This is a genomic window from Rhodococcus sp. P4_E4, assembly GCF_056401575.1.
Genome location: NZ_JBFUJB010000015.1, coordinates 171612 through 284198, shown reverse-complemented (window position 1 = coordinate 284198; position 112587 = coordinate 171612). Strand labels below are relative to the sequence as shown.

The window sequence follows — 112587 nt, the reverse complement described above, 5'->3', positions numbered from 1 at the left end:
GAGACGCACGAGCGCTTCGTTCGCCGGTCCCTGCGGGAGCTCGGCCAACTGGGCCTTTGCCGAGACTGCGTACTCGCCCAGCTTTGCCTTCGCCTTGACCATGCCCGGCGAACGCTCGAGCAGTTCGAGAGCTTCTTCTACCAAAGCGTCTTCGGTGACCGGGCCCACGAGCAGCTCCCGCAGGCGATCTGCGTCGGCTCCTTCTTCGCGGAACGCGTACAGGACGGGCAGGGTGTGGACACCCTCGCGCAGGTCGGTGCCCGGAGTCTTGCCGGACTGCGCCGATACGGAGGAGATGTCGATGATGTCGTCGGAGATCTGGAACGCGGTGCCGACGGCGTCACCCAGGCGCTCGAGGCGCTCGATGTGAGCTGCGTCGGCGCCGGAGAAGGTGCCGCCGAATCGTCCGGATGCAGCGATGAGCGAACCGGTCTTCTCCCACACGACCTTGAGGTAATGCTCGACCGGATCCTGTTCCTTCTTGACGCCGATCGTCTCGCGCATCTGGCCGGTGACCAGCTCGGCGAAGGTTTCGGCGATGATCCGAACGGCTTCGGGTCCGAGCGTCGATACCAGGCGTGATGCGTGCGCGAACAGATAGTCGCCGGCCAGGATCGCCACGCTGTTTCCCCAGCGGGCGTTGGCGCTGGGTGCTCCGCGCCGCATGGAGGCCTCGTCCATGACGTCGTCGTGATAGAGCGTCGCCAGGTGAACGAGTTCGGTGACAGTCGCTGCGGTGATGATCGACGGATCGTTCGGCACCGGTCCGAGTTGCGCGGTCAGGATCGTGAACAACGGACGGAAGCGCTTTCCCCCGGCTCGCGCGAGATGCAGCGCGGCCTCGGTGAGGAAGTCTTCGCCGTCGGACAGCTCGCTGACCAACAACTCCTCGACATCGGAGAGTCCACCACGCACTACTGCGGCGAGCTGTTCGTCGCCCAGGTCGATGCCTGCAACGACGGTGCTCGATGCGGTTGCGTCGGCAGCAGTCTTTTCGGTGCTCACGATGTCAGTACCCATTCCTGTCGTCAGTGACGGCTCGGTTCCCACGGTAGTGAACCTAGCGGTTCGCACTCGGGACGGCCTCGCCACGGTGGCGATCGCGAGCCTGGGAAGATGTGAGTGTGTCTGTAGAAGAGCAGTCCCCCGTCGTCGATTCGCTTCCGACCGAAACCGACATTGTGGTCATCGGCGCAGGTCCCGCGGGTTCTTCGGCCGCGGCTTGGGCCGCCCGCAGCGGCCGAGACGTCGTGCTGGTGGACGCTGCCGTGTTCCCGCGAGACAAGACTTGTGGTGATGGACTCACTCCGCGCGCCGTAGCCGAACTGGATCTCCTCGGCCTCGGCGAGTGGGTTCGGTCACATACGACGAACAAGGGCTTGCGGTTGTCCGGCTTCGGACAAGAACTCGAACTCGAGTGGCCGGGGACGTCGTTCCCGCCGATCGGCAGTGCGATCCCTCGGACCGAACTCGACGACGCCATTCGCCGGTGCGCCGTCGAATCCGGCGCGGTCATGGTCGAGGGCACCAAGGCCGTCGACGTCGAACTCGACGGTGATCGAGTAGCCGCCGTCGTACTCGCCGGCCCCTCGGGACGCAGCACTCTTCGTTGCCGGACGCTGATCATCGCCGACGGCGTTCGCTCGACGCTCGGCAAGAAGCTGGGACGGCAGTGGCACCGGGACACCGCGTACGGCGTCGCGGCACGCGCTTACGTCGCGACGCCGCGCAGCGCCGACCCGTGGATCACCTCGCATCTGGAACTGCGGGACGCCGAGGGCACGTTGCAGGCGGGGTACGGCTGGATCTTCCCGCTCGGCACCGGCGAGGTGAACATCGGCGTCGGGACACTGGCGACGTCCAAGCGCCCGGCGCCGGGTGCCCTACGTCCCTTGCTCGACTTGTACACCGACCAGCGCCGAAGCGAGTGGCAGTGGAGCAGCGAAATTCATTCCGTCGCTTCGGCTTTGCTACCCATGGGCGGCGCCGTCTCCAACATCGCCGGACGCAACTGGGCCGTGATCGGCGACGCCGCAGCGTGTGTGAACCCGCTCAACGGTGAGGGCATCGACTACGGCCTCGAAGGCGGACGTCTGGTGGTCGAACAGCTCGGCGCCGACGACCTCACGGAGCTGTGGCCGACCGTGCTTCGGGAGCATTACGGGCAGGCGTTCTCGGTCGCGCGCCGGCTCGCAGGCCTGCTGACGGTTCCGCAATTCCTGCCCGCCTCGGGCCCGATCGCGATGCGCTCACGGGCACTGATGACGGTCGCCGTTCCTTTATTAACCGCCGGGGGTTAATAAAGGCGCACAGCAGTTCAGGCAGTGGCGTAATGCAGCGCCACGATGCCGCCGGTGAGGTTGCGCCACTTGACGTTCTTCCACCCGGCAGCCTCGATCTTGCGAGCCAGCTCTTCCTGGGTCGGCCAGGCACGGATCGATTCGGCGAGGTAGACGTAGGCGTCGGGGTTGCTGCTGACGGTGCGTGCGACCTGCGGGAGCGCCTTCATGAGGTACTCCATGTAGACCGTGCGGAAGGGCCCGAAGACGGGCGTCGAGAACTCACTGACGACGAGGCGGCCGCCCGGCTTGGTAACGCGGGCGATCTCGCGCAGTCCGGCTTCGAAGTCGGAGACGTTGCGCAGGCCGAAGGAAATCGTCGCGGCATCGAACACGTTGTCGGCATAGGGCAGGTACATCGCGTCACCTGCGACCATCGGAACTTTGCGCGATATTCCGGCCTTGAGCATTCCCTTGGAGAAGTCGGTGGCGACGCACCAGGCACCGGAGCGCCCCAGTTCGACGGTCGAGACTCCGGTTCCGGCGGCGAGGTCGAGTACCTTCTCGCCCGGCTTGAGGTCGAGGGCTTCGCGGGTGGCCTTGCGCCAACCCTTGTCCTGGCCGAAGGACAGCACGGTGTTGGTGAGGTCGTATCGCTCCGCGACGTCGTCGAACATCGACGCGACTTCGTGCGGTTGCTTCTCGAGAGTTGCTCGGGTTCCGTGTGTAGTGGCCACACCCGAAACGCTACCAACCCTCGGGCAGCGAGGGCGTTCAGGCTGCTCTGGCACCCGTTCGCCGCCCGAGGCCCTGCACGTCCTCGTAGTGACGGAGCAACTCTTCGCAGATTGCCGGCCAGGTCCGGTGCAGCACCGAGCGCCTCGCTGCGGAGCCGAACTGCACCCGCAGATCACGCTGACGAAGTGCGTCGACGGCGCTTGGCAGGAGTTCGGTGAACCTGTCCGTCGGCAGGAGGTAGCCGTTGCGGCAATGCGAGATCAGGTCACGTGGTCCACCGGCGTCCGGTCCGACGACAGGTACACCGCTCGCGAGGGCTTCCTGAACCGCCTGGCAGAAAGTTTCGTGCTCGCCGGGGTGAACGAATACGTCCAGGCTCGCATAGGCGTCGGCCAGCGCGGTACCGCCGAGTTGTCCGGTGAAGATCGCATCCGGCATCAGTCGTCGTAGGTTCTCGCGATCCGGGCCGTCTCCGACGATCACGATCTGCACGCTGGGATCGGCCGCCAGCACGGCCAGTCGCTCGACATGCTTTTCGGGCGCGAGGCGACCGACGAAGCCGACCACCAACCTGTCGCTGTCGCCGATCCAGGACTGCCGCAACGCCGAGCTACGACGCGAAGGCGCGAATCGTTGTGCGTCGACGCCGCGGGCCCACCGGTGCACGCGCGGAATGCCGTGCTCTTCGAGGGCGTCGACTGCCGACGTGGATGGCGCAAGGGTCCTGTTGCAGCTCTTGTGGATTCGACGGGTCCACGCCCACGCGGCGCGACTGGTGACGCCGAGACCGTAGCTTTCGGCAAATCCGGCGACGTCGGTCTGGTAAACCGCGACGGTGGGTATCGCGAGCCGCTTGGCGACGGCCACTCCCCCGGCGCCGAGCAGGAACGGCGACGCCAGATGGACGACGTCGGGCGCGAAGGTCCGCACGGCCGTCGTCAGACGCGGTTGTGGCAGGCCGACGGGGAGTGAACTGACTTTGGGCACCATGACGGCGGGCACCCGAACCACCTGAACACCTTCGTGTTCGGTGGCGGCAGAGGTGTCGGATCCGACAGTGTCCGGCGCAATGACCATGGCGTCGTGGCCAGTGCGATCGAGGTGTTCGAGCACGCGTAGTACCGAGTTGGTGACGCCGTTCATGTTGGGCAGGAATGACTCCGCAACGATGGCTACTCTCACACCGAGAACGGTGACAGGGCCAGGAAAAGTCCACGTCATGTTCGTGTGAAGTTCCGGCGAAGCGCGAACTAACTCGAGGCGACCGGCGCCGATCCCGGAGCTCCCGCTTCCCGCTTGCGCAGGTACCAGATCGACGGTCCAGCCAGGAGCCACGTCACGACGATCACCGATCCCGCCGGGATCAGCGCCACCGTCGCGTTGCGTCCCGCTACCCGGACCAAATCAGGGTCGGCTTTGGAGTACTCCACCTCGATGCGTTGTCCCACAGTCAGATTGGTGGGGTAGAGCACGCCGAGTTCAGGGTTGTGATTCGCGCCGTCTGGTGTCACGAAGCTGATCGCCGAACGTAGCGAGCCTGCCGAGAGCACCTCGGCGGTTGCGGTCCCCATGTTCGATTCGATGGTCCGATCGTTGCGCCAGGCACCGAGAACCAGGATCACCGCGAGCACCGAAATGCCGACCGCAACCACGAGTACGCCGATGCGGAAGCGCCGCAGAACCGTTTGCGTCACAGCTGTGCTCGCACGGAAGCGTGGAGTTCGCGCAGTCCACTGCGATCTGTCGCGACTTCGAGCACACGAATGCCGTTTGCGGGTTGCGCCAGCGTCGTTGCCAGGGCGTCGACGGTGACGGCTGCGTGCGGCACGCGGTAGGCCGCGCACAGCGCAGCGAGGTCCATGCCGTGCGGTGTTCCGAACACTCGCTCGAAGACGCCGGCGTACTGCGGGTCGCCTTGTTCGAGGAGCTCGAAGATGCCGCCGCCGTCGTCGTTGGCCACGACGATGGTGAGGTCGCTCGGCCTCGGCTCACCGGTCCCGATCAGCAGCCCGGACGCGTCGTGCAGGAAGGTCAGGTCGCCCATGAGAGCGACGGTCCGGCCGCCCTCGTATGCCAGTGCGGCACCGACCGCCGCCGAGACGGTGCCGTCGATACCTGCGACCCCGCGATTGGACAGCACCCGCACGGCGGGCTTGGGATAGCTCACGAGGGCCGCGTCGCGAACGGGGTTGGACGCGCCGAGCAGAAGCTGGTCGCCGTCCGCGAGTGCATCCATCACGGCAGCTGCCACGTGCAGGCCAGTGGCTTTGGGGTGGGCGTCGAGTTGCTTGCGGACGGCAGTTTCGGCGTGTTCGGTCAGCGCGGCGCATCGAGCAATCCAGGCGGGATCGGGCGTCCCGGTGACCACTGCCCTGGTTCCCGTGGCGAGCACGTTGCCGGATACGTCGGGCCAGCGCGGCCCGGTGGTCAGCGCGTAGACGTCGACGCTCGGATCGGCCAAAACCTTCGAGACCTGACGATGCAACGTCGGGCGGCCGGTGATGATCGCCTGCTTGGGCTTGAGTTGCGAGAGCGCGAGTGGATGCAGTGCGATCCCGTGCATCGGAGCCGTCGGCTCGGCCACCGTCGGCAGGCCGGCCAGCTCAGGCCGAAGTGCGCTGCCGTGTCCGGAAATGACCACCGTATCTGCGGTGAGGTCCAGATCGACCGGAACATCGAGCGTCGCGTTCTGCGTGGTGGTCCAGGCTGCACCGCCTGGACGGCCCTCCGGAACCGGGCCATGGACGTGCACGTCCGGCACCAGCGGCTCACGGAGCGGGATGTCGAAATGCACCGGACCCGCGTTTCCGGATCTGGTTCCGCGGGCAGCGGCGAGGACCCGGCAGACCGCCGAGCGCCACTGGCTGTTCTGCGTCGAATCGTCTTCGGCCAAGCCCAGGCTGATGGTTGCGCGAACCTGACTGCCGAAGAGCCCGAGCTGCTCGACGGTCTGGTTGGCGCCGGTGCCGAGCATCTCGTAAGGCCGGTTGGCGCTCAGGACCACCAGCGGCACTCGCGCATAGTTGGCCTCGAGGACAGCAGGTCCGAGATTCGCGACGGCGGTCCCGGAGGTCATCACGATGGGGACCGGTCGTTTCCCGGCGATTGCCAGTCCGAGTGCCAGAAAGCCTGCTGTCCGCTCGTCGATCCGCATGTGCAGACGCAACCGGCCGTCGAGATCGGCGGCCTGGAGGGCAAATGCGAGGGGCGCGTTGCGAGAGCCTGGACACAGCACGACTTCACGCACGCCACCACGAACCAGTTCGTCGACGACGGCTGTGGCTTGTGCAGTGGACGGATTCACGCCTTCAAGAGTGTCAGATGTTCGGGTGCAAGCATGCCCAGGGGCGGGGACAGCGGCATTATGTGTGGGTGCGCACACTCTTCGATCCAGCCGAGCTCGAACCCCGCCGGTTCTATCAGTTACTCACCGCTTCGGTGGTCCCCCGGCCGATTGCCTGGGTGTCCACCCTGTCGGCGGACGGCGTCGGCAATCTGGCTCCGTACAGCTTTTTCACCGTGGCAAGTTCGGCGCCGCCGATCGTGCAGTTCACGTCGGTCGGACGCAAGGACAGTCTGCGCAACATCGAAGCGACCGGCGAATTCGTGATCAACCTGGCGACCGCCACGCTCGCAGACGTGGTGAACAAGAGTTCGGCCTTCTACGACGCCGAGGCCGACGAATTTCTCGAGTTGAACATCCGTAGCGAACCGAGCGAGCGGGTTCGCCCTGTCCGGGTCGCCGACTCCCCGATCGCCATCGAATGCACGCTTCACCAGGTCATCGAGGTCGGTAATTCATTTGTCGTGATGGGAAATGTGGTCGCGGTCGCAGTACGTCCCGAGGCTGTCGCCGACGACGGGTTACCGGACTTCGCGGCAATCGCACCGATGAGCCGACTTGGCCGAGCGCAGTGGGGTCTTCCTCCCGAAGTCGTCGAAAAGGACAGACCCACCACTCCACACCGGCCGTAAATCAGGTTAGGGTTACCTGATTAGGTACGAGTAACAGCTAATCAGGGAGCAACCAGTCATGGCCAAGCGCGCCAAGTTCGTGAAACCGGCCTCACGCAGTATCGTGTCGGCGCAGGTCGTGGCGAACAAACGAATCAGCCCGAGCTTCATCCGAGTGACCATTGCCGGCGAAGAGCTGTCCACCATCGCACCGATGGGTGCCGATCAGTGGTTCCGCATGTTCATCCCGCAGGTCGGCCAGAGCGAACTCCGGTTGCCGAGCGCGGCAAGCAATCTCTGGTACGCGCAGTACCTGTTGATGTCCAAGGACACGCGACCGGTCGTGCGCAACTACACGATTCGCGCCTACCGTGCTGCCGGATCCGGTCTCTTCGGTGAGACCACGGAGATCGACATCGACTTCGCCTATCACGGCGACATCGGCCCGGCATCCGCGTGGGCGGACATCGCGTCGACCGGCGACAATGTCGCACTCCTCGACGAAGGCTGCATCTACAACCCCACACCCGAAGCCAAGTGGCAACTGCTCGTCGGCGACGAGAGCGCACTTCCGGCGATCATCGGCATTCTGGAAACCGCGCCGGCAGACCTGCGTGCCGAGGTCTTCGTCGAGATTCCGAACATCGAAGACAAGCAAGACATTCCGGAGTTGGCGAACGTCAACGTGCATTGGCTCGTTCGCGAGGACGAACACGCAACGCCGGGTGTTCTGACCCTCGAGACCGTCCGCGCCGCCGAACTGCCCGAGGGGCCGTCCTACACGTTTGTCGCCGGCGAACAGGCACTCACCACCGGGCTGCGTCGGCATCTCGTGAACGACCGAAAGTTCGCCAAGACCGACATCACCTTCACCGGCTTCTGGCGCCACGGACATTCGGCTCACTGACAAACGAATGCAAAAAACGAGCGGCCCGGGAGAATCTCCCGGGCCGCTCGTTGTCTACGTTCGCTTATGCAGCGTGCTTCTGGATCACATCGCCCAGACGCGGCAGAGCTGCAGTCACATGCTTCTTGGCCGAACCGCGCAGCTTCGAGTACATCGACTTGACGACGGCCTTGTCGCTACCTTCGATACGCTCGTCCGTCACCTCGAGGAGGGAATCGGCAACCGCGTCACCGCGGGCGCTGATGAAATCGGCGAAGCTGCCTTCACCGGAAGCCGAGAATTCCTGCCAGTACGGCTCGAGCTTTGCCACGAAAGCCGGCAGAAGCGCGGTGACGGCGTCCGGCACGATGGACGGGCTCACCTTCTTGACCGCGCCGTAGCCACCCTTGAGAGCCAGCCCTGAGGCCCCCGACTTATCCGAAACCTCTGCGTCGATCAAGGTCTGCACGTCCGCGACGACCGCGGGAACCCGTGACTCCTCGAGCAGGGTTTCGTTCAGAGCTGCAACCACTTTCGATCCCTTCATTCTTCACTGATGTTCATCAGGTCGCGCCCGAGACTATACGAAATTCGGCAGGTCTCTACTGCCGAGTATCCGATGGCAGCGCCTGGCCCTCTCCAACCACCAGTCGCGCCGGTCCGCGGGCGCGGCCAGCGTCTCGAGCAGAACCGGATCAGGCTCGACGGCACCAACGGACAAAGCGCCGTCGACGGCTGCTCCGGTGACCGCGATATCCCGGACGAACAGGCCGCCCGTGCCGAGGCCGCAGGCAAACGGAAGCCTGGGCAAGGCTGCCGCGGCCGCCAGTCCCGCGGACATCCCCACAGCCGTGTCCAGCGCACTCGAGACCACCACCGGCACCCCGTAGTCCGCCAGCTGCGCCGACAGCGCCACCACAGCACGCATTCCGCCCAGCGGGGGCACCTTCACGACGGCTACGTCCGCTCCCCCGGCTCGTACGACGCGCAACGGGTCCTCGGCACGGCGAATGCTCTCGTCGGCGGCGATCCGCACACCGGTCCCCGCGGCGCGGACGCTGACCAGTTCCTCGACGCTTGCACACGGCTGCTCCGCGTATTCGAGTTCACCGTCTTCGGTGATCGCTCGCAAAGCCGTGATCGCCTCGTCCACACTCCAACCGCCGTTGGCGTCGACGCGCACGTTCGGGATGTGCCGACGCACCTCGTTCACCCGGGCGACGTCCTGCGCCAACGACTGCCCCTTCTCGGCGACCTTGACCTTGGCGGTCCGGGCCCCGGGGAAGCGCTCCAACAATTGCGGAACGGCAGAGGCGTCGATCGCCGGCACGGTGGCGTTGACGGGAACGGCGTGACGAAGCGCAGGCGGCGGACCCAGCCACGCCGCCTCGATCCCGGCGAGCAACCACTGCGACGCCTCGTCGTCGTCGTACTCGACGAACGGTGCGAATTCTCCCCACCCGGCCGGGCCACGAACGAGCAGAGCCTCACGAGTCGTGATGCCGCGAAAGCGAACTCGCATCGGCAGCGCGAGCACCACGGCGTCCGAGATCAGATCGTCGAACGAGGGGAACATGTCAGGGCTGTCCTGGAAGCAGTTCGATCATGAGCGCCTCACCGTCGGCGAGGAGCTTGCCGTCGAGGTCGGTCAGGCGTGCGCTGACAAAGGTCTTGCGACCCTCGACCCGATCCACCTTCCCTTCGATCACCAGTTGCGTGTTGAGCGGAGTGATCGCACGGTAGTTGATGTGGAGGTAGCCGGTCCGGGAAATCGGACGACCACCCGCGTGGACCGTCATCCCGAAGACGTCGTCGAACAGCAAGGGCAGGACGCCGCCGTGAGCGGCACCGTTGCCGCCCAGGTGGTAGCGGCGGAAGACGCCGGTACTGCGGACTCCTTCGGTGTCGAACTTCTCGACCATCCACGGGAGCATGAGGAGGCTGCCGCGTCCGGGCAGTTGGATGTTCGAGCCCGCGGGCGACTTGCCCTCCGGCACCTCGTACGGAGTCAACCGATCGGCAAGCTCCTCGGCCTGCGTAGCGATGTCAGCGAGTACGTCGTCGGGAACATTGGTCGAGACGGCAAGGTCCTGCAACCTGCGCATCGCTTCGACGAAGCGGCCGAAGTCCGGACCTGCAGGAGTGTGCCGGAACCGTGGAAATCCGCCCCGCTTCTCACCGTCTGTGACGATCTCCGTGCCGTCTGCGGTTTGTTCGCTCATGACCTGCACGTTAGCGCGCCCGGGAACGTGTTCTACCTCAGGCATCCGTTAGACACGCGAGGCGTGCCTCTATCGTGACTGAGGTGACCTTCAACCCGCAGCTCTGGCGCCCTGTTCCCGGATTCGAGAACCTCACCGACATCACGTACCACCGGCACGTCAGTCAAGGCACCGTTCGCGTCGCCTTCGACCGACCGGAAGTACGTAATGCGTTCCGCCCGCACACCGTCGACGAGTTGTACCGCGCGCTCGATCACGCCCGTATGACCTCCGACGTGGGAGCGGTCCTGCTCACCGGCAACGGACCGAGCGAGAAGGACGGCGGCTGGGCGTTCTGCTCGGGCGGAGACCAGCGCATCCGTGGCCGCAGTGGCTACCAGTACGCCGAAGGTGAAACGGCGGACACCGTCGACAAAGCACGCGCCGGACGCCTTCACATCCTCGAGGTCCAGCGCCTGATCCGCTTCATGCCGAAGGTCGTGATCTGCCTGGTCAACGGTTGGGCTGCGGGCGGCGGTCACAGCCTGCACGTGGTGTGCGACCTGACGCTCGCCAGCCGCGAGCACGCACGGTTCAAGCAGACCGACGCCGACGTCGGAAGCTTCGACGGCGGCTACGGCAGCGCCTATCTGGCAAAGATGGTGGGCCAGAAGTTCGCTCGCGAGATCTTCTTCCTGGGTGAGACGTACACCGCCGAGGAAATGCATCAGATGGGCGCGGTCAACAAGGTTGTCGACCACGCGGAACTCGAAAACGTCGCGATCGACTGGGCAGGCAAGATCAACGGCAAGTCGCCGCAGGCACAGCGGATGCTCAAGTACGCGTTCAACCTGCAGGACGACGGGTTGGTCGGCCAGCAGCTGTTCGCCGGTGAGGCAACACGTTTGGCGTACATGACCGACGAGGCCGTCGAGGGTCGCGACTCGTTCCTCGAAAAGCGTGATCCCGATTGGTCACCATATCCCTGGTACTTCTGAGACAGTAGGTGCGAGAGGGAGGTCGGACGTGGAGATTCTGAGTAGCCGTACGATATTGCGCCCGAGCGAGTACGAACGAACGCTGAGCTTCTACCGAGACACCCTCGGTCTGGCGATCGCTCGTGAATATCCCGGCGGCACAGTCTTCTTCGCCGGCCAAGGGCTGATCGAAGTCGCTGCGCACGGCGGCACCGGCGAAGGTGGCTTTCGCGGCGCGATCTGGCTGCAGGTCCGTGACCTCACTGCCGCTCAGACCGAACTGGTTCTCGCCGGAGTCAAGATCGCCCGCGAGGCCAGGCAAGAACCGTGGGGTCTGCACGAGATGTGGATCGCCGACCCGGACGGGACACCGATCGTGATGGTGCAGATCCCGGAGGACCATCCCATCCGACGCGATTCCCGGCCACCGTCCGCGTAGTCGAGACACCACTGTAGCCGAGCAGTGACAGATGCCCGCCACGACTTTCGTGGCGGGCATCTGTCGGTTCTTCGCAGAGATCAGTTGCGCGTGCTCAGCGCCTGAGAGATCTGATCTGTCTGGGCCTGACCCTCGAGCAGTTGGCGAACCAACCACAGCCGCAGCACCTTTGCCACCGATGCGGCCAGGAAGAGTGCGGCACCGACCACTGTCAGGGCGAGGAAAACCACGGTGAGGATCTGGTACGACACCAGATCCCGCAGGTCCGAGAGCGTCAGCGAAGAGATGTAGACGACGAAGGCGCCGACCACACCGACGACCATGAGCACCAGGCCGGCGATGCGCGTCGCAGCGTCGCCGCCTGCCTGCTTCTTGTCCAGCTTCAACTCTGCGATGTTCTTCTTGAATTCCTCACGGCGATCTTCGGCGAGAGTAGTCATCGTCATCCTCCTAGATAACTGGTAGAAAGTTCGTTTTCGATGTCGAGGGGATCGCCGGTCTTCACGACGCGTCCCTGCAACATCAGTGCGGCCGAGGTCGCGATGGGCAGCACCGCTCGTGCGAACTGCTCGGCGACGAGAATGGAAATGCCTTCGGCTGCAAGCGAGCCGACGACGTCGTACATCTGCGAGACGATTCGCGGTGCGAGACCCATCGACAGCTCGTCGAGCAGGAGCACCGTCGGGTGAGTGCCGAGCGCCCGTGACAGCGCCAGCATCTGCTGCTCGCCGCCGGACATCGATCCGGCCAACTGCCCGCGCCGCTCCCCCAGGATCGGGAACCTGCTGTACGCAACCTCTTCGAGTTCGGCCAACCCGACGCCCGTTCCCGTGGCGATCCACAGATTTTCGCGCACGGTCAGGTTTGCGAAGATCCCGCGTCCCTCGGGGATGGAGCAGACGCCCAGCCTCGCCAACTCCGAAGGCTCGACGCCGTTCACGACCTGGCCCGCGAGCCGGAACTCGCCGCGGGTGACCGGCAGGACGCCTGAGCAGATCTTGAGCGTCGACGTCTTGCCACCACCGTTGGGTCCGAGCAGCGCCACCACTGCGCCCGGTTCGAGTACCAGATCCACCCCGTGCAGAACCTCGATGGATCCGTAACCGGCACGGACACCGGACAGTTCGAGCAACGGTTCGGCGCGGTCGGGGCTGCGTATGCCCTCGTCGATTTTCGCCTCGCCAATTTTCGCTGAAGTCATACCGCCTCCTCCTCGGTCCCGATGTAGGCCGCGATCACTTCCGGATCCGTCCGGATCTTCTCCGGATCACCCGATGCGAGGACTGCGCCGTAGTCGAGCACGTGAATGGTCGAGCACACCTTCATCACCAGCGGAATGTCGTGCTCCACCAGACAGATTCCGAGTCCACCCGCCGCCAGCTCGGTGAGCATCTCGGCAAAGACCTCGGTTTCCTGCTCGGTCTGGCCCGAGGCCGGTTCGTCGAGCAGCAGCACTCGCGGGTCGGTCATGAGCGCCCGTGCAACTTCGACGACGCGGGCGCGTCCGGTGGGGATGTCCGCGACGTCCTTGTCCGCGACATCCGTCAGCCCGGTCAGCTCCAGCAGACGATCCGTCTCGCTGTCCACGTCGATCTTGTTGCGGCCGTTCGCCTTGTGGATGTCTCCCGCGACACGCAGGTTGTCACGCACCGACAGCGAGACGAACAGTTCGAGCCGCTGGAAGGTACGCGCAAGCCCGCGACCTGCCCGCTTGTGCGGCGGCAGCTTCGTCACGTCGACGCCGCCGAGGAACACCTGACCGGACGTGGGTTTCTGCAGCCCGGTGATGGTGTTGAAGAGCGTCGTCTTGCCCGCACCATTCGGTCCGATCAGTCCCGTCACGGTTCCGGGTTGCACGGTGAGCGAAACGTCCTTGACCGCGACGTGCCCACCGAAACGAACGCTCACACCGCGTGTTTCGAGAAGAGGTGCATCAGACATGGGCGGTCAACTCCTTCGGCGAGCCGCCCTGGTACTGAGGAATCCCCAGTTCGCGGTCGATCTCGTCACGGATCTCGGGGCTGTACGGGACGTCGATCCCGACGTCTTCGGGAACGACTGTCGCCTTGGCTGCCAATTCTTCCGGAGTGAGAACCGCACGGGGCATGACCATCTCGCCGATCACGGGCAGCATGAACACCACCGCGATCGTGATGGATGCGAACCACCAGTTGCCGAGTACGCCGGTCAGAGCAAGGACGTAGGTCAGCAGAACGACTGCGGCGCCGCCGATCAGAACCGGCCTGGCATCGGTGAGCCGACGGTAGCCGTCGATCACGCTGTGCACGGTGCCACTGGGGTTCGCGCCGACACCGATGCCGATCAGGGCCGGGCTGACGGCCGCGATGTTGCCCAGCAGCAGCCACATTCCCTCCAACTCCGGTTGCGCCGAAGCCAGATTGGTGAACGAGACCATGATGACGGCAAAGCCGATTCCGGCCATGAGTCCACCGAACAGCGCGCCGGTGACGTATCCGATGCCCGCGACGACGGTCAGCATGAGCAGCGAGAGGCTGACCATGATGGCAAAGCTCTCGCCCGAGACGGAACCCATCGCGCTCGACATCAGAATGCCGCCGAGACCGGCGATCCCTGAAGAGATCATGAAGACGCTCAGCTTGAGCCGAACCAGGCTCTGGCCGAGCATGGCCGAACCGGCCGGGCTGTCCTTCATCGCAGCGAGACGGCGCCCGTAGCCGCTGTTACGCAACGCGATGACGCCGACGCCGAGTACCGAGAACAGCGCGGTCACGGTCATCAGGAACACCGTTTCGTTGCTCAGATCGAGCGGGCCGATCTTCAGCGGCGGGAGGGCGATGTTGCCGTCTTTGAACAGCGAATACTTCATGCCGAACATCTCGTGTTCGGTGGTGTCGCGAAGGACCATGTTGGAGAGGAACACTCCGAATGCCATGGTCGCAAGCGCGAGATACAGCCCTCTGAGCCGCAGCGCCGGCAGGGCGACGAGGCCACCGATCACTGCGGTGACGAGGACTCCGACGACGATGCCCCACAGGTTGAGGTGCGCAGCCAACCCGGAACCTGAGATCCCGAAGTGGAAGGCCACGATGGTCGCGATAGCGCCGAAAGATACCGGCGCCAAGTTCAATTCACCCGCGTAGCCGGTGAGGAGTGTGAGCGAGAGTGCGATGATCGCGAAAGTCATTCCGATGGTCAGTGTCGTGACCGCCGACGTCACCATCAGCAGACGGATCAGGTACACGATGACGATCAGTGCTACGCCCCAGACGACGGCCTTGCGCACGCTCGGAACGTGGTACCGCTCACGAGTACGAGTGACCGCGCCGCGCAGGCGGTCCTGAGGTAGGACGATGAGTACGACGAACAGCGCGATCATCGGTAGGGAGACACGGAAATTCGACGTCCAACTCCAACTGGTCGGAAAGTACGCCAATACGTACGTACCGGCAAGCCCGAGAACCACGGCGCCGACAAACGTGCGTGGGATGCTGCGCAACCGACCGAACATGGCCGCGGCAAACGCGTCGATCACCAAGAGCGTCAACATGTTCGCCTCGAGTGTGCCGCCACTGATCGGGGTGATCAGGATGCCGGCCAGGACTGCGAGCGTCGAACCCATCGCCCAGGACAGTGCCGCGAGACGCTCCGGATTGTGGCCGTTGAGGCGCAGTAGTTCCGGATCGTCGACGACACCGCGCATCGCAACACCGGCACGGGTGCGCGTGAAAAGAATACGCAGGCCGACGGCGATCGCGATCGCGACGAGGATGCAGATCAGCTCGTGGTAGCGGATGCTCGCGCCGAACACCGTGATCTTGGACTGGTCACCGAAGAACATCTGCATCGTTCGGGCGGTCTCGGGATGCCAGAACCAGTGCGAGATCGAGAGCATTCCGAGCAGGATCGATACCGTCACAACGATTTTGGTGACCTCGGCGGTATCGCGTAGCCCCTTCATGATCAGGACGTAGAGGCCGAGACCCATCAGCGGACCGACCAGGACCAACGAGATCAGCAAGGCGACAACCGTGGGAAGTTCCCAGCCGTAGCGCAACTGCCAGTAGATGAACGCACCGAGCATTGCCTGTGCACCGTGCGCGAAGTTGAAGATGCCTGACGTGTTGTACGTGAGCACCAGCCCGGAGGCAGCGATCGCGTACACCGACCCCAGGACCAGGCCCAGGATCGTGAAAGTGACAAAAGTGTTCATGGCTGAACCCTCGTTAGGGACTCGGGCGGCGGTTGGCGCTCGCCGCCCGAGTCGGAAGAATCAGGACTGCGGCTTGATGACGTTGGCGTTCTGGTACTTCGTCGAAACGCGGTCAGCGCCGAGCTCGGTTCCCCAGGTGCTCTTGTCGGTCGCGACGAGGTACTTGGGGTCGCACTTGAATTCGCCCGCGGTGGACGGGAAGGCCTGCGAGTAGGTACTGCCCTTCAGCGAGGTCATGAGTCCGCAGGTGGCCGGCATGTTCTTGCCGGGATCGGTGACGGCATGCAATCCGCCGCCGTCCCACTCGTGAATGTTCGAGAGTTCGTCGACCATGCACTGACGCGTCAGATCGCTGCCGCACTCGTCCGCGGCGGCCGCCCACAGCAGGAACGACGACGCCGCCTGCATACCGAGAAGCGCAGTCTTGCCACCCTGCTCGGAAACCAGATCCACGTACTTCTTCACTGCGGGCACCTTGTCCGCGTTCTCGAGCATCTGGAAGGTCATGCCCGCGTTGAGGTTGTCGAGCAGTCCGGTGTCCTTGTTCCAATCGGAGACGGTCGCGCCGTACCAGGTGGCTTCACCGAAGAAGATGGGATCGATCCCGACCTGGTCGAGGGCCTTCACGAAGTTCAGCTCCGACGGGCTTGCCGATCGTGACGTCCAGATACCCTTCGCACCGCACTCCTTGTACTTCTCGGCAAACGGCACGTAGCTCGATTCGCCCTCGTAGTTGAGTGTGACGCCGCAATCCTTGAGCTTGAAGCCCGCTGCCTCGGCGATCGAACGAATCTTCGTGGTGGAGCTGATGATCGTGGGCATCGTGCTGTTGACGACGTCGAAGTCGTTCACCAGATCGGGATGCATCTCGGCCATCTGGAACCACTGCGAACCGTTCGCGTAGTCGACGGGGAACGGAACTCCCTGGAACGTCATGGGTCCGTTCGCGGCGTCCGGCGAGACGGTGAAGCCTGGCACTGACACCAGGTTGCACGCGACACGCGTCTGCTCCGCGGTCTGATCCATCGCGAAGCCGTAGCCGACCATCATGAACTGACTCGCGCACGCTTCCTGCATGACCGAGTTGGCCTGCGTCATCGCGGCGTCGTAGTCGGTACCGACGACCTTGCGGCCGTTGATACCGCCTTGATCGTTGCACCACGAGATGAGCGCGTTCACCGCATCGCTCATTTCCTTGTTCAGCCCGGGAGACTTCACGTACCCGCGGTCGTCACCGAACCCGATCTTGATCTCGGTGTCGCTGACGCCTTGATCGGTTGCGCCGGTGGCATCGCCTTCGCCACACGGCGAATCGAGGGTGCCGAACTTCGCGTCGGATGTGCTCGACGCAAGATCGGCGCTGACGCCTGATCCGCCGACAGCGACGGCGTAGGGATCGTCACCACGATTCGATGCGCAGGCTGATGCCAGAACGGCGGTCGCTGCGAGTGCCACGATCAGCTTCGTGGACTTGTTGGGCTTCACGGTCGGAGCTCTCCTTCTCACTGACAGACACCGAGATACAGAGGTGAAACCCCTGTTCCGGTGCGCTCGGTGCCCGTAGGTAATCAGCGTTTAAAACGGTCCGAATGTGCCTTCCCGGTGAGTGAGACCAAAAAGTGAGGTCCCACACAGGGTTCGGATTTCGTGGCGCTGAACACATCGCGAACGGCAGCGCCGCAGCCCACGCGCGGGGACGTACTCCACGGAGGCCCTGTTCGCATCCCGTTCGCTGTACTTTTACGCGTTCGATACGCACAATTCACGTTGTGACCGCAGAGCTCGTAATCCTCCTGGTGGTAGTTGTCACCGCCCTCGCGTTCGATTTCACGAATGGTTTTCACGACACGGGTAACGCAATGGCCACCTCCATCGCGACCGGTGCACTCAAGCCCAAAGTTGCGGTCACACTTTCCGCGATCCTGAACCTGGTCGGTGCGTTCCTGTCCGTCGAGGTCGCCGCGACGGTAGCCAAAGGTGTCGTCAACCTCGGCGCGGTCAGTGGGCAGGATCTGCTGCTGATCGTGTTCGCCGGTCTTGTCGGCGGAATCATCTGGAACCTGGCGACCTGGCTGCTCGGATTGCCGTCGAGCTCCTCGCACGCGCTGTTCGGCGGATTGATCGGCGCCGCGATCGCCTCCATCGGTATGGGCGGAGTCGAGTGGGGCGGAGTGCTGACCAAGGTCGTCGTCCCCGCAATCCTCGCGCCGGTCGTCGCTGCTCTGGTCGCGGGCGTCGGCACCAAGCTCGTGTACCGCATCACCGCATCCGTCAAGGAAGACGAGCGCGAGCGCGGTTTCCGTTTCGGCCAGATCGGCACCGCCTCCCTGATCTCACTTGCACACGGCACCAATGACGCCCAGAAGACGATGGGCGTCATCTTTTTGGCCCTGGTCGCTCACGGCACCATCACCGCCGAGACCGAGATGCCGTTCTGGGTGAAGTTCACCTGTGCCGTCGCGATCGCCCTCGGCACCTACCTCGGTGGTTGGCGCATCATCCGCACCCTGGGCAAGGGTCTTGTCGAGATTGCCGCGCCGCAGGGTCTGGCAGCCGAAGCGTCGTCCGCCGCCATCATCCTCACGTCGAGCCACCTCGGACTCCCCCTCTCGACCACCCACGTAGCCACCGGCTCGATCCTCGGTACGGGTATCGGTCGCAAGGGCGCCGAGGTCCGTTGGGGTGTCGCCGGCCGGATGGCCGCAGCCTGGCTGATCACATTGCCGTCGGCTGCTGTCGTCGGAGCTATCTGCTGGGCTCTTGCACATCTGGTCGGCGGACTCGCCGGCGTGCTCGTCGTCTTCGCCGCGCTCATCGCCTTCGCGATCTTCATGTACATACGCTCGCGTAAGGAACCCGTGGACGCGGCGAACGTCACCGCCGAATGGGACGAGAATTCAGATGCGGCAATTGCCGAGATCCCGGCAGCCGAACCCACTCCGTCCACCGAAGCCACCCGCAACTCCTGAAAGGGGCGCAAGAGAATGCATCTACTCACCGATACCCTCGATTCGCTCTGGCAGGTAGTGGCAGTAGGACTGCTCTTCGGAGCGGGACTGCCGGCGATCTTCGCATTCGGCCTCAAGTCGCTGAGCCTGCCGAATCCCGACGGCACCGAAGGACCGACCACCCTGGGTAAAATGGGTGCGTACCTCTGTTTTGCGATCGTGCTCGTCACGATCTTCGCCGGAATTCTGTTGTTGATGAAGAACTTCTTGGCCAGCACGTTCGGAATCCACGTCTTCTGAGTGGTCGTCGCGGCACACCACTGAAACCACCGAAACGAAAATGAGGCCGAGGATTTGAGCAAGTATTCATTGCGCAGCGTGCTCGACTGGCTACGCGCCGGGTACCCCGAGGGCATCCCGGACAAGGATCATTTCGCCCTGCTCGCGGTTCTCCGTCGACGTCTGACCGACGAGGAGATCGAGCAGGTCGTTTCGATGTCCATCGAGTCCGCGCACGAGGTACCGGACCGCCACGTCGACTACGACACGATTCGCGCCATCATCGAGGGGATCCTCAACGAGGAGCCGTCCGAGGACGACGTCGATCGTGTCACCGAAAGACTGCGCGCAGGTGGGTGGCCGGTTATCGAAGACGTGGACGCCGACAACGAAGTTCGAGATGTGAGCTGACGTCATGGCTCTTCCGCCCTTCCTCACGTCGATAGTCGGCTGGTTGCGGGCCGGCTATCCCAATGGCGTCCCCGAACAGGACTACATCCCGCTCTTCGCACTCCTCACTCGCAGACTCTCCGAGGCCGAGGTCGACGCCGTCGCCGACGCGTTGATCGAGGACGGCGATCTGCCCATCGAGAAGACCGACATCCAGGTCCTCATCACGAAGATCACCAACGAGATGCCTCTCGAAACCGATGTCGACCGCGTGCGAAGCCATCTGGCTGACGGCGGTTGGCCCCTTGCCGGGCCGGACATCCGGTGAACGTTCTTCGCACACTCGCGGTTCCGCAGGGCGAGGCGGCTTTCGAGGTATTACCTGCCGTCGCGCAGATCCTGGGCGGCGAGCACGACGCCGTGCTCCCCGTCCCGGCTGCCGACGCACGCGAGACGGCCCGACTGAGCGACGCTCTGCACCCCGATCAGCCCATCGACGACGGCGTCTCGCTGGTAGTCGCCACGTCGGGAACCACGGGAACGCCGAAGGGCGCGATGCTCGGTGCTGATGCCCTGCGGGCCAGCGGCGACGCGACCCACGAACGCCTCGGCGGCACAGGATCCTGGTTGCTCGTTCTCCCTCCGCACCACATCGCCGGTATGCAGGTTCTGCTGCGCAGTGTTCTCGCCGGAACGCAACCGGTGATCGTCGACGTCAGTGCGGGTTTCGACCCGGCAGCGCTTCCGGGCGCCGTCGCCGCGATGAGCGGACCGCGCCGCTACACCTCCTTGGTGCCGACGCAGTTGGTCAAGGCGCTCGGTGATCGCGCCGCGGTCGAGGCGCTGGCTTCACTCGACGCGGTTCTGCTCGGCGGCGCTGCGACTCCCGCGCCGGTACTCGCGCAGGCAACCGAAGCGGGCATCACCGTCGTCCGTACCTACGGGATGAGTGAAACCTCCGGCGGTTGCGTCTACGACGGAATCCCGTTGTCCGGAGCGCAGATTCGTATCGACGACGGGCGAGTGCTGCTGGGCGGGCCGATGCTCGCGTCCGGGTACCGCGGGCTTCCCGACCACCCCGCTTTCGCCGAACCCGGATGGTTCCGGACCGACGACGCCGGAGCTGTGGTCGACGGAGTCCTGCGCATCAGCGGCCGGTTGGACGAGGCAATCTCCACCGGCGGGCTGACCGTCGTACCGCAGGTGGTCGAGGCCGCGCTGGCCGATCACCCCGCCGTTCGCGAGTGCGCGGTGATCGGCGTCGAGGACCAGCGGCTGGGGCAGCGGGTGGTGGCCGTGGTCGTACCCGAGGGCAAAGCTCCGACGCTCGACGAACTACGCACACATGCTCAGCGGACACTCGACGTGACCGCGGCGCCGCGCGAGCTGTTCGTCGTGGACGCACTGCCGCTCCGGGGGCCGGGCAAGCTCGACCGCGCCGCCCTGGTGGCTCGGTTCAGCTAGCAGCCGCAGCCCGATTGTTCAGCCGCAGGCCTGATCAGCGCCGCGGCTGCACAATCAGCGCGCGGCTCCGCGGAGGCAAGTCCGCTCGAACCTTTCGCGGACGCGTTCGAAGTCGCGAAGATCCGCCCATACCCACCGGAACACCTCGAACCCCGCGTCCCGGATCGCGTCCTCCCGCAGTTTCTCGCGCTCTACCGCCCTACCCGGATTGTCGCCGCGGTACTTGACCATCCCGTCGAACTCGCCCACCACACCGTGCTCTTTCCAGAAGAAGTCGACTCGTCCGATGAACCTGCCACCGTGACGGATCTCGTGCTGCAGCGTCGGCATCGGCCAACCGTCGTCGCGCATGCGTACCCGGCTGATGGACTCCCCCGGACTCTCGGCACCTGGTTCGATGAACGTCGCCGCCACTCGAGCGCGACTCATCCCCAGCCGTCCGCGCGCATGATCGAGCGAAGCGTCGACGTTCTCACGCCTCATCCCACGTCGCAGGGCGCAATCACCGATCACCACGGCGGTCTCGAACGGCGTCGTCCGTGCGAGGTCGACGAACGTTCGCGCAAGCGACGTGGTTGCGACGCCGTCGATCAGCGCGACCTCCTCGGGCGGGACCACTGCTGGATGAAGATGCAAGGTCTGACTCTTCCGCCCACCCGAGCATCGGCTACGCGTCAGATGCACGGTGTCCAATCGCAATCCGCCGCAATCCAATCCGTGCATGACCGCTGCCGAAGCGTGGCTCACGATCGCACCTGGACCACAGGTTTCAGCGGCCGCGAGGACCGCGCACCGGTGGCGTGCTCCAGCGTCGAGTTCGCGGAAGTGATCGGCGTGCATGTAGATCCCCGCTGAGATTCGGTGCAGCTCGCCGCGCCTGACCGCTCGCTGCAACTGCGCGTCGCTGGTGCCGTCCCGGTGAGCCTGCGCCCGCGTGAGAATTTCCATGCAGCGAGCGTGACGCCATCGCGCCCGCACACCGGCAAGCAAGTTCCGTCTGGGGATTGTTTGCCGGTTGTGGAGCACCGACCTCGCGCGCTGTGCAAGTAACCGCAAGTTCCACGCAAGGTCCATGCAAGATCGATCTGCCAAGCTTCATCCCATGAACCACACAGCTTCGCCTCTTGCCATCGAGGCCGACGGACTCGTCAAGAAGTTCGGCGAGCACCGCGCGGTCGACGGCGTCAGCCTCACCGTCCCCACCGGCTCGGTGTTCGGCGTCCTCGGGCCGAACGGCGCCGGCAAGACCACCACCGTCCGCATGCTCGCCACCCTCCTTCGCCCCGACGGCGGCGAGGCGCGCATCTTCGGTCACGACGTCAGCCGTGAACCCACCGCGGTCCGCTCCCTGATCGGCGTCACCGGGCAGTACGCCTCCGTCGACGAGGATCTGACCGCGACCGAGAACCTCGTGATCTTCTCCCGGTTGCTCGGCCTGAGCCGCCGCGATGCGCGCACCAAGTCCCTCGAACTCCTCGAGGAGTTCGACCTGGTCGAGGCCGCAACCAAGCCGCTGAAGAACTTCTCCGGCGGTATGCGTCGGCGCCTGGATCTGGCGGCCAGCCTGATCGCCCGCCCGCCGCTGCTGTTCCTCGACGAACCCACCACCGGCCTCGATCCGCGCACCCGCGCCCAGATGTGGGTGACCATCCGGCGACTCGTCGCCGAGGGCTCGACGGTGTTGCTCACCACGCAGTACCTCGACGAGGCCGATCAGTTGGCCGATCGCATCGCAGTGATCGACCGAGGTCGCGTGATCGCGAACGGCACCGCCGACGAACTCAAGGCTTCGGTCGGGATCTCCTCCCTCCAGCTCAAGTTGGTCGACCGTGACCGAACCGAGGAAGCTCGCTCGCTCATCGCGGCTGCGCTGAGCGTCGAGGTGGGTGTCACCCCCGAAGTCGGGCGGATCACCGCACCACTGAGCGACCCGTCGATCACTGCGGACCTGTTGATCCGTCTGCGTGAGCAAGGAATTGCCGTCGACGAGATCAACGTACAGAAACCCAGCCTGGACGAAGTGTTCCTGACCATTACCGGGCACCAGCCCGAAGACGGTGGACGCAACGACGCCCAGTCCGACAACGACTCCGATCGGAGCGTCGCATGACAACCACCCTCACCAAACCCCGGTCGCCGATAGCCCAGCCGGATGCCGCACCCCGCCGCATCAGCCTGCAGCAGAGCTTCGCGAACACGTTCACGATGGCGTACCGCGGAATTCTCAAGATCAAGCACAACCCCGAGCAACTGTTCGACGTCGTCATCCAGCCGATCATCTTCACGTTGATGTTCACGTACATCTTCGGCGGCGCGATCGCCGGTGACGTGACGGCATATCTGCCGACGATCATCCCCGGCATCCTCGTCCAGACCGTCATCACCGGTTCCATCGTCACGGGCACTCAGCTTCGTGAGGACATGGACAAGGGCGTGTTCGACCGCTTCAAATCCCTTCCCATCGCTCGTATCGCCCCGCTGTCCGGCGCATTGCTCGCCGATGTCGTGCGCTACGGCATCGCAACGACCATCACGTTCATCGTCGGTTTCGCGATGGGATACCGCCCCGCAGGCGGCGTGGTCGGCATTCTGTCTGCCGCGATCCTGGTCATGGTGTGCGCGTTCTCCATCAGCTGGATCTTCGCCCTCATGGGCGTGCTGATGAACAAAGCGTCCACGGTGCAGGGTGTTTCGATGCTCGTGCTGTTCCCGCTGACGTTCCTGTCGAATGCGTTCGTCGATCCTGCCACCATGCCGAGTTGGCTTCAGAAGTTCGTGAACGTCAATCCGGTCTCACACTTGGTGACCGCGGTTCGCGAGCTGGCCAACGACGGTCACTTCGGTATCCACGTCGTGTGGTCGTTGGTCGGCGCCGCGGTGATCGTTGCCGTCATGGCGCCCCTGACCGTGCGGATGTACATGCGCAAGACCTAAGTCTTGCAACATCGTCCAGCTCTAACCCAGCACCGGTCCGCGAAGCGCAGCCAACACTGCTTCGCGGACCGCTCTGCGTGAGTAGCCCGACACCTTCTCGGTTTCCACAGACCACCTGTCGGCTCCGACTACACCAACCGCGAAGTCGGAGAGGCGCGCATGGTGGAGCGAGACGAAGTCCTGTCTCCCTGGCATTTTCAACGACAGAGCCATCAGTTCGACCCCTCGATCGATGTTGTCCGTGACAAGATCGAACGACCCGATCGCCGACGCCAAGGAACCCGCGAGCGGCAGGTCCGCATAACCCTTGGGATCGAACTTGAGAGCACTCGAATCCTTCATCTGCAGAACACGATTTGCCACGAGTTCATGTCGGCCGTGAACGACGTGAGCACACACGGCCGCAGCACCGAGCAGAACGACGAAGGGATCACCGAAGATGTTCTCGATCGCAGAGCCCAACAACTCCAGTGCTTCTCGATACCTGGCCAACCCTTCGTCGATTCGGCCGTCGGCGAGATCCGCCTCGGCGATGCTCGCCATCAGCGCCGCGCGCCGTTGATCGGTTTCGATGGCACCGGTCCCACCCGAGTGCGCCAAGGCCGGGCGTGCCCGATCGAGAAGTGTTCGCCCGCCGGCGGTGTCACCGGATGCGATCATTGCTCCGGCTTGAAAGCAGATGAGCTGCATCGCCTCGTCACGTGCACCGAGGCGTTCCATCGACGCCGCCGCAATCGCGTAGAACTCGATGGCCTCGCCATATCGCGCGGATTGGCTGTGGACCGACCCGACATGCTGGGCCGCCATCGCAAGGCCCCACTCGTCACCGGCATTGGTCGCGTAGTCGAACAACGCTTCCCCGTCCAGCAATGCGCCCCGCAGATCCCCGATGTTTTCGCGCATATTCGAACGCGCGGACAGCGCAGCCATTCGGGTCTCGGGGTCGGAACTGCGAACGCCTTCCGCAACCAAACGCGCAAGTCTGTGGTTGGCGATCCCACTCGTGGTCAGCTTGATCAGAAATGCGAACAACGGACCGAGATCATCGCGCTCACGCAACAGCTTTCGAAGACGAACCCGCGCGCGGGCATGGTTTCGATCGGTCTCCGCGAAAAACAGATGCATCGCCACCAGAATGAACGTCGCGCCCACCAATTCTGCATTTACATCGCGTAGATCGTTGTCCGCGGTCGCCCCGACGATCTTCGACGCCCAGTTCGAGACTTCCGAATTCGATCCTCGTACGGCCCACAGAATCGCGAGGACGGGAAAGACGTTGGCTACGGTCACCGCGTCGCCGCGCTCGACAGCCCAGCGAAGAACAGCGAGAAGGTTGTCGTGCTCGGCATCGAGGTCGGCAATCAGGCGCAGCTGATCCGTGCGTGCACGCACGACGGCGTCCTCGGCGATCGCGATTGCCCAGTCATCCAGGCGCCGGATGACTTCCGGCCCCTCTCCGGACGCGGCGCGTCGCTCCTCGCCGTATTCACGGACCGTCTCGAGCATGTAGTACCGAAGCTCACCCTGCCCGTCGCTGACGGAAAGAAGTGACTGATTGACCAGCGCTTCGACGGCGCCTGCCACATCGGCCAACTCGCCCCACCCGGCAACGGCCTGCGCCGAGGAAAGCGTGAAACCTGCTGGGAATCGGCACAACCGACGCAGCGCAATCTGATCACCGCTGCCCAACAGATTCCAGCTCCAGTCGATCACCGCGTGCAGAGTTCGATGCCGATCTGGAGACGTCGGATCATCGGAGCGCAACAATGCGAACCGATCTCGCAGTCTCGAACCGATTTCGTCGACGCTCATCGTGCGGACCCGGGCAGCCGCGAGTTCGATCGCCAACGGGAGTCCGTCGAGCGTCGTACACAGCTTGACGACCGCATCGACGTCCAGATGAACGGACGGCCGCACCGCACGGGCTCTCGCCGAGAAGAGTTCGACTGCCGAGCCGGTTCCGTCGTCGATCGCCAACGGCGGCAACGGGTACACCGCCTCGGCACTGATCATGAGCGGCGAACGACTGGTGGTCAGTACCGTCAGCTGACGACCGGCCGCGATCATCTCGGCCACGATCTCCGAACACGCGCCGATCACGTGCTCGCAATTGTCGAGGATGAGCAACATCGGACCGGCGGACAACGCCTCTTTGAGTCGCTCTCGCGCCGAATGCGTCCGGCCGACGGTCAATTTGCCTGGCGCCAGATCGGATTCGCTGATTCCGAGGGTGCCGCCGATGGCCGCGATGACATCTTCACTGCTGCGCAACGACGCCAACTCCACGAGTACCACCGCGACGCCAGGCTGGTTCACGGATCCGCGCAGGCCCAATTCGTGTGCGAGACGGGTTTTTCCGGCGCCACCGGGTCCGAGAATGGTGACCACACGTGAGCGAGCCAGCAAGGATTCGATCTGGTCGATGTCGCTGTCGCGACCGAGCAAGGTGTTGGGGGCAGCGCGTAGACCGATCGCCCGCGCAGCTCGCGGTGTTGCCGCAGGTGCCCCGAGAAGTTCCGCGTTCAGAGTCACCAGTGCGGGTGACGGATCAGCGCCCAGGCGATTGGCGAGGTGGTTGCGGAACTCCGCGAATACTTCGAGTGCCTCGTTGACCCGGCCGGCTCCGGCGAGCGCACGCATCAACGCTTCGGCCGCTGTGTCGTCGAACGGGCTCGACAGATGGCGTCCGCGCACCAGTGGAATGGCGGCCGCGTACTCCCCCAACGTGAGCAACGCGTCGATCTGCGCGGACTCCAGTTCGTCGTACACGCGGCCTGCGTCGAGCGCCAGACGATCTGCGACGTCGCCGACCACGTCGCTCCCGGGGGTACCGCGCCACAGGCGCAGCGCCGCGGTCGTGACGGCGAGTGCCTCGGACGCGTCGGCGCCGCCGGCGCGCAGACGACGGACGGCGTCCGCTGCCCGGGCCAGGTCGACACGCTCCCGAGCGAGAGTGAGCCGGTATCCGGCCGCCGTGACTTCGAGCGCCCCGTCCGGAAGTGCAGATCGCAGGCGCGAGACCTGAGTGTGGAGGGCGTTCATCGGTGAGCGCGGCGGCTCCAGCCCCCAGACGTCGTCGATCAGGCTCTGCGCAGTACGGGGCTCACCCGGATTGCGAGCCAGCGCAACCAGCAGAGTTCGAGCTCGCGGACCCGGCAACGGAACCAGACGATCGCCCACTTTGGTCGAAATGGGTCCGAGCAAGGCAATGTCTGCCGGGTCTTCGCCCGACTGCGCGTACCTGGCGCGCTCACTCACGTCTCGAGTCATGTGCTGATCCACCGCGTTCGATCGTATTGCACAGTGCAAAGATCGTTGTATGGCAACAGCTGCTCAATGGATCGAAGGCGCGAGGCCGCGCACACTCCCGAACGCGATTGCGCCCGTGCTGGTCGGCACCGGAGCCGCGGCGTCCCTGGACCTCGCAGTGTGGTGGAAGGCGCTCCTGGCACTGATCGTCTCCTTGGCCTTGATCGTCGGGGTGAATTTCGCGAACGACTACTCCGACGGAATCCGCGGAACGGACGACGACCGCGTCGGGCCACTGCGCTTGGTCGGATCGAAGTTGGTCAGTCCCGGAGCTGTGAAGGCCGCAGCGATCAGCTGCTTCACCGTTGCCGCGGTAGCCGGGTTCGTTCTGGCGGCGACCACAGCCTGGTGGCTGGTTGCGGTCGGCGTGTTCTGCATCATCGGTGCCTGGTTCTACACCGGCGGCAAGAAGCCGTACGGATACAGCGGGTTCGGCGAGATCGCCGTGTTCATCTTCTTCGGGCTGATCGCAGTGCTGGGAACTCAATTCGTACAGGCCGAACGGGTGGATCTGGCCGGGCTGGCCGGCGCGATCGCCATCGGCTCGTTCTCGAGCGCGGTGCTCGTTGCCAACAATCTTCGAGACATCCCGACCGACACCGAGTCCGGAAAGATCACTCTCGCAGTCCGGCTCGGCGACGCGAAGACCCGCACGCTGCACGTGATCCTGCTGGCCGTCCCGTTCGTCGCGACCTTGCTGCTGATCCTGCGTACTCCGTGGGCATTGCTCGGATTGCTGGCGTTGCCACTGGCAATCCGAGCCAACGCCCCACTGCGTTCCGGCGGTCAGGGTATGGCCCTGATCCCCGCGTTGCGCGACACCGGACTCGCCATGCTCGTCTGGGGTGCCGCGACCGCAGTTGCGCTCAGTCTCGCCTGAAAGACGACGGACTCAACGGTTGTCGGGGACGAACGCGCTGAGCAGAAAGTTCACGATCGAGATGATCAGCGCGCCCCAGACTGCCGTCCAGAAGCCGTCGACCGTCAAGCCGTAGGACGTACCGGACGAGATCCACGCCGTCAGCATCAGCATCAGGGCGTTGATCACCAGCGTGAACAGTCCGAGGGTCAGGATGAGCAGCGGTAGTGAGAGAAGCTGCACTACCGGCTTGATGAAGGCGTTGACCACCGTGAAGATCAAAGCGATCACCGCGATCACGAGAACCGTGCCCCAGGTGCCGTTGTCGTGGTTGGCGATCGTGATGCCGGTGACCCACGCCGACGCCAGCCAGATGGCTATGCCGTTGATGATGAGACGTGCCAGAAATGTCATGTCTGAATGCTGGCACATCCCGCCCCGTGCATGCGGAGCCGTGCCGAATCTAGGCGGCGCGATTCATCTTCGCTTCCAAGCGCTCACGGATCACCGACATCGTGACCTGCGTTTCGAGGGCCTGACGGGTAGGCCCGTCGGCGACACGCAGGATGCCGAGCAGAATGTGTTCGGCACCGATTCGATTGTCCTTGTGCGCGAGCGCTTCACGAAGCGAGAGTTCCAACACCTTCTTGGAGTCCTTCTCGAATCGTGAACGAGGGAACCCAAATCGACTCTTGCGAGAAGTGTCGACGCCGTCCGGCACAGGAGTCTCGTCCAGCACACCTTCGCCGAAGGACTGCTCGAGACTCTCCCGAACCGCATCGAGATCGATGCCGATCGACTTGAGTATCTCGGCGTCGTCGTCGAAATTGTTCGAGCTACCTTCGTTCGATCCGGCGCCGGCGTGGCGGATCACGTCGAGGGAGACACCGGACTCGGTGAGCACCTCGGTGGCGATGCCCCGATCAGAGGTGAGCAGCGCGGTCAGAAGTTCCATCGGCGTGACCGGACCGGATCCGGCGACAGCATCGACAACGACGCCTCGAGCCTGTGCGGAGAACCTTTCGAACATGGCAATTACCTGCCCTTCTCGCGCAGTGAACGCAGCATCGATTCCGACTGCGCGGACGCGTATTTCTTGTGGACGGCTTGACGGCTGACCTCGAGAGCTTCCGCGATCGCCTGCCAGGACCATCCGTGACGGCGCGCATTGGCGACCTGAATGGCCTCGAGTTTTTCGAGTAGACGACGCAGCGCTCGAACAGCACGCAATCCCTCGGTGGGATCCGGGCTACCGGCGGCAGCAGCGAGAGAGGTTGCTTCGGTCATGATGTCAATTTAGGTTGACAACCGGAATCTGTCAACCAAAATTGACAGGCACGCCTAGTATCCGGCGACGGCCCCGTTCACTGCCACCTGCAAGTCAGCCTGCACAGTTCGGGCGATATCCATCGGCTTGTCCGGAAGGTCGGTCAGCGGCATTCCGACAAAGACACTCGCAGCCTTGACGTCGCCGGCCACCGGACCATAGTTGATGCCGATCGACACCAGAGCCGGTGAGCATCCCAATTTCTCGGCGCGCGCGACGATGTGGCCGATTCCACTGTTGACGTGCTGCAACCGCGTCGGATCTTCGGTGTTGCACGTCCCTTCCGGGAAAATCGCCAGACAGTCCCCGTTGCCCAACCGCTCGGCCGCGACGTCCATCATCACTCGGCCGGCATCCGAAACAGCGCGAAGGCCGTAGTTCTTGCTGCGAAAAACCGGGATGCTGCCCATCATGTCGACCTTCTTGCGCTGTGAAGGATCAACGAAGAGTTCGTCTTTGGCGAGGACCCGGGTCCGTCCGATCACTCGACGCAACGGAGTACGCCACGCGGTCGCGGCGAGCGTGAACTGGTCGCTCTCGGTCAGATGATTGACTGCCACGACCAACTGCGTCTTACGTTCCAGCAGAGTCTTCAGCGCAGCTTCCGCACCCGGCGCGTACCTCACCCGCGGGCGGTACTTCAGTGCCAACGCGGCATAGGCGAGCTTCGCCACGAATCGGTTCTGCTGATGACTGCGGTAGTACTCGTACACAGCCTCGTAATTGTCGAGTGAAACTTCAGGATTGCCCATGATCCGCCCTCGCTGGAGAAGTGCCCCTTGGACAAACGATACACAACCTACGGTTCCGTAGGTTTGTGTTTCACATGGCGTAGCGCTGGGAGAAACGCACTTCTCGAGGTAAAACGGTTTCTGTGATCCGCTCGGCCATATCCACCGACCTACCCGCACTGCAACAGATCGAGATCGCCGCGGGCGAACCGTTCCGAGACATCGGGATGGACGCCATCGCAGACGATCCACCGCCGACGCTCGACGAGTTGAACGATTTTCTCGCAGCCGAGCACATCTGGGTTCAGACCGACGCGAACGACGTACCCGTTGCGTACGCACTCGTCGAGATCGTGGACGGCGGCGCGCATATCGAGCAGGTCTCCGTTCACCCCGATCATGCCCGGAAAGGCCTCGGAGCTCAGCTGATCGACGCCGTCACCGAATGGGCGGCGGACCACCACCACGATCTCGTGACTCTGACGACGTTCGTCGACGTTCCGTGGAACGCGCCGTACTACGAGCGCCTCGGGTTCGTGCGCCTGGCCGAGAACACGCTCTCCCCCGGCCTGATACGCATCAGAACGGACGAGCAGTCGTCCGGGTTGGACGCCTGGCCACGCGTGACGATGAGCCGCCCGTCACACGGTCCGGCGCCGGCGATTCAGGAACTGGCCGTCCACGCACCCGAACGGACGAACTCGTCCAGCACTGTCGTCGGGCCGAGCAGGTCGATCCCTTCCGAAGCCACCCATTCGTCGTTGTAGTACGTGCCCGAGTAACGCTCTCCGCCGTCGCACAGCAGCGTGACGACGCTGCCGCTGCGCCCGGCTGCCATCATCTCGGCAATCAACGCAAAAGCTCCCCACAGGTTCGTCCCCGTCGAGCCACCTACTTTGCGCCCCAGGGCTGTGCTGGCGTGCCGGGCGGCTGCGATCGAGCCTGCGTCCGGCACCTTGATCATTCGGTCGACCACCTGACCGACAAACGACGGTTCGACGCGCGGACGGCCGATGCCCTCGATCCGGGAACCCCGTGTACCGACGATCGACGGATCGCTCGCTCGCCACGCGTCGAAGAACACGGAGTGCTCCGGATCTACCACGCACAGCCCCGTGTCGAATTTCCGATAGCGAAGAAAGCGGCCGATCGTGGCGCCGGTTCCGCCCGTCCCGGCTCCGACGACCACCCAGTCGGGAATCGGATGTTCCTCGTGCTCGAGCTGAGTGAAGATCGATTCGGCGATGTTGTTGTTTCCACGCCAGTCCGTCGCGCGCTCGGCGTGGGTGAACTGGTCCATGTAGTGACCGTTCAACTCACTCGCGAGCCGATGCGATTCCGAGTAGATCGAGGACGGATCGCTCACGAAATGACAACGTCCGCCCTGCGCCTCGATCAGTGCGATCTTGGCGGGACTCGTGCTCGCGGGCATCACCGCGACAAAATCCAGGCCGAGCAACTTCGCGAAATACGCCTCGCTGACAGCCGTCGAGCCGGACGACGCTTCGATGACGGTGGTCTCTTCGGTAACCCAGCCGTTGCAGATCGCGTAGAGGAAAAGCGACCGTGCGAGTCGATGCTTGAGACTCCCCGTGATGTGGGTCGACTCGTCCTTCAGATAGAGCTGGACGGTCCAGTTACTCGGCAGCGGATAGCGCAGTAGGTGAGTGTCCGCGCTGCGTTGCGCGTCGGCTTCGATCAGCCGCACCGCGTTGTCGACCCACTGGCGCGAGGTCCGACGGTCGACGTCGAGCGACTCCGTGGTCACCGCCCGTCTCCGCGCAGCTTGGAGCGAAGATCGTCACGATCGGACCGACGCTGGGCGTCGACCGCCGCGATGCCCGCATTGACACGCTTGCGCAGTTTCGCGAAGAGCAGCAGCGACAGCGGCAGCGCGATCAGAACTGCGAACAGTGCCGCGACGATCAAGGGAACGTCGGTGCCGGCGAGCTTTCCGCCACCGATGATGACGGCACCGATCACGACGACAAGCAGCAGCCGAGCGACCGAGTACAGCACCACGTCGCGGGCTAGTTGACCCTTGGTCACCGGCCCGGCAGCCGACTTTGCTTGCCCAGAGTTTGCGGAGGGTTTACTGGCCTTGACCGGCTCAGAAGGAACATTTTCGGGGTTTTCAGACAACTGACTCACCCTCTCAGGTTACCCATTCCGAATACGGGTGGGACTGAGCCCGCTATATCCATTTTGTCCTTTACTTAAACATTACCTTATCTTGAAAGATCGACTACCCGGCTATATCTGTGCAAACATTGCGCTACCACTCAGAAAACGGTCGAATGTGAGCGAAGGACTTCGAAACAAACTCGACGCAGGTTTTTGGCAACTGGTCGACACAACGGTTCGGAACCAAAGTTCGGAATCACTGCTCGGTTCGGAATCATTGTTCGTCAAACGTTCGACATCAACATGGAGGACCTCACAATGAGCGCACCAACCTTCAATACCGCCGCAGACGCACTCATGACGCCCGGACAGGTAGCGGCATTGTTTCATGTCGATCCCAAGACCGTGACCCGCTGGGCACACGCAGGACGACTGGGCTCGCTTCGCACACCAGGAGGACATCGTCGATTCCGTGAGACCGAGGTCATGCAGCTTCTGCGCTCGCTGACCACCGAAGCGGACAACAACTGAGCAACTTTCGCTCACGTCGAAGTACTTGTAGTACCCGACAGATCTTGCAGTACCCGACAGATACAGCACTAGCGCACTGAGCCGAAACGCTTGTCCGCACCACTTCTGGTGAAGCGGGCCGGAGACTGAGTAGGCTCGACTTCAGTTCCCTGAGGAGGTGCGCCGTGTTGTATCTGTTGGCGTTGGTGGGTTTGGTGACATTGATCGTTCTGATGTGGAAGGCGTTCGGGCCCGATCCGTCGACGCGTACCCCGGTGAGCGGCGTACGCGGGCCGGACGACGATCCCGAATTCCTGTGGAATGTGAACCAGCAAACACGACGCAAGCGCACGGAAGGGCCGGACGTACCGCCGACTGACACGTCGACGTAGCGTCCGGGCTCACCCGGCTATCCGATTACCGCCCCGGCAACGCGAACGGGGAGGCCGGAAAGTCCTGCGCAACCACCGCAGCCAACTCCAGCACCGCTTCCCGAGTACCTGGACGCAGCCGGTCCAGATCGATTTCGGCGCCCTCTTCCAAATGCGGATCGAACGGAATCAGTCTCACCGCTCGACAGCGCTGCTCGAAATGCTCGACGACCCGGGGCAGATCAACCTTGCCCGAGCGAGGCCGTACCGCGTTGATGACGGCTACGGACGTGGCGACCAGCCTGCTGTAACCGTGAGCGTCGAGCCAATCAAGTGTCGCGGAGGCGCTACGTGCACCGTCGACGGATCCGGAACTGACGACGATCAACGAATCTGCACCTTCGAGAATGGCCTGCATCGCCGAGTGCATCAATCCGGTGCCGCAGTCGGTCAGAACTATGCTGTAGAACTTCTCGAGCATGTCGACCGTGCGCGTGTAGTCCCCGCCGCTGAAGGCCTCTGAAACTGCTGGATCACTGTCGGATGCAAGCACTTCGAGACGGTGGCGATTCTGCGATGTGTAGCCGCGGACGTCGCTGTACTTCTCGATGCTGTTCTCGTCGCGCAGCAGGTTTCGCACTGTTGCCGGAGTCTCGAGCGGGATCTTCTGGCTCAGCGTTCCCCGGTCGGGGTTTGCATCGACAGCGACGACGCGATCGCCGCGGATCGAGCCGAACATCGACCCCAGTGTCGCAGTGGTCGTGGTTTTTCCGACGCCACCTTTGAGACTGAGCACCGCAACCTTGTAGCAGCCCTGAAGCGGCTGGTTGATCTGGCGCGTCAACTCGACGAGGTGCTGCTCCTTTGCACCGTTTCCGAGGTTCACCGATCGGCCGGACAACGTGTACAGCGCCTTGCGCCAGCCACCCACCGGGGCAGGCCGGACAGGCCGCTTGACGAGGAGCGCAGCCGAGAGATCTTGCGCAGTCATCGGGAGAGCTGACTCGAAGCGACTGTCCGGAGCCGAGTTGAATCCGGTCTGCGGCATCGGAGCGCGAGTAGGTGGCGCTGTCGGCGGGGCCATCGGCATGGCCAACCCATTCGGCACGGCCTGACCATTTTGCAGGGCGTGGCCGTTCTGCACCGGCGCAGCGCCGGGGTGCCCGAACTGCCGAATCACGGGATTGGGCGGATGCACGCCGGGCGCAAAAGGCGCCTGCGGGTGCTGGAGCGGTCTCGCGGATCCATGCGCGGTCGGACTGGGCTGCGAATTCTGGACAGGCTGCGGATTCTGGACAGGCAGCGGATTCTGGACAGGCTGCGAATTCTGGGCAGGCTGCGGAGCGCCAGTTCGCGAATCCGGAACCGACCCTGCACGATTCGTAGGTTCGTAGGTCTGCATCGGCATCGCGGGCGAGGTCGAGAACTGGCCGTTGATCGGGCCGGGCTGTGCTGCCGGATACTGGATGACCGGCGTCTTGGGACCTGGTACCGGCGCCGCCGGAGTCGCTGGGGTCGTCGTCGGCGGCGGAGCGGCAGGTGCACTGGGCGCCTGGCCGGCGACTTGCTGGAGCGGGCCGGAGTCGACCGGGGCCACGAAGAGACTGCGAACATCACTGGGAACCGAGTCGGATGACGGCTCGGGCGCGGATGTGCGCAGCTCGCGCCGCGTCGGCTCGGCAGGACGCACCGGCTCCCACAATCCTGCTCCGGCGTCTTCGATCTTGTCGGCCATCTCGCAGTTCCCCCTCGTCGATCCCGCAGCTACCAGACAGCTAGTAATTCACCAAGCTGCATCGTAGCTGGCGCCGCCCCTGACTTACCCACCGGTAATACCTACAGACCGGTCGGCAGCCACCCACGGTACCTCGAGAGGATCAGTTGAGTCCCGCGTAGGAGTGCAAGCCGGACACGACCATGTTGATGATGAAGAGATTGAACAGCATCGCAACGAATCCGGCGATGTTGATCCAGGCAGCCTTGGTCTCCCGCCAACCAGACGTTGCCCTCGCGTGCAGGTAGGCCGCGTAGATCACCCAGGCGATGAAGGACATCGTCTCTTTGGGGTCCCAACCCCAGAAGCGTCCCCATGCAGCTTCCGCCCAGATCGCACCGAGGATCACACCTGCGCCGAACAGCGGAAATGCGATGATCGTGCTCTTGTATGCCAAGCGGTCGAGCGTCTGGGCGTCCGGCAGTCGCTCCGCGATCCGGCCGCCGATGCTCGTGCCTTCGTCACCGGGCGGGAACTTCAGTCGCAACAGGAACAGGAGGCTGGCGATACCGCCGATCATGAAGATGCCGGAGCCGACGCTGACGATCGTCACGTGAATCGGCAGCCAGTACGAGCGCAGCGCCGGAACCACGGGAGCCGCGTCGGCGTAGAGAACCGTGCCGGCGAGGAACATCAAGATCAGAACCGGTACCAGCAGGAAGACCCACATCGGACGGTACGCCGGCTTGATCAGCAGGACGTGCCCGACCAGCAACGACGCCGCACACGCCATCGCCACGAATTCGTACATGTTGCCGAGTGGGAATCGTTCCGTCGCAAATCCGCGGAGCACGATCGACGCGATGATCAGTACCGTTCCGACAACCAAGACAGCTCGGCCCATTCCGCCGAATCGCTCCGAGAGCGACTTGGTCGGAGTCTCCGCGACCCTGCCAGGCACGGACGCGTCGACTCCACCGGCAGAGACCAGTTCCTTGTCCTGAACCGCCTTGGCTCTGGCCGACGCGTACTGCACGATGAGCAGCACAAACGCCAGCACGAGCACGGTGAAGGCGGACTTGAAGGCCCAGTCGCTGTACTGCGCGAGTGTCTCGTTGGTTGTCATCGGGCGTTCTCCTGCGCGTGCGGTTGGTTCACCGCGGTGGTCGGATTGCTTTTCAGCAAGCGGTCGGCGAGGCGGTCGAACTCGTCGCCCCAGCCTGCGTGGTCGGTGCGGGCAAGCCCACCAAGTTCTACTACAGTACGTCGTTCGTCATCTGGATAGATACGTGCCCAGACGCGGCGACGCTTGATCACGAGCGAGACGAGTAGCCCCGCCATCATCGTCAACGCTGAAACCAGTACCCACACCTGAGCGGGATCGTGGGAGACCTGCAGGTTGACGAAGTCGACGGCACCATCGAATCGCACCTGAGTTCCGTCGGCAAGCGTCGCGCTCTCACCCGGGAACAGATTGACTCGATCCTGCTTGACCAGCCGGCCCTGATTGATCAGTTCGGTGTTGAGTTCGAACAGCGATTGCGGATTACCGGTATCGAGTCCGGTATCACCCTTGTAGATGTCGATGGCGACTGCCGGATCGTTCATCGCCGGGTAACTCGACGACAGCAGGTTGCCGTGGAACAGCGCGGTGGGCGCGAACAATCCTTCGATGGCAATCTGATTCTTCCGACGCTCGTCCGTATCGGGATACATGCCGCCCGGCGGGTCGAAACGCATTGCGCCACTACTCAGGAACGTCGTGGCGTCGTCCGGACGCCACTGGAGCGTCTCGGTGCGGGTCTCACCGTTCGGGAACGTGACGGTGAATGTCGGCGCGTATCCGTGTCCCTGCAGGTACACACGATCGCCGGCGATCCGCAGCGGGTGGTTCACCTGGATGGTCGTGTCCCGCCAGGTATCGGACTCGAGGTCGTCGCCTGCCTGGTACGAGATGTCCGAGGTGAACATCTCGGCCTGACCGGTCTCGAGGTAGTCGGCCTGGAAATTCTTCACACGGACACACAGCGGGGTCATGCCGGTGCCGTCGAGGCTCAGGCCCGCGACGAACGAGTCGAACACTGCCGGCGAGGTCGTGCAGAATCCGGGGCCGTCGTTGGCGATGACGATGCGGTTGCCCTCGTAGCCGAACAACTTGCCCGCGGCGATCGCGATCAACAACCCGACCAGGGACAGGTGGAACACGAGGTTGCCGAATTCGCGGAGGTATCCCTTCTCCGCCGAGATGGTGATCTCGCCTTCGCGTCGTGATTTCGTATCGCCGCGACGCGTTTCGACGCGCCACCCACGCAGTTCTTTCGACACCCGGGCAGCAAGTTCGTCGGGAGTCTCGCCGTCGACGACGCTCTTGGTGTGGTGCGGCAGGCGAGCCAGATTGCGCGGCGCATTCACCGGACGGGTGCGCAGCGCCTTCGCGTGCTCCACGCAACGCGGCAGGATGCAGCCGACCAGCGAGATGAAGAGCAAAGCGTAGATCGCGGTGAACCAGAAGCTGCTGAACACGTCGAACAGTTCGAGGCGGTCCATCCACGGACCGAGCGTCGGACGCGCGGCGATGTAGTCGGCGACCTTGCCCTCGTTGAGGGTTCGCTGTGGCAGCAGGGCGCCGGGGATCGCAGCGAGTGCGAGGAGGAACAGCAGAACCAGCGCGGTCCGCATCGAGGTGAGCCCGCGCCAGGTGTTGCGCCCGAGTGCAACGACTCGACCGATCACCGACTGCTTCGGCAGCACGGGTGTCGGGTTGTCGTTATTGTCGTCAGCTGTCATATCGGCAGCGTCACCTCCGAGATAAATGCGTCGCGAACCCAGCCGACGAACTGGTCCCACGCGCCTGTGACGAGGGCGATTCCCACTGCCACCAACATGATTCCGCCGAAAATTTGAATGGTGCGTGCATTACGACGCAACCAGCCGACGCCGGTCAGCGCACGCGCCGACCCCAGCGCCAGAAAGATGAACGGCAGGCCGAGTCCGATGCAGTACGCGACGATCAAGGTGACACCGCGCGCGGCGGTCATCCCGTCGGTTCCCGCGGCTACGGACATCACGCCTGCCAACGTCGGCCCGAGGCATGGCGTCCACCCCAGCGCGAACACTCCCCCGAGCAGCGGCGCCCCCACCAGCGACGACACACGACGCGGTTCGAAACGGACGTCTTTCTGCAGCGCCGGGATGAGTCCGATGAACACCAGACCCATCGCGATCGTGACCACACCGCCCACGCGCATCAGGACCTCGCGGTTGACGAGCAGAGTCGAGATCACGCCGAACACCGACGCGGTCGCGAGAACGAAGACGACGGTGAAGCCGGCGACGAACAATCCGGCCGCACCGGCGACCCTCAGGCGGCTGCTCCGGGTGATCGTCCGGGTCCTCGCCTCGTCCGCGGTGATCGCGGGGGCGTCGGCACCGACGACGCCGGCCAGGTAGGACAGGTAGCCGGGAACGAGCGGCACGACGCACGGTGAAGCGAACGACACCAGACCGGCGAGCACACAGGCGCCGAGGGCCAGCAGAAGCGGACCGGACGACGCCGCGTTCTGAAACGCTTCGCCCACACCGGCACTCAGTGTGTCGCTGCCGGCCAGCAGCGTGGTGGTCGTGGTTGTCATCTTTACTGCGCGTCTTCCTGAGCTACTCGCTGGACGACGGGCAGCAAATCCTCGGCGAGAAGTTCTTGGAGGAACACCGCGGCGACGCGATGCTGGCGGTCCAGGACGATCGTCGTCGGAATGACCGACGTGGGGTAGCCGTCACCGAGGGCGATCAGCGAACGCATCGACGGGTCGTAGATCGACGGGTACGAGACCTTGTTGTCGACCACGAAGTCCTGCGCTTTGTTCTTGGTGTCGTCGCGGACGTTGATGCCGAGGAACTGCACGCCCGAATCCTTGGTCTGCTCGTAGACCTGTTCCAGGTCGTCGGCTTCGGCGCGGCACGGCCCGCACCACTGACCCCAGACGTTGAGGACGACGACCTTGCCCTCGAAGTCGTCGACGCCGACCTTCTGACCTTCGTTCATCAGATCGGGCCCGGAGAGCTTGCCGATGGTGCCTCGGTCGGACGGTGGATCGTAGAAGATCTTGGTCTGCCCGCCCGGTGAGACGAAGTCGAAAGTTCCGCCCTGTGCGACGGCGTCGTCGCCGGTCGCGCAGGACGAGAGAAGAAGCATCGCCGACGCAGCGGCTGCGAATGCTGCGGCGATGCGGCGCGAAATCATGCTCCTGTCACTCTCGGGTCGGAGGCACCGGCAGGTTCGGAGTAGACGATGTCGACCAGGGTGTCGCCTTCGTAGACCAGTGAGGTCAACGAGGCCAGTCCACACTGACGGTGACGGGGATCGTGCCAGAGACGCTCGCCCTGCAGGAATCGACGCAGTGTCCAGACCGGAAGCTGATGGCTGACGACGACGGCTTCGTGTCCGACTGCCGCGACGCGTGCGGCATTGACGGCTGCGAGCATGCGATGAGCGATCTGCAGGTAGGGCTCGCCCCAGGACGGGGTGAACGGGTCACGCAATTTCCACCAGTGACGCGGACGTGAGAGCGCACCGTCCCCGACGGCAACCTTGAGACCCTCGAACTCGTTGCCTGCCTCGATGAGGTTTTCGTCGGTGACGATGTCGAGCTTGTGTGCCTCGGCGATCGGCGTTGCGGTCTCTTGTGCGCGCTGCAGCGGCGACGCGACCACGTGGGTGATGTCGTGATCGGCGAGCACCGACGCGACCGCACGAGCCTGGGCTTCGCCCGCCACCGACAACCGGAAGCCCGGGAGCCGTCCGTAGAGGATCCCGCGCGGGTTGTGAACTTCGCCGTGGCGAAGGACGTGGACGATGGTGCGGGTGGACGTGTGGTCGGGGTGATCGGCGTCGGTCACAGTCGAGGGTCCTCGCTGAAGAAGATGGATGTCGGAAGCGTGCGGTTGTTGCTCGAGCTTGAACGTGTCAGGGCTTGACGGCAGCAGCTGCGGCCTTGGCGGCGTGCGGCATGGCGTCGGCGATGATCGAGAATGCTCGATCGTCGAGTGCAGCGGAGACGAACCACGCTTCGAACGCGCTCGGCGGCGGGTACACGCCGCGGGAGAGCAACGCGTGGAAGAAGGCGGGGAATCGCCAGGTCTGCGCGGCTTTGGCTTCGTCGTAGTTGGTCACCGTGTTCTCGGTGAAGAACACGCTCACCAAGGTTCCGGCGTACTGCACACGGTGTTCGACGCCTTCGGCGGTGAGGGCTTGGGTCATGAGGTCGCCGAGGGCGGTCGCGTTCCGGCCGAGCTTGGCGTACACCTCGGCGTCGGCGGCGCGCAGACTCGCGAGTCCGGCGGCGACGGCCACGGGGTTACCAGAGAGGGTGCCGGCCTGGTAGACGGGACCGTCCGGCGCGAGGTGACCCATGATGTCGGCGCGGCCGCCGAAGGCTGCGGCAGGCAGGCCGCCGCTCATGACCTTGCCGAAGGTGTAGAGGTCGCCGGCGACGTTGTCGATGCCGTACCAACCCGAGGCGCTGACGCGGAATCCCGTCATCACCTCGTCCATGATCAGGAGTGCGCCGTGCTCACGGGTGAGACGACGCAGACCCTCGTTGAAACCGGGAAGCGGTGCGACGGCGCCCATGTTTCCGGCTGCAGCTTCGGTGATGACGCACGCGATGGCGCCGGGGTTGGCGGCGAACGCCGCGGCGACTGCATCGAGATCGTTGTAGCGGACGACGATGGTGTCTTCGGCTTGAGCGCCGGTCACGCCGGGCGAGGTCGGCAGCCCGAACGTCGCGAGGCCCGATCCGGCGTCGGCGAGAAGGGCGTCGACGTGGCCGTGGTAGCAACCGGAGAACTTGATGATCTTGGTGCGGCCGGTGAATCCGCGGGCGAGGCGGACTGCGCTCATCGTGGCTTCGGTTCCGGAGTTGACCAGGCGAACCTTTTCCACGGGCGCGACGCGGGCGACGATTTCCTCGGCGAGGGCAACTTCGCCTTCGGTCGGCGCACCGAAGGAGAGACCGCCGAGTGCTGCTTCGCGAACGGCTTCGACGACTGCCGGGTGAGCGTGCCCGAGAATCATCGGACCCCAGGACGACACCAGGTCGACGTAATTGTTCCCGTCGACGTCGGTGAGGGTGTAGCCGGATGCTTCGCGAATGAATCGCGGTGTTCCGCCGACCGAACCGAACGCGCGGACGGGCGAGTTGACGCCACCCGGAATCACGTTGCCGGCACGTTCGAAGAGCCGAGCGGAGTTCGTTGCATGCACGTCGGGATCACCGGAAGACACAGTCACGGCTTCCAGTGTCCCAGTTCTGTCGAATCTGACAACGACAGGGTGTAGGACTTCGGTGCTCGAGGCGAGTTTTCCGGTCGAACCGGGCCCCGCGTGAGACGATTCCGAGCATGAAGCGACTGTTGACGACGCTGATGGTCTCGGCTGCGATTCTTCTCACATCGTGTGGTTCGGACGCTTCGAACGACGACAAGGCGACAGTTTCGTCGCCGCCGAGCGCCACAGACTCGGCTCGAACCACCGCGGCAACGAGCACCGACCCGGCGTTTCTCGGCGGGTGTTCGGCAGTGTCCGTCTACGTTCAGCAGCGTGTTCAGAGCGGCGACACGTCGACACAGACAGCGGGCGCCGACTTCCTGAAGATCGTCGAGAACGACCCTTCGTACCAGGCTATGTCCGAGAGCGAGAAGGAACTCTTCCGCCAAGGAATCGAAGCGGGTGCCGCGGGCTCCTGCTGAATGTGAGGTTGGGATCGAACCGGGTTGCCCGCGGTGCGCTACGCGCTATCGTCGGTTCCATGGCCACCACAGCGGACCACCTCAGGACAACACTCGACGGACGCTGGCGGGAGGTGCGTGAGCGCGTTCGCGGCGAATTGAACGACGAACGTTTTGCTCCGCACTACACACCCAACACCGCCATTGCGCGCTCCAAGGCTCTCGAACAGATGCGGGTCCTCGCCGATCTCGGCTACGCCGCAAACGGTTTCGCGGTCTCTCACGGTGGAACGGGCGACGCGGGTGGCGCCGTCACCAGCATCGAGATGCTCGCGATGTCCGACCTCTCACTGATGGTCAAGGCCGGCGTGCAGTGGGGACTGTTCGGCGGCGCCATCGAAAACCTCGGCACCGAGCGTCACCACCAGGCGTACGTCAAGCCGCTGATCGACCTGGACCTGCTCGGTTGCTTTGCGATGACCGAGACCGGTCACGGCAGCGACGTCCAGGAACTCGAAACCACGGCAACCTACGACGTCGAGACGGGCGAGTTCGTCGTCAACTCCCCCACCCCGTCTTCTCGCAAGGACTACATCGGCGGCGCTGCCCAGCACGCCACTGTCGCGGCAGTGTTCGCACAGCTGATCACCGGAGGCGAAAGCCAGGGCGTCCACTGCTTTGTCGTGCCGATTCGTGACGACGCCGGCAACGACCTCCCCGGAGTGACGACGTCCGACTGCGGGCTCAAGGGTGGACTGCCCGGAGTCGACAACGGCCGCATCGTCTTCGACCAGGTCCGCATCCCGCGTGAGAACCTGCTCAACCGTTACGCCGACGTCGCCGAGGACGGCACGTACACTTCGGCGATCGAGAACCCGAACCGTCGGTTCTTCACGATGGTCGGCACATTGGTTCGTGGACGTGTCACCGTCGGTGGTTCGGCGGCAGCGGCCGCCCGCGTGGGATTGGCCATTGCCGGTCGATATGCCCTGCAGCGCAGGCAGTTCAGTGCTCCGAAGAGTGACGACGAGGTCCTGATCATGGACTACCTCGTCCATCAGAAGCGTCTGCTGCCGTTGATCGCCCGCTCGTACGCTCTGCAGTTCGCACAGAACGAACTCGTCGCCGCGATGCACGACATCCAGAGCAGCGACGACCCGGATCCGCAGGAGCAGCGCGAACTCGAAGGTCGCGCCGCCGGACTCAAGGCCGCCAACACGTGGCATGCCACCCGGGCAATCCAAGAAGCACGCGAAGCCTGTGGTGGCGCAGGCTATCTCGCCGAGAACCGCCTCACCGCACTCAAGGCTGACACCGACGTCTTCACCACGTTCGAGGGTGACAACCACGTTCTGACGCAGTTGGTCGCAAAAGAACTCCTCACCTCGTACGCCGACGAAGTCCGCGGCATGAGCCCGGTCGACTGGATGCGGTTCGCGGCGACGACGGTCTCCGACGTGGTCAAGAAGCGCACGGCAGCGCAGCAGATCCTGCAGACGATCGTCGACACTCGCCAGGACAACGAAGAGGACGGCAGCCTCTTCAACCGCGGCACCCAGATGAAGATGTTCGAGGACCGCGAGGAGTACCTACTCGCCACTGCGGCAAGGCGATTGCAGGCAGCGCAGAAACGCGAGGAGAACCCGTTCGACGCGTTCAACTTCGTGCAGGACCACGTACTCAAAGCCGCTCAGGCGCACATCGAGCGTGTCATCCTGGAAGCATTCGTCGCCGGCATCGACTCGTGTGAGGACGAGACCGCAAAGGAACTCTTCGGCGAGGTGTGCGATCTCTACGCACTGTCCGTGATCGAAGAGGACAAGGCCTGGTTCATGGAGCACCGGCATCTGTCGGTGGAGCGTTCGAAGGCCGTGACGCGCGGGATCAACGAGCGTTGCCGCACCCTGCGCCCCCACGTCGAGACACTGATCGACGGGTTCGGCATTCCGGACATCCTGCTGGGGTCCGCGATGCTCGACGGACCGGGCACGGACGCCGTACGGCTGAAGTAAAGGGTTCGGGTGGGGTCGGCAATCGCCGGCCCCACCACATTTATTGCGCTGCCGTCTTTTTCGACTGCCGAGAGGCAAGCAGTCCGGTCAGGCCGAGTGCCGCGACCAGCCAGATCCCCAGAACGAGCAGGTGCGGTCCGGCGCCGTTCCCATCGAAGTAGATGACGGAGCGGATGGGCTCCATGGCCGCTGATCCGAGCCAGAACGAATGGATGTGCTGCCAGAATCCGGGCAGGAACGACACCGGGATCGCACCACCCGAACTCGGGAAGTTGATGAAAACGAGCACCGTCAGCACCGCGAAGATCGCGGCTTGGCCGAGCAGTCGATTGAGCAGGATGCTCACCGCACCGACGGTGAACGTGTAGAGCATCGAGATCCCCAGCAATTGCAGGATCTGACCGACCGACGCCCCGAAGGCGTGCATGAAGATGCTGGTGATGCCGAAGGCTATGAGCGGGGTGAGTATCGCCGCACCGGCCAGGATCGAATACTGCTCTCGCAGCCGCATTCTCGGCGCAACCTGACTGAGCACCGTGATGGTCAGGTAGCCACCGAGGGTGCAGACGATCAGGAAGTAGAAGAGCCCGACGGTCGAGGAGTCGCGCGCCGTGACGGGCGCCGAGTCGATCACCGTGACCTGCTGCCCCGTCTGCTCCGCGACGGAATGCGCCAAGCTGCTCACCACGGAAACCGTCGAGGCGCCCGCACCGGTGGCGATATGTGCGGTCACGGTGTCACCGATCTCGACGGCGCCGATAGCGTCACGGTTGTCGATGCGCGAGATCGCCTCAGCCGAGTTCTCTGTGGCGACGAGGTCGAATTTGTCGCCAGACGTGGCTTCGATTCCCTCGATCAACGACGCCGTCACAGATGCTGGACCAATCACCACGATCGGTGCCTGGTTCGGCATCGGCGAGTGGAACGCGCTGACGTAACACAGGCAGAACATGATGACGAAGAACAGCGGAAACGCGAGTCCACTGCCCACCATCTTCCAGTTGGTCGGCGGATCGACAACCTCTTCACTGGGAACGCGGACATCGGTATCTGTCATATTTCACACTCTCTTCACTAACCGCATCTAGCTGTCAACACCGTTGACAGACTCAACAGTCAACACTGTTGACACGTTAGAGTCAACGCCGTTGACAACGAGGTCGGCGAGCGAGCACAGAGGTCGATGTCGTGACATCCACGAGGCACACACCAGAGCAGGAACAGCCCTCGACGTCCGAGGCGATTCGCGCCGCAGCGTTCCAACTATTCGGTGAGCACGGGTTCGGCGGCACGTCAGTTCGCGCCATCGCCAAAGTTGCCGGAATCGATCCGGCCCTGGTCATCCGGCATTTCGGGTCGAAGGAAGCGCTGTTCCTGGAAACCACTCCGGTTGCGGACTACTTCGAAGGTCAGTTCGACGGCCCACTCGACACCCTCGGTGAGCGGATCGCAGCCTTCGTCCTGGGCAAGGCCGACGCCCGGATGCTGTCGGTGTACACAGCGCTCATGCGAGCGTCGGACAGTCCACGCATCCGGGAGCGACTGCGCGAGATGACAGGCACGTTTGCCACCAATCTCGCCGCTCGCCTCGACGGTGAAGACGCGTACACCCGCGCACTCCTGGTCTCCGCCCAGGTGTCCGGCCTGTTGAGCGTCCTCAGCGACGAGAGCATCCCCCAGTCCGCAGATCGCGACGAGTTGGCAAAACTCTACGGCCGGGCGATGCAGACGCTGATCGATCAGTACTGAGTGATGACCTCCTCGGCAAACCGCCGAATGGAGTCGAGTCGCCCCTGACGATCACCGGCGTCAACTCCGTAGCGATACCAGGGCAACACTCTGATTTCCGTGACTCCGAGAGTCTCGAGTTCGCGATATCCGTCCAGATCACGAACATCCGTCGGCGAGACGTTGACGCCGAAAGGAACATCGGCACGACCGTACTCGACCCGCAATTCCGTGAGGCGATCGATAGCGGAGGCCAATTCGGCATTGGTCGCGTTCACCGACATCCAACCGTCAGCCAGCCTGGCTGCACGACGCAACCCCGGTTCGCTGTGCCCACCGATGTAGATCGGAACCGGAATCTCCGGAGCAGGACTGATCATCAGAGCGTCGAAATCGTAGTGCTTGCCGTGGTATTCGACCCATTCCGGCCCACGTCCCGCACACACCGCCTTGATGATCTCGATGGCTTCGTCGGTACGCGCACCGCGGGTGCGCATCTCGGTACCGGTGAAGGTGAATTCCTCGGGAATCCAGGACAAACCGACGCCGAGGGCGACGCGGTTCCTCGACATCACGGCCATGGTCGCGACCTGCTTGGCTGTCAACAGCGGATCGCGCAGTGGAAGTTTGAACACGTTGGTGTAGAACTGAATTCGCGATGTGACGGCCGCCATCGCCGCCATGGCAATGGACGGATCAGGCATCGGCGTCTCGGGCGCCCACATCCGCTTCCCGTCAGCAGTGTACGGGTACGGCGCCGACACCTGCTCGGGATAGAACACGGAATCCGGCATCGCGATTCCGTCGAACCCCACCTCTTCGGCGACCTGCGCCAACTCGCACAGTTCCAGGGCGTCGATCATCGCACCCGCCAAGGACCACTTCATCGTTCCACCGTTTCGCCGTTGGGCGAGATCCAAGCGCCGCCCAAGAACATGATGTCGGTGATGTTGCGTACGACGCCGTGAACATTGCCGTCCCATGCGGTCAACACCGACGCCGGCCCCCAGATCACGTAAGGCACAGTCGCGTTGGCGTACTCCTGCACCTTGCTGATCGCCTCACGGACAGCATCGTCCGTCGATGCCGTCTGCACAGCTGTGATCATCGCGTCCATCTCCGGGTCCGCGAAGCCGGACGGGTTGTTCTTCGAATCACTGGCCATACTGTTGTACAAGTTGAGGTACGGCGCTTCTTCTCCGACCGGAGCGCCACCTCTGGTCATGTCGAAATCGTGGTCCTTGTATACCCGTCGAACCAGATCGGTCACATCGGTCGCGTAGTCGATGGTGACGTCGAAACCGATCGCGTTCAGCGACGCCTGAACCGTCAGTGCCGTCGCCTGTTGGCTGGGCTCCGGGGTGGTGAGGTAGCGGAGTTTCCCGTCGTACCCGTCGGACTTTGCTTGATCCAGCAGCGCCTTTGCCTTCACCTGATCGAACGGAATACCTGCTGTGTTGTTGAACCAACGTGACGTCTGCGGGACCAGATCGGAACTGGCGGTGCCCAATCCGTTGTTCGCACGAGTATTGACCGCCTCCGGATCCACCCCGTAGGCGATCGCCTGACGGACGCGTACATCGGCCCCGGGCTTGCCCTCGCGATTGTTGATCGTGCCGATCCCGTTCTGTCCGGTCGGACTGAGGTAACCCGAGTATCCGTCGTCGAGAGCTTGTTCGATCACGGCCTCGTCGCGGAGGATGTACGTCATGTCGATCTGGCCGCTCTTCAACGATTCGTACTGAGACTGCGCACCCGACGTGGGAACAAACCGCACTGTGTCCAGTGGCGGTTTACCGCCCTGATAATCCGTGCGTGCGGCGAGTACCAGTTCTTCGTGCGGGGCGAACTTGGCCAAGGTGAACGGACCCGCCCCGATCGGTGTGAACGCTCCCTCCCCGGTTCCTGAAACCGAACCTGCCTTTCCCCCTGAACTTCGCGCAACGATCATTCCGGGGCCGAGCGACAACAGCGCCGGGAATTGACGCCAGGGCCGCTCGAGCACGAATTCGACTGTGGTGGCGTCGGGCGTCTCGATCCGATCCACGATGTTGAGCCAGGTCTGCGATACATCACCCTTGCGTGCCACGAATCGATCGATACTCCACTTGACTGCTTCCGCGTCGAGCGGACTTCCGTCGCTGAAGGTGAGGCCATCAGCCAAAGTGACGGTGTACGAAGTGAAGTCGCTGTTGTTCGACAGTGTCTTCGCGAGTTGTGGCACGAAGCTCCCGTTTGTGGAGTCGCTGCGTACCAACGTGTCGTAAATCGCGGCCATTTCGGTTCCGCCGGTCGAACCGGCGGCTTGCGTTCTCGTGGGGTCCAACGAGGAAGGGAACGAATAGGACCCGAAGGTGAGAACACCGCCGTCGATCCGCTCCCCCACATCTGGGGCGCCCACAAAACCAGCTGCGCCACTACTGCTCGGTGAAGCCGATCCCGAGTTGTCCCCACTGCTCGACGCGCAGCCGGCCAACATCAATGCACCGGCGAGCCCGAGCGCGACAAAGCGAGGGCCGAACCTAATCTTCTTGGTGTACATACGTTCCCAATCTCCGTCAGCGTGTCAGATCTTGACTACCTTCGACGTCGGGATCGGGTGCGAGTCCGCCTTGATCCAGCGCAGCGCCCATGTGCCCTCGGCATGCGAATCGGTGTCGATCCAGTTGCCGTAACCCGGATCCTTCGCCGCCACGACGATTGTCATGGTGCCGTCGTCGTTGAGCTTCGCGGTGTGATTGTTGATGTAGATGTTCGTGCGGTTGTAGTCGAGGGACTCGACCCAGAAGTTCTGCAGCACGAAGTTGAAGTACTCGCAGTTCGGAACCTCGGTCTCGATGACCCACGCCTCGTCCTCGGCGAGCTTCCAGTAACCGTGGAAGTAGAAGATCGTCGGATCGCCGCCGGCGTCCTGGAAGTAGTCCTGTCCCCAATCGAAGATCTCGTTGGTGTGCGGCTGGAATTTGCGCGACCACTCCAGGAAGGTCTCCGCCATCCCCTTCACGATCCCGACGGACTTGGTGAGGCGTTCGCCGATCTCTTCCGGACTCAGCGGGACGAACTCGCCGTCCGGGTTCAGGCATTCGATGGTCAGATCACCGATGACCTCGTTGCGCCGATCCTGGTGAGTTTGCCGAACGGAGATGAGGTTGCTGTCGGGCGCCAAAGGCAGCCAAGCGCCCTCAGCGGGCTTGTCGACGCTCGCGATGAACTCGAAACGGCCGTTCTCGTCGACCTCGAGGTCGTGGATATGCAGATCTCCGGTCTGCAGCATGGTGCCGTCGATGTGGTATCGATTGACGCGCGAGCCGAAGGTGATCAGCGGGACGGTGCCTCGGGTGCCGATGATCCGGTAGTTGTACTTACCGGAAATGTTGGCGCGCATGTAGACGTTGTCCGGGTTGTCGGCACCGATCTTCGTCATCATGTTCGGGTTCGGAGCCGACGAGAACTGCGGCCACCGTGGATCGGTGTACTCGACACAGTTGATCGTGCCGTACCGAAGCAACCGACTCAGGTAGCGGATGCCCTCGGCTTGAGTCAGCGGATCCTGAGGGACGATCTCGTCCTCCAGGACCTTTCCGACCTCGAGCAGATCTGCGCAGAACTTTTCCCAAACAGCATTCATGTGAATCTCCTTGTTTCAGTTGGGGCTTCGCCCTGTGCRCCTTTTTGGTAGTCGGCACTACCAAAAAGGCGCACAGGGCCGGAGGGCTTCAGGGTGTGGTGGCGAACTTCGCTTCGACGTCGGCAGCGCTCACGCCGAAATCCTCGAGCGAATAGCGATGCGACGGACGACGGTGCTCGGCAAGGCTGGCCTGATGCGACGCCTCCACCGCTGCGCGAGCCTCGTCAGTGAATGGCAGGTCGAACTGCGCGTAGATCTTCTCGACGGTGCCGACCGCATCTGCGATGAAGTCCTTGTAGTCGACGTCGATGAACTGATCGGGGTTGTAACGGCTACGGGCATTGTTGAAGTTCGCATTCCCTCGCGCCCACAACTCCAGTTGCGTGCGCCCGATGGCCGGACGATCGAAGGCCCTCGACATGTCGTGTCCGCCCTGCTCGACGAGGCTGAAGGTGGACGCCATCGATGTCAACGGGTCCCGGAAGGTCCGAACGAACAGTGCATCCGGATAGACCGACATGATCTCGTCGATCGCGAAGACATGGCTCGGGCTTTTGAGCACCCACCGTCTGTCCTGGTCGTGCAGCCCGATCAACTGCAGGTTCTTCTTGTGCCGCGCATATGTTTCGGTCCAGTCCTGCTCCGCCAGCCACCGGGTGTAACTCGGCACGTACGCCACCGTCTCGAACGCGGTCGAGAGCATCGTCTGCTGCAGCAGCCGCCAGCATTCCTCGACCTCCTCCGCCCCCATGAAATGAACCTTCATCAGGTCTGCCTCGTTACGCTGGCGAGCACGGTAGAAGGCGTCGGAGCGAACGTAATCTTCGTTCTCCGACCACTTGTCGCGCTCGGGGCGCGGCTGCGGCGTCTCGGCGAGCCACATCTCGGCGCCCTGATGCGCTGGGTCGGCACCGAGCAAGCGGTGCAGCGCGGTGCTGCCGGTGCGGGTCAACCCGACCACGAAGATCGGGCGTTCGATCGGAACGTCGATGTGCTCGGGGTATTTCGCGAATCCGGCCTCACTGGTCAGGCGTCCCGCGAGCGCTCCGACGATCATCTTGCGAGCGATCACCTTGCCGTGCGGAGTGAGGTCGGCTTCCTGCTGGAACGACTCGAGCAGAACTCGAAGCCCTTCGAGATAGCTGTCGCTGCCGAAGTTTTCGTACCCGGTCTCCTCACGCGCGACCTGGTGCAAGTCGTCGATGGAACCGATGCCGTCGTAATCCTGTGTCATCTGTAATTCCTTGTGGGGTTGTTCAGTGGTGGGTGTGACCGCAGTTGACGTCGAGACATTGCCCGGCGATGGCTCTGGCCGAATCGGATAAGAGGAAGACGACGGCATTGGCGATGTCGTCAGGTTCGGGTAGCCGGCGCAGATCGGCGCCCGCTGCAACCTCGTCGTAAATGACCTTGGGGTCGACCCCAGCTGCCGCCGCCTTTTTCTCGAACATGTTCTTGACCGAGTCCGCCCAGATATAGCCGGGAGCAACCGAATTGACTCGAACGCCCTTGGGACCGAGATCGATCGACAAACTGCGTGCCATTGCCAGGAGCCCGGATTTCATGATGCGGTAGGCCCCGAACCCGGGAAGCTGATTACGCAGCACCATGGACGTCACCATCACGACGGAGCCCTCCGCCTCGGTCAATGCCGGCACAAACGCGCGTGTCACGTTCAACGCCGCAAGCAGGTTGATGTCGATACCCGACTGGATGGACGCCATGTCGGCGTCCAGGAGCGAGACCTGCGCCGGTTGGACAAAGGCGTTGTTCACGAGGCAGTCCACGCCGCCGAACTCTGCGAGCGCAGTCTCAGCCAACGAGGAGATCGAATCGACGTCGGTGAGATCGGTCGGAATGGCCAGTGCAATTCCGCCGCGGTCTCGGATCTCGGTTGCCACAGATTCCAAACGCTCGGGTGTGCGGGCGGCCAGAACAACTTTTGCTCCGGCCGCCGCACTCTGCACCGCAATCGAACGACCCAGCGCCGGGCCCACTCCCGAGACGACGACAACCTTGCCTGCCAGCAGGCCCTGATGGGTCAGCACAGTGCCTGCGGATCGAGAACAACACTCAGAGAAACGATCTTGCCGTTCTCGTCGAACTCGAACAGGTCGGAGGCAGCGAAGTCGGCCATCCCGACGCGCTGTACCCGAAGCTGCATTGCTGCGTATTTTCCCGTCACCGAAATCGGGCCGAGCAGGCTGACTGTGAAATCGACCTGCGCGTTCGCGGTGTCGAATTCGCGAATCGCGTCGATTCCGCGGTAGGTCTGGACCCCCAGCGGTTCGTGTTGAACTGCGTCGGGCGCAAACAGCGCAACCAGGCCGTCGACGTCGTGACTTCCGAGACACTTGACGTAATCTTCTACGGCAGAAACTATTTCAGCCCTGTCAGGCATGGATGCTCCTCATGTTCAGGCGGATCAAGAAATGGTTCCGCGGGCGCGAAGATGGTCGACGATCGCGTTCGCAGCGTCCTCAGTCGTCGTGACACTGGTGTCGATGTGAATGTCAGGGTTCTGCGGCGGTTCGTACGGCGAATCGATTCCGGTGAAGTTCACCAACTCGCCACGTCGAGCCTTCTTGTACAGCCCCTTGGGATCTCGCTCCTCTGCGACGGCAAGAGCGGTGTCGACGAAGATTTCGACGAACTGTTCGTCGCCGATCAATTCACGGGCGGCATGACGCTCCGCCTCGAACGGTGAAATGAAGGACGCGAGCACGATCAGACCGGCGTCCGCCATCAGTCGGGTGACCTCGGTGACGCGACGGATGTTCTCGACGCGGTCGGCTTCGGTGAATCCGAGGTCTCGATTCAGCCCGTGACGGACGTTGTCTCCGTCGAGGAGGTAGGTGTGTGCGCCGAGTGCGTGCAGTTGACGCTCGACATCGTTCGCGATGGTCGACTTTCCCGAACCGGAGAGACCGGTGAACCACAGAACTGCGGGTTGGTGTCCCTTGAGCCTGGTGTGCGCGGCCTCGTCGACGTCGACGGATTGCCAGTGAATGTTGTCCGATCGACGCAGCGAGTGCGTGATCATGCCCGCACCGACAGTGCCGTTGGTGAGGCGGTCGATGAGGATGAAGCTACCGGTGTCACGGTTGCCGACGTACGGGTCGAACGGGACCGGTCGATCGAAACTGAGGTTGCAGACACCGATTTCGTTGAGCGCGAGAGTAGTCGTTGCGGTCTTCTCGAGAGTGTTGACGTTGATCTTGTGTTTCGGTTTGGTGATGCGCGCAGTGACTGTCACGGTACCGATCTGGCACAGGAACGGCCGTTCGGGCAGCATGGGAGCCTCACCCATCCAGACGATGCAGGCCTCGAACTGATCGGCTACGGCCGGCGGATTGTCGCCGATGGACAGCACATCACCGCGACTGATGTCGATCTCGTCGGCGAGCGTGATGGTGACCGAGCGGCCCGCACCGGCAACGTCGAGGTCGCCACCCATGGTCACGATGCGCTCGACTGTGGACGTCTTTCCACTGGGGAGCACGCGGATGGGATCTCCGGGAGATACGGTGCCGGAAACGATCTGGCCGGAGAATCCGCGGAAGTCGAGGTCCGGCCGGTTGACCCACTGCACCGGCATCCGGAACGGAGCCGCGGCGGCAGCATCGTCGATGTCCACGCTTTCGAGATGCTCGATCAGGCTTGGTCCGGAGTACCACGGGGTATTCGCACTGCGCTCGGTGAGATTGTCACCCATGTATGCCGAGAGCGGGATGGCGACGAACCCGTCCAGACCGATCTCGTGAGCGAACTCTGCGTAATCCGCGGTAATGGCATCGAAGACCTCTTGCGAGTAGTCGACGAGGTCGAGCTTGTTCACGGCAAGCACCACGTGCTTGATCCCCAGCAACGACACCAGATACGAGTGCCGGCGGGTCTGAGTCAGTATCCCCTTGCGGGAATCGACAAGGATCACAGCAAGATCGGCGGTCGACGCGCCCGTCACCATGTTTCGGGTGTACTGCTCGTGCCCTGGAGTATCGGCGACGACGAACTTGCGTCGCTCGGTCGTGAAGTAGCGGTAGGCGACGTCGATCGTGATGCCCTGCTCACGTTCGGCGGCGAGACCGTCGACCAGGAGCGCGAAATCGAGCCCCTCCCCCTGGGTTCCGCTCTTGCGCGAATCGGCTTCGAGCGCCGTCAGCTGGTCGTCGAAGACGAGTTTCGATTCGTAGAGCAGACGGCCGATCAAGGTGCTCTTGCCGTCGTCGACGCTGCCGCACGTGATGAATCGCAGCATGCTCTTGTTTGCATGACGTTCGAGGTACGCCTCGATGTCGTCAGCGATCAGATCCGAGGAAACAGTCATCAGAAGTACCCCTCTTGCTTCTTCTTTTCCATCGACGCACTGGAGTCGTGGTCGATGACCCGTCCCTGGCGTTCGGAAGTGGTGGTGAGCAACATTTCCGAGATGATCTCGGTCAGGCTCGTTGCGGTCGATTCGACGGCTCCGGTCAGCGGGTAGCAGCCGAGGGTGCGGAAACGAACGCTCTTGAGTTCCGGAGTCTCTCCCGGCAGCAACGGCATCCGGTCGTCGTCGACCATGATCAGCGCACCGCCCCGCTCGACGACGGGCCGCTTGTCGGCAAAATACAGCGGAACGATCGGAATCTCTTCCTGGCGTATGTATTCCCAAACATCCAGCTCGGTCCAGTTCGAGAGAGGGAAGACGCGCAGGCTCTCGCCCGGCGCTTTGCGGACGTTGTACATCCGCCACAGTTCCGGTCGCTGCTGCTTGGGATCCCAACGGTGCGCAGCTGATCGGATCGAGAAGATGCGTTCCTTGGCGCGGGATTTTTCTTCGTCACGGCGGGCGCCGCCGAATGCAGCGTCGAACTTGTAGTGATCGAGGGCTTGTTTGAGGCCTTCGGTCTTCCACATATCGGTATGGACAGCGCTGCCGTGAGTGAACGGGTTGATCCCCTGCTTCACGCAGTCTGGGTTGGTGTGGACGATCAGATCGAGATCGCCTGCAGCAGCGGTACTGTCACGAAGTTTGTACATTTCACGGAACTTCCACGTGGTATCGACGTGCAGAAGCGGAAACGGCAGCTTCGACGGATAGAAGGCCTTGCGCGCCAGATGCAGCATCACAGCGGAGTCCTTGCCCACCGAGTACAACATCACCGGGTTCTCGCTCTGGGCAACAGCTTCACGCATGATGTGAATGCTCTCGGCTTCGAGTCGTTCGAGGTGCGTCAGTGTCGCGGTCATCGGCCCAGTTCCTCCAGTGCTTTCGGGGCGAGTTCAGGTCGGCAGATCAGCAGATCCGGCAACCACGGGTTTTCCTGGTTGTAGCGCAGTTCACTGCCGTCGATACGCGAAACATGCAGTCCCGCAGCGCGTGCGACGGCAACGGGCGCCGCCGAATCCCACTCGTACTGCCCTCCCGCATGTGCATAGATGTCTGCCTCACCCGAGACGACCGCCATTGCTTTGGCGCCGGCGGATCCCATTTCGATCAACTCCGCGCCCATCGAGTCGGCCATGCGCATGACCGGTTCCGGACGCCGCGTCCGCGACACGACGACTCGAACCGGCGTCGCGGCATCCCGCCCGGCTCGATCATCGCTGCTGGAATAGGTGACGCCAAGGGCAGGCATCGCGACCGCACCTGTTGTGAGGACACTGTTTTCGGTCAGTGCAACATGCACCGCCCAGTCCGATCGGCCGGCCTCGCCGTACTCGCGGGTGCCGTCGAGAGGGTCGACGATCCACACCCGATCCGCCTTCAACCTCGCGAGGTCGTCGGAGCCTTCCTCCGACAGCACTGCATCCACAGGAAAGCGTCGGGCAAGTTCGGCGACGATGAATTCGTGACTGAGCCGATCGGCCGCGTTCTTGAAAGTCGCGACATCACCGTCGTTTTCGCCGAGGGATTTCCGATGGTCGAGCAGAAGTTCTCCTGCCGCAGCGGCGATGTCGATCGCCGCGCGTTCATCGTTAGTGCGTGTCATAGGTACTCCACAACTGTGTAGACCTCCCGATCGATACGGGAAGAAAGGTCAGGCCGACCGCAGAGTGTCCAGCGCTTTGCACTGGCCTCGATGTGGTCTGCGCCATACCGTAACACCAGAATGAACGATGTTCATTCTATTTCGAACAATGTTCATTCTATGATCTGAGTCACATTGGATTCTGGGCGGCGTTCAACAACGAACAGTGTTCGATGTGAATTGAGGATGCCGAGCGCCCCGACTACGGTGATCAAATGAGCAGTACCAGCAGCAAGTCGATCTACGGCGACGCCGAAGTGCGTCGACGCCGAACTCTCGACGCGGCGATCTCGCTTCTGGACGAAGGAGGCTACTCCGCGCTCACGATCCGCGCTGTCGCCAAACGAGCCGGCACCAGCACTGGCCTGATCTACCAGTACTTCGTCGACAAGCAGGACATCTTCGCCGCCCTCCTCAGCGAAAGTCAGCTGGAAATGGCGGACTTCGTGAACTCGCTCCCGCGCGAGCAGGGACTGAGCGCCTTACTCGAGTCCATGATTTCCGAGTTTGCTCGGCACTGGGCACGGGTGGGTCGACTCACCACCACTTGGCGCGACATCGAAGGCATGGCCGGGTCCGACCGAGAAAGCATGCGGGAACTTCACGCATCCGTAGCGGTCTACAACTCGGCATTGATTCGAGCGCTCACCGAATCTGCTGCAGCCGAAGGGAGCCGGTTGATCGACGACCCCGCGTTGATCCATCTCGTGCTCTCCGGACTCAAAGGCCTGTCGGACACCATCGTCATCAACATCGCCAAAGAAGTCACACCCGAGTACTTCGTGAGCTTCTCCGCCCGGGCGCTCGCGCGGTCCATCACGGAGTGACGGACCGACACCTTACGAACGAACGAGGCGAGCGATGGCCGCCTGAGCTTCCTTGATCTTGACGTCCGCTTCCGGACCACCCTGCTTGGCAGCTTCGACGACGCAACCCGCAAGGTGGGCGTCGAGAAGCTTCAGGGACACGGACTGCAACGCGCTCGTCGCGGCGGACACCTGGGTGAGCACGTCGATGCAGTACCGGTCGTCTGCGACCATGCGTGAAATTCCGGCTACCTGACCTTCGATACGACGAAGGCGCTTGAGCAGATCGTCCTGCTCGGGGCTGTAACTACTCATACCGCAACTATACCCCCTACCCGTATGAGGGCTATCGCGATGCGACGAAGCCCACCCGGGCCCGGCGCACGACATCGATGGCCATCAGCCCCGCAACCAGAATCGACAACCCGGCGCCCGAGATCCAGAGACCGTCGTAGTGCGTGCTCTCGAACGGTGGAGCGCCCTCCAATATCGGTCCGAAGTCGGACGTCGTCGTACCCGCTCGCCAGCACACGACCGCCAGAATCGTTGCGGCGACGATACCGAGTACACCGATCCACGTCTTCACGTCGACGAGCGGAGTCGGCTGCGCCTCAATCATCGGCAGACCCGTCCGGTTCCACACCGACCGTGACAACCTGGCTCAACGCCTCGCGAAGTGCCCGATCGTCTTTCGCCCACGCTCGCACCAATCCCCCGGTGGTCAGACGCAAGCCGATACCGTGCCGACGCCGGGGCACTCCGGACAGCTCACCCAGCGCGCGTGCCGTTTCCCACGGCTCCATTTCGTCTTCGTAGGCGGCGTCGTCGGACTCCGGGAACACCTCGGCGATCTCGGTGATCGGCACCTCTTCGGTTCCCTGACGCAACGTGGTCGCGGTCAGAAGCACGCTCGCATGCCGGCGCGCGGCAATCACCTGCACGTACACCAAGCCGGTGAGGATCACGGCGAACATCGCCAGACCGAACCAATGCACCACCGGGCCGGTGAACAGTTCGATGACCAAGGCGATCAGGCAGAAGATCGGACCGAACGCAATGGCCCACCACCGAGATCCCGGTTCGTAGTACAGAACGTCCGGGCCGATTTCAGGAGCACGGTCAGCCACGGGCGAACCAACTTCGGGTGGTGTCGCGGTAGATCGCGACGCAGGCACAGATCAGCATGACGGGAACGACAAGCGCGAGCACGGTACTGATCCCGGCGACGACCAGCGCGATCTGCAGCACCGCGAACACCCCGGACACGATCACCAGGATCCGTCGGCACAGAGGTTTTCCGGCGCGAGTGGGACCGGCGAGGCCGCCGATCGCAAGGCCGGTCAACAGCAGAACCAGCCCGGACACCCGCACGAAGGTGACGTAGATGTCGATGTTTCCGGCCGATACGCCTTGATCGGTGAATTGCTCACGCAGCGAATACGAGGCGCTGGTGACATTGATCAGGCCGAAGAGTATGAGTAGGAACGCGCTGGCGATCCACAGCCAGAATGCTGCCTCGACGGCCGTCGGGCGCCGGACCTTCGTAGAGATACTCACGGGTTCAAGTGTGCGCTATCCGCTGACGATGCCCGGAATCATGAGCACCAGGAGTGTCACCAGAACAGAGGCTCCGAGGATCGCGAACAAGATCACTTCGGTCCGTGAACCACGTTGGCGCAGTGGAGCGTCGTGGGTGCTTTCCGTGCGCAGGGCTTCCTGAGAACTCATTGTCTACGACCTCTCCCCTACTACTGCAGTGACCCGTTTCACAGTACCCCGAGCTACCTATCGGTTCCCCGCCGGGGGGAAACGAAGAAAGTACGGATTGGACTCTTTTCGGTGCATCATCACGATCGCCCCGACAGCAGCAACTGCCTGCAGGATTTCCGCTCCGCCGAACAGCAGAGTGGCCGCGCCGCCGTCGCCGCCGAGCCCGAAGATCACGGGGATCGCAGAGACCAACATGAAGACTCCACAGAACGTCAGCAACATTCGAGCCCAGTTCTTGCCACGACTCATCGAGCGCACGAACAAAAGGAACACCGCGGTGACGATCACCACCAGGACAGCGGAGAACACGATAACCAGTGGGAACATGCCCTCAACGTCGGAGCGTGTCAGACCGGCGTCGACAGCCGCCTGGTTCCTGAGCATCTCGTCGACGAACATCGACTTCTGCCCGAGCAGCATCCAGATCATCGCGCCGCCCTGGACCAATCCAAGCGCCGTCACAGCCCACCACAACTGAATCGCAGTCACGACGTCCGTCGGCGGCTCGGGTTTCGGCTGGGGGCCCGGGTATCCGTTGTAACCGGGGCCGTATCCCGGGATCTGACCCGTCGGCATCGGTCCGAGTTCGCGGTACGGCTGATTCTCGAACGGCTGGTTCTCGTAGGGAGGTTCCCGGCGGGGCGGTTCCTGGCGCGACGGCGGCCACTGCTCGGTCATGACACCAGCGTATCGGTCGATACCGGTGCAGCCACCATGCGCGACTCCGTCACAGCCATCCGGCAACTTCCGACGCCCAGTACGTGAGGACCACGTCGGCACCGGCGCGGCGAATGCTGGTGAGCGATTCGAGAATCGCCGCGTCCCGATCGATCCACCCGTTCTGCGCGGCGGCCGTGATCATCGAGTACTCACCCGAGATCTGGTACGCCGCGACCGGAACCGGAGACCGGTCGGCGGTCTCACGCAGAATGTCGAGGTAGGACATTGCAGGCTTGACCATCACCATGTCAGCGCCCTCGGCGATGTCGAGGTCTACCTCGCGCATCGACTCGCGGCGGTTGGCGCCGTCCTGCTGATAAGTACGACGGTCGCCTTGCAGTGAGGATCCGACGGCTTCACGGAACGGCCCGTAGAACGCTGACGCATATTTCGCGGCATAGGCGAGCTGACCGACCTCGACATACCCGGATGCATCGAGCGCGCCGCGGATCGCAGCCACCTGACCGTCCATCATGCCGCTGGGGCCGAGCAGGTGCGCACCCGATTCAGCTTGCGCGAGAGCCATTTCGACGTACCGGATCAAGGTTGCGTCGTTGTCGACGGCGCCGGCGGCGGTAAGCACGCCGCAGTGGCCATGATCGGTGAACTCGTCGAGGCAGGTATCGGCCATGATGACCGTCGAATCGCCGAGTTCTTCTGCCAGAGCGCGCAATCCGACGTTGAGGATGCCGTCGGGATCGGAGGCACCGGAGCCCTGAGGGTCCTTGTCCTCCGCCTTGGGGACGCCGAAGAGCATCAGACCACCGACGCCGGCTTCCACTGCTTCCACCGCGGCGGACCGCAGCGAATCGAGCGTGTGCTGGAAAACGCCTGGCATGGAACTGATCTCACGCGGCGCATCGATGCCGTCTGCAACGAACATCGGCAACACGAGGTGCCGGGGTTCGAGCGAGGTCTCTGCCACGAGTCGCCGGAGCGCTGGGGTGCGCCGGAGCCGGCGAGGGCGATGAGTGGGAAACACGAGAAGTAGCCCTCCTTCGTCGGAACCTGTGAGCGGTTGAGGAGTCCACAGACTCCTCAACCACTCACGGGTGCGCTAGCGCCTGCGGGACTTCTTACGCGGCGGCGGCAAAGCACCTTCAGCGCGCAGCCGAGCTGCGTGCTCGGCGAGAGCCTCCACCAGCGGTCCCACCTGCGAGGTCTCGGGCTGCACGTCGACGCGCAGACCGAACTCGATAGCAGTTTCGGCCGTCTTCGGGCCGATGCACGCGACCAACGTGCGGGCGTGCGGCTTGCCGGCGATGCCGACGAGGTTGCGCACGGTCGAGGACGAGGTGAAGCAGACGGCGTCGAATCCACCGGTCTTGATCATCTCGCGGGTCTCGGCCGGCGGCGGCGCTGCCCGGACGGTGCGGTAGGCGGTGACGTCGTCGATCTCCCAACCGCGTTCGCGCAGGCCCTCGGCGAGGGTTTCGGTTGCAATGTCCGCGCGCGGCAACAGAACCCGGTTGACCGGATCGAAAACGTCGTCGTACGGGGCGAATTCGGCCAGCAGGCCTTCGCTGGACTGCTCACCGGTCGGGATCAGCTCGGGGTTGATGCCGAACGAGCGGACCTTGGCTGCGGTTGCTTCGCCGATGCAGGCGATCTTCACGCCGGAGAAGGCGCGAGCGTCGAGACCGAACTCTTCGAACTTCTCCCACACTGCGCGAACAGCATTGGTGGAAGTGAAGACCACCCACTGATAGCGACCGTCGACGAGCCCCTTGACCGAACGCTCCATCTGAGCGGGGCTGCGGGGCGGCTCGACGGCGATGGTCGGAACCTCGATCGGGATGGCTCCGTGAGTGACCAGTCGGTCGCTCATCTCGCCGGCCTGATCCTTGGTGCGCGGCACGAGGACGGTCCAGCCGTACAGTGCGCGCGATTCCCACCACGACATCTTGTTGCGCTGCGCGACAACCTTGCCGACGGTGACGATGAGCGAGCCCACCAGTTCGGATCCGGCTTCGTTGAGCGTCGCGAGAGTTGCCTCGACGGTTCGCTGCTGACGAGTGGTGCCGCGGACGGTGATGGCAGCAGGCGTCTGCGGAGCCAAGCCGTTCTCGACCAGCGCGCTGGCGGTCTCGGCGAGATGTCCCGACGTCGCGTGCAGAACAAGCGGTCCCGGTGCAGCGGCCAGAGCAGCCCAGTCGACTTCACCGCGAACGTCAGCCTCGGTGTGACCCGAGCCGAGAGCCATACCGGCGTAGCTCGGCACTGCCGAACCCGAAGGCAGACCCGGGAGAACCTCGAACTGAACCTGGGTGCGGGCCACTGCGGTGACCTCTGCGATCACGGAATCCGTGGTCAGCGGGTCACCGGAGACCAGACGCACGACGTCGTGGCCGTTCTTGGCCTCGTGCACCAATGTCTTTGCAACCTCGGCAGGCTCACCGAGTGCCGGACGCACGTCCGCGATCAGCTCGCCGGTCTCCTCGTCGCGGCCCATGTCGATCCCGACGAGTGCGACGACGCCCTTGTCGACATCCGGATCGGTGAATGCCATTGCGGCGCCGGTGAGGACGTCACGTGCGCGAACGGTGAGCAGGGCGGGGTCGCCCGGTCCCGATCCCACGAACAGGATCCGTCCGGGAGTGTTCTTTCGGACTCGGGTCATCGGTGATTCTCCAGTGCGCTGTATCGAAATGGGAACTTGGTGCAAGTGCAAAGTGGGGCGTCAAACATCGGCTGCCTCGCCTGTAGTCACGTTCATCAACTCGCGGGCGCCGAGTTCGAGTAACTCGCGCGCTACCGCTCGGCCGAGTTCCTCGGCCTTGTCCGGCGCACCGACGGCGCCGGTACGGATGACGTCCGAACCGTCGATGGCGGCTGCGCAGCCGCGTACCGACAGTTCGTCGAAGATTCTGCCGTCGTCGTCGAGGGATTCGACGATCTCCGCGATCGCTCCGACCGGAGCGGTGCAGCCCGCTTCCAGCTCGGCGAGAAGTGCACGCTCGGCAGTGACTGCCGCCCGGGTACCGGCGTCATCGTGCTCAGCCAGGATCGCCGCCAATTCCGCATTGGCAGAAAGGCATTCGACGGCCAGAGCGCCCTGCGCCGGAGCGGGGAGCATCTGCACGGGCTCGATGTTCTCGGTGATGAGATCGAGCAGACCGATACGGGACAAGCCGGCGCGAGCGAGGATCACGGCGTCGAGTTCACCGGATTCGACCTTGCCGAGACGGCGTTGCAGGTTGCCCCGCAACGGCACGATGTCGAGGCCGAGCCCGAGTGCCTTGAGCTGCGAAACGCGGCGCGGCGCGGAGGTTCCCACCTTGGAACCGGCCGGAAGCTCCCCGAGGACCAGACCGTCGCGGGCGACGAGCGCGTCACGCGGATCTTCGCGTGGCGGAATCGCCGCGATGACGAAACGCGGATCCTGCGCGGTCGGTAAGTCCTTGTAGGAATGCACAGCAACGTCGACGCGGTTGTCCAGCAAAGCTTCTCGAAGTTCTGCGGTGAACACTCCGACGCCGATCTTCTGGACGGGATCGGTGGACTGGTCGCCCTTGGTCTTGATGATGACCAACTCGGCGGGATGTCCCGCTGCAATGAGGGCATCGCGCACGGTACCGGCCTGCGTGGTCGCGAGAAGACTTCCGCGAGTGCCGATCCGCAGCGGGCTCCCCGATCGAGGGGTGGTGACGCTCATGCCTGCAGGTCCCTTCCAGTGCGGTCGCCGTCCACCAGGTCGGTGGGTGTGGCCACGGCCGCGGGAGATCCGGGGCTGAGTTCGAAGAGTTCGCGCAGCGCTGCTGCGTAGGAGTCGCCGCCGGGGGCCGACGCGAGTTGCTTGACGCGCACGGTCGGGGCGTGGAGCAGCTTGTCCACGACGCGTCGCACGGTGCGTGCAACCTCGTCGCGCTGCGGATCGTCCAGGCCGGGCAGACGCGAATCGAGCCGCATCAGTTCGGCTTCGACGACGTCGGCGGCGCGCTGACGCAAAGCCGTCACGGTCGGGGTGACCTCGGCGAGGCGCTGTCCGGCAAGGTAGGTCGCAAGTTCGCCGGCGACGATGGTGCGTGCGGCATCTGCGTCGGAAGCGGCTGCGCCTGCCGCCGGATCACGCTGCAGCGTCTCCATGTCGAGAACGGTGACGCCCGGCAGGCCGGCGACGGCGGGATCGATGTCGCGCGGCAGCCCGAGGTCGCAGATGACCAGATGCTTGGTGTTGTCGCGATCGGGCTCGGCGAGTGCGCGGTGCACATCCGCCAGGGTGACCACTGCCCCGACCGCGCCGGTACAGGTGACCATGACATCTGCCTGCGCCATCGCGGCCGAAAGCTGATCGAAGGCAACACCGTCGGCGTCGACGCCGTTGGAGCGTGCCGTCTCTGCCAGGTGCTCGGCGCGTTCCTGTGTCCGGTTGACGACGACGATGCGTTCGATTCCGGCGCGAGTCAGATGCGCAACCGACAGACCGCCCATCGAGCCTGCTCCGACAACCACGGCAGTGCGGCCGACGAGGCCGCCCTCACCGATGATGCCCGCTGCACGATCAAGAGCCACGGATACGACTGATGCTCCCGCTGAGTCGATTCCGGTTTCGGAATGCACTCGCTTGCCGACGCGCAGTGCCTGCTGAGCCAGTTCGTGGACGACGCGTCCGGCTGCCTGCTGCGCATCCGAAGATGCGTAGGCCGAACGGATCTGGCCGAGAATCTGCTGTTCGCCGATCACCATCGAATCGAGGCCACTGGCCACGGCGAAGAGATGTTCGACCGCTGCTTCGCTGTAGCGGACGTAGGCGTGAGCGTGCAGCGCCGTCAGGTCGAGACCTGAATGGTCGGCGAGGATTTCACCGACCTCGGTGAGCGCACCGTGGAACGCGTCCACCACCGCGTAGACCTCCACCCGGTTACAGGTGGAGACGATCATCGCTTCGGAGATGTGCGAAGACGCCAGAAGCTTGTCGATCAGCTTCGGACGATCGGTGTCGGTGACAGCTACTCGCTCGAGCACCGGGACGGGCGCGGTTCGATGCGAGACCCCGACAAGCAGAACACTCACGGCGCGATCACTGATCCGTTTCTTGTCGAACCTGCTCCGACCGGAGCGGGTGAACTGGTGGATGGGACTGACGAAGCGGATGCGGCGTGAGCCACTCGTACTCGCGGCGCACTGGATGCCTGATCGGCGTTGCGCGCACTGTTGAAGGAGAGAACCTGCATCTCGACGGCTAGATCGACGCGTCGCAGTTCCACGTGGTCGGGAACGTCGAGGGCGATCGGCGAGAAACTCATGATGCAGCGCAGTCCGGCGCTGACGAACTGGTCGCACACGCCCTGCGCGGCCTCGTCCGGTGTGGAGATGACGCCGATGGTCGCGTTCAATTCGCGGCAGGCGACGGTCAGTTCCTCGGTGCTGCGCACCACGAGGTCGCCGACTGTGCTTCCGATTCGATCTGCGTCACTGTCGAAGAGTCCGACCATCTCGAAACCGCGGCGGCTGAATCCGCCGTAGCCGACCAGCGCCTTGCCGAGGTTTCCGACTCCGACGAGAACGACCTTGTGCCCACGATCGAGTCCGAGTGCACGCTCGATGCGGATGCGGAGCCTGTTGACGTCGTATCCGACGCCGCGGACGCCGTTGGGTCCGAGGAATGACAGATCCTTGCGCAACTTCGCTGATCCGACACCGGACGCCTGCGCAAGTTCCTCGCTCGAGACGATGGAGGTACCCCGGTCGGACATCACTCCGAGGACCCGCAGGTATGCGGCCAAGCGCGTCACCGTAGCCTGGGGGATGACGCGATCCTGAGCGATCGAGTCGGTGACAGAAGAGCCCGCAGCGCCGGTGACGCGCTGAGCCACAGGCTCATGCGTCTGGTGCGGTTCGGTCACGTCGCTGGCTCCTCGTCCGGTCGACACGACTGTCGACCTCCACGATGCTCCGGGGGAATGTTCACACCACGGTAACCGCTTGTGAACCCATGCACAAAGTTGCTCGAGACGGGTTCGATGTGCCGTTCACCTGCAAAGCGGCTCCGCGGACAACTTTGAGGGTTGCCTTACTTGCGTAAATCGCCACGAAGGCGCTCTTCGTCAACTTCCCAGTAACCGTGCTCGCGTCCGTCGAGAAGAATGACCGGCAATCTGTCTCCGTACTCCGCTCTCAGCTCTGGATCCGTCGCGGCAGCTTCGTCTACGTCGATGCACGTCAATTCCAGCTCGAACTCGGAACAGACCCGCCGTAGTACCTCCGCCGCGCCGACACAGGACGCGCATCCTGCGCGTGTCAACAGGGTCACTTCATGCGTAGCTGCAGTCATCGACGCATACCTTTCTTCTACTGGGACGCCATCTACTTGATCGGTCGAGTGTGCCTCCGGAGCCCCGCTCGGTACCAAATCGGCGGAGAGGAACGTCACACACCACAGGGAAGGTCACCATCCAACCCATCGGGCCTCATCGCGGAGGATAGGCTGACTCGAAGAGTTCTCTGCTCGAGAATGCAACACGGGAGGTGCGGGTGCCTGCGCGATCACTACCGAACGGCTCCGGATTCGGATCAGGGCTTGCCGGGGTCATTCTCCCCGGACGTCGCCATGTGAAGAATCCGCTGGGCCCGAGTGAGTCGGAAGTTCGAGCCAATCTCGCCGGCGAGGCGAGCGCTGATGCAGCTCTGGCATTGCACGAAGCTGCCAACCCCACAGAACCGGAAACCGGCGAAGAGCCCCCGGCCGTTCCGCGCGACCTCACGGCCGCCGCATTCTTCGACGTCGACAACACCATGGTGCAGGGTGCATCGATCATCCACTTCGCCCGTGGTCTCGCTGCACGCAAGTATCTCAAGACCTCGGATCTGGTGGATTTCGCGTGGAAGCAGATCAAATTCCGCGTCACCGGCCGAGAAAGTAGTGACGACGTCGCCGAAGGCCGCGAGAAAGCACTGTCTTTTGTGGCCGGTCGATCCACCGCCGAACTCGCCCGCCTCGGCGAGGAGATCTACGACGAGGTCATCGCCGACAAGATCTGGCCAGGCACGAGGGCGTTGGCCCAGATGCACCTCGACGCCGGACAACAGGTGTGGTTGGTGACGGCAACTCCGGTCGAACTGGCCCAGGTCATCGCTGAGAAACTGGGATTGACCGGCGCCTTGGGCACCGTCGCCGAAAGTGAGGACGGAGTCTTCACCGGCCGACTCGTCGGCGACATCCTGCACGGAATGGGCAAGGCTCACGCCGTGCGGACGCTGGCGGTGCGTGAAGGCCTCAATCTCAAGCGCTGTTCCGCCTACTCCGACAGCCACAACGACGTACCGATGCTCTCGTTGGTGGGGACACCGGTGGCGATCAATCCCGACGCAGACCTTCGTGAACTCGCGAAGAACCGCGGTTGGGAAGTTCGTGATTTCCGCACCGGACGAAAGGCCGCCAAAATCGGCGTTCCCACAGCGCTGGTACTCGGAGCAGTCGGCGGTGCGCTCGCGGCAATTCTCGCCAGGCGCAAAGAACAGAACGCCTGAGCGGGTTCGGTCCGGATCGAGAAGCGAACCGGACCGAACTCAGCCGAGAAAGACGTTGCGCCGCTTGGCCAACAACCGATAAAGCGTCTGCTGAATCGTTTCTCGGACGTGGTCCGTGACCTCGAACAGGACCATCGGATCGTCGGCTGCACCGCTCTCGAAGGTGTCGGTGACGATCGGTTTTCCGAACTCGATGTACCACTTCGACGGCAATGGAACCAGGCCGAGTGGCCCGAGGTGCGGAAACAAAGGTGTGACCGGGAAATACGGCAAACCGAGAACGCGTGCGAGTGTGGTGAGATCACCGATCTTCGGATAGATCTCCTCCGAGCCCACGATCGAGCACGGGATGATCGGAACACCGGTTCGCATTGCGGCCGACACGAAGCCACCGCGCCCGAACCGCTGCAACTTGTACCGCTCACTGAACGGTTTCCCGATGCCCTTGAATCCTTCCGGGAACACGGCCGCGACTTCACCTTCGTTGAGCAGACGCTCGGCGTCGGGGTTGCACGCCAACGTATGGCCGGCTTTGCGCGCCAGTCCGCCCACCACCGGCATTTCGAAAGCCATGTCCGCAGCCAACATTCGCAGTGGACGATGCGCCGGATGATGATCGTGCACGGCAACCGACGTCATCAGCCCGTCGAGTGGGATGACACCGGCGTGATTGGCAACCACCAACGCTCCCCCGGTGAGGGGAATGTTCTCGATCCCGCTGACCTCGACGCGGAACCATTTCTCGAACAACGGCCGCAGCACGGGCATGACGACGTTGTCCGCAAAATGCGGGTCGAATCCGAACTCGTCGACCTCGTAGTCGCCGGACACCCGACGTCGGAAAAATTCTGCTGCCGAGGCGATCTGGTCGACGATCGCCGACCTGGCCGCATCGACGAACGTGCTCTCACCACCATGGTCGGCCGCCGACGGCACTCCGGACGGATGCCGACGCTGACTTTGTTCACGGACGTCACGCTCCGCGCCGGTGACGGACTCACGCGAACGAGAAGCTTCCGACTTTCCGGTGTGAGTTGCGCTGGGCCGCAGGGGAATTACCTTCGCCACGTCAGTCACCCCTTCACCGCACTTCGTCCCGACAACGGCATGTGCATCACGTCTGCACTTACGCTCGCCTCGGCAGTGTCACCGCCGAGGATGGTGGTCAACGCATTCTCTGCCCGATCGATCCACTCGGACTTGATGATCCGGCGCGTCTGCATCGCACGCATGAAATCGTCGAGTGCTTGCATGGTGGTCCATCGCGGCTCGAACCCCAACTCGCTGCGCATGCGAGTGGTGTCGAGTCCGCAGCCGAACCGGAAGTACTCGAGTTGCTCGTCGGTGTAGAGCCTCATGGACGACCCCACCAACGCGCTCCCGACACTACGGAACAGAGCGAGCGGCATGGGAACTTCCACCCTGCCTGCCCGGCGGATCGCCTGCGACATCATGACCACTCCGTCGCCGGCGATGTTGTACGTACCCGAGGCGTGGCCGATAGTCGCCTTCTCCAGCGCCGCGAGGGCATCCTCGACGTGGAGCAATTGCAGGCGCGCGTTGCGCCCGACGATGGTGGGCACGAGTGGGGCGGTGACGTAGTGCCCGACGGTTGCAGTCAGCTGAGGTCCGATCAACGGCGCCAACCGCAGAATCCCGACCGAGATGTCCGGGCGCCGACGCCCCATCCCGCGGAGGTATCCCTCGATCTCGAGGCTGTCGCGGGCATATCCGCCCGGCGGCCGGCGGCGCGCACTCATTTCTTCGGTGAACTGAGCGGGATCCTTGGCACTGCACCCGTAGACGACCGAAGCCGAGCGCAGGATCACCTTGCGAACCGTCGGAGCTTTCTGGCAGACCGCGAACAGTTGCATGGCGCCGATGACGTTCATGTCCTTCATCGCGGCGCGGCTGCCGGCTTTGGGGGCTTTCTGAAGCGTCGACGCGTGCACGACGGTGTCGACCTCGGCGTTTCGGATCACTTTGCCGATCAGCGGATTGCGGATGTCTGCTCGCACGAATTCCGCGCGGCCCATTCTGCGCATCATGTCCTTGCTCGGACTGACGGCGTCGACGGCGATGACACGCTCTATCGACGGATTCTGCGCAAGCCTGGTCACCAGGTAGCCGCCGAGAAATCTGCTCGCCCCGGTCACCAGTACGACGCGAGGCGTCGTGCCCCCTGAAGTGTTGTCACCTTCAACCACCAAGTACCCCCATATCCAGTAGAAACGCGCTCTGCCGAAGCGTTCCTCCCGCGATTTTCCCCCACTTTACGGGCAGAGGGGGTCCCGCGCTGACTACCCAAAATTCGGCCATTCAAGACAAACCGCCCAGACAATGAGACGGCCGACACATCTCTCCCCTGAGATACGTCGCCCCTCCCCTGAAATACATCGATGCCCGCCACCCCGGAAGGGGCGGCGGGCATCAACAGGTACTGCTTATTTACCGAGTTTCCTGCGCTGTACTCGGGTACGACGAAGCAGCTTGCGGTGCTTCTTCTTCGACATGCGCTTGCGACGCTTCTTGATCACTGAACCCATAGCGGGTGTCCCTCACGTTCTTCTCTAGCGTTCCTGCGCACGCCGGTCACGTACGCCTGCGCCAAGCAATTGGCGCCTGGCCCTCGTTTTAACTAGCTCAGCGCCTTACGACACCAGCTTGCTGGTACGACAGTGACTCATCGTACCGGTGTGGTCTCACTCGGCATAAACCGAGCCTCCGGCACAGCAACCGCTGTGCCCGCGACTCGGCTCACGCCGAGGTCATCCTCTTCGAACCGGCTGGTCAGCCGGCATCGAAGTACGAGGTTTCGAGGTAATCGTGTACCGCCTTCGCGTGTACACGGAACGAACGGCCCACTCGTACAGCGGGCAATTCGCCACTGTGTACCAACCGGTACACAGTCATTTTCGACACCCTCATCAAAGTTGCTACCTCAGCAACAGTGAGGAATTGCGTGCCGGCCACTGCCGGCTTTCCGTCGTGGGACGAACCCATGGACGGCTTGTTTGCAGACACCATTAATCCACATACCTCCAGCACGACTCGCGCCGCCGGCTTCCCCTCCGGCGGAACAGACACGTACGTACTAAGTCGAGCTTAGCTGTACTGGTGGGGTTAAAGCGACGGGTGTGGCTAAACGGACGACTATTCCGCAGCTGAACCCATCGCGGCCGAGCGCGACTTGGCGGCATCCAAGGCATCGAAGAACGCCGTCCGCAGGCCGCCCGCTTCGAGCTGACGCAGTGCCGCAGCCGTCGTTCCACCCGGTGACGTCACCGCGGCGCGAAGATCCGTCGCGCTGTCGCCGGTGCGATCGAGCATCGCTGCGGAGCCGACCATCGTCTGCACCACCAATTCGGTAGCGACCGGGCGCGTCAGGCCGAGACCGACTCCCGCATCGATCATCGCTTCGGCAACCAAGAAGAAGTAGGCCGGGCCGGAACCGGAGACAGCAGTGACCGCGTCGATCTGCGATTCGGGAACCGTGACCACCTTGCCGACGCTGCCGAGGATGCCGCGTACGAGCTCGAGATGCTCGGCCTTGACGTGCCGTCCGGGCGAGAGAACGCTCACGCCCTCCCCGACCAGCATGGGGGTGTTCGGCATGACGCGGATGACCGGGAACCCTGCGGGCAGACGCGTTTCGAAGAACCCGGTCGGGATACCCGCCGCAAGGGAAACGATCAATTGCTCGAGGTCGCCGTCCAGATCGACCTTCGTCAACGCGGTGAGCGCCGATTCGACGTCGCCGGGCTTGACCGCGATGACGATGACGTCTGCGCCCTCGGCGGCGTCGGCGATCGTGCTGACGCGGATGGAGTATTCGGCGATCAATTCGTCTGCGCGAGGCTGATATTGCTCGGCGACGACCAGATCCTTGATGGCGTGGCCGGCCTGCAACAGCCCGGAGATCAGCGCCTCGCCGATCTTGCCGCCACCGATAATCGCAATTCTTGTCATGGCGAACAGCCTGCCACGACCGCAGCGATCGACCCTAGCGGGGCATCATCGCCAATTGTCGGCTCTGTACGACGACTGCGCCCGTCGAATCGAGAACAGCATGATCCTCTTCGAACCACGTGCTGCCCAGAACATCCGAGCTTGCCCGCACACGAAGCCATCCCGGCGTCGGCAGTCGGCGCAGGTACGTCGTCAACTGCACGGTCGGCGCCCACCCGAACAGGCCGCGGTTCATCGTCACGGGCGCGCTGATGTCGCCCGCCATGATCGCGAACAGCACAGCGGTGTCGATGTCGTTCTCGTCCTCGGGTCGAGGACGAACCCACATCCTGACCTCGGCCTCGCCTTGGCTGCCGGTCAGGAAGTGCGCCGAGGTGGTGTCGATTCGCATGTCGCAGCCCTGCCCGACGTGCACGACCTGCGCCATCGGGTGATCGCCGATGACGGCCACCGCACTCTCCGGCGGTTCCGGTGACATGTCGTCGATCGACGAGGCAGTGACGAAGGTGGGGTCGCCGTCATCGGGGAATCCGAGCGTGACCGCCGCGCGAACAGCGCTGCGTCCCGCCTGGCTCAACTCGACGTCGAACAACGCGACCTGGCGTCCCTGCTTTCGGACGATCACCTCCAGTTCGACTTCACCGGGGTCGGGGGCGGACAGATAGTTGGCGCTCACCGCGAGTGGCTGCATCTTCAGAAGCGAGTCGTTCTCACCTGCGCCGTCTCGCAGACATTGACGCGCGGCAGCGGCGCACACAGCCATCATGGAGCCGCCGTGCACTTTCGGCCCGATGGTCCAGATCGGATCGATCGTTGCGGTGTATCGCCCGTCGCCGAGCGAGGTGAGGCGATTGAGATCTTGAAAGGGGCTGGTGCTCATCGATTTTCCTGTTCGGTGCTTTCTCGGTATTGCGGGAAATGTCGTGCGGCAAGGTCCTGGTGCGCCAAGCGTCGCAAAGCTGTCAGGACAGGTTCGTACATGGCGGTTCCGAGGACTGCATAGCGAATGCCGTCCTCGGTCGAAGCGGCATGGCGAACGCCCTCCTTCGTCGTGCTGGTGGGCATCAGCTCGATTTCCACTTCGGCAATTCCTCGGATGTGGTCGCCGTAGGCGCGCAATCGCTCGTCCGAGAGGCTCAGTCCGGCATCCTCGAGACCGATCAGTGCACGCTCGAGGTGAGCAACCGCCACGTACCTCGGCTCGTAGACCTGACCGAGAAACTCCAGAACCTTGCGAGCTCTGGGGAACTGTTGATCCGGCACCGGATCGACGTAGGGCGGTAGTTGCGCGATCGCGCGACCGAAAGTCTCGAATTCGGATCGCTCGTCACTGTCCACCAATTCGAGCACCGCACGAATCCGTGGAATCGCGAGTCCCGCCCCGGCCAGCGCCCTGATCAACGCGAGTCGCCGGACGTGCTGTTCGCCGTACCTCGCTCCCGTCGCGCTGGTCGGTTCACCAGGCATCAGCAGACCTTCACGGAGGTAGTACTTGATCGTGGCCAATGCAACGCCGGACTGTGCGGCCAATTCGGAAACCTTCACCGCTCCTCCGTCCAACTCGCTCGGGCCACCACTGGATAGTGATGCTATCCAATGGTGGCCGAGCATCGGTAGGCAGGACACGCCTTGCGCTAGGGTTGAACCTTCTCTGCGCACACCACCAGAAATTTCCGAACGGAGCGAACAGGCGGAATGACGGATTTGCAGTCGGGGGCTCAACCCGACGAACAGTGGCGCATCGTCGAACCACTGACGCTGACTCCCCTGCTCACCGCCGCACTCGAGGTGTTCCACGAACTCGGTTACCACGGAGCGTCGGTTCGTGACATCGCAAAACGTGCCGGTGTCACCGTGCCGACGCTGTACTACCACCACGGCAACAAACAAGGCATCCTCGTCGCGCTGATGGAACCGGGCATCGAGAACGTCACCGCACGCGCGAGCGCTGCGGTCGACGCTGCCGGACCGTCGCCGACGGCACAGTTCGGCAATCTCGTCGAGGCGTGTGTTCTGCACATGACCAGTCGCTCCGACATCGCGTTCCTCGATTCCGAACTGCGGTACCTCGAGGACGCCGAACGAAAGAGCTACGCCGCCAAACGAAAGAAGCTCGAGAATCTACTCGTCGACGTTTTGACGGCAGGCGTCGACAGCGGTGAGTTCACGGTCCCGGACATCACCGGAACGGGCCGCGCACTGCTGGGCATGTGTCAGTCCGTCGTCCTCTGGTATCGACTCGACGGACCGCAGACTCCGCGCGAAGTCAGCGTTCTCTACCGCGAGATAGCTCTGAATGCCGTCGGCGTCACTTCGTGAACGCTGGTCGAATTTCCAGGCATGTCCGATTAGCCCTTAACTGACGAACGTCACACCTGTCGGCTGACACCGAAACCGGGACGCGCCCACTGTCACGGGTCCACACTTAGAAGCAGAGATGCGCGGGGTGGATCCGCAGACCGAGGGAGTTCTTGACGTATGGCCAACAGCAATCCATTTGTTCCTCCGAGCGCGGTCGACGTCGACCTTTCCGCGGTTGCCTGGGGGGCAAACCGCACGATGTCCGACTTCGAGACGGGAATGTGGCGGATGGAAGAGGCGCAGCCGCAACTGCGCTCACCGATCGTTGCGGTAGAGGTTCTCGATCGAGCTCCGGATTGGGATCGACTTCTCGACGCAGTCGAGTGGGCATCGCACGTGGTTCCGCGTATTCGTATGCGCGCGGTGGAACCGGCGATGCAACTGGGCAATCCGGTGTGGTCGGTTGATCCCGAGTTCGATATCGGCTACCACCTACGACGCGTCCGCTTGCCCGCACCGGCGGACTTCGATCACGCGCTGCGCATGTGCCGTCACCTTGCGACCGAACCTTTCGACAAGGCTCGGCCGCCGTGGAGCGCGCTGCTCATCGAAGGTCTCGACGACGGTCGTGCCGTGTTCGTGGTCAAGACTCACCACTCCATCACCGACGGCATGGGCGGCATCCAGATGATGACGCTGCTGCACAGCAGGCGCCCGGATCCCACTCCGAACAAGCCCGACCGCACACCGCCGGCTCCGGAGCACCTGTCGTCGGTAGGTGCATTCGGCGAGGAGGTCGTCAGCGAGATCCGGCGTGCGCCATCCCGTATCGCCAAGCTGGTTCGCGGCGCCACCAATGTTGCGACCACGGCGATCTCGAGTCCGTTCAGCACGGCTTCCGAGGTCCTCGGGTACGCCAATTCACTCCGCAAGATCGTCACTCCCCCAGCTCGTTCCGGTTCCCCTCTGCTCCACGATCGTGGTCTCGGACGGTGGTTCGGAACTCTCGAAGTGGGTGTTCCCGAGCTCAAGGCCGGAGCAAAAGCTGCCGGCGGCTCACTCAACGACGCTTACGTCGCCGCTTTGCTCGGCGGCTTCCATCGCTACCACGAAGCCTTCGGACAATCTGTCGAGAGCATCCCGATGGGTATGCCGATCAGCATGCGCACCGGCGCGGATGCCAACGGCGGCAACCGGTTTGCAGCCGTTCGCTTCAACGGCCCGGTCGCCGAAACAGATCCGGCCAAACGCATCAGGCAGGTGCGAGAAATCGTACTGGGTCTGCGTGAGGAACCCGCGTTGGACGCTCTCGACGTCGCCGCCCCGATCCTCGCTCGCCTGCCGAATTATCTACTCGCGAACTGGTATCTGTCCCAGTCGACAGGACTGGACCTGCAGGCGAGCAACGTCGCCGGCGTACCGGTTCCGGTCTATCTCGCCGGAGCGAAGATCGAGCGGATGTTCCCATTCGGCCCGGCGCCCGGTTGCGCGGCGATGGCGACACTGGTCTCCCACGTCGGGGTGTGCTGCATCGGAATCAATCTCGACACCGCCGCGATCACGAAGCCCGCGCTGCTGATGCAGTGCTTGCAGGAGAGCCTGGACGAGATCGTGGCTCTCGGAGTCCCAACGGAAGGTGCGTGAGTCATGAGCGAGAACACGACCAACCCGCGCGTGTACCTCACCGAAACCATGACAGAGGCCGAAGCCGGCGTGCTGCGAAAGTGGCTTGCCGACAAGGCAACCTCATCCGAAGCTCGGCCGGTCACCGTGAACATCACCGACAAGACCCTGGCAGAACTGGCGGCTCGGACCGACGACCCGATGCTCGCACCGCTTCGAGTGGTGTGGATTCCGGACACCCATACCAAACACAACGTCGCGGTGCGACTGCGTGATGCACTGGCACCGCGCGATCCCCTCCACCCCGGACGCGGTGCGCAACGCAGAACCCTGCGCACCGACCCCTCACGGTGCCAGGTCATCGAAGGTGAACCAGCACCACTGAGCGATCTCGAGCGTCGCCTCGAAAAGAGCGGTGGCGGTTCACTACCCGAGTTCATCCGACGGCAGGCCGCCCTCGCACTCGAGCGCGCCGAATTGGGCCTTCTGGGTGGCCAGTACAAGGTGTCGCGTTTCGTCGTCGACGAGATCACCGACACCCGCCGGTTCACCACCGAGGTGATGGCTTTGGCCGACCGGTTGAACATCGCCGTCGCCGAAGTCGACCGCCGCGCCCGTGAAGCTCTCGAAGAAATGGTTGCCACCCAGAGTCGCCAAGCCATCGCGGTGTGGGATCGCCTGGGCCGCTACTTCGCTCGCGCCTACAAGCTGGACGTGGACACGAGCCGCTTCGAGGAACTCCGTGAGCTGAACAAGGAACACTCACTGGTCTTCCTCCCCAGTCACCGTTCGTACCTCGATCCCCTCGTCCTGCGTCCGGCGTTGATCGCGAACGGCTTGCCGCTCAATCACGTCATGGGCGGCCTCAACATCAGCTTCTGGCCCATGGGCTCGATCCTCAAGCGCAGCGGCACCGTTTTCATTCGTCGAAGCATCGGCAACGACGAGGTCTACAAGTGGTCGATGCACGAGTACATGCGCTACCTGCTCACCAAACGCTTCAATCTGGAGTGGTACATCGAAGGTGGACGCGGGCGTACCGGCAAACTACGCCCACCGCGCTTCGGTCTCCTGACCTACCTGACCAAGGCCTTTCAGGTCAGCGGCGCATCCGACGTGTACCTCGTCCCCGTCGCGCTGAGCTACGACCAGCTCTACGAGGTCGGGGCAATGGCTGCCGAGGCACTCGGCGCCGAGAAGACACCGGAAGGCCTGCGCTGGATGGTGGGTTACGTACGCGCACAGGGAAAACGCAACGGCGTCGCGCACGTGACCATCGGACGGCCGCTCTCACTCGCGGATGCACTCAGCCAGGAAACCGATCAGCGCCTCGCCATTCAAAAGGCCGGCATCGAGGTGTGTCACCGCATCAACGAGGTCACACCGGTGACCGTGTCTTCACTGGCGATGTTGGCGTTCCTCGGAATCGAAGACCGGGCGTTGACAGTTCGTGAACTCACCGCGATTCTCACGCCGCTGTTCGGATACATCACCGCGCGAAATCTTCCGATCGCCGGCGACGTCGAACTGTCCGATCCGCGTGTCATCGAGAAGGCGCTGCAGACACACGTCGATTCCGGTGTGCTCGAGCGCTTCGATCGCGGCGGCGAGCAGGTCTTCTACCTCGGCAAGGACCAGCACCTTGTTGCTGCCTTCTACCGCAACAACACAATTCACTTTCTCGTCGTGCGTGCCATCACCGAACTCGTGCTCCAGGCAGCCGTCGAAGAGCGGTTCGAGGATCCCGTCGGAGACGGTTGGGCCGAGGCCAAGCGCATCCGCGACCTGATGAAGTTCGAGTTCTTCTTCAGCGACCGGGACACGTTCGAGCAGGAGATGCGAACCGAGCTGACCCTGATCGATCCCGAGTGGGAAACCGTCATGGCCGCCGACAAACGAACCGAGCACATGATCGAGACGGTGCGGCCGTACCTCGCGCACCGAGTGCTGCAACCGTTCCTCGAGGCGTACCAGGTTGTCGCCGATCAGCTTGTGCTCGCGCCGATTTCGACGTCGTTCGACGAAAAGTCCTTCATCAGCAACTGCATCGACGTCGCACATCAGCGTCGCCTGCGGCAGCAGATCGCCAGCAACGAATCGGTCTCCGGTGAGTTGTTCGCCACTGCACTGAATTTGGCGCGCAACCGTAACTTGATCGAAGTCGACGACGACGGAGTCCGGGCCAGGCGCCTGGCGTTTGCCGCGGAGATCAAGGTCCAGGTCGAACGTCTGCGCCATATCCGAGCACTCGCGCATGCACGGCTCGATCAGGTGGCAATGCCCGTGCCCGACGCCGCAGCAGTAGTGACCATTCCAGAAGCAAACCGAGCGCCCGCCGAGAACGAGGAAGTAGGACTGTGACCGGACTCGAGCGTCTGCACTCCGCCATCGAAGCCGCGCCTCCCGGGCCCGGAACGATCGCCGCCTTCGACCTCGACGGCACGTTGATCAGCGGGTACTCGGCCAGCGTTGTGTACCGAGACCGCCTGCGACGCTTGGATATCAGCGTCGGCGAATTGTTGCGCACCACCGGCGCCGCGATCGACACCCAGTTCCGTGGCGCTGATGTCGGAGCGCTGATGGACATCGGCGTTCGCGCCCTGGGCGGCCGTACCGTCGAGGAACTCAACGACTGGGGCCGACGGTTGTTCAAGCAGGAGATCGCCGCGATGATCTACCCGGAAGCCCGTGGGCTACTGGCGGCGCACCGGCGAGCCGGCCACACGATCGTGATGGCCACGTCGGCGACTCCGTTCCAGGCCAAGTACGTCGCCGAAGATCTCGACATCGAAGACGTGCTGTGCACCGAACCCGAAGTCGTCGACGGCATGCTCACCGGCGAACTGTCCTCCCCCGCTCTGTGGGGGCCGGCCAAGGCCAATGCCCTTGCGGGCTATGCCGAGAAGATGGGCGCCGACTTGAAGAACGCGTTTGCGTACTCCAACGGTGTCGAAGACGTCTTCATGCTCGAGGCCGTCGGGCGACCTGTCGCGTTGAATCCCGATCGTGGTCTGGCCAGGATCGCGTTGCGCAATCACTGGCCTTCGGTCAGCCTGCGTAAACCGCAACGCGGCGCAACGCCGATCTCGACGATCCGAACGGCAACCGCCATGGGCGCGCTTGCTGCCACCGCCGCCCTCGGCGCGTCGGCGGGCATCGTCACCGGCAACCGTCAACTGGGTGCGAACCTGGTCGGCACCTACGGCCCCGACATCTCGCTCTCACTGCTCGGCATCGACGTCGAGATCGACGGCGAGCACAACGTGTGGGATCACCGCCCGGCGGTGTTCATGTTCAACCATCAGAGTTCCCTGGACATGTTGGTCCTGGGAACCGTGATCAAGCGTGACGTGACCGGGGTCGCGAAGAAGGAAGCGGCAAGCGATCCGCGGTTCATGCCTGTCGGCGCACTGCTCGACGTCGCCTACATCGACCGCACCGACACCACAAAAGCGAAGGCTGCGCTGCAACCGGCAGTCGACAAGCTCAAGAATGGTGTCTCGATAGTCATAGCTCCGGAGGGCACCCGTTCTCCGACGCCACGCCTGGGCCCTTTCAAGAAGGGCGGATTTCACTTGGCGATCCAAGCCGGTGTGCCGATCGTGCCCGTGGTGATTCACAATGCGGGTGAACGGATGTGGCGCAATTCGCTTGTCGCCCATCCAGGCCCGGTCTACGTCTCGGTGCTCGATCCCATCTCGACCGAAGGCTGGGAGACCAAAGACCTCGACGCACACGTCGAGAAGGTACGCGCGCAGTTCGAAGCTGCGCTACTTGCCGGCCACCGCTGAGCGTGCCAGGTGCTCGCGTGCAAACGCGAGCGCCTGCGCCAGCATCGACGACCGCTCCCGCCGGGTGCGCGCGTTCTGCGTGTTGATCTCGATGACAGCCTGGCCGCTGAATTCGCTCGCAGCCAATTGCTGACACAACTCCGCGCACGGCTGTGAGCCATGCCCCGGAATCAGGTGCTCGTCCATCGACGCCCCGCGACCGTCGGCCAGGTGCAGGTGCTCGAGCCCCTTGCCCATACGGGAGGCCAACTCCAGGGCATCCATGCCCGCCGTCGCGGTGTGCGACAGGTCGAGTGTGTAGTGAGCGTGATCGGAATCGGTCGGGTCGTACGACGGACTGAACGCGGACAACGCTGCCCCCGGACCGCCACGTTTACGCAGACGCTCCGCGGATTTGTCCTTGCCGCCGAAGAAGCTGTCGGCGCGCATGGGGAACATGTTCTCCACCGCCACCACGACGCTGCTCTTCGATTCGAGATCGACAACCTGTTCCGCGAAGCCTTCGGCGTACTTGCGCTGCCACCGGAACGGCGGGTGGACGACCACCGTCGTCGCTCCCAAGGTTTCGGCAGTGCGTACCGAACGCTCGAGCTTCTCGACCGGATCGGAACCCCACACGCGCTGCGAAATCAGCAGACACGGCGCATGCACGGCCTGCACCGGAATCGCATACTTGCGAACGAGGGCAGCCACAGCACCGATGTCCTGACTCACGGATTCGGCCCACACCATCAGTTCGACACCGTCGTATCCGAGATCAGCGGCGTAGCGAAATGCTGCTTCCGTGTTCTCCGGATATACCGAAGCCGTCGACAAGCCGACAGCGATCGGCCGACGAACCATGCGCTGCGATCCCCCGATCATCGTCCGATCAACCCGAGGTCAACAAGAACGCCAGTGGACCGAGCGTCACGATCATGCCGACGACCACCGCGATCACGAAACTCGTGATGTCGTCCGTCTTGCGCAGAACCCGCACGACGGCCACCAAGCCGACGATCACGATCAGCGCGAGCACCAACGCCACCCACGGCAGCATGTCCCACAGCTTCTCGAAGCCCTTGAACATCGCGCCGCCGACGATCAGTGCAACAACCACCTGACCGGCAAGCACTGCCCATTCACGGATCGAGTTACGCTCGCCTGCCTCTTCCGCTGCCGGTTCGGCTTCGACATCGGACTCCGCGGCGGCACTGGACTTTTTTGCACTGTCATCGACAGCCGGCGCCTTGACCAGATCGACCACGGCGGTCGATTCGGCCTCGCCGGCATCCGCGTCTGCGATCTTGTCGATCAGTTCGGTGCTCTCTTCCAGCGCGGCCGGAGCAGGAGCAGTCGGTGCAGGTGCCTTCACGACAGGAGTGGGGACACGCGGCGGCAGGATCGGCGGACGCAACGACGGCGACTGGGTTGCGGCGCGCTCCTGACGCATCAGATCGCCCGCCAGGGTCTGACCCGACAGCAGTGCTGGTTCCTGCGTTACCTGCGTCGGTGACGAGGAGTTGAGCGGTGCCCGGCTCACCCACTGTCCGGGCGAGGACTTCGAGGTCTGTCCCGGCGAAGGCGTGGAAGTCGGCTTCGGAGTGGTGACCGGCGGTGTGGCAACCGGCTTCGATTCGGCCTTGGGTGCCTGCGGCTCGTCATCGTCATCGTCATCGTCATCGTCGTCGTCGAACGAGACGGCGAAGGCGGCGGTGCGGTCGGCGGGAACCTTCGGTGCCGGTTCGGCTGACTTGGCGGTTTCTGCGACAGCCTCGGCCGGCGCAGAAGGTGCAGCGTTTTCTGGCGCAGGGGCTTCAGGCTGAGAAGCTGCTGGTTCGGCCGACTCGGGCTCGGCGGCCGCGCGCGATCCCGACTGGCGAACGATCGGGATCTCACCCGTCAGTTCGGCGACGGAGATGCCACCGGCTACGCCGCGCCGACGTCGTCCACCTCGGGATTCGACGCTCTGACCGTTCCGCTTGAGCAGTTCCGCTACGGAAATCTGCTGACTGTCCTCGGTCATCAAGCACTCACCACCAATTCACCGCCCATTTCTGTGTCGAGCTTTCGCAGAATCAGACCCTCACGCAGTGCCCAGGGACAAATTTCCAGTTCGTCCACTCCGAGCGCCCGCATGGTTGCCTCTGCGATGAGCGCGCCGGCCACAATCTGCTGTGACCGATCCGAGCTCACTCCTTCCAATTCTGCACGGTCCGCTGCCGTCATCCTGGATATGAAGGCTATGAGTTGCCTGAGTCCGCTGGAAGTCAGGGTCCGTTTTGCCCGGGGGCCTGCGGCAGAAGGGGCCGCGCCGGTGAGCCGAGCCAACGATCGAAAGGTCTTCGAGGTCCCGACCGTGCGGTCCCAGTCGCCGGCGGCGCGCAGTTCCTTGGCTGGTCCGACCAACTCCGCGTCCAGCCAGTCGCGCAATACAGCGACCCGGCGCTTGCCCGGCGGATCGGCCTGTAGCCAGTCGCGCGTCAACCGTCCCGCACCGAGTTGCAGTGAGAAGGCGACGTCCGGATCCTCGTCACCGCCTGCGGTGAGTTCGAGCGAGCCGCCGCCGATGTCCAGGTTCAGGATGCGTCCGGCGCTCCAGCCGTACCAGCGGCGCACGGCAAGAAAGGTCAGGCGGGCTTCGTCGACCCCGGAGAGAACCTCGAGATTTACTCCGGTCTCGGCGCGGACGCGGGCGAGCACAGCTTCGGAATTGTTGGCGTCACGGACGGCGGAAGTGGCAAAAGCCATCATTTCCTCGCATCCGGACGTCTTGGCGATACCGGCGAATTCGGAGACCGTCGACACCAACCGATCGGCCCCTGACGTGGTGATATCGCCGCGGTCGTCAGTGTTTTCTGCCAGCCTCAACGTGGACTTGGTCGAGCTCATGGGTGTTGGGTGGCCGCCCCGATGGGCGTCCACAACCAATAGATGGACGGTATTGCTTCCGACGTCGAGTACCCCTAGTCGCACATCGCCACGTTACTGGGTCTACCGTCGGCCCTTGTGACAGCAGGTAACCCAGACCGGTCCCACAAGATGACTCCGAGCCCCGAGGTCGATCTCGATTTCCCGCGCGAATGGGTCGAATTTGTCGATCCGGACAACTCCGAGCACCTCATTTCCGCTGATATGACGTGGTTGCTCTCGCATTGGACCTGCGTGTTCGGCACGCCGGCGTGTCAGGGCATCATCGGCGACCGCCCGGACGACGGCTGCTGCTCGCACGGCGCTTTCCTCTCCGATCAGGAGGATCAGGACAAGCTCGATGCGTCAGTGAAAATGCTCACAGCCGAAGACTGGCAGTTCATGGAAAAGGGTCTCGGCAAGAAGGGCTACGTCGAAGAAGACGACCTCGAGGACGAGCCCGCGCTGCGCACCCGCCGCTACAAAGGAGCGTGCATCTTCCTCAACCGGCCGGGTTTTGCCGGCGGCGAGGGCTGCGCACTGCATTCCATGGCGCTCAAGAAAGGCATCGAGCCGCTCGAGGTGAAGCCGGACGTGTGCTGGCAGCTACCCATCCGCCGCACCCAGGACTGGGTCGACCGGCCGGACGGCGTTCAGATCCTCAAGACCACGATCACCGAGTACGACCGCCGAGGCTGGGGTGAGGGCGGCGACGACCTCGCCTGGTACTGCTCCGGCTCCCCCGACGCTCATGTCGGGGAGCGGCAGGTCTGGCAGTCCTACGGGCCGGAACTGACAGAGCTTCTCGGAAAGCGTGCGTACGACGAGCTGGCTCGCCTCTGCAGGCGTCGCGCCGGCCTCGGCCTCATAGCAGTCCATCCGGCGACCACGATCGCTCAGAACAAAGCTCAGGGCTGACTCCACGTAGACAAAAAGAATTCAGCCGCTCACACGATCGTGTGAGCGGCTGAATTCTTCTCGGCATTCGTCTCGATATTTCTTCTCGACGAGGTTCGATCACGCTTCGAGCTTGTAGCCCAATCCTCGGACCGTGACCAGGTGTTCGGGCTTGGCCGGATCCGATTCGATCTTCGAACGCAACCGCTTCACGTGTACGTCAAGGGTTTTGGTGTCGCCGACGTAGTCGGCGCCCCAGACGCGGTCGATCAACTGTCCGCGGGTCAGCACCCGGCCGGAGTTGCGGAGCAGGTACTCGAGGAGGTCGAACTCCTTGAGCGGCAATGTCACCGGGTTACCGGCGACCTGCACGACGTGACGCTCGACGTCCATCCGCACCGGTCCGGCCTCGAGCACCCCGTTGTCGGAGGCGAGATCCGCCTCGTTCTCCACCCCGCGACGCAGCACCGCACGGATGCGGGCAATCAGCTCGCGCGCCGAATACGGTTTGGTCACATAGTCGTCCGCGCCGAGTTCCAGGCCGACGACCTTGTCGATCTCACTGTCACGCGCCGTCACCATGATGACGGGAACGCCGGAGCGCGACCGCAGCGCCTTGCAGACGTCCGTGCCACTCATGCCGGGCAGCATGAGGTCGAGCAGGACGATGTCCGCTCCGGAGCGATCGAATTCCGCCAACGCCGACGGTCCGTCGTTGACGATGGTGGTCTCGAAGCCCTCCTTGCGGAGCAGGAACGCCAGCGGGTCCGCCAAGGACTCCTCGTCCTCCACGATCAGCACACTCGTCATCGTTTGGCCTCCATGCCGTTTTCTCTACTGCCTTGTTCTCGTCTGCCGATCCGCGTGGAACCGGCGGTTCCCGCGTCGTCAGAGTCGATGTCGTCGTCCGACTCCACGTGTGCCGGTATCTGCAACGTGAAGGTAGACCCTGTTCCCGGTTTGCTCCACAGTTCGATGGAGCCGTTGTGATTGGCCGCGACGTGTTTGACGATCGCCAGCCCCAGACCGGTTCCGCCGGTCTGCCGTGACCGCGCCTTGTCCACGCGGAAGAATCTCTCGAACACTCGCTCCTGGTCCGCTTTCGCGATGCCCTCTCCTCGGTCGGTGACTGCGATCGCGACATTGTCGCCGCGTACCGACCGACTGACGGACACCGGAGAACCCTTGGGCGAGTATGCAATAGCGTTCTCGATGAGGTTGGACAATGCTGTGACGAGGAGAGTCTGATCCCCGAGCACTTCCAGCCCACTCGGATGGTCGGTGGTGACGGTGATCCCGGCGGCCTCGGCCGACAGATTCGACCTCGACAGCGCCTCGGACACCACGGTGTCGACGTCGACCACGTCGAGATCCGGCAGCTTCTCGGCACCTTGCAGGCGCGAGAGTGCGATCAACTCGGTGACCATCTTGCCCAGACGAATCGACTCGCCCAGCACCCGTTCGCCGAAGTGCCGCACCGATTCCGGGTCGTCAGCAGATTCGAGCAGTGCCTCCGCGAGCAAACTCATCGCACCGACCGGCGTCTTCAGTTCGTGGCTGACGTTCGCGACGAAATCGCGTCGCGTCGCCTCCATGCGGACCTGCTCGGAATCGTCGTCAGCGAACAGGACCACGAAATTGCGATCGTCCTTGCTGAGCAACCGGGCCGTGCCACGTACCGCGATCTTGTCGCGGCCGCGCTGAGCGGTCTGCGCCGTCAGATCGACCTCGACGGCTTGGCCCGTCCGCAGAACCTCCTGAGCAGCCCGCCAAGCTCGCTCGTCGACCAGACGATTCTTGACGAGGCCGAGTTCCTCGGCGCGAGGGTTGAAGAGCACGACGTCGTGGAAACCGTCGACGACGGCGATACCGCTTTCCGAAGCCAACACGATGAGGTCGAGAACCTGAGACATCGTGAGCCCGGTCTGTTCGTCCGAGCGCTGACTCTGGCGCGACGACAGCCTGGGTACCAGCACCCCGCCGACGAGGTAGCCGACCAAGCCGGCGACCACGACCAGCAGCACTGCAATCACGACACTCACGGCGCAATCGTACGTTCGCGCGAAGTGTCGGTTACGGCGGGTTCGGACGTTCCCGCCCGCGTAATCCGCCAGGTGGACGGCGTTGGTTCGTCGTTCATCTGTTGTTGGCCGAGGCCCCCCGAAAACACTGTTCGGGGGGCCTCGACGCACATCATCGGGTTGCTACTTTCCGCCCTGATTCGCCACCGCGGCGGCGCCGGCAGCTGCGGCCTCCGGATCCAGATAGGTGCCGCCGGGATTGAGCGGCTTCAGGTTCTCGTCGAGGTCGTAGCGCAGCGGGATTCCGGTCGGGATGTTCAGGCCCGCGATGTCCTCGTCCGAGATGCCGTCGAGGTGCTTGACCAATGCACGCAGCGAGTTGCCGTGTGCAGTGACCAGCACGTTCCGGCCGGCGAGCAGCTCCTGGGAGATGGTGTCCTCCCAGTACGGGATCAGACGCTTGACGACGTCGAGCAGGCACTCGGTCAAGGGAACCTCGTCGAGGTTCGCGTACCGGGGATCGGTGTCCTGGCTGTACTCGCTGCCGGCTTCGATGGCGGGCGGCGGGGTGTCGTAGCTACGGCGCCAGAGCATGAACTGCTCGTTTCCGTACTCTTCCTTGGTCTGCGCCTTGTTCTTGCCCTGCAGAGCGCCGTAGTGGCGCTCGTTGAGACGCCAGTCGCGCAGTACCGGGATCCAGTGGCGATCGGCGGCGTCGAGTGCGAGGTTGGCCGTGCTGATCGCGCGGCGCAGCAGAGACGTGTAGAGAACGTCGGGCAACAGGTTGTGCTCGGCGAGCAGTTCGCCGGCGCGCTTGCCCTCGGCCATGCCCTTGTCTGTCAGGTGTACGTCCACCCAGCCGGTGAACAGATTGAGTGCATTCCATTCGCTCTCGCCGTGGCGGAGCAGGACCAGGGTTCCGATACTCATGGCGTTCATCCTGGCACGAGTACCGGAACCCTTCTTGATCAACCCTGTCCGGAAATCAGCTCGGGGCTACTTCCGCAGTTCGCAGATCCTTACGGAGGATCTTTCCGGCCGCGGATTTCGGCACGGTGCTGATGAACGAAACCTGGCGAACCTTCTTGTGCGGCGAGACTCGCTCGGCGACGAACGAGATCACATCGGCTTCGGTCAACTCGGCGCCGCCCTGGAGCACGACGAATGCCTTCGGGACCTCTTCGCCCTCGGCGTCGAGCACGCCGATCACGGCGGCGTCGGCGATCTGCGGGTGGGTCAGCAGCAAGGCCTCGAGTTCCGCCGGGGGAACCTGGTAGCCCTTGTACTTGATCAGTTCCTTGAGGCGGTCGACGATCTTGACGACGCCGTCGCCGTCGACGGTCGCAATGTCACCGGTGTGCAGGTAACCGTCGTCGTCGAGGGTGTCCTTGGTGGCCTGGTCGTTGCCGAGGTAGCCGAGCATGATGTTCGGGCCCTTGCACCACAGTTCGCCGGGCTCGCTGACGCCGTCCGAGCCGAGAGCCGGGTACGCGACCTCTTCGCCCGTTCCGGGGTCGACGAGCTTGCATTCCATGTTGGCGATGGTCGGACCGCACGTGTCGAGGGCGATGTCGTCACGATCGAAGGGGATCGCGTGCGAGACCGGGCTCATCTCGGACATGCCGTAGCCCTGGCGGACGTGGCAATTCAACCGGTCGGCGACGGCCTTGCCGAGCGCCGCGTCGAGCGGGGCCGCACCGGAGAAGATGGTGTGCACGCTCGAGAGGTCGTACTGATCGACGAGCGGGTGCTTTGCCAGCGCGACGGCAACGGGCGGTGCGACGAAGATGTACGTCGACTTCTGCTCGGCGACGATCCGCAGGAACTCGACGAGATCGAACTTCGGCATCGTGATGAGGCTCGCGCGGCGGTAGAGCGCAGCGTTGAGCAGGACAGTCATGCCGTAGATGTGGAAGAACGGCAGGACCGCGAGAATCTTGTCGTCGGTCTCGATGCCCATCCGCGGAATGATCTGGCAGACGTTGGCCACGAGGTTCCGATGGGTGAGCATGACCCCCTTGGGTCGGCCGGTGGTGCCAGACGAGTACGGCAGCACCGCGAGCTGGGTGGCCGGATCGAAGGAGACCTCGGGCGCCGCTGCGCCCTCGCCGAGCAGATCTCGCAGCGACAGATGGCCTTCGGCACCGTCGAGCACGAAGACGTTCTCAGCCGGGATACCGACCAGGTCAGCAGCTGCCTTTGCCTGCGGCAGGAGCGGCGAGACGGTGAAGAGGAACTTGGCCTTGGAATCGGTGAGCTGCTTGGCGATGTCCTCGGCGGTGTAGAGCGCGTTGATCGTGGTCGCGACGCCACCGGCACGAAGGATGCCGTGGAAGACGGAACCGAAGGCCGGGACGTTGGGCGAATGCAGCCCGACCACGTCGCCGACGGCGAGTCCGCGCGCTGCGAGAGCGCCTGCAACGCCGTTGATCTGTGCGATCAGCGAAGCGTATGTGGTGACTGCGCCCGAACTGCCCTCGACGAATGCCGTCTTGTCGAGGTCTGCGGGGTCGGTATTTCCGAACAGGAAGTCGTAGACGCTGAGGTTGGGGATTTCAACGTCGGGGAACGGACTCTTGAAGCTCACTGTGCTCCTCGAAAAGTTGCGCGGCGGGGTGGTGTGACCAACTTACTGTGACTCACGGGAACAGTATTATTCCGTGACGACAGTCACAAGTAAAGGCCACTTTACGTGACACATCCGCGATGTGTCTCACCCCGCTCGATCAGCTCTGCGCGGGCTCTTCCTCGATGAGGTGCTTGAACGGTTCGAGATTCGCCAGCGACTCGCCTCGCGACACCCGCCACGCCCACTCACGCTTGATGGAAGAGGAAAAGCCGAGTTCGAGGATGACGTTGAAATCGCCGTCGGCGGCTTCGAGAACCTGACCGAGCACTCGGTCGAGTTCATCGCCGGTCACGGCATGCTCCGCGATCTTGCCGACCAGGTAGATGTCCCCGACCTTGTCGAGTGTGTACGCCACCCCGTACAGACGGCGGTTGCGCTTGAGCAGGAACTTGTAGACGCCTTCGAAGTTCTCGTCCACCTTGCGGCACACGAAGGCCTCGACCCGCACACCGTGATTGCCGACGGTGAGCAGAGTCGACGTCTTGAGTTTGTGTTCACCGGGAAGTTCGACGATGAAATGCGCGTCGTCTTTTCTGGTGAATTCGAGTTCGCGCTCGGTGAGGGCCTGCTCGATGGTGTCCGAAATGCTGCTCATGTACGCACTCCCCCGGTCCGGCGCAGACGCCACAGACCCCGCGCACGGCGGGGCGAGAAGTCGCTTGGACCGGTTCCGTTGTTGTAGTTGACTGCGGCTTTGCGATAGCTCTCGAGCAAACCGTCCGCGGTGTGTTCCCACGAGAAATTCTCGGCGTGACGCGGTGCCTGCGCGGCGAGTTCGGCCAAGCGCGTCGGCGCTGTCACCAAAGATTCGAGGGCGCCGGCCCAGTCTTCGGTGCGGTGTCCTTGAACCAGCAGGCCTGTCTCCCCGTTGCGTACGGCTACTCCCAGTCCGCCGACGTCGGCGGCGATCACGGGAGTTCCGCAGGCTTGAGCTTCGATGGCGACCAACCCGAAGGACTCCGAATAGCTCGGCACCGCAACCAGATCCGAGGCACGGTAGACATCGGCGAGACGCTCCGGTGCCTGCGGTGGCAAGAACGTCACCTGCGCGGTGATACCGAGTGATCGTGCAAGTTCGATCAGCACGTCCGGCCGCGCGAGACCAGTTCCGGACGGGCCACCGACGACGAGGATGCGCAGCGGCAACCCGGGCCTGCGGCTGATCACTTCGGCTGCAGCACGCAGCAGAACGTCCGGCGCTTTGAGCGGTTGGATGCGGCCGACGAAAGTCACGACGATCTCGCCCGGGTCCAACCCCAACGACGCGCGGGCTGAATCGCGATCGCCCGGTCGATAGCGGGTGAGATCGGCGCCGGGAGCCACGACGTCGATACGCGTGGGATCTGCGCCGTACAACTCGTGCAGCGCCTTGGCTTCGTCGGTGGTGTTGGCGACCAGGCGATCGGACTCGGCGACTACTTGCTGCTCGCCGATCTGACGTGCTGCCGGCTCCGGGGTGTCTCCCTCGGCAAGCGAAAGATTCTTCACCGCCGCGAGGGTGTGTGCAGTGTGTACGAGGGGAACGCCCCAACGGTCGCGAGCCAGCCAGCCGACCTGCCCGGACAACCAGTAGTGCGAGTGGATCAGGCTGTAGTACCCGGGCTCGTGTCGCGCTTCCTCCCGTAGAACGCCCGCGACGAAGGCACACAGTTGAGTCGGCAGATCCGCCTTGTCCAGCCCTTCGAAGGGACCAGCTGCAATGTTCCGAACCCGCACTCCGGGAGCGGCGTCCACCACGGGTGCGTCGGCCGAGGACGTCGCGCGGGTGAATATCTCCACCTCGACGCCACGTTTGGCGAGCTGAATCGCGGATTGCAGAACGTAGACGTTCATCCCACCCGCGTCACCGGTGCCGGGTTGCGCCAATGGCGAGGTGTGGACCGAGAGAACGGCCACCCGGCGAGGGCGCGAAATGTGCATGGGCGTCACGACTCCATACTGCCCCCTCACCGGGCGCGAACTCTAACCGAGGCTCGAGATGAAGGTTCGCACTTCGGACACGAATCGTGTCGGATCCTCCACGAACGGGCCGTGATTGCAGCCTTCCCAGTACGACGCCTGGGACTTGGGAATCAGCTCCTCGGCGTGCTTACCTGCACTCACGTCGACGACGGAGTCCTCGGTTCCGTGCAGAACGAGAACGGGGATATCCAGGTTGCGAAGCAAGTCGTCGTGACCGACAGCACGGTTGAACAATGCTGCGCGCACCCGCGGACGAGTCGAGAGGCTGTACCCGAACAAGGCCTGCGACGCTGCACCCTTGCCCTCGGGTGGGCCGGTGAGAGCGTTACCGAAAGCGCCGAGTGCCCTGATCGCCTCGCGGGGATCTTCGGACATCGCGCCGGGAACCGCGCTACGCATCGCCGAGCCGACCTTGCCGCCCTTCTCCCCGCGGCCGATGCTGGTGATCGCACCGACCAGAACCGCACCCGCCACCGCGCCGGTTCCGTGCGCTGCCAGATAATCGCAGATCACCAGACCGCCGTACGACCAGCCGAGCAGTATCGCGTTCTCGGTGACGCCTTCTGCCGCGAGAACAGCCGCGACGTCGCCGGCCCAGTTCGCGGAGTCGTCGTATCCGGTTTCGGGAGCATCGGAGTAACCGTGGCCGCGCAGATCGACAGCGATCAGGCGGTAGTCCGCAGCCAGGTCCGCGAGGACCTGCTCGCCCCAGCACTGCGACGACTGAGCCCAGCCGTGCAGCAGCACCAGCGGGGTCCCCGCCGAATTTCCGGTTACTCGATAGACGATGGACGTGCCGTCGACGCTGACGGCTTCACGAATAGACATGCCGTCACGATAGAGGCTGCGACTGCAGCGCCGACCGCGAGCATGTACGCCGACGAGACGTCGTAGCGGTCGATCAGTTGCCCGGCCAGCGCAGACCCGAGCGCCACGCCGACGCCGAGGCCGGTGACCGTCAGGGTCATTCCCTCCGTGAGCTTTTCCGGGGGGACGATCTGTTCGACCAGGGCTGTCGCGATGATGAGCGTCGGTGCGACGGTCGCCCCTGCCAGCACGTATGCACCCGCGAGTGCGGCCACGTTTCCGACCAGGAGTAGTGGGACGCTGAGAACGGCGACCGCGGAGGACGCGATCATCAGTTGACCGCGCAGCGATCGCGCCGGATGCATCGACCCGAAGATCAGTCCCGCGATTCCCGAGCCGCCGGCGAACAGCGCGAGGACCAGCGTCGCGGATCCCGGCGAATTCTGTTCCTGGGTGAACGCGATGGCGCCGACGTCGATGACGCCGAAGATCGTTCCGAGCATCACCATGATCACGATGACGATCCACATCACGTGGTTACCGAGAACCGACCGTCCGCGGCCGGGTCGGCGCGGATGCACCTTCGGTTCGGTTCCGCGCTGTATGACCAGCAGCAGGGTTCCGGTGACCAGCAGAATCAGTCCCGCCAGGGGTCCCGCCTCGGGAAAGAGCCCGATGCTCAGGCCGACCGAAATGACGGGGCCCGCCACGAAACAGAGTTCGTCCACCACGGATTCGAAGGCGAAGGCGGTGCGCAGCTGAGGTTTTCCGACATAGATCGCCACCCACCTGGCGCGGATCATCGCGCCGATCGTCGGGGTGGCGCCGCCGGGGACGACCAGAACGAAAAGCAGCCAATCGGGAGCTTCCATCCGCACTGCGAGCAAGAGCGCCCCGATCGCCGTGACGCTCACGGCTGCGGCAATCGGCAGGACCGCACGCTGGCCGAAGCGGTCGACCGCACGTGAGACCGCGGGCGCGATGATCGCCGACGAGAGCGCAAAAACCGCGGCGAGCGCGCCGGCGAGCGCGTAGTCACCACGAAGTTGCGAGATCATCGTCACGATTCCGATGCCGATCATGGCGATCGGCAGCCTTGCGACAAATCCGGCGGCTGAGAAGGCGACCGATCCGGGGGCGGCAAAGATCTCGCGGTAGGCGCTCAGCAGGCCTTTGTTGGTGGATTCGCTCATGTCAGCTTCTCGTGCACTGAACAAGGTTCACAGAGCCGAGGCCGACTCGACAAATCGTTTTCACTGTGCGCTCGGGTTGACCTGTCGGTAACTTGCCTTACGATTGCGCGAATGAGTGTCCTGGTGTGTTTCCACGCCCATCCCGATGACGAAGTTTTCACTACGGGTGGCGTGATGAGAATGGCCGCCGACGCAGGTCACCGCGTCGTAGTCGTCACCGCTACCGACGGTGCTCTCGGTGAATTCCCCGACGGCCTGTTGGACGAATACGAGACGTTGGCTCAGCGCCGCAGCCGTGAACTCGAGGCGTCCACCGACGCGTTGGGCGCCAATCGCGTCGTGTCCCTGCATTACCCGGATTCCGGGATGGTGGGTACGCCCGAGAACGAGAATCCGGAAGCGTTCTGCAACGTCGACGTCGAGAAGGCCGCCGAGCGTCTGGCCGAGGTACTTCGTGAAGAGAACGCCGATGTCCTGACCATCTACGACCCCAACGGCGGATACGGGCACCCGGATCACATCCAGGTCCACCATGTCGGCGTCCGGGCCGCAGAACTCGCAGGCACGCCGTTCGTCTACGAGGCGTCCACCAACCGCGATCACATGAAGATGCTGATGCAGGCCAACCCCGAGTGGACCGAAGAGGCGCAGCCGCCGGACATCGAATCGTTCGGGCTTCCGGCAGACCAACTCACCACCGCCGTCGATGTCAGTTCGGTGATCTCGTCCAAGCGCGCGGCCATGTACGCGCACGCGACGCAGGTCGGCGATTTCGGCCCGTTCCTCGAAATGCCGACGGAGCAGCTCGCCGCGGCATTCGGCACCGAGTGGTTCCGTCGCCGCAACGCGCCGGAAGGTCTGTCCGAAACCGCCCTTCCCCTCTGAAGTCACCGCCCTCGATAAACCGAAGTCCCGACGGAGGTTTCGGCGGCTCGTTACCATCGGTAGGCATGGACCTCGAACAACTTGTCGCGAGCATGCCTTTTGCAGTTCACACCGGAATTCAGTTGGACAGCGCGGCACCCGAACAGGTTGTCGGCCATCTGGATTGGGACAGCCACCGCACCACCGCCGGCAACGGAATGCACGGCGGCGCCTTGATGACGCTGGCAGACAGCGTCGGCGCCGTCTGTGCATTCCTCAATCTTCCGCCCGGTGCAAGCACTTCCACCACCAGTTCGTCGACCGTGTTCACTCGCGGGGTGCGCAAGGGCACGGTCACCGCAACCGCCCGGCCATTGCATGCGGGGCGCAGCACCGTCGCGGTCGTGACCGAGATTCGCGACGACGAAGGCCGCCTCGTCGCTCAGGTCACCGCATCACAGGCAGTATTGGGACCGTGAAGCGTCCCGCGTACCGCGCCTCGGGTGCCACCCTGCCGTACGGCAATCTGCTTGCCTCCCATGATGTTGCGATGGAGGGTTACTTCTGGCGATTCACGATGCCAGGCAGCGGACGGGTGGTGATCGCGCTCGCCGGAATCAACAAGTCCGACGGCGGCAACTGGTCGACGCTCGGTCTCGCGGCGCATCCAGGCGGATTCCTCCGTACCGCCGAACATCCGAGCGGATCGGCCGATCCACGGATCCTGGGGGCCTACGCCGACAACGCTTTCCGCGGCAATGCCGATCGACTGCAGGTCGATTTCGGCGACAGCCATCTCGACGTGCGGATCAGCAATCAGCGATTCTGGCCGCATCGCCGCTTCGGGGGATCGAGCTACTTCCAATCAGTTCCCGCACTCAATCAATACTGGCATCCGTGGCTGCTCGGCGGCCGGGTCGAGGGAAGCGCCGTCATCGACGGGCAGAACTGGGATCTCACCGGGGCACAGGTGTACGGCGAGAAGAACTGGGGAAAGGGAGGATTCCCGGAATCCTGGTGGTGGGGACAGGCACAGGGGTTCACCGATCCGCGAGCCTGCGTGGCGTTTGCCGGCGGCCAGGTCAGCGCCGGACCTCTGCGCACCGAAGTCACCGCCGTCGTTGCCGCGCTACCGGACGGAACGGTATTGCGGCTGGGTAATCCGCTGACGTCACAGGTGGAGACGACGGTGTCCGACGATCGCTGGACTCTTCGCGGCTACAGCCGGAAGTGGAGCGTCGACATCGACGGGACCGCGCCCATCGCCGACGCACATATTCTTCCTGTTCCGATACCTGCCGAGCGTCGAAACGTGCCAGGAGCGCTCGAGCATCTCGGTGGAACCATGTCGGTCATCGTCCGCCGGCGCGGCACCATAGTCTGGAAGGACAGGTCACGGTTGGCTGCTCTCGAGCACGGCGGATTGGATCGGGCGCAGGCCGAACTCACTCGGCGGGAACAGCTCTCGCAAGATCGATGAGAGCGGAGGCCGCCGGATTCTTGCCGCCCGACGAACGCCAGACCAATTCCAGCCGAGATCGTGCTTCCGGTTCGAGATCGATCCGATGCAACTCCCCCACTGTCGACTCCGGAAGCACGGCCATTCCCAGCCCCTGCGCTGCCAATGAAACGATGATGCCGAGGTTGCTTGCCTCGAGCGCAACCGTCGGCTTGGTGCCGGCGGCGGCGCACGCGAAGTCCAGACACGTTCTGATGCCGGTTCCCTCCGGCAGACAGATGACCGATTGCGTCGCGAGTTCGGCAAACGGCAGAGACGACACCTCGGCCAGCGGATGATCCGCCGCCACTCCGGCCACCAGTCGTTCGTCGGTGATCACCCTCGATTCGAGCCCTTCCGGCAGCTTGCCCGCCACCCCGATGACGGCTATGTCGAAGGTTCCGTCCAACACTCCGGCAAGCAAACTGCGCGAATCGTCCTCGGCCAGCGAAATGTCCAGTCCGGGGTGTTTGTTGTGCAACCGACTGAGCAGATCTGTGAGGTCGGCGGAAGCGCAGGCGGTAACCATCCCGACCGAAACGGAACCCCGAACCAGTCCGTTCAAGGCATCGACAGCGTCGCGGGTGCTCTGAACGGAAGCAAGTGCAGCGTAGGCGTGCGGGAGGACAGCTCGCCCGGCGTCGGTCAGACAAACGGTTCGACCACTACGATCGAGCAATTCCTGCCCCAACTCACGTTCGAGCCGTTTTACCTGCGCACTCACACCCGGTTGGGCTACGTGAAGCCGCTCGGCGGCGCGAGTGAAGTTGGCTTCCTCCACTACCGTGACAAAGTATTCGAGCTGCCGAAGTTCCATAACTGCTGATTCTAGCTGCGAGACAAACTAGATCTTGGACTTATCGACGGCGGGCTAGAACGATGGAAGCATGACAACAACAGATGACGTTCAGAAGGCCGGAACCCCGGAAGACATCGCGAAGCTTTTTGTGCAGTTCGCCAACGCTGGTGACGCAGACGCCGTCGCCGCACTCTACGAGGAGGATGCGGTGATGGCCTTCCCGCCCGGATCCCTCACGGTGGGCCGCCAAGCCATCCGCGAGGTGATCTCTCAGATGCTGGCAGCTGCACCGAGATTCACCGTCGAGGAATCTCTACCGACGGTGATCAGCGGCGACCTCGCCATGACCTCGACCAAGCCTTCCGACGGAACCGGCGGGCGCACGCAGGTCGCGCGCCGCCAGTCCGACGGATCATGGTTGCGAGTCTTGGATCGACCGGAACTCTGACTACCCTCTTCGCAGTCAGACGGCCGACGCGCGACGCATGGCCGCAGCGGGATCAGCAAACAGTGAACTCAGTGACACGACCGTGGAAGCGTATTCCTGGACCCGATTACCGAAACCGGTAATTCGAATGTCCTTACGCTCCAAGGAGGATGCCGTCGAGAAAGCCTCGGCGACATGGGGCACTCCGGCGGGATAGTCGGTGAATGCCTGACCACCCAGAATCACACGATCCGGGTTGAACAGGTCACGCAGCATTGCCACCGTCCGGCCGAGGACGCGTGCTCGATCAACCAGAAGCTCGTGTGCCGGAATGGAACCCGACGACGCAGCCCGGTAGACGTCCGCGATCGTGACACGCTCACTGCCCTGGATCACTGCGCCCGAAGACAAAGCCTGCGCGACTACGGCGCGGTCACTGATCGTTGCTTCAAGGCAACCCACGGCGCCGCAGGTGCACCGTGCGGACGAACCCGTCGGAAGGTGCGCGATCGAACCGGGTCCGCTGGACGGCGTGTGCACTCGACCTTCGAAAGTGATTGCGATACCGGCAGTTTCACGGGCGTAGAAGTACAGCCCGGTAGTACCCGGCGTCGGGGCCTCGGCACGGTCGGTGCTGAGTAGAAGTTCCGACGCAGCCATCGCCTCGACGTGGGCGGCGACTGATACAGGAAGGTCCAAGCCGGCTCCGATGATGGATCCGACTTTGGCGCCCTTCCACCCCAGGCGCGGGTGATCGACTACTCCGGTCGCCGAATCGACGCGACCGCCGATGGCCACGCCGACGGCGAGGGGACGACGCTTGTGCCACCGTGAGGCAAACGATTTGGCCGAGCGTGCAATGGTGGCAAGCGCGACAGCAGAATTGGTGGCGGGAGTCGGAATCTCGACGGCGCCGAGCACCTTGCCACGAATGTCGCTGGCGATGATGCTGGTGACGACGGCACCGATATGAATGCCCACGGTCAAGTACGGCTCGTGGTTGACCTCGAACGGAACCCGCGGACGCCCGATGGCGCCGGAGGCTGTCAAGTCTGCGCGTTCGCGCAGGATCCCGAGGTCCAGCAGGCTCGTGACCTGCCGGTTCACGGTGGCAATACTCAGTCCGGACGCTTTCGCCGCGGTATCGCGAGAGAGCGGCCCGCGGGATCGAGCAATGCGCAACACCGTCGCGGACGGTCCGTCGGCAATGCGCAGTTCGGGCACGACGATCTGGGTACGGGTCCGCGTTCCCGAGAGCGCGGTTCGCGATCGGATGTTCGGAATGGCGGAGATTGTGGGTGTCGACATGGCTGTCCCTTGCAGAAGGAGGAGAAGGCGCATATCTCTGTCGACCGCGAAATCAGCTTTTGCGCTGGTCAAGCGAAGAGAAAGACAGGAAAGGCGCAGAAATTAGCTGCAGAAAGAACGGCGGCGACAACACAGCTCTCGCGCCAAGGGCAGACGCGAACCAAGCGCAGCGGTCACATAGGTGACCCGCAAAGCGGCAGGCTGGTCGGTCGACATGGCTCCAAAAGTAGCAGCTTCACCGAGATTCACAAATCAGGTGCGGTAACGATCACACTGACCACAACCCTGTCGAGGCGGATTCTCGCGTGTTTGGGTGGGTGCACTCCCCACGAAAGGTGCACCATGTCTACAGCTTTCGCCAAGCCGACCCTCACGGACGCGGCATCAACGAACGGGGCGGCTGCCGGCGCCGCTCGCGGCACTGTCACCCCCCTCGGCGCGCATATCGGCGCCCGAATCGACGGAATCACTCTCGGCGAGCACCTCGATCCGGCGACGATCTCACTCATCCGACAGGCGCTTCTCGAACACAAGGTGATCTTCTTCCGCGGACAGAACCACCTCGACAACGATTCGCAGTACGAGTTCGCCCAGCTGTTGGGCACCCCGACCACTGCCCACCCCACGGTGAAGTCGCACGGCGCAAAAGTTCTGCCCATCGATTCGGACCTGGGCAAGGCCAACAGTTGGCACACCGACGTCACCTTCGTCGATCGCATCCCCAAAGCTTCGATCCTGCGCGCGGTGCAGCTGCCCGAATACGGCGGTTCGACGACGTGGGCGTCGGGGGTGGCCGCGTACAACGGACTGCCGGATCCACTCAAGGCGCTCGCGGAGAACCTCTGGGCTCGCCACACGAACGTCTACGATTACGCGGCCACCAGCGCCGAGCGTCTCACCGAAGATCGCACGGCCGCCTATCGCGAGGAGTTCCAGTCCACGTACTTCGAGACGGAGCACCCCGTGGTGCGTGTCCACCCCGAAACCGGAGAACGCACGCTCGTCCTCGGACATTTTGTCAAGAACTTCGTCGGGTTGAGCACCGAACAGTCGAACGGTGTGTTCAAGCTCTTGCAGGATCACGCCATCAAGCTCGAGTACACGACGCGCTGGAACTGGGAAGCGGGTGACGTCGCGATCTGGGACAACCGCGCCACCCAGCATTACGCGATCGCAGACTACGACGACCAGTACCGGCGTCTGGAGCGCATCACACTTGCCGGCGACATCCCGGTCAACATCCATGGGGAACGAAGCCGCAGTATCGCCGGCGACGCTTCCGAGTATTCGGTTATCGAAGGTGCAGTTGCGGCAGAAGGTGCCTCGAACAACTCATGACTCACCCGCAGCCGATTCGACCCCGGCGTGGCCCACAGCCACGACCCCGCCTCTCGGATCACCCAACATCGTCGTGGTTCTGATCGACGACATGGGATACAGCGACATCGGACCGTTCGGCTCCGAGATCGAGACTCCCACCCTCGACCGCCTTGCCTCGCAGGGCATTCGAATGACCAACTATCACACGACGCCCCTCTGCTCGCCGTCGCGCGCCGCGCTTCTCACCGGCCTCAATCCGCACCGCGCCGGGTACGGATTTGTTGCCAACGCCGATCCGGGATACCCCGGACTGCGTCTGGAATTGGCCGACGACGTCCAGACACTCCCCGAAATCCTCCGCGGCGCGGGCTATGCGACCTATGCGGTGGGCAAGTGGCATCTCGTGCGCGACGCAAACCTCGCCCCGGGACGAAGTCGTGACTCCTGGCCGACACAGCGTGGATTCGATCGCTACTACGGCTCACTCGAAGGACTCAACTCCTTCTACTACCCCAATCAACTGATCTCCGACAATTCTGTGGTCGACGTCGACGAGTATCCCGAGGGCTACTACCTCACCGACGATCTGACCGACAAGGCTGTCGGGTACATCAAGGACCTTCGCGCCCACGATCAGGACAAGCCGTTCTTTCTCTACTTCGCACACGTCGCCATGCACGGACCCTTACAGGCCAAGCCCGCCGATCAGGCGAAATACCGCGGTCGCTACGACGAGGGCTGGGATCGAATCCGCGAGTCGCGGTTCGCCTCTCAGCTACTGCAGGGACTCTTTCCGGAGGGGACACGACAGGCACCGCGTAACTCCGAACCCGGATTCGACGTGCCCGAATGGCATTCGCTCACGCCGGAGGTGCAGTCTCGGTTCGCCCGCTACATGGAGGTGTACGCGGCGATGGTCGACTCGATCGATCAGAGCGTCGGACGCATCGTCGACACCCTGGACGAACTGGGCGAACTCGACAACACGATCATCGTCTTCACCTCGGACAACGGCGGCACCGCCGAGGGCGGTTCGGACGGGACTCGAAGCTACTTCGCGCAGTTCGCACATATTCAGGATCCGGACTGGGTGGGCGATGTCCCACACGACGAATCCCTCATCGGCGGACCTGAATTGGGCGTGCACTATCCACGTGGATGGGGGCAGACGTCCAACACCCCCTTCCGGTTCTACAAAGGGCAATCCTTTGCCGGTGGGATCCGTGTTCCCTTCCTCCTGTCCTGGCCCGCGGGATTGAAACCCGAAGCGGGCGACAACGGGATCCGCGACCAGTTCGCGTATGTCACCGACCTGACGCCGACGCTTCTCGAACTGGCCGGAATCGAAACCCCCACCGTGCGAAACGGGCTGCCGGTCAAGGAGTTCGACGGTGTGTCGAGCGCGCCGGTTCTGCGTTCACCCACCGCTCCGAGTACCCACACCGAGCAGTACACCGAGGTGACCGGAATCCGCGGCTACTACAAGGACGGATGGAAACTGCTGGCGCTCGCTCCAGCTGACATCGACAAACCGCACTGGCAATTGTTCGACGTCCGAGCCGACCCGACCGAGCTCGACGACCTCGCATCACGGTTTCCCGACAAGGTTCGCGAACTCGCCGAGGCCTGGGACCACTCGGCGTGGGCGAACACCGTGTTTCCTCTACTGGGCAATACCGTCGGCGCGGTTCGCCGTCCGGAGGAGGAGGCACTCTCACGCCCGGTGCGACTACTTGCGGGAACGCCCCCACTGGAGCGCTACCGCTCATCCAAACTGATCGGGTTCCGTGACTTCGACATCACGATCGAACTCGACGGTTACCGCGAAGGCGACGCCGGCGTCCTTGTCGCCCATGGGGATCCACAAGGTGGATATCTTCTCTACGTCGAGGACGGCAACCTGCATCTCGGATACAACGCCTTCGGTTCCTACTCCGTGGCCGATGCGGGGCCATTGCCGGTCGGCACCAAGCGAATCGACGTGTCCGTGGCTGTGTTACCGCGGTTGCGTTGGGACCTCCACGTCAGCGTCGACGGCATTCACGCGGGCCAACTGCTCGGGCAAGTACAACTGGTCGGGATGGCGCCGTGGACCGGCATCTCGGTCGGGGTCGACGCCAGAGGACCTGTGTCGTGGGAAGTACGACGACGCCACGGACCATTCCGGTACAGCGGCGCGCTGCGCGCCGTCACCTACACCCCTGGCCCGGTCAAGGTACCGCGTCGTCACATTGAATCCATCGAACGGGAAGCAGAGTATGCCGCCGACTAGCCCTACGATTGCATCATGACCATTTCTTCCGATGCCCGCATCGCCGTAGTCACCGGAGCCAGCTCCGGAATCGGTGAGGCCACCGCCCGCACCCTGGCAGCTCAGGGATTCCACGTCGTGATCGGTGCTCGCCGCGTCGATCGTCTCGAGAAGATCGCCGAGGAAATCGGTGGTACCGCTCTCGAACTCGACGTCACCGACGAGGATTCCGTCGACGCGTTCGCGGCCGTGGTCCCCCGTGTCGACGTGTTGGTCAACAACGCGGGTGGTGCAAAGGGTCTGGCAACAGTCCTGGACGCCGATCTGGACGACTGGCGGTGGATGTGGGAGACCAATGTCCTGGGCACGTTGCGTGTGACGAAGGCACTGCTGCCCAAGCTGATCGATTCGGGTGACGGTCTGGTCGTGACCATCACCTCGGTGGCCGCGCTGGAGGCATACGACAACGGCTCGGGCTATACCACCGCCAAACACGCTCAAGCCGTCCTTCATCGGACATTGCGCGGTGAACTGTTGGGTAAGCCCGTTCGACTGACCGAAATCGCGCCCGGAGCAGTCGAGACCGAGTTCTCACTCGTCCGGTTCGAGGGTGATCAGGACAAGGCCGACAAGGTGTACGAGGGAATCACACCGTTGGTGGCGCAGGACATCGCCGAGATCATCGGTTTTGTCGCGTCGCGGCCGTCACATGTGAACCTCGATCAGATCATCGTCAAGCCGCGGGATCAGGCAAGCCCCGGTCGGTTCCATCGCACCACCAGCTAGTTCGAATCGCACCGAACAGCTAGAGCCTCGGGCGAATCGACTGACGGAGGACGGAGTCGAGATTGCGTGCAATCTCGGCCTCCGTCACTTCCGCGGAAGCGCCGCGGGCACTCACGGTTTCACCCGCGGTGATGATGTACCGACCGTCGCCGGCATAGTCGTACCAGTGAAACGTTATTCCGTCGTCGGTCGGCCTGCTGTCGACGGCTCCTCCCGGGTATGCGGTGACTTCACCGATCGAGGTCCGCTCTCGGCCGAAGAATCTGCTCACTTCCTCGCTTCCGCGCGCACCGGCTGCGCTGCTCAGAAAGCTCTGCCTCCCGGCAGTTTTCGGCCTTTCGATGCTCACGCCACGCTCCGATCCAGCGGGGCAGGTCGGCAGGTGATCGACGAGCATCCGCGGAATTGCCGATGGGCGTGCCACGGTGAAAACCACGTCGGAGCCACAGTCGACAGTCCTGCCGGGCAGTTGAGTCAGGAGCACACCCAGGTCGCCGGCAACAACACCGTGCAATCGCGTCACCGTACTCATTTTCTGCCCGTGAAAACCGGAAACCTCCACACGAGCATCAGGATTCGCGAGAGCACCGAGAACGTGATGCAGCCGATCGTCGAGCACGGCAGACAGGTGCGCTCCCGCTCGACGTCGCGCCGCTGTCAGCTCGTTCATGGTGTCGGCCGCCGGACGAAACCGCAGCGGGTACGGGAGTCGGTCACGTCCGACCGCTTCCCAGAGAATCTGGAATTCGAGGCCGGTGAACTGCCACTGCATGGTGGTCATTCGCCCAGTACCGCCGGGGAGACCATGGGTAGGTCGCCGATCAGGGCGTTGCCGTTCTCGACGGTGACGAGGTAGCCGGGGGTGTCGTGAACGTTGTCTTCGTCTTGCCCTTGCCCTCGTCCCGGTGCCATGCCGCCGACGCCACCCATCGCTCCCCGACCACTCTGCGCGCCCGTCGCCGAAGTACCGCCAGTTCCGTTGACTCCCCCACGTCCGCCACCGGCGAGGCCACCGCCGCCGCCAGGGCCGCCAGGTCCGAGGGCTCCACCTGGCCCGAAGCCGCCGGTACCGATTCCACCGGCAGATCCTCCACCCGAACCGCTACCCACCGGGCCTGACGGCACACCGGAACCGAGCTGAGCACCATTCGGAGTTGCACGGGCAAGGCCATCCGGCGCTGCACCGGCGGACAGTGGACCGGCATGTGCCGCGGTGGTCCGGGCCGGGCCGGAATCGTTTGCGGACCGGGCGGCGTCGGCACCGGAATTCCCCTGGGCGTCAACACCACTACGGTTGTCACCATTTCCGGAACTGCTGCTGGAAGGGTTCTGACCGGAACCGTCCCCGGCCGGATTTGCACCGCCGGAGTTTCCACCGTCCACTCCTCCACCAACTCCGCCACCCGACGCCGATGGCGCGCCGAGCCCGTTCCCCGTTCCCGAGGCCATACCTCCGCCGGAACCACCACCACCGAATGCGCCGCCACTTCCAGCCCCGCCACTTCCAGCCCCGCCACTGCCGGTGACCGGATTGAAAGCGGCCGGGAGGATCGGCACCTGGTCGTCCGCACGCTTCATGTACGGCAGATACACGTCCTTCATCACCTGGCGCGCTTGACGTTCGGCTTCTTCCGCTTCGTATTGGGCCTGCTTCCACGTAGCCCCGGGAACCAGGCTGAGAAACCTCTCGACCGTCGAGGCGCCGTCGGGTGCCGGAATCGAGCGTTTGGCCTCGTCGAGTGCGATCTTCGCCTCCTCGATCTTGTTCGAGATCAGATCGACCCGCACCTTCAGCTCACCCGCATCAGCCGAGTAGGCCAGCACTGCTTCCAACGCAGCCGAGCCGCCGCGCCCCTGCCAGCCTTCGGTGATTGCACCGTTCACATCGTTCTGGAACTTCCCGATGCCAGATTCCACCCGGCCGGCAATGGCCTTCCAGGCCTCACCGATTGCACTCAGGGTTGCCGGATTCATCTCGTTGACGTGGTTGAAGATTTCGGAGTGCGACATCGCATCGAAAGGATCGTCGTCCACGATTGCATGTTCGCTGTACTCGAGCGATGACGTCTGGGCCGTGAGGGCATCGCGCTCACCCCAGGCTCGTGCGCGCTCTGCATCGGCGTCGGCGGTCGCAACAGCCATCTCGTCGTCGAACGCGCCGCGGTCGTCGGTTACGGATTGCACCAGAGCAGATGTAGCGACTGCGCTCGCGATGGGAGCGCCGACAACTGGCAACGCCGCCACGCCGGACGGGACGGCATGCGTCGCTTCGGAGATCCTGCCAAGCACATCTTCCAGAAATGGAATGCCCACCGCTGCCCCCTGACGTCGAAATCCCCGTCGGACTCCCCCGAGCCGACAGCGCTTACCTGTATTGACGCAAGCAACGCCCGGATGGTTCCGCTCGTCGACGGATTTCTCGGTTCACAGCAGTAGAGACTTACGCCAGTGCAGACATCGACTTCCAGGTCGGCAAATCGATCGCCCAGTCGTAGATGTCGCCGTCCGCAGGCGACAGGTCGATCGACGTGCCGGTCACCTCGACGGGGTCACCGTAGAGGGCGGTTCCGAAGTATTCCTGCGCGTCGGATGTCGACAGGTTGATGCAACCGTTCGTGACGTTCGACGAGCCCTGTACCCCGGTGGTCTGAGGATTGGCGTGGATGAATTCGCCGTTGTTGGAGATGCGCACCGCCCAACGCTCACGCACGTTCTCGTAGAACGGCGGATTGGACATCATGAAGTCTTCGTACTTCTCCGTCACCATGTGAATGCCGCTGCGCGTGACGTTTCGAGGTTCGTTTCCCTCGCCGTAGCTGACGGGAATGTCCATGATCGTCTGACCGTCTCGCACCACCTGCATGCGGTGGCTCGGCGCGTTCGCCTTCACGATCTGGCTACGACCGATCGTGAAGTCGAGCGTGAGATCCTGGTCGCCGTAAGCGCCACCGCCGTAGTTCAAGCCGTAGAGCTTGGCGTCCAGATGGACAGTTGTGCCCGGCACCCAGTAATCGGCCGGTCGCCAATGGGCCCGTGATCCGCCGTTGTCGTCGGCCAGCCATGCCCACGATCCGGCGGTGGGCGGCACGGTGGTCACGACAAGCGCCTTCTCGACGGCCGCCTTGTCGACGACGGAGTTGTCGAACTGCAACGTGATCGGTGCCGCGATACCAACTTCCTGGCCGTCGGCGATGTTGAGGGTGGCGCCGGTGGTCGACTCCGGGGCGACCGTCGTAAAGCTCCCCTGCACTGGCACGGATTTACCGTCGGTTCCGGTTGCCGAGCCCGACCACGAATACGTGGTGCCGTAGCCGAGTGCCTCACTGACGGTGAACGTCGTCTTGTCAGGCGAGAGTTGTCCGGCGACGGCCTTACCGGCCGCGTTGCTGAGATTGACGTCGGCCAGTGTTCCCTGGGTCACCGCAACCGAGACGCGCGCGACCGGGCTGACGTCTTTGGTACCGGGTGCCGGCGTCGACACCACGGTCGCAACAAGCGCTGGTTCGGCGGCCGCCGCACCGCCTTGTCCGTCCTTGCCACCGATCGTGCAGCCGACGGCGGCCACCATCACCGCGAGCAATACAGCTACCAACGCAACAACACGCGAACGACTTCTCCGACCACCCAGCTCATGCACTTCAACAGGCTACCTGCGGGCTCCGTCAGGAATCAGATGGTGAAGCCCACAGTTACCGGTTCCGGTTCCAGGTGGACGCCGAACGCGGCTTCGACGCCGTCGCGAACCGTCCGCGCGAGCGAGACCACATCCGCGCTCGTTGCCGACCCTCTGTTGGTCAACGCCAAGGTGTGTTTCGTCGACAGCCTGGCCGGTGCATCTTCACCGGGATAACCCTTCGAGAATCCGGCCCGTTCGATCAACCATCCGGCCGAGAGCTTGGTTCCACCACTGCCCGGGAACTGCGGCACGGTGACGTCTCCGAGCTGTTCGGTTATTGCTCCGAGCACAGCGGGCAGCTTGTCGTCCGGCACCACGGGGTTGGTGAAGAATGAACCCGCGCTCCACGTGTCGTGGTCGTACGGATCGAGCACCATCGCCTTGCCGGTCCGCAATCCCAGAACCGCCTCGCGGACCTGCGACGCAGGCAACCGCTCGCCTTCCTCGGCCCCGAGTGCAGTGAACAGTTCGCGGTACGCGAGCGGGGCGCTCAATCCGTCGGTCGACGCATCGAATTCGACGGCGAGAACCACTGCTGCATCGGAATGCTTGAGAACGCTCGACCGGTAGCCCAACTCGAGTTTCGACGGTTCGACCCACGACACTTCGCCGCTGCGTCGGTCGAGCAATTGAACCTGCCGGAGCCGCGAGCCCACCTCGACGCCGTACGCGCCGACGTTCTGCACCGGCGTCGCACCGGTCGAGCCCGGAATCCCGGACAGGCATTCGAGGCCGCCCAGTTCCGCGGCGACGGATTGGCCGACTACTTCGTCCCACACTGCGCCCGCTTCGGCAATGACGCGGTCCGTGTCGAGGCTCACGGTGGTGTTGGCCACACGAACGACAACTCCGTCGAATCCCGCGTCCGAGATCACGAGATTCGATCCGCCGGCGAGAATCAGCGTCGGGATCTGCTCGCGATCGAGCAGCGTCACGACGTCGATCAACGACTGCGTCGTCGGGCATTCGGCGAGCAGCCGCGCCGGTCCCCCGATTCGGAGCGTCGTCAATCCCGACAAGTCAACGTTCTCGGACACGAAAGCGCCTGATTCCACGACGCGTCTGCCAATGGTTACGTCCCACACATCGATAAACGGTAGCCTCCACAATCGTGAGCCGTCGCATCGAGCATTCGTCGAAGTACACAGTCCCCGCCGAGAAGGTCCATGAGGCGGTGACCTCCGAGCAGTACTGGCGCGACCGAATCGTCGCTGTCGGTGGTCCCGGCGCGGCGATCGAAGAGCTGACCGTTCGCGACGAGACCGTCGCGGTCACGATGTCGCAGATCATTGCTGCCGAGCATCTCCCGAGCATGGTGTCGAAGGTCGTCAACGGCGACATCGTCATCAAGCGCAGTGAGACGATGGCTCCTTTCAAGGACGGCAAGGCCACTGGCACCTTCTCCGCCCACGTCGACGGTGTTCCCGCCCGTATCGAGGGCACGCAGGTCCTGACTGGCGACGAGAACTCCGCCACTCTCGAGATCGAGGGTGAGGTCGAGGTCAAGATCCCGTTCCTCGGCGGAAAGATCGAAAGCGCGATCGTCGACGAGGTTGTCCGGCTCATCCAGGCCGAACAGGACTTCACCCGGGAGTGGATCGCGAAGTAAGATCCTGCGGGCGGCGATAGTTGTGGATACGGCCAATTTGGCTTGTCACAGCGCGTAACAGGTATTCTTTCCGATCATGGCTCGCCGCATCGACTACTCCGCCCGCTATCAGCACTCCCCCGAGCAGGTCTACGCGGCACTGGCGGACCGCTCGTACTGGGAGGCCCGCGTCGAGGAGATGCGCAAGCATTCCGAGAACCATGTGGAACATTTCGAGGTCACCGATTCCGGAATCGATCTCGTACTGCACCACATTCTTCCGCGCACCGATTTGCCGGACATTGCTCAGACGGTGATGAAGAAGGATCTGGTCATCACGCGCAAGGAGTCGTACGGCGCCTTCGGTGACACCGTGACCGGAACGTACGAAGCGTCCATCCCGGCCGGGCCGGGGAATCTGTCCGGGACCATGGAATTGTTCGCGACCGATACCGGGTCCACGCTGCGAACCACGTCCGAGGCGAAGGTCTTCATACCGTTCATCGGCGCGAAGTTGGAACAGCTCATGCTCATCAACCTCGTCGATCTGTTCCGCACCGAAGCCCAGGTCACGGCGACCTGGCTCGCCGCACGCTGAATCCGGCGTGAAGAAGGCTCCACCCCCGAAGATCGAGGGGGTCATCACCCGTGGCACGACGGGGATCAACAGACTGCGACGAAGTGACCGGTGGATCGTCCACAACCGCACTATCGCTCGCGCCCTGAACAATGCGGCCGATCCGTTGATCGTCGACCTCGGGTACGGGGCGAGGCCGGACACCACCTTCGAGATGGCAAGCCGCCTCACCGCTGTCCGGCGGGATCGACGCGTCATCGGGCTCGAGATCGACCCCGCTCGCGTAGTCGAGAGTCGTGACGGTGTCAGCTTCGCCCGTGGCGGATTCGAACTGGCCGGTCTCACACCCGTTTTCGTACGCGCCTTCAACGTCCTCCGGCAATACCCGGAGGACGCGGTGGACTCTGCGTGGGCACACATTCAGTCCGGCCTCGCCCCCGGCGGACTGCTACTCGACGGAACCTGCGACGAGCTCGGGAGGCGTTGCGCCTGGGTGCTTCTCGACGCCGATCGTCCATTGACCCTGACACTGGCCTGGGACCCCTTCGACATCGAGCGTCCTTCCGACATCGCGGAACGTCTCCCGAAGGCTCTCATTCACCGCAACGTTCCAGGTGAGCCGATCCACGCGCTGCTCAGCGCGGCCGATCGAGCCTGGGCCACCGCTGCGCCACACGCCTCGTTCGGACCTCGACATCGATGGGCTGCCGCATTGGAAATTCTTCGGGCGCAAGGAATTCCCGTGCAACCCGCGCGACGACGTCTTCGCGACTGCATCCTGACGGTGCCATGGCATGTCGTAGCGCCGAACCCCTGAACTCGCAGACGGGAAACGCCTCGCCGCAGAGGTTGTCTCCGCGGCGAGGCGTCCGTGTGCAGGCGTCGGGCTAGGACCCGAAGATGTTTTCCAGGCTTCCCAGCGAACCTGTCGAACTGCCGCCGTTGCCGGGATCGCCGCCGTCGGGCTCTGCCGTGACCTTGACGGTAACTGCGGCCTGGGTCTCGGAACCGAGGTAGCCGTCAGTTCCGCTGAACACCGCGGTGATTCGGCGATCTCCGAGTTCGGTGAAGGTGTGCGAGAGCGTGGCCTTACCGTTCACTACCGCAACCGGTCCACCGATCGGGGTGGTTCCGTCCATGAACTGAACGGTTCCTGCGCTGAGCGTAGGTGCCACTGCCGCAACGAGATCAACCTTCGCGCCCTTGACCGCTGACGCCGCAGCGCTCACGGTGATGGACGTTTCCTGATCCTCCGCGGCCGGAGCCGTGACCGAAACCGACTGAGCGGCCGAGGTAGAAGTGAGGAATCCCGTTGCACCCGAGTAGACGGCCGTGATGTCGTGCGTACCGACGCTCGCGAACTCGTGCATGATCGACGCCTTGCCCTCGACGACCGGCACCGGCGAGCCGAGATTGCCCGAGCCGTCCTTGAACTGCACTGTGCCGCCAACCGGCGTCGGCGTGACGGTTACGGACAGACCAACTGCCGTACCGGTTTTTGCATCCGCCGGAACGGTCAAGACCGTCTGGGTCTGCTGGTCGGTGGGAGCCGGCGCCTTGACGTTCACAGTCTGGGTGTTGGACGTCGAACCCAGGTAGTTGCCCGAACCCGAGAATACTGCGGTGATGCTGTACTCGCCCGCCACGTTGAAGGTCGGCATGGTTGTCGCCTTACCCGTGGCGTCCACTGGAACCGAGGGGCCCAGATCCCTGCCACCTTCCTTGAACTGCACGGTGCCACCTGCAGCACCGGTCGAGACCGAGGCAGTGAACGACAATGCCTCACCGGTCGACGCCGTCGACGGGCCGACGAGTGTGGTCGTTGTGTTCTCCTCGACCACCACCGGAGCGACTGTCAACGCATGCGGCGCCGACGTCGAGGCCTGGTAGACACCGGAACCGGAGTACACCGCCACGATCGAATGCGCGCCTTCTGCATAGGAATTCGTCAGCGAGGCCTTGCCGTTGGCATCGACGGTAACGGCGCCGCCGAGGTCGGTTGCACCGTCTTTGAACTGCACCGTGCCACCCGCCGGAGTAGGCGACACCGTAGCCTCGACGGTCACGGACTCACCTGCAACTGCACTTGCGGGACCGGTGATCGCGGTTGCAGTGCTCTTGTCCGCTTCGGACACGACGACGTCGACAGCTGACGACGTGGAGGTCGCCACCTTTGCATTTCCGAGGTACTTGGCCGTCACGCTGTGGGTTCGGATGTCAGCCGGCGTCCAGGCAAGTGTTGCAACACCATTGGCGAGCGCGCCCGCACCGATCTTGGTGGCACCGTCGAAGAACTCCACCGAATCACCGTCGGCACCACCGGTCACCGTCGCGCTCAGCGGAACAGGTTGTCCCAACTTCACGCCACTGGCCGGTGACAGCGTCGTCGCCGAAATGTTCTTCGACACCGTCACCGCCGGGCCCTTGTTCTGGAAATCGGAACTCGTCACTGACGCGTTGTAATGCACCGAAGTATCCAACGGCACCTCACGCGCACAATCCGCGCCCACCGTGTACTTGAACTCGAAAGTCTTCGAGTCGTTGTTGTACAGCGGCCACTCTGTCAGTGACCCCTTCACACGAACAAAATCAGCACCCTTGGACTCGACACTCCGCGTCGAACCATTCACCTTCGCCGAACCCTCGACGTACGTCAGACATGTCGGATGAACATCCTTGATCGCATACAGGTAATCCACGACGATGTTCTTCCGCTTGAACACAGTCTTCACGGTGATCGTCTCGCCCTCGGACGGAGTCACATTGCTGATCGTCCGCGTGTATTCGTAGTTGTTCGCATTCCACGTCAACGAACCCGGTGTCTCCGGCGCAGCTCCCGCAACCCCGAGACCCGTAACCGCCGCGAAACCCGCAGCAACAGCAAACACACTCAAACCTGCAACTGCACGACGTGCAGAACCTACAGACATAGATTTTCCTTCTCGAGAAGTGAGGGATATGGGTGATGCCCCACCACCTGAAGCGGGCGGGGCATCACCGGGTATCGATTGCTAGGAGCCGAAGATGTTGCCGAGGCTGCCGAGCGAACCGGTGCCGTTGCCAGGTTCTTCACCGTCGACCGGTGCGGCGATCTGGACGGAGACCTGATCGGAGGATGCCGTCACCGTGCCGGCGCCCGAGTACTCCGCCGCGACAATTCGCTGACCCTGAGTTGCGGGCTTCCACGAAAGGCTGGCCTTTCCGGATGAATCGACCGTAGCCGTGCCGATGACGGTCTCGCCGTCCTTGAAGGTGACTGTGCCACCGGCATTTGCAGGACTGATCTGAGCGGAGATCGTCTGTGCAACGCCGACCTGCCCCGCTACTACGCTGAGATCTGTTGTGGAGCTTGTTGTTCCGGCGGGCTGTTCGGCGACTGTCACATTCGCGGTGGTACTCGACCCGGTGACGCCGGATCTGCCGGCGAACACAGCCTCGACGTTCTGCGCACCGGCAACCGTCGGAACCCAGGCGTAGGTCGCTTCACCGTTGCCTGCCACCGGCACCGAAGCGAGCACCGTTCCGCCGACCTTGAACGTGACCGTTCCACCGGTGCCCGACGCGGACACAGTCGCTTTGAGAGTGGTCGACTTGCCGACCTGCGCGCCCGAGATCGGCGCCAGCGTCGTACTGGACTGAGCATCGGCCTGCGAAACGTTCACGATCAGCGCTGCCGAAGCGGAACCGACGGCACGCGCCGTGTCGGCGAACTTCGCTGTGATCGAGTGGTCTCCACGGGTGGTCGGTGTCCAGGCAAGTGTTGCAACACCATTGGCGAGCGCGCCCGCACCGATCTTGGAACCTGCGTCGAAGAACTCCACCGAATCACCGTCGGCACCACCGGTCACCGTCGCACTCAACGTCACCGGCTGCCCCACCTGAGCGCCACTGACCGGTGACACGGCCGTCGTCGAGACGTTCTTCTGAACATTGATCGACGGGCCACGACCATTCGTCGTGTCGTCAACGAACACCGTCCCGTCGAAATGCACCGTCGTCGACAAATTGGTACCACGAGCACAATCCGCGCCGACGCGATACTGGAATTCGAACGTCTTGACGTCACCGCCCCACATCGGCCACTCCGTAGCACCCGCACTCAACCGAACAGAATCAGTAGCCACCTCGTTGACACGGAACGCACTACCGTTCACCGTCGCCGAACCATCGACATACGTCATACACGCCGGATGAAAATCGCGCACCGCATACAGATTGTGAACCCCAGCAGTTCGCTTGAACACCGTCTTCGACGTGATCACATCACCCTCGGACGGCGTGCCGTTACTGATCGTCCGAGTCACCTTGTACCCATCGGAATTGAACTCAGCCGTCACCGGAGCCGCACCAGCAACCCCGACACCCGCAACCACCGCGAAACCCGCAGCAACAGCAAACGCACTCAAACCACCGACAACACGACGAACACCACTCACGGACATCCACATCCCTCTCGCACACGGGAGCAGACAGCCGTCCAGGACAAGCGTCCGTCTGCTTTTGATGCCGTGACGTTATCCCATTGACTGTAAAGTAACTACGCTTTTCGCCGAATTAGTTCATCGCCGACATCACCAAGCTGCAGCGATCATGGGTCGAAAGTCCCGAAGTACTAGTCCAGATATCGCCCCACCTGCACTGAAGTCAGAATATTCGCCCCGAAGTAGCGCATTTCAAATCTCTGATATTGGTGTCATATTCGATTTCAAACGTGATGCCAGAAGGTCGCAGAAGCATAGAAAATCAATCTCGACTACAGGCTTGCGGCGAGCGCCAACTCCACTCGGACGGCAACGTCGATGCTCGCGTTTTCACACGAGAGATACAACTCGTGCGCGTCCAGTCGACCTATCGCTACCGCATCGGCGACTACTTCGTTGAGCAGAACTTGAGAAATTCCACCTGATGCGAGGTCGTGCACGGTGCGCAGAGGCGTGGTGATGCGGATGGGTCCAATCTGTTCGCACTCGTCGTCCGCGAGCGGCAGTCGGTGCAGGGCGACTTGGCGGGTCGGCGCCGCGAGTGGGTGCGCTGTCGAGAGATGAATGAAGCGAGGTTGCAGGTGCCCGAGGCCATGTAGATCTGCGGCGCTGTAATGCGAGACGGTGGCGCTACCGGCGAACCACGTGCACCACTTCGCAAATTCGTCCAAGGCAGTATGTCTGACGCGTTCGAGGCGAAAGAGTCCCCGGCACTCACATGTCCATGTTCCGGATTCCGTCATCTCCTCCATCGACGCCAGACCGAAACCCAGTTCGGACGCTTGGAGAGCCGTGACAAATCCACACTGTCGCAGCGCCAGCAGCTCGAGTGATTCGTAGTCCGAAGCCATGACCACCTCCGGTGACCGTCGAAAACGCCGTTTCGAACAGACTACGGGCGACTGTGTCGCGCATCACAGGAATGAGGAAGTGCGTATTCACAGAGTTCGTTCAGACTCGTCGGGAAGAATCTGGCGAATGACTGTCGCAGCGAACAACCCTCGTCCGCGCAACCGAGTGCTCGTCATCCTTCTCGTGGTGATCGCCGTGCTCGTGGCGGCACTCGTCGGTGGAGAACTGTACGTACGCAACCAGGTGAAGACCTGCATGGCCGATCAGTTCCAGAGCGAACTGGGATCCCAGGTCGACGTCGGGTTGAGCTGGAAGCCCGTACTCCTGCAGGCAGTCGACAAGAAGGTGCCGTACATCAGCATCGACAGTGACGACTCTTCGTTCGGCCCCGCAACGGGCATGCAGGTTCACGCGAAGGTGAACGACATCAACTTGCAGCCCTCGGCGGGTAACAGCGGCACCATCGGCAGCTCCAGCGCCGACGTCACCTGGTCTACCGCAGGCATTCTCGCCACCTTGCAGGAGCAGACCTTCGGTGGCCTCGTCTCCGGCGTCACCGCCGACTCGAGCGCCGGAACACTCGCGTTCGACGTCGGACCGGTCGGGCTCGCGAAGCTCACGGTCAAGCCCACCGTCACCAACGGTGTGGTCGACGTTCAGACCGTCGGCGCCGAGATTCTCGGATTGGGTCTGCCGACAGACCTGGTCGACGGCATCGTCCAGACACTCACCGACAGCCTGCAGACGTACCCGCTGGACATGAAGCCCACCAAGCTGACCGTCACCGACGACGCAATCCAGATCTCACTGGAGGGCGGCGCTTACGCCATGCCCGTCGCCGACGCGAACAACCAGAACGCCTCGGCGGTGCCGGACAGCTGCGGCCTGCTGACCTAGTCGGTCAGACCGTCCAATACTGCTCGGGTTCCGGACAATCCGAGACGGGTGGCGCCGGCCGCAATCATGTCGAGTGCGGCCTGCGTCGTACGTATTCCGCCACTGGCCTTGACTCCCACGCCTGGGCCGACCGTCCGTGCCATCAGTTCGACGGCCTCGACCGTCGCCCCACCCGCGGGGTGGAAGCCGGTGGAGGTCTTGACGAAGTTCGCCCCGGCGCGCACGGCCGCGCGGCAGCATTCGACGATGGCCTCGTCGGACAGAGCAGCGGTTTCGAGAATCACTTTGAGGATCGCACTCTCCCCCATCGCCTCACGGACGGTGAGGATGTCTGCGAGCACAGCGCTGTAGTCGCCCGCGACCGCCGCTCCTACGTCGATGACCATGTCGATCTCGGTAGCGCCCTGATCGACGGCCAGTCGCGCTTCGGCACCCTTGACCAGTGAATGATGCTTCCCCGACGGGAATCCGACGACGGCCGCCGTCACCAGTCCGTCGGCGCGAATCGGCAACATCGACGGCGAGACACAGACGGCCAGCACACCGAGACTGCGCGCCTCGTCGATCAGGGCGGTCACATCGGCCGCGGTGGCTTCGGGTTTGAGGAGAGTGTGGTCCACCATCGCGGCAACCTGGGAACGAGTGAGTGCAGCTTCAGACATGATGGAAAGCTTGGCACACCACCACGCGACCGTCGCCGCAGCCGCACCTGAGAGACTAGGCCGCATGACCGCTGCACCTTCGATCGACGATCGTCGCTATGTTCTGTCCCTCGGCTGCCCCGACACCACGGGCATCGTCGCACGCATCTCGACCTTTCTCACCGACGTCGGTGGATGGATCGTGGAGGCCGCATACCACGCCGATGCCGACACCGGATGGTTCTTCACGCGTCAGGCGGTCCGTGCGTCGTCTGTGAGCATGAGCATCGACGAGCTTCGTGAACGGTTCAAAGCTGTTGCGGCCGAGATCGGTCCGGAAACCGAGTGGACTCTTCACGACTCCGGCGCACCCAAGAAGATCGTGCTGCTCGTGAGCAAGGAAGGTCACTGCTTGCATGACCTCCTGGGCCGCGCCGCGGGCGGAGAACTTCCGGCAGAGATCAGCGCCGTCATCGGAAATCACGAGGACCTGCGCAGTGTCACCGAGCGCCACGGGATCGACTTCCACCACGTTCCGTTCGCCAAGGACCCGGCCGAACGGGGACTGTCCTTCGAGAAGGTCCGCGCCCTGGTCGACGCTCACAACCCCGATGCCGTGGTTCTTGCACGCTTCATGCAGGTGCTGCCCGAATCACTGTGCGAGCACTGGGCCGGCCGCGCGATCAACATCCACCACAGCTTCTTGCCGTCGTTCATCGGTGCCCGCCCCTATCACCAGGCGTTCGCCCGCGGCGTGAAGTTGATCGGCGCCACCTGCCACTACGTGACCGCCGAACTCGATGCCGGTCCGATCATCGAGCAGGACGTGATCCGCGTCGACCACGCCGACGATGTCGCCGACATGGTCCGGCAGGGCCGAGACATCGAAAAGCTCGTGCTCTCACGCGGACTGCGCTGGCACCTCGAGGATCGGGTTCTGGTCCACGGGCGCAAGACGGTCGTCTTCAGCTAGAGCTGCGTTGCGCTAGAGATTGCGCAGTCGCACGATTTCCTTGTCGAACTCGTCGATGTTCTCGATC

Annotated in this window: 116 protein-coding genes and 1 pseudogene (2 of these 117 running past the window's edge); 38 read left to right on the top strand and 79 right to left on the bottom strand. The window is 63.5% G+C overall.

From position 1 onward, the window contains the following. Positions 1-1020: the 5' portion of a polyprenyl synthetase family protein gene (locus tag AC1DVN_RS18120; protein WP_477994101.1), read on the bottom strand. The gene continues 30 nt to the left of window position 1, outside the view; the window shows 1020 of its 1050 coding nt (coding positions 1-1020); its start codon is at positions 1018-1020; its stop codon lies off the left edge, out of view. A 104-nt stretch (positions 1021-1124) separates the two neighbouring features. Here AC1DVN_RS18120 and AC1DVN_RS18115 point away from each other — a divergent pair. Next, positions 1125-2285: pseudogene (locus tag AC1DVN_RS18115) on the top strand (geranylgeranyl reductase family protein); the annotation flags it as partial. A gap of 32 nt (positions 2286-2317) precedes the next feature. On the opposite strand, the gene AC1DVN_RS18110 reads toward AC1DVN_RS18115, so the two are convergent. The 4 genes from AC1DVN_RS18110 to menD all read right to left on the bottom strand — a co-directional run bounded on the left by AC1DVN_RS18110 (position 2318) and on the right by menD (position 6321). Further along, positions 2318-3016 (bottom strand): demethylmenaquinone methyltransferase, encoded by a 699-nt coding sequence (locus AC1DVN_RS18110; protein WP_003941879.1) that lies wholly within the window; start codon positions 3014-3016, stop codon positions 2318-2320. 37 nt (positions 3017-3053) lie between these two features. After that, complete coding sequence (locus AC1DVN_RS18105; protein ID WP_029536746.1) at positions 3054-4199, bottom strand: glycosyltransferase family 4 protein; 1146 nt, start codon at positions 4197-4199, stop codon at positions 3054-3056. A 68-nt stretch (positions 4200-4267) separates the two neighbouring features. Then, entirely contained in the window at positions 4268-4711 is a 444-nt protein-coding gene (locus AC1DVN_RS18100) for a DUF3592 domain-containing protein (protein ID WP_020968960.1), read from the bottom strand. Next, positions 4708-6321 carry a 2-succinyl-5-enolpyruvyl-6-hydroxy-3-cyclohexene-1-carboxylic-acid synthase gene (menD, locus tag AC1DVN_RS18095; protein WP_020906813.1) on the bottom strand — a complete coding sequence of 538 codons (1614 nt, stop codon included), beginning with the start codon at positions 6319-6321 and terminating at the stop codon, positions 4708-4710. The genes AC1DVN_RS18100 and menD overlap by 4 nt, the downstream gene beginning before the upstream one ends. A gap of 68 nt (positions 6322-6389) precedes the next feature. Between menD and AC1DVN_RS18090 the strand changes: the two genes are divergently transcribed. Together AC1DVN_RS18090 and AC1DVN_RS18085 are read left to right on the top strand one after the other, a co-directional pair. Further along, complete coding sequence (locus AC1DVN_RS18090) at positions 6390-6992, top strand: flavin reductase family protein (protein ID WP_021343457.1); 603 nt, start codon at positions 6390-6392, stop codon at positions 6990-6992. Positions 6993-7050: 58 nt separating this feature from the next. Continuing rightward, entirely contained in the window at positions 7051-7878 is an 828-nt protein-coding gene (locus AC1DVN_RS18085; protein ID WP_080909967.1) for a siderophore-interacting protein, read from the top strand. Between the two features lie 64 nt (positions 7879-7942). Here AC1DVN_RS18085 and AC1DVN_RS18080 read toward each other — a convergent pair whose 3' ends face one another. Genes AC1DVN_RS18080 through AC1DVN_RS18070 form a run of 3 tightly spaced genes read right to left on the bottom strand, consistent with a single transcriptional unit; the run spans position 7943 to position 10079 of the window. Beyond that, the gene (locus AC1DVN_RS18080) at positions 7943-8389 is read right to left on the bottom strand and encodes a DUF6918 family protein (RefSeq protein WP_003941973.1); all 447 of its coding nucleotides are present in this window, start codon (positions 8387-8389) and stop codon (positions 7943-7945) included. A 48-nt stretch (positions 8390-8437) separates the two neighbouring features. Then, positions 8438-9433, bottom strand: coding sequence for an o-succinylbenzoate synthase (locus AC1DVN_RS18075; protein ID WP_029254857.1), 996 nt, complete (start codon positions 9431-9433; stop codon positions 8438-8440). Between the two features lies 1 nt (position 9434). Then, positions 9435-10079, bottom strand: coding sequence for a PaaI family thioesterase (locus AC1DVN_RS18070; RefSeq protein ID WP_024487302.1), 645 nt, complete (start codon positions 10077-10079; stop codon positions 9435-9437). A gap of 83 nt (positions 10080-10162) precedes the next feature. Between AC1DVN_RS18070 and AC1DVN_RS18065 the strand changes: the two genes are divergently transcribed. Beyond that, complete coding sequence (locus AC1DVN_RS18065) at positions 10163-11056, top strand: 1,4-dihydroxy-2-naphthoyl-CoA synthase (RefSeq protein ID WP_024487301.1); 894 nt, start codon at positions 10163-10165, stop codon at positions 11054-11056. A 28-nt stretch (positions 11057-11084) separates the two neighbouring features. Further along, positions 11085-11474, top strand: a complete 390-nt coding sequence (locus AC1DVN_RS18060) for a VOC family protein (protein WP_019744328.1) — start codon at positions 11085-11087, stop codon at positions 11472-11474. An 80-nt stretch (positions 11475-11554) separates the two neighbouring features. Here the strand turns inward: AC1DVN_RS18060 and AC1DVN_RS18055 are convergent, their stop codons facing one another. Genes AC1DVN_RS18055 through AC1DVN_RS18035 form a run of 5 tightly spaced genes read right to left on the bottom strand, consistent with a single transcriptional unit; the run spans position 11555 to position 17151 of the window. Further along, on the bottom strand, positions 11555-11914 hold the full coding sequence (locus tag AC1DVN_RS18055) for a hypothetical protein (protein ID WP_003942018.1): 360 nt from the start codon (positions 11912-11914) through the stop codon (positions 11555-11557). 2 nt (positions 11915-11916) lie between these two features. Further along, complete coding sequence (locus AC1DVN_RS18050) at positions 11917-12675, bottom strand: ABC transporter ATP-binding protein (RefSeq protein ID WP_019744330.1); 759 nt, start codon at positions 12673-12675, stop codon at positions 11917-11919. Further along, entirely contained in the window at positions 12672-13415 is a 744-nt protein-coding gene (locus tag AC1DVN_RS18045; protein WP_020968954.1) for an ABC transporter ATP-binding protein, read from the bottom strand. Before AC1DVN_RS18045 ends, AC1DVN_RS18050 begins: the two co-directional genes overlap by 4 nt. Further along, positions 13408-15666 carry an ABC transporter permease gene (locus AC1DVN_RS18040; protein WP_153212713.1) on the bottom strand — a complete coding sequence of 753 codons (2259 nt, stop codon included), beginning with the start codon at positions 15664-15666 and terminating at the stop codon, positions 13408-13410. The genes AC1DVN_RS18045 and AC1DVN_RS18040 overlap by 8 nt, the downstream gene beginning before the upstream one ends. Positions 15667-15726: 60 nt before the next feature. Beyond that, a complete protein-coding gene (locus AC1DVN_RS18035; protein WP_020968953.1) occupies positions 15727-17151 on the bottom strand; it encodes an ABC transporter substrate-binding protein in 1425 nt (474 codons plus the stop codon). A 284-nt stretch (positions 17152-17435) separates the two neighbouring features. Between AC1DVN_RS18035 and AC1DVN_RS18030 the strand changes: the two genes are divergently transcribed. From AC1DVN_RS18030 to menE, 5 genes are read left to right on the top strand one after another with little or no spacing between them, the layout of a single operon-like run. After that, entirely contained in the window at positions 17436-18635 is a 1200-nt protein-coding gene (locus tag AC1DVN_RS18030) for an inorganic phosphate transporter (protein ID WP_019744333.1), read from the top strand. Between the two features lie 15 nt (positions 18636-18650). Then, a complete protein-coding gene (locus AC1DVN_RS18025) occupies positions 18651-18914 on the top strand; it encodes a membrane protein (protein WP_019744334.1) in 264 nt (87 codons plus the stop codon). Between the two features lie 54 nt (positions 18915-18968). After that, on the top strand, positions 18969-19304 hold the full coding sequence (locus tag AC1DVN_RS18020; protein ID WP_019744335.1) for a DUF3349 domain-containing protein: 336 nt from the start codon (positions 18969-18971) through the stop codon (positions 19302-19304). Between the two features lie 4 nt (positions 19305-19308). After that, positions 19309-19611 (top strand): DUF3349 domain-containing protein, encoded by a 303-nt coding sequence (locus tag AC1DVN_RS18015; RefSeq protein WP_019744336.1) that lies wholly within the window; start codon positions 19309-19311, stop codon positions 19609-19611. Then, positions 19608-20747 carry an o-succinylbenzoate--CoA ligase gene (gene menE / locus AC1DVN_RS18010; RefSeq protein ID WP_020723596.1) on the top strand — a complete coding sequence of 380 codons (1140 nt, stop codon included), beginning with the start codon at positions 19608-19610 and terminating at the stop codon, positions 20745-20747. Before AC1DVN_RS18015 ends, menE begins: the two co-directional genes overlap by 4 nt. 54 nt (positions 20748-20801) lie before the next feature. On the opposite strand, the gene AC1DVN_RS18005 is transcribed toward menE, so the two are convergent. Then, positions 20802-21695, bottom strand: a complete 894-nt coding sequence (locus AC1DVN_RS18005; protein ID WP_477994087.1) for a hypothetical protein — start codon at positions 21693-21695, stop codon at positions 20802-20804. Between the two features lie 154 nt (positions 21696-21849). Between AC1DVN_RS18005 and AC1DVN_RS18000 the strand changes: the two genes are divergently transcribed. Next, the gene (locus AC1DVN_RS18000) at positions 21850-22857 is read left to right on the top strand and encodes a daunorubicin resistance protein DrrA family ABC transporter ATP-binding protein (protein ID WP_003941960.1); all 1008 of its coding nucleotides are present in this window, start codon (positions 21850-21852) and stop codon (positions 22855-22857) included. After that, on the top strand, positions 22854-23681 hold the full coding sequence (locus tag AC1DVN_RS17995; protein WP_003941848.1) for an ABC transporter permease: 828 nt from the start codon (positions 22854-22856) through the stop codon (positions 23679-23681). Before AC1DVN_RS18000 ends, AC1DVN_RS17995 begins: the two co-directional genes overlap by 4 nt. 21 nt (positions 23682-23702) lie before the next feature. Here AC1DVN_RS17995 and AC1DVN_RS17990 read toward each other — a convergent pair whose 3' ends face one another. Then, entirely contained in the window at positions 23703-26951 is a 3249-nt protein-coding gene (locus AC1DVN_RS17990; protein ID WP_477994086.1) for an AfsR/SARP family transcriptional regulator, read from the bottom strand. Positions 26952-27000: 49 nt separating this feature from the next. Between AC1DVN_RS17990 and AC1DVN_RS17985 the strand changes: the two genes are divergently transcribed. After that, complete coding sequence (locus AC1DVN_RS17985; RefSeq protein WP_019744341.1) at positions 27001-27870, top strand: 1,4-dihydroxy-2-naphthoate polyprenyltransferase; 870 nt, start codon at positions 27001-27003, stop codon at positions 27868-27870. Positions 27871-27882: 12 nt separating this feature from the next. Here AC1DVN_RS17985 and AC1DVN_RS17980 read toward each other — a convergent pair whose 3' ends face one another. Genes AC1DVN_RS17980 through AC1DVN_RS17965 form a run of 4 tightly spaced genes read right to left on the bottom strand, consistent with a single transcriptional unit; the run spans position 27883 to position 29928 of the window. Next, complete coding sequence (locus tag AC1DVN_RS17980) at positions 27883-28263, bottom strand: phage holin family protein (protein ID WP_003941998.1); 381 nt, start codon at positions 28261-28263, stop codon at positions 27883-27885. A 49-nt stretch (positions 28264-28312) separates the two neighbouring features. After that, positions 28313-28879: a Clp protease N-terminal domain-containing protein gene (locus AC1DVN_RS17975; RefSeq protein WP_477994085.1), complete on the bottom strand. Its 567-nt coding sequence runs from the start codon at positions 28877-28879 to the stop codon at positions 28313-28315. A 5-nt stretch (positions 28880-28884) separates the two neighbouring features. Next, positions 28885-29136: a helix-turn-helix domain-containing protein gene (locus tag AC1DVN_RS17970; RefSeq protein WP_003941869.1), complete on the bottom strand. Its 252-nt coding sequence runs from the start codon at positions 29134-29136 to the stop codon at positions 28885-28887. Between the two features lie 54 nt (positions 29137-29190). After that, on the bottom strand, positions 29191-29928 hold the full coding sequence (locus AC1DVN_RS17965) for a lysophospholipid acyltransferase family protein (protein WP_477994084.1): 738 nt from the start codon (positions 29926-29928) through the stop codon (positions 29191-29193). 122 nt (positions 29929-30050) lie between these two features. On the opposite strand from AC1DVN_RS17965, the gene AC1DVN_RS17960 reads away from it, so the two are divergent. Beyond that, complete coding sequence (locus tag AC1DVN_RS17960; RefSeq protein WP_054187825.1) at positions 30051-30674, top strand: GNAT family N-acetyltransferase; 624 nt, start codon at positions 30051-30053, stop codon at positions 30672-30674. Here the strand turns inward: AC1DVN_RS17960 and cds1 are convergent. Then, positions 30572-31675 carry an L-cysteine desulfhydrase Cds1 gene (cds1, locus tag AC1DVN_RS17955; RefSeq protein ID WP_317558362.1) on the bottom strand — a complete coding sequence of 368 codons (1104 nt, stop codon included), beginning with the start codon at positions 31673-31675 and terminating at the stop codon, positions 30572-30574. The two genes, AC1DVN_RS17960 and cds1, sit on opposite strands and share 103 nt — an antisense overlap. Next, complete coding sequence (locus tag AC1DVN_RS17950; RefSeq protein WP_019744347.1) at positions 31672-32058, bottom strand: DUF4229 domain-containing protein; 387 nt, start codon at positions 32056-32058, stop codon at positions 31672-31674. Before AC1DVN_RS17950 ends, cds1 begins: the two co-directional genes overlap by 4 nt. Positions 32059-32349: 291 nt before the next feature. Between AC1DVN_RS17950 and AC1DVN_RS17945 the strand changes: the two genes are divergently transcribed. After that, positions 32350-32562: a BldC family transcriptional regulator gene (locus AC1DVN_RS17945; protein WP_003942029.1), complete on the top strand. Its 213-nt coding sequence runs from the start codon at positions 32350-32352 to the stop codon at positions 32560-32562. A 164-nt stretch (positions 32563-32726) separates the two neighbouring features. Beyond that, positions 32727-32933 (top strand): hypothetical protein, encoded by a 207-nt coding sequence (locus AC1DVN_RS17940; protein WP_019744349.1) that lies wholly within the window; start codon positions 32727-32729, stop codon positions 32931-32933. 25 nt (positions 32934-32958) lie between these two features. Here the strand turns inward: AC1DVN_RS17940 and AC1DVN_RS17935 are convergent, their stop codons facing one another. From AC1DVN_RS17935 to hemL, 7 genes are all read right to left on the bottom strand, one after another. Beyond that, positions 32959-34647: a MinD/ParA family ATP-binding protein gene (locus AC1DVN_RS17935; RefSeq protein WP_477994083.1), complete on the bottom strand. Its 1689-nt coding sequence runs from the start codon at positions 34645-34647 to the stop codon at positions 32959-32961. Between the two features lie 142 nt (positions 34648-34789). Next, entirely contained in the window at positions 34790-35752 is a 963-nt protein-coding gene (ccsB, locus tag AC1DVN_RS17930) for a c-type cytochrome biogenesis protein CcsB (protein WP_019744351.1), read from the bottom strand. Next, positions 35749-37413 carry a cytochrome c biogenesis protein ResB gene (gene resB / locus AC1DVN_RS17925; protein WP_021333939.1) on the bottom strand — a complete coding sequence of 555 codons (1665 nt, stop codon included), beginning with the start codon at positions 37411-37413 and terminating at the stop codon, positions 35749-35751. The genes ccsB and resB overlap by 4 nt, the downstream gene beginning before the upstream one ends. Further along, positions 37410-38258 (bottom strand): cytochrome c biogenesis CcdA family protein, encoded by an 849-nt coding sequence (locus tag AC1DVN_RS17920; RefSeq protein ID WP_019744353.1) that lies wholly within the window; start codon positions 38256-38258, stop codon positions 37410-37412. Before AC1DVN_RS17920 ends, resB begins: the two co-directional genes overlap by 4 nt. A gap of 2 nt (positions 38259-38260) precedes the next feature. After that, a complete protein-coding gene (locus tag AC1DVN_RS17915; protein ID WP_003942071.1) occupies positions 38261-38866 on the bottom strand; it encodes a TlpA disulfide reductase family protein in 606 nt (201 codons plus the stop codon). Then, positions 38863-39522, bottom strand: a complete 660-nt coding sequence (locus tag AC1DVN_RS17910; protein ID WP_003941868.1) for a histidine phosphatase family protein — start codon at positions 39520-39522, stop codon at positions 38863-38865. Before AC1DVN_RS17910 ends, AC1DVN_RS17915 begins: the two co-directional genes overlap by 4 nt. A gap of 67 nt (positions 39523-39589) precedes the next feature. Beyond that, the gene (hemL, locus tag AC1DVN_RS17905) at positions 39590-40915 is read right to left on the bottom strand and encodes a glutamate-1-semialdehyde 2,1-aminomutase (protein WP_019744354.1); all 1326 of its coding nucleotides are present in this window, start codon (positions 40913-40915) and stop codon (positions 39590-39592) included. Positions 40916-41025: 110 nt separating this feature from the next. On the opposite strand from hemL, the gene AC1DVN_RS17900 reads away from it, so the two are divergent. Beyond that, positions 41026-41373, top strand: coding sequence for a hypothetical protein (locus AC1DVN_RS17900; RefSeq protein WP_007735283.1), 348 nt, complete (start codon positions 41026-41028; stop codon positions 41371-41373). A 59-nt stretch (positions 41374-41432) separates the two neighbouring features. Beyond that, positions 41433-43364, top strand: a complete 1932-nt coding sequence (locus AC1DVN_RS17895; protein ID WP_046379830.1) for an acyl-CoA dehydrogenase family protein — start codon at positions 41433-41435, stop codon at positions 43362-43364. A gap of 40 nt (positions 43365-43404) precedes the next feature. Here AC1DVN_RS17895 and AC1DVN_RS17890 read toward each other — a convergent pair whose 3' ends face one another. Continuing rightward, positions 43405-44421 carry a hypothetical protein gene (locus tag AC1DVN_RS17890; RefSeq protein ID WP_428691209.1) on the bottom strand — a complete coding sequence of 339 codons (1017 nt, stop codon included), beginning with the start codon at positions 44419-44421 and terminating at the stop codon, positions 43405-43407. Positions 44422-44552: 131 nt separating this feature from the next. On the opposite strand from AC1DVN_RS17890, the gene AC1DVN_RS17885 reads away from it, so the two are divergent. Further along, positions 44553-45113 carry a TetR/AcrR family transcriptional regulator gene (locus AC1DVN_RS17885; protein ID WP_019744357.1) on the top strand — a complete coding sequence of 187 codons (561 nt, stop codon included), beginning with the start codon at positions 44553-44555 and terminating at the stop codon, positions 45111-45113. On the opposite strand, the gene AC1DVN_RS17880 is transcribed toward AC1DVN_RS17885, so the two are convergent. From AC1DVN_RS17880 to AC1DVN_RS17840, 9 genes are all read right to left on the bottom strand, one after another. Then, on the bottom strand, positions 45104-45979 hold the full coding sequence (locus AC1DVN_RS17880; protein ID WP_477994082.1) for a TIGR03619 family F420-dependent LLM class oxidoreductase: 876 nt from the start codon (positions 45977-45979) through the stop codon (positions 45104-45106). The two genes, AC1DVN_RS17885 and AC1DVN_RS17880, sit on opposite strands and share 10 nt — an antisense overlap. Then, positions 45976-47634, bottom strand: coding sequence for an ABC transporter substrate-binding protein (locus tag AC1DVN_RS17875; protein WP_428691210.1), 1659 nt, complete (start codon positions 47632-47634; stop codon positions 45976-45978). Before AC1DVN_RS17875 ends, AC1DVN_RS17880 begins: the two co-directional genes overlap by 4 nt. A gap of 24 nt (positions 47635-47658) precedes the next feature. Further along, the gene (locus AC1DVN_RS17870) at positions 47659-48720 is read right to left on the bottom strand and encodes a DUF1214 domain-containing protein (protein WP_021333931.1); all 1062 of its coding nucleotides are present in this window, start codon (positions 48718-48720) and stop codon (positions 47659-47661) included. Between the two features lie 88 nt (positions 48721-48808). Beyond that, complete coding sequence (locus tag AC1DVN_RS17865; protein WP_477994081.1) at positions 48809-49954, bottom strand: sulfotransferase family protein; 1146 nt, start codon at positions 49952-49954, stop codon at positions 48809-48811. 22 nt (positions 49955-49976) lie between these two features. Further along, entirely contained in the window at positions 49977-50768 is a 792-nt protein-coding gene (locus AC1DVN_RS17860; protein ID WP_070384599.1) for an SDR family oxidoreductase, read from the bottom strand. Beyond that, a complete protein-coding gene (locus AC1DVN_RS17855; protein ID WP_477994080.1) occupies positions 50762-51121 on the bottom strand; it encodes a nuclear transport factor 2 family protein in 360 nt (119 codons plus the stop codon). Before AC1DVN_RS17855 ends, AC1DVN_RS17860 begins: the two co-directional genes overlap by 7 nt. Positions 51122-51145: 24 nt before the next feature. Further along, positions 51146-53047 carry a sulfate adenylyltransferase subunit CysN gene (gene cysN / locus AC1DVN_RS17850; RefSeq protein ID WP_477994079.1) on the bottom strand — a complete coding sequence of 634 codons (1902 nt, stop codon included), beginning with the start codon at positions 53045-53047 and terminating at the stop codon, positions 51146-51148. Next, positions 53047-53952 carry a sulfate adenylyltransferase subunit CysD gene (gene cysD / locus AC1DVN_RS17845; RefSeq protein WP_020906780.1) on the bottom strand — a complete coding sequence of 302 codons (906 nt, stop codon included), beginning with the start codon at positions 53950-53952 and terminating at the stop codon, positions 53047-53049. The genes cysN and cysD overlap by 1 nt, the downstream gene beginning before the upstream one ends. Further along, complete coding sequence (locus AC1DVN_RS17840) at positions 53949-54695, bottom strand: 3'(2'),5'-bisphosphate nucleotidase CysQ (protein ID WP_477994078.1); 747 nt, start codon at positions 54693-54695, stop codon at positions 53949-53951. The genes cysD and AC1DVN_RS17840 overlap by 4 nt, the downstream gene beginning before the upstream one ends. A gap of 254 nt (positions 54696-54949) precedes the next feature. Between AC1DVN_RS17840 and AC1DVN_RS17835 the strand changes: the two genes are divergently transcribed. Then, positions 54950-55561 carry a TetR/AcrR family transcriptional regulator gene (locus tag AC1DVN_RS17835; protein ID WP_003942004.1) on the top strand — a complete coding sequence of 204 codons (612 nt, stop codon included), beginning with the start codon at positions 54950-54952 and terminating at the stop codon, positions 55559-55561. A gap of 12 nt (positions 55562-55573) precedes the next feature. On the opposite strand, the gene AC1DVN_RS17830 is transcribed toward AC1DVN_RS17835, so the two are convergent. The 12 genes from AC1DVN_RS17830 to AC1DVN_RS17775 form a co-directional block, all read right to left on the bottom strand. Continuing rightward, positions 55574-55855, bottom strand: a complete 282-nt coding sequence (locus AC1DVN_RS17830) for a metal-sensitive transcriptional regulator (RefSeq protein ID WP_003942012.1) — start codon at positions 55853-55855, stop codon at positions 55574-55576. A gap of 31 nt (positions 55856-55886) precedes the next feature. Next, positions 55887-56159, bottom strand: coding sequence for a hypothetical protein (locus AC1DVN_RS17825; RefSeq protein WP_060939077.1), 273 nt, complete (start codon positions 56157-56159; stop codon positions 55887-55889). After that, a complete protein-coding gene (locus tag AC1DVN_RS17820) occupies positions 56152-56667 on the bottom strand; it encodes a hypothetical protein (protein WP_019744369.1) in 516 nt (171 codons plus the stop codon). The genes AC1DVN_RS17825 and AC1DVN_RS17820 overlap by 8 nt, the downstream gene beginning before the upstream one ends. After that, on the bottom strand, positions 56660-57097 hold the full coding sequence (locus AC1DVN_RS17815) for a hypothetical protein (RefSeq protein ID WP_019744370.1): 438 nt from the start codon (positions 57095-57097) through the stop codon (positions 56660-56662). The genes AC1DVN_RS17820 and AC1DVN_RS17815 overlap by 8 nt, the downstream gene beginning before the upstream one ends. 15 nt (positions 57098-57112) lie before the next feature. After that, positions 57113-57268: a hypothetical protein gene (locus AC1DVN_RS17810; protein ID WP_019744371.1), complete on the bottom strand. Its 156-nt coding sequence runs from the start codon at positions 57266-57268 to the stop codon at positions 57113-57115. A gap of 57 nt (positions 57269-57325) precedes the next feature. After that, complete coding sequence (locus tag AC1DVN_RS17805; protein WP_019744372.1) at positions 57326-57988, bottom strand: hypothetical protein; 663 nt, start codon at positions 57986-57988, stop codon at positions 57326-57328. A gap of 49 nt (positions 57989-58037) precedes the next feature. Further along, positions 58038-59012, bottom strand: a complete 975-nt coding sequence (hemB, locus tag AC1DVN_RS17800; RefSeq protein ID WP_021333925.1) for a porphobilinogen synthase — start codon at positions 59010-59012, stop codon at positions 58038-58040. Between the two features lie 75 nt (positions 59013-59087). After that, positions 59088-60650, bottom strand: coding sequence for a bifunctional uroporphyrinogen-III C-methyltransferase/uroporphyrinogen-III synthase (locus tag AC1DVN_RS17795; protein ID WP_003941969.1), 1563 nt, complete (start codon positions 60648-60650; stop codon positions 59088-59090). A 60-nt stretch (positions 60651-60710) separates the two neighbouring features. Continuing rightward, positions 60711-61685, bottom strand: a complete 975-nt coding sequence (gene hemC / locus AC1DVN_RS17790) for a hydroxymethylbilane synthase (RefSeq protein ID WP_019744374.1) — start codon at positions 61683-61685, stop codon at positions 60711-60713. Continuing rightward, a complete protein-coding gene (locus AC1DVN_RS17785) occupies positions 61682-63043 on the bottom strand; it encodes a glutamyl-tRNA reductase (RefSeq protein WP_019744375.1) in 1362 nt (453 codons plus the stop codon). Before AC1DVN_RS17785 ends, hemC begins: the two co-directional genes overlap by 4 nt. Further along, positions 63040-63903 (bottom strand): redox-sensing transcriptional repressor Rex, encoded by an 864-nt coding sequence (locus AC1DVN_RS17780; RefSeq protein ID WP_019744376.1) that lies wholly within the window; start codon positions 63901-63903, stop codon positions 63040-63042. Before AC1DVN_RS17780 ends, AC1DVN_RS17785 begins: the two co-directional genes overlap by 4 nt. A 140-nt stretch (positions 63904-64043) precedes the next feature. Next, positions 64044-64304 (bottom strand): glutaredoxin family protein, encoded by a 261-nt coding sequence (locus AC1DVN_RS17775; RefSeq protein WP_446696250.1) that lies wholly within the window; start codon positions 64302-64304, stop codon positions 64044-64046. Between the two features lie 200 nt (positions 64305-64504). Here AC1DVN_RS17775 and AC1DVN_RS17770 point away from each other — a divergent pair, with 200 nt between their 5' ends. Beyond that, positions 64505-65500, top strand: coding sequence for an HAD family hydrolase (locus AC1DVN_RS17770; protein WP_020968932.1), 996 nt, complete (start codon positions 64505-64507; stop codon positions 65498-65500). A 39-nt stretch (positions 65501-65539) separates the two neighbouring features. On the opposite strand, the gene AC1DVN_RS17765 is transcribed toward AC1DVN_RS17770, so the two are convergent. The 7 genes from AC1DVN_RS17765 to AC1DVN_RS17735 all read right to left on the bottom strand — a co-directional run bounded on the left by AC1DVN_RS17765 (position 65540) and on the right by AC1DVN_RS17735 (position 71014). After that, entirely contained in the window at positions 65540-66577 is a 1038-nt protein-coding gene (locus tag AC1DVN_RS17765; protein WP_021333923.1) for a lysophospholipid acyltransferase family protein, read from the bottom strand. After that, a complete protein-coding gene (locus AC1DVN_RS17760) occupies positions 66574-67707 on the bottom strand; it encodes an NAD-dependent epimerase/dehydratase family protein (protein ID WP_021333922.1) in 1134 nt (377 codons plus the stop codon). The genes AC1DVN_RS17765 and AC1DVN_RS17760 overlap by 4 nt, the downstream gene beginning before the upstream one ends. Positions 67708-67944: 237 nt before the next feature. Beyond that, a complete protein-coding gene (locus tag AC1DVN_RS17755) occupies positions 67945-68046 on the bottom strand; it encodes a 30S ribosomal protein bS22 (RefSeq protein WP_003402602.1) in 102 nt (33 codons plus the stop codon). A 244-nt stretch (positions 68047-68290) separates the two neighbouring features. Further along, positions 68291-68527 carry a helix-turn-helix domain-containing protein gene (locus tag AC1DVN_RS17750; protein ID WP_003941845.1) on the bottom strand — a complete coding sequence of 79 codons (237 nt, stop codon included), beginning with the start codon at positions 68525-68527 and terminating at the stop codon, positions 68291-68293. Positions 68528-68653: 126 nt separating this feature from the next. Continuing rightward, positions 68654-69469: a pyrroline-5-carboxylate reductase gene (gene proC / locus AC1DVN_RS17745; RefSeq protein ID WP_019744381.1), complete on the bottom strand. Its 816-nt coding sequence runs from the start codon at positions 69467-69469 to the stop codon at positions 68654-68656. Between the two features lie 34 nt (positions 69470-69503). After that, positions 69504-70349: a thioesterase family protein gene (locus AC1DVN_RS17740; RefSeq protein WP_020906772.1), complete on the bottom strand. Its 846-nt coding sequence runs from the start codon at positions 70347-70349 to the stop codon at positions 69504-69506. Beyond that, the gene (locus AC1DVN_RS17735; protein ID WP_030535506.1) at positions 70346-71014 is read right to left on the bottom strand and encodes a MerR family transcriptional regulator; all 669 of its coding nucleotides are present in this window, start codon (positions 71012-71014) and stop codon (positions 70346-70348) included. Before AC1DVN_RS17735 ends, AC1DVN_RS17740 begins: the two co-directional genes overlap by 4 nt. Positions 71015-71164: 150 nt before the next feature. Between AC1DVN_RS17735 and AC1DVN_RS17730 the strand changes: the two genes are divergently transcribed. The 4 genes from AC1DVN_RS17730 (at position 71165) to AC1DVN_RS17715 (ending at position 77184) form a co-directional block, all read left to right on the top strand. After that, the gene (locus AC1DVN_RS17730) at positions 71165-71788 is read left to right on the top strand and encodes a TetR/AcrR family transcriptional regulator (protein ID WP_046378204.1); all 624 of its coding nucleotides are present in this window, start codon (positions 71165-71167) and stop codon (positions 71786-71788) included. Positions 71789-71947: 159 nt separating this feature from the next. Beyond that, positions 71948-73414 carry a wax ester/triacylglycerol synthase domain-containing protein gene (locus AC1DVN_RS17725; RefSeq protein WP_041814780.1) on the top strand — a complete coding sequence of 489 codons (1467 nt, stop codon included), beginning with the start codon at positions 71948-71950 and terminating at the stop codon, positions 73412-73414. Between the two features lie 3 nt (positions 73415-73417). Next, on the top strand, positions 73418-75754 hold the full coding sequence (locus tag AC1DVN_RS17720) for a glycerol-3-phosphate 1-O-acyltransferase (protein WP_020906768.1): 2337 nt from the start codon (positions 73418-73420) through the stop codon (positions 75752-75754). Further along, positions 75751-77184 carry an HAD-IB family hydrolase gene (locus AC1DVN_RS17715; protein ID WP_019744387.1) on the top strand — a complete coding sequence of 478 codons (1434 nt, stop codon included), beginning with the start codon at positions 75751-75753 and terminating at the stop codon, positions 77182-77184. The genes AC1DVN_RS17720 and AC1DVN_RS17715 overlap by 4 nt, the downstream gene beginning before the upstream one ends. Here the strand turns inward: AC1DVN_RS17715 and AC1DVN_RS17710 are convergent. Genes AC1DVN_RS17710 through AC1DVN_RS17700 form a run of 3 tightly spaced genes read right to left on the bottom strand, consistent with a single transcriptional unit; the run spans position 77164 to position 80139 of the window. After that, complete coding sequence (locus AC1DVN_RS17710; RefSeq protein WP_019744388.1) at positions 77164-78048, bottom strand: sugar phosphate isomerase/epimerase family protein; 885 nt, start codon at positions 78046-78048, stop codon at positions 77164-77166. The genes AC1DVN_RS17715 and AC1DVN_RS17710 overlap by 21 nt on opposite strands. Positions 78049-78055: 7 nt before the next feature. Then, positions 78056-79189: a hypothetical protein gene (locus AC1DVN_RS17705; RefSeq protein WP_172933296.1), complete on the bottom strand. Its 1134-nt coding sequence runs from the start codon at positions 79187-79189 to the stop codon at positions 78056-78058. Beyond that, a complete protein-coding gene (locus AC1DVN_RS17700) occupies positions 79189-80139 on the bottom strand; it encodes a Ppx/GppA family phosphatase (protein ID WP_003941975.1) in 951 nt (316 codons plus the stop codon). Before AC1DVN_RS17700 ends, AC1DVN_RS17705 begins: the two co-directional genes overlap by 1 nt. A 66-nt stretch (positions 80140-80205) precedes the next feature. On the opposite strand from AC1DVN_RS17700, the gene AC1DVN_RS17695 reads away from it, so the two are divergent. Continuing rightward, positions 80206-80991 carry a DUF3109 family protein gene (locus AC1DVN_RS17695; RefSeq protein ID WP_003941928.1) on the top strand — a complete coding sequence of 262 codons (786 nt, stop codon included), beginning with the start codon at positions 80206-80208 and terminating at the stop codon, positions 80989-80991. Between the two features lie 99 nt (positions 80992-81090). On the opposite strand, the gene AC1DVN_RS17690 is transcribed toward AC1DVN_RS17695, so the two are convergent. The 8 genes from AC1DVN_RS17690 to AC1DVN_RS17655 form a co-directional block, all read right to left on the bottom strand. Next, complete coding sequence (locus AC1DVN_RS17690) at positions 81091-81780, bottom strand: response regulator transcription factor (RefSeq protein ID WP_003942020.1); 690 nt, start codon at positions 81778-81780, stop codon at positions 81091-81093. Then, positions 81777-83012, bottom strand: a complete 1236-nt coding sequence (locus tag AC1DVN_RS17685) for a sensor histidine kinase (RefSeq protein WP_019744391.1) — start codon at positions 83010-83012, stop codon at positions 81777-81779. The genes AC1DVN_RS17690 and AC1DVN_RS17685 overlap by 4 nt, the downstream gene beginning before the upstream one ends. A gap of 162 nt (positions 83013-83174) precedes the next feature. Continuing rightward, positions 83175-83930, bottom strand: a complete 756-nt coding sequence (locus AC1DVN_RS17680) for a phosphoglyceromutase (RefSeq protein WP_477994077.1) — start codon at positions 83928-83930, stop codon at positions 83175-83177. Between the two features lie 46 nt (positions 83931-83976). Next, positions 83977-85578 (bottom strand): AMP-binding protein, encoded by a 1602-nt coding sequence (locus tag AC1DVN_RS17675; protein WP_019744393.1) that lies wholly within the window; start codon positions 85576-85578, stop codon positions 83977-83979. Positions 85579-85717: 139 nt separating this feature from the next. Further along, the gene (locus AC1DVN_RS17670; RefSeq protein ID WP_003941943.1) at positions 85718-86215 is read right to left on the bottom strand and encodes a type III secretion system chaperone family protein; all 498 of its coding nucleotides are present in this window, start codon (positions 86213-86215) and stop codon (positions 85718-85720) included. Continuing rightward, positions 86212-87540 carry a D-inositol-3-phosphate glycosyltransferase gene (gene mshA / locus AC1DVN_RS17665; RefSeq protein WP_019744394.1) on the bottom strand — a complete coding sequence of 443 codons (1329 nt, stop codon included), beginning with the start codon at positions 87538-87540 and terminating at the stop codon, positions 86212-86214. The genes AC1DVN_RS17670 and mshA overlap by 4 nt, the downstream gene beginning before the upstream one ends. A gap of 42 nt (positions 87541-87582) precedes the next feature. Then, positions 87583-88410, bottom strand: coding sequence for an alpha/beta fold hydrolase (locus AC1DVN_RS17660; RefSeq protein WP_020906763.1), 828 nt, complete (start codon positions 88408-88410; stop codon positions 87583-87585). Continuing rightward, complete coding sequence (locus tag AC1DVN_RS17655) at positions 88356-89582, bottom strand: MFS transporter (RefSeq protein WP_019744396.1); 1227 nt, start codon at positions 89580-89582, stop codon at positions 88356-88358. Before AC1DVN_RS17655 ends, AC1DVN_RS17660 begins: the two co-directional genes overlap by 55 nt. Before the next feature lie 111 nt (positions 89583-89693). On the opposite strand from AC1DVN_RS17655, the gene AC1DVN_RS17650 reads away from it, so the two are divergent. From AC1DVN_RS17650 to AC1DVN_RS17640, 3 genes are all read left to right on the top strand, one after another. Further along, positions 89694-90467, top strand: a complete 774-nt coding sequence (locus tag AC1DVN_RS17650; protein WP_019744397.1) for a PIG-L family deacetylase — start codon at positions 89694-89696, stop codon at positions 90465-90467. Between the two features lie 65 nt (positions 90468-90532). Next, positions 90533-90925 carry a PaaI family thioesterase gene (locus AC1DVN_RS17645; RefSeq protein WP_003942017.1) on the top strand — a complete coding sequence of 131 codons (393 nt, stop codon included), beginning with the start codon at positions 90533-90535 and terminating at the stop codon, positions 90923-90925. After that, a complete protein-coding gene (locus AC1DVN_RS17640; protein WP_019744398.1) occupies positions 90922-91926 on the top strand; it encodes a tocopherol cyclase family protein in 1005 nt (334 codons plus the stop codon). Before AC1DVN_RS17645 ends, AC1DVN_RS17640 begins: the two co-directional genes overlap by 4 nt. Here AC1DVN_RS17640 and AC1DVN_RS17635 read toward each other — a convergent pair. Beyond that, a complete protein-coding gene (locus AC1DVN_RS17635) occupies positions 91892-92761 on the bottom strand; it encodes a LysR family transcriptional regulator (RefSeq protein ID WP_029254832.1) in 870 nt (289 codons plus the stop codon). The genes AC1DVN_RS17640 and AC1DVN_RS17635 overlap by 35 nt on opposite strands. A gap of 70 nt (positions 92762-92831) precedes the next feature. Between AC1DVN_RS17635 and AC1DVN_RS17630 the strand changes: the two genes are divergently transcribed. Further along, a complete protein-coding gene (locus tag AC1DVN_RS17630) occupies positions 92832-93191 on the top strand; it encodes a YybH family protein (protein WP_019744400.1) in 360 nt (119 codons plus the stop codon). 15 nt (positions 93192-93206) lie between these two features. Here the strand turns inward: AC1DVN_RS17630 and AC1DVN_RS17625 are convergent, their stop codons facing one another. Continuing rightward, positions 93207-94478 (bottom strand): ROK family transcriptional regulator, encoded by a 1272-nt coding sequence (locus tag AC1DVN_RS17625; RefSeq protein WP_020906761.1) that lies wholly within the window; start codon positions 94476-94478, stop codon positions 93207-93209. A gap of 342 nt (positions 94479-94820) precedes the next feature. On the opposite strand from AC1DVN_RS17625, the gene AC1DVN_RS17620 reads away from it, so the two are divergent. The 3 genes from AC1DVN_RS17620 to AC1DVN_RS17610 are packed head-to-tail and all read left to right on the top strand — an operon-like array spanning position 94821 to position 98835. Further along, on the top strand, positions 94821-95816 hold the full coding sequence (locus AC1DVN_RS17620) for a TauD/TfdA dioxygenase family protein (RefSeq protein WP_020968920.1): 996 nt from the start codon (positions 94821-94823) through the stop codon (positions 95814-95816). After that, positions 95722-98070 carry an arylsulfatase gene (locus tag AC1DVN_RS17615; protein ID WP_477994076.1) on the top strand — a complete coding sequence of 783 codons (2349 nt, stop codon included), beginning with the start codon at positions 95722-95724 and terminating at the stop codon, positions 98068-98070. The genes AC1DVN_RS17620 and AC1DVN_RS17615 overlap by 95 nt, the downstream gene beginning before the upstream one ends. 15 nt (positions 98071-98085) lie before the next feature. Next, positions 98086-98835 carry an SDR family NAD(P)-dependent oxidoreductase gene (locus tag AC1DVN_RS17610; protein ID WP_003942076.1) on the top strand — a complete coding sequence of 250 codons (750 nt, stop codon included), beginning with the start codon at positions 98086-98088 and terminating at the stop codon, positions 98833-98835. A 19-nt stretch (positions 98836-98854) separates the two neighbouring features. On the opposite strand, the gene AC1DVN_RS17605 is transcribed toward AC1DVN_RS17610, so the two are convergent. From AC1DVN_RS17605 to AC1DVN_RS17590, 4 genes are all read right to left on the bottom strand, one after another. Next, positions 98855-99616, bottom strand: coding sequence for an ESX secretion-associated protein EspG (locus AC1DVN_RS17605; protein WP_172933295.1), 762 nt, complete (start codon positions 99614-99616; stop codon positions 98855-98857). Beyond that, on the bottom strand, positions 99613-101148 hold the full coding sequence (locus tag AC1DVN_RS17600) for a hypothetical protein (RefSeq protein ID WP_172933294.1): 1536 nt from the start codon (positions 101146-101148) through the stop codon (positions 99613-99615). Before AC1DVN_RS17600 ends, AC1DVN_RS17605 begins: the two co-directional genes overlap by 4 nt. A 127-nt stretch (positions 101149-101275) precedes the next feature. Further along, on the bottom strand, positions 101276-102472 hold the full coding sequence (locus AC1DVN_RS17595; RefSeq protein WP_477994075.1) for a L,D-transpeptidase: 1197 nt from the start codon (positions 102470-102472) through the stop codon (positions 101276-101278). Positions 102473-102504: 32 nt separating this feature from the next. Then, positions 102505-103548, bottom strand: a complete 1044-nt coding sequence (locus tag AC1DVN_RS17590; RefSeq protein ID WP_020906754.1) for a UDP-N-acetylmuramate dehydrogenase — start codon at positions 103546-103548, stop codon at positions 102505-102507. Positions 103549-103622: 74 nt separating this feature from the next. Here AC1DVN_RS17590 and AC1DVN_RS17585 point away from each other — a divergent pair, with 74 nt between their 5' ends. The 3 genes from AC1DVN_RS17585 to AC1DVN_RS17575 all read left to right on the top strand — a co-directional run bounded on the left by AC1DVN_RS17585 (position 103623) and on the right by AC1DVN_RS17575 (position 105493). Then, entirely contained in the window at positions 103623-104120 is a 498-nt protein-coding gene (locus tag AC1DVN_RS17585; RefSeq protein WP_019744408.1) for a DUF2505 domain-containing protein, read from the top strand. A gap of 76 nt (positions 104121-104196) precedes the next feature. Next, a complete protein-coding gene (locus AC1DVN_RS17580) occupies positions 104197-104697 on the top strand; it encodes a DUF2505 domain-containing protein (protein WP_019744409.1) in 501 nt (166 codons plus the stop codon). Between the two features lie 7 nt (positions 104698-104704). Next, entirely contained in the window at positions 104705-105493 is a 789-nt protein-coding gene (locus tag AC1DVN_RS17575) for a hypothetical protein (RefSeq protein ID WP_019744410.1), read from the top strand. Between the two features lie 70 nt (positions 105494-105563). On the opposite strand, the gene AC1DVN_RS17570 is transcribed toward AC1DVN_RS17575, so the two are convergent. The 3 genes from AC1DVN_RS17570 to AC1DVN_RS17560 all read right to left on the bottom strand — a co-directional run bounded on the left by AC1DVN_RS17570 (position 105564) and on the right by AC1DVN_RS17560 (position 110008). Continuing rightward, positions 105564-107606, bottom strand: a complete 2043-nt coding sequence (locus tag AC1DVN_RS17570; protein ID WP_197940889.1) for an Ig-like domain-containing protein — start codon at positions 107604-107606, stop codon at positions 105564-105566. Positions 107607-107687: 81 nt separating this feature from the next. After that, positions 107688-109118, bottom strand: coding sequence for an Ig-like domain-containing protein (locus AC1DVN_RS17565; protein WP_069146286.1), 1431 nt, complete (start codon positions 109116-109118; stop codon positions 107688-107690). Positions 109119-109429: 311 nt separating this feature from the next. Continuing rightward, positions 109430-110008 (bottom strand): type IV toxin-antitoxin system AbiEi family antitoxin domain-containing protein, encoded by a 579-nt coding sequence (locus AC1DVN_RS17560; protein WP_020906750.1) that lies wholly within the window; start codon positions 110006-110008, stop codon positions 109430-109432. Between the two features lie 127 nt (positions 110009-110135). Between AC1DVN_RS17560 and AC1DVN_RS17555 the strand changes: the two genes are divergently transcribed. Beyond that, on the top strand, positions 110136-110906 hold the full coding sequence (locus tag AC1DVN_RS17555; protein WP_029254824.1) for an LmeA family phospholipid-binding protein: 771 nt from the start codon (positions 110136-110138) through the stop codon (positions 110904-110906). On the opposite strand, the gene deoC is transcribed toward AC1DVN_RS17555, so the two are convergent. Further along, complete coding sequence (deoC, locus tag AC1DVN_RS17550; RefSeq protein WP_020906748.1) at positions 110903-111568, bottom strand: deoxyribose-phosphate aldolase; 666 nt, start codon at positions 111566-111568, stop codon at positions 110903-110905. The genes AC1DVN_RS17555 and deoC overlap by 4 nt on opposite strands. 64 nt (positions 111569-111632) lie before the next feature. Between deoC and purU the strand changes: the two genes are divergently transcribed. After that, a complete protein-coding gene (gene purU, locus AC1DVN_RS17545) occupies positions 111633-112520 on the top strand; it encodes a formyltetrahydrofolate deformylase (RefSeq protein WP_092765581.1) in 888 nt (295 codons plus the stop codon). 12 nt (positions 112521-112532) lie between these two features. Here purU and AC1DVN_RS17540 read toward each other — a convergent pair whose 3' ends face one another. After that, a protein-coding gene (locus AC1DVN_RS17540; RefSeq protein WP_021333908.1) for an alpha/beta fold hydrolase crosses the window boundary here: on the bottom strand, positions 112533-112587 show its end. Its footprint extends 977 nt past the window's final position; 55 of the gene's 1032 nt are visible here — the last part of the coding sequence; its start codon lies beyond the right edge, outside the window; its stop codon occupies positions 112533-112535.

What these genes read in the sequence shown, in the direction of transcription:
- AC1DVN_RS18085 (WP_080909967.1), top strand. Translation starts at nt 7,051, where the DNA reads ATGGCCAAGCGCGCCAAGTTCGTGAAACCGGCCTCACGCAGTATCGTG.
- AC1DVN_RS18075 (WP_029254857.1), bottom strand. Translation starts at nt 9,433, where the DNA reads ATGTTCCCCTCGTTCGACGATCTGATCTCGGACGCCGTGGTGCTCGCG.
- AC1DVN_RS18070 (WP_024487302.1), bottom strand. Translation starts at nt 10,079, where the DNA reads ATGAGCGAACAAACCGCAGACGGCACGGAGATCGTCACAGACGGTGAG.
- AC1DVN_RS18055 (WP_003942018.1), bottom strand. Translation starts at nt 11,914, where the DNA reads ATGACTACTCTCGCCGAAGATCGCCGTGAGGAATTCAAGAAGAACATC.
- AC1DVN_RS18050 (WP_019744330.1), bottom strand. Translation starts at nt 12,675, where the DNA reads ATGACTTCAGCGAAAATTGGCGAGGCGAAAATCGACGAGGGCATACGC.
- AC1DVN_RS18045 (WP_020968954.1), bottom strand. Translation starts at nt 13,415, where the DNA reads ATGTCTGATGCACCTCTTCTCGAAACACGCGGTGTGAGCGTTCGTTTC.
- AC1DVN_RS18040 (WP_153212713.1), bottom strand. Translation starts at nt 15,666, where the DNA reads ATGAACACTTTTGTCACTTTCACGATCCTGGGCCTGGTCCTGGGGTCG.
- AC1DVN_RS18025 (WP_019744334.1), top strand. Translation starts at nt 18,651, where the DNA reads ATGCATCTACTCACCGATACCCTCGATTCGCTCTGGCAGGTAGTGGCA.
- AC1DVN_RS18015 (WP_019744336.1), top strand. Translation starts at nt 19,309, where the DNA reads ATGGCTCTTCCGCCCTTCCTCACGTCGATAGTCGGCTGGTTGCGGGCC.
- AC1DVN_RS18005 (WP_477994087.1), bottom strand. Translation starts at nt 21,695, where the DNA reads ATGGAAATTCTCACGCGGGCGCAGGCTCACCGGGACGGCACCAGCGAC.
- AC1DVN_RS18000 (WP_003941960.1), top strand. Translation starts at nt 21,850, where the DNA reads ATGAACCACACAGCTTCGCCTCTTGCCATCGAGGCCGACGGACTCGTC.
- AC1DVN_RS17995 (WP_003941848.1), top strand. Translation starts at nt 22,854, where the DNA reads ATGACAACCACCCTCACCAAACCCCGGTCGCCGATAGCCCAGCCGGAT.
- AC1DVN_RS17990 (WP_477994086.1), bottom strand. Translation starts at nt 26,951, where the DNA reads ATGACTCGAGACGTGAGTGAGCGCGCCAGGTACGCGCAGTCGGGCGAA.
- AC1DVN_RS17985 (WP_019744341.1), top strand. Translation starts at nt 27,001, where the DNA reads ATGGCAACAGCTGCTCAATGGATCGAAGGCGCGAGGCCGCGCACACTC.
- AC1DVN_RS17980 (WP_003941998.1), bottom strand. Translation starts at nt 28,263, where the DNA reads ATGACATTTCTGGCACGTCTCATCATCAACGGCATAGCCATCTGGCTG.
- AC1DVN_RS17975 (WP_477994085.1), bottom strand. Translation starts at nt 28,879, where the DNA reads ATGTTCGAAAGGTTCTCCGCACAGGCTCGAGGCGTCGTTGTCGATGCT.
- AC1DVN_RS17970 (WP_003941869.1), bottom strand. Translation starts at nt 29,136, where the DNA reads ATGACCGAAGCAACCTCTCTCGCTGCTGCCGCCGGTAGCCCGGATCCC.
- AC1DVN_RS17965 (WP_477994084.1), bottom strand. Translation starts at nt 29,928, where the DNA reads ATGGGCAATCCTGAAGTTTCACTCGACAATTACGAGGCTGTGTACGAG.
- AC1DVN_RS17945 (WP_003942029.1), top strand. Translation starts at nt 32,350, where the DNA reads ATGAGCGCACCAACCTTCAATACCGCCGCAGACGCACTCATGACGCCC.
- AC1DVN_RS17935 (WP_477994083.1), bottom strand. Translation starts at nt 34,647, where the DNA reads ATGGCCGACAAGATCGAAGACGCCGGAGCAGGATTGTGGGAGCCGGTG.
- ccsB (WP_019744351.1), bottom strand. Translation starts at nt 35,752, where the DNA reads ATGACAACCAACGAGACACTCGCGCAGTACAGCGACTGGGCCTTCAAG.
- resB (WP_021333939.1), bottom strand. Translation starts at nt 37,413, where the DNA reads ATGACAGCTGACGACAATAACGACAACCCGACACCCGTGCTGCCGAAG.
- AC1DVN_RS17920 (WP_019744353.1), bottom strand. Translation starts at nt 38,258, where the DNA reads ATGACAACCACGACCACCACGCTGCTGGCCGGCAGCGACACACTGAGT.
- AC1DVN_RS17915 (WP_003942071.1), bottom strand. Translation starts at nt 38,866, where the DNA reads ATGATTTCGCGCCGCATCGCCGCAGCATTCGCAGCCGCTGCGTCGGCG.
- AC1DVN_RS17900 (WP_007735283.1), top strand. Translation starts at nt 41,026, where the DNA reads ATGAAGCGACTGTTGACGACGCTGATGGTCTCGGCTGCGATTCTTCTC.
- AC1DVN_RS17895 (WP_046379830.1), top strand. Translation starts at nt 41,433, where the DNA reads ATGGCCACCACAGCGGACCACCTCAGGACAACACTCGACGGACGCTGG.
- AC1DVN_RS17890 (WP_428691209.1), bottom strand. Translation starts at nt 44,421, where the DNA reads ATGACAGATACCGATGTCCGCGTTCCCAGTGAAGAGGTTGTCGATCCG.
- AC1DVN_RS17880 (WP_477994082.1), bottom strand. Translation starts at nt 45,979, where the DNA reads ATGAAGTGGTCCTTGGCGGGTGCGATGATCGACGCCCTGGAACTGTGC.
- AC1DVN_RS17875 (WP_428691210.1), bottom strand. Translation starts at nt 47,634, where the DNA reads ATGTACACCAAGAAGATTAGGTTCGGCCCTCGCTTTGTCGCGCTCGGG.
- AC1DVN_RS17870 (WP_021333931.1), bottom strand. Translation starts at nt 48,720, where the DNA reads ATGAATGCTGTTTGGGAAAAGTTCTGCGCAGATCTGCTCGAGGTCGGA.
- AC1DVN_RS17865 (WP_477994081.1), bottom strand. Translation starts at nt 49,954, where the DNA reads ATGACACAGGATTACGACGGCATCGGTTCCATCGACGACTTGCACCAG.
- AC1DVN_RS17855 (WP_477994080.1), bottom strand. Translation starts at nt 51,121, where the DNA reads ATGCCTGACAGGGCTGAAATAGTTTCTGCCGTAGAAGATTACGTCAAG.
- cysN (WP_477994079.1), bottom strand. Translation starts at nt 53,047, where the DNA reads ATGACTGTTTCCTCGGATCTGATCGCTGACGACATCGAGGCGTACCTC.
- cysD (WP_020906780.1), bottom strand. Translation starts at nt 53,952, where the DNA reads ATGACCGCGACACTGACGCACCTCGAACGACTCGAAGCCGAGAGCATT.
- AC1DVN_RS17840 (WP_477994078.1), bottom strand. Translation starts at nt 54,695, where the DNA reads ATGACACGCACTAACGATGAACGCGCGGCGATCGACATCGCCGCTGCG.
- AC1DVN_RS17835 (WP_003942004.1), top strand. Translation starts at nt 54,950, where the DNA reads ATGAGCAGTACCAGCAGCAAGTCGATCTACGGCGACGCCGAAGTGCGT.
- AC1DVN_RS17830 (WP_003942012.1), bottom strand. Translation starts at nt 55,855, where the DNA reads ATGAGTAGTTACAGCCCCGAGCAGGACGATCTGCTCAAGCGCCTTCGT.
- AC1DVN_RS17825 (WP_060939077.1), bottom strand. Translation starts at nt 56,159, where the DNA reads ATGATTGAGGCGCAGCCGACTCCGCTCGTCGACGTGAAGACGTGGATC.
- AC1DVN_RS17810 (WP_019744371.1), bottom strand. Translation starts at nt 57,268, where the DNA reads ATGAGTTCTCAGGAAGCCCTGCGCACGGAAAGCACCCACGACGCTCCA.
- AC1DVN_RS17805 (WP_019744372.1), bottom strand. Translation starts at nt 57,988, where the DNA reads ATGACCGAGCAGTGGCCGCCGTCGCGCCAGGAACCGCCCCGCCGGGAA.
- AC1DVN_RS17795 (WP_003941969.1), bottom strand. Translation starts at nt 60,650, where the DNA reads ATGACCCGAGTCCGAAAGAACACTCCCGGACGGATCCTGTTCGTGGGA.
- hemC (WP_019744374.1), bottom strand. Translation starts at nt 61,685, where the DNA reads ATGAGCGTCACCACCCCTCGATCGGGGAGCCCGCTGCGGATCGGCACT.
- AC1DVN_RS17775 (WP_446696250.1), bottom strand. Translation starts at nt 64,304, where the DNA reads ATGACTGCAGCTACGCATGAAGTGACCCTGTTGACACGCGCAGGATGC.
- AC1DVN_RS17755 (WP_003402602.1), bottom strand. Translation starts at nt 68,046, where the DNA reads ATGGGTTCAGTGATCAAGAAGCGTCGCAAGCGCATGTCGAAGAAGAAG.
- AC1DVN_RS17750 (WP_003941845.1), bottom strand. Translation starts at nt 68,527, where the DNA reads ATGGTGTCTGCAAACAAGCCGTCCATGGGTTCGTCCCACGACGGAAAG.
- proC (WP_019744381.1), bottom strand. Translation starts at nt 69,469, where the DNA reads ATGACAAGAATTGCGATTATCGGTGGCGGCAAGATCGGCGAGGCGCTG.
- AC1DVN_RS17740 (WP_020906772.1), bottom strand. Translation starts at nt 70,349, where the DNA reads ATGAGCACCAGCCCCTTTCAAGATCTCAATCGCCTCACCTCGCTCGGC.
- AC1DVN_RS17730 (WP_046378204.1), top strand. Translation starts at nt 71,165, where the DNA reads ATGACGGATTTGCAGTCGGGGGCTCAACCCGACGAACAGTGGCGCATC.
- AC1DVN_RS17725 (WP_041814780.1), top strand. Translation starts at nt 71,948, where the DNA reads ATGGCCAACAGCAATCCATTTGTTCCTCCGAGCGCGGTCGACGTCGAC.
- AC1DVN_RS17720 (WP_020906768.1), top strand. Translation starts at nt 73,418, where the DNA reads ATGAGCGAGAACACGACCAACCCGCGCGTGTACCTCACCGAAACCATG.
- AC1DVN_RS17710 (WP_019744388.1), bottom strand. Translation starts at nt 78,048, where the DNA reads ATGATCGGGGGATCGCAGCGCATGGTTCGTCGGCCGATCGCTGTCGGC.
- AC1DVN_RS17705 (WP_172933296.1), bottom strand. Translation starts at nt 79,189, where the DNA reads ATGACCGAGGACAGTCAGCAGATTTCCGTAGCGGAACTGCTCAAGCGG.
- AC1DVN_RS17695 (WP_003941928.1), top strand. Translation starts at nt 80,206, where the DNA reads ATGACTCCGAGCCCCGAGGTCGATCTCGATTTCCCGCGCGAATGGGTC.
- AC1DVN_RS17690 (WP_003942020.1), bottom strand. Translation starts at nt 81,780, where the DNA reads ATGACGAGTGTGCTGATCGTGGAGGACGAGGAGTCCTTGGCGGACCCG.
- AC1DVN_RS17680 (WP_477994077.1), bottom strand. Translation starts at nt 83,930, where the DNA reads ATGAACGCCATGAGTATCGGAACCCTGGTCCTGCTCCGCCACGGCGAG.
- AC1DVN_RS17670 (WP_003941943.1), bottom strand. Translation starts at nt 86,215, where the DNA reads ATGAGCAGCATTTCGGACACCATCGAGCAGGCCCTCACCGAGCGCGAA.
- mshA (WP_019744394.1), bottom strand. Translation starts at nt 87,540, where the DNA reads ATGCACATTTCGCGCCCTCGCCGGGTGGCCGTTCTCTCGGTCCACACC.
- AC1DVN_RS17660 (WP_020906763.1), bottom strand. Translation starts at nt 88,410, where the DNA reads ATGTCTATTCGTGAAGCCGTCAGCGTCGACGGCACGTCCATCGTCTAT.
- AC1DVN_RS17655 (WP_019744396.1), bottom strand. Translation starts at nt 89,582, where the DNA reads ATGAGCGAATCCACCAACAAAGGCCTGCTGAGCGCCTACCGCGAGATC.
- AC1DVN_RS17650 (WP_019744397.1), top strand. Translation starts at nt 89,694, where the DNA reads ATGAGTGTCCTGGTGTGTTTCCACGCCCATCCCGATGACGAAGTTTTC.
- AC1DVN_RS17645 (WP_003942017.1), top strand. Translation starts at nt 90,533, where the DNA reads ATGGACCTCGAACAACTTGTCGCGAGCATGCCTTTTGCAGTTCACACC.
- AC1DVN_RS17635 (WP_029254832.1), bottom strand. Translation starts at nt 92,761, where the DNA reads ATGGAACTTCGGCAGCTCGAATACTTTGTCACGGTAGTGGAGGAAGCC.
- AC1DVN_RS17630 (WP_019744400.1), top strand. Translation starts at nt 92,832, where the DNA reads ATGACAACAACAGATGACGTTCAGAAGGCCGGAACCCCGGAAGACATC.
- AC1DVN_RS17625 (WP_020906761.1), bottom strand. Translation starts at nt 94,478, where the DNA reads ATGTCGACACCCACAATCTCCGCCATTCCGAACATCCGATCGCGAACC.
- AC1DVN_RS17620 (WP_020968920.1), top strand. Translation starts at nt 94,821, where the DNA reads ATGTCTACAGCTTTCGCCAAGCCGACCCTCACGGACGCGGCATCAACG.
- AC1DVN_RS17615 (WP_477994076.1), top strand. Translation starts at nt 95,722, where the DNA reads ATGGGGAACGAAGCCGCAGTATCGCCGGCGACGCTTCCGAGTATTCGG.
- AC1DVN_RS17610 (WP_003942076.1), top strand. Translation starts at nt 98,086, where the DNA reads ATGACCATTTCTTCCGATGCCCGCATCGCCGTAGTCACCGGAGCCAGC.
- AC1DVN_RS17605 (WP_172933295.1), bottom strand. Translation starts at nt 99,616, where the DNA reads ATGACCACCATGCAGTGGCAGTTCACCGGCCTCGAATTCCAGATTCTC.
- AC1DVN_RS17580 (WP_019744409.1), top strand. Translation starts at nt 104,197, where the DNA reads ATGGCTCGCCGCATCGACTACTCCGCCCGCTATCAGCACTCCCCCGAG.
- AC1DVN_RS17570 (WP_197940889.1), bottom strand. Translation starts at nt 107,606, where the DNA reads ATGTCTGTAGGTTCTGCACGTCGTGCAGTTGCAGGTTTGAGTGTGTTT.
- AC1DVN_RS17565 (WP_069146286.1), bottom strand. Translation starts at nt 109,118, where the DNA reads ATGTCCGTGAGTGGTGTTCGTCGTGTTGTCGGTGGTTTGAGTGCGTTT.
- AC1DVN_RS17560 (WP_020906750.1), bottom strand. Translation starts at nt 110,008, where the DNA reads ATGGCTTCGGACTACGAATCACTCGAGCTGCTGGCGCTGCGACAGTGT.
- AC1DVN_RS17555 (WP_029254824.1), top strand. Translation starts at nt 110,136, where the DNA reads ATGACTGTCGCAGCGAACAACCCTCGTCCGCGCAACCGAGTGCTCGTC.
- deoC (WP_020906748.1), bottom strand. Translation starts at nt 111,568, where the DNA reads ATGTCTGAAGCTGCACTCACTCGTTCCCAGGTTGCCGCGATGGTGGAC.
- purU (WP_092765581.1), top strand. Translation starts at nt 111,633, where the DNA reads ATGACCGCTGCACCTTCGATCGACGATCGTCGCTATGTTCTGTCCCTC.